Here is a 113,697-nt window from a genome sequence, read left to right as displayed (position 1 = left end):
CGGTGACGTCGGCGGCGATAGCGAAGATGCGGTCGCTTTCGCCGGCTACTTTGGCGAGCTCCGTCTCCCGGCGGCCGCATATGGTGACGTTGATGCCAGCACTCGCCAAGGCTAGCGCGATTGCCCGCCCGACGCCGGAGCCGCCGCCGGTGACCAGCGCGTGCTTGCCGGAGATCGCTGTTGTGGCCGTCATACTTTCAGCCCCGCAGCGGCATCGCGCTCGGCCAGCCGGTAGAGCTGGTCGCGCCCAGGCAGATAGGGATCCGGCCATTTGACGCCACGATCGCCGAGCGTCACCGCTGCATGCAGCGTCCAGTAGGGATCGGCGAGATGCGGCCTGGCCAGCGCCACCAGATCGGCACGGCCGGCCATCAGGATCGAATTGACATGGTCCGGCTCATAGATGTTGCCGACCGCCATCGTCGCCATGCCGACCTCGTTGCGGATGCGGTCGGAAAACGGCGTCTGGAACATGCGGCCATAGACCGGCTTTGCCAGTGCCGAAGTCTGGCCGGCCGAGACGTCGCAGATATCGACGCCGGCTTCGTGCAAAAGCCGCGCGATCTCGACCGCGTCGGCGGGTGTGACGCCTTCGATGCCAACCCAGTCATTGGCCGAGATGCGCATCGAGATCGGCTTGCCCGCCGGCCAGACAGCGCGCACCGCGCGGAAGATTTCGAGCGGATAGCGCATGCGATTATCAAGCGAACCGCCATAGTCATCCGTGCGCCGGTTGGTGACCGGCGTGATGAAGGACGACAGGAGATAACCGTGCGCGGCATGGATCTCGAGCATGTCGAAACCGCAGCGGTCAGCCATCTCGGCCGAGGCGACGAACTGGTCGCGCACCAGATCCATGTCGGCGCGGTCCATCGCCTTCGGCACCTGATTCTGCGGCGACCACGCCACCGCCGATGCCGCCATGATGGGCCAGTTGCCGGAGGCCAGCGGCACATCTGTCCCTTCCCAGCCGAGCCGGGTCGAGCCCTTGGCCCCGGAATGGCCGATCTGGGCGCAGAGTTTGGCTTCGGTCTCGGAGTGGACGAAGTCGACCAAGCGTTTCCACGCCACCTCGTGTTCGGGTGCATAGAAACCTGGACAGCCGGGCGTGATGCGCCCTTCCGGGCTGACGCAGGTCATCTCGATATAGACGAGGCCGGCGCCGCCCTTGGCGCGCTCGGCATAGTGGGTGAAATGCCAGTCGGTCGGGCAGCCGTCGACGGCCTTGTACTGCGCCATCGGCGAGACGACGACGCGATTGTTGAGCCTGAGGTCGCGCAGCTTGAACGGTGCGAACATCGGCGCGCGGCGCAGCCTGTTGCCGCCGGCGCCCGCCTGGCGCTGGAACCATTCTTCCGCGCCGCCCAGCCATTCGGCATCGCGCAGCCGCAAATTCTCGTGGCTGATGCGCTGCGAACGGGTCAGCAGCGAATAGTTGAACTGCACCGGATCGAGGCCGAGATAGCGCTCGACCTCCTCGAACCATTCGAGCGAATTGCGCGCCGCCGATTGCAGCTTCAGCACCTCGGTGCGGCGCGCGTCCTCATATCTGCGGAAGGCGGCGTCGAGGTCCGGTTCGGTTTCGACATATTCGGCCAGCGCTACGGCACTTTCCAGTGCCAGCTTGGTGCCGGAGCCGATCGAGAAATGCGCCGATGCGGCAGCGTCGCCCATCAGCGCCAGGTTCTTGTAAGACCAGCGCTCGCACAGCACGCGCGGGAAATTGATCCAGGCCGAGCCGCGGATGTGGTTGGCATTGGTCATCAGCACATGGCCGCCGAGATGATTGGCGAAGATGCGCTCGCACACCGCGATCGATTCCTGCTGCGTCATCGCGCCGAAGCCGAAGGCAGCCCAGGTCTGCTCGCTGCATTCGACGATGAAGGTCGCGGTCTCGCTGTCGAACTGGTAGGCGTGCGCCCACACCCAGCCATGCTCGGTCTTTTCGAAGATGAAGGTGAAGGCGTCGTCGAATTTCTGGTTGGTGCCGAGCCAGACGAACTTGCATTTGCGGGTGTCGATGTCCGGCTTGAAGATGTCGACGAAAGTGTTGCGCGCCCTGGAGTTCAGCCCGTCGGCGGCAACGACCAGGTCATGCGTCTCCATATAGGGCTTGGGATCGGCGATGTCGGTCTCGAACATCAGTTTGACGCCGAGTTCACGGGCGCGGCGCTGCAGCAGGACCAGCAGCCGCTTGCGGCCGATGCCGCAGAAGCCGTGGCCTGACGAGACCGTGCGCACACCGTCATGGATGACGGCGATGTCGTCCCAGTAGGCAAAATGCTTCTTGATCCAGACGGCGCTGACCGGATCGTTTTTGGCGAGATTCTCCAGCGTCTCGGCCGACAGCACCACGCCCCAGCCGAACGTGTCGTCGGCGCGGTTGCGCTCGAACACCGTCACATCGTGCGCGGCGTCCCTGAGCTTCATCGAAATGGCAAAGTAGAGGCCGGCTGGTCCGCCGCCGAGAACCGCAACCTTCATGTCTGCGATCTCCTCTTCGCTTGCTGCATCTTCGAGTATCGCGCCGGCGGCTAGATATTCAAGCTTAAAGTTTTATGTCGAAATCATTATACGCACATCGGACGGCGCGCTTGCGTATTGCTCCGCAAGCGCGCGCCAAGGATCACTTCCGGGTTCTTCGGGCTCCACGGCACCGTCTCGGCACCCTTCTCATAGGCCATGCCGTCGGGATAGCTGATCGCTTCCAGTTGCAATCCCCAGGGCGCCTGGAAATAGAGGATGGTCTGGCCGGCGGCGGGTCCTTCCTTGACCGGCAAAGGCCCCATCCTGGTCTTGACGCCCTTGCCGTCGAGATAGGCTTTAGCCGCGGCGACGTCGTCGACATAGAGGGCGATATGGAAGCCGCCAATGTCGCTGTTCTTCGGCGTCAAATCCTTCTGGTCGGGTGCTGTGTATTTGAACAGCTCGATATTCGATCCATAGCCGCAGCGCACCATGGTGACCTGCTCGATGACAGCCTTGGGATCGACGCCCAGAAGATCCTGCATGAAGGTGCCCTTGTCGTCGACGAACGGCCCGAACGACATCGCCTTCTTGCAGCCGACCACCTTGGTGAAGAAGTCGACCGCCTGCTTCATGTCGGGGACGGTGATGCCGGTATGGTCGTGACCGCGCATGCCTGGGATCGAATCCGCCGAGGCCATGCCGGCACTGCCAAGGACAGCAGCGGCGAGCGTTGCATTGCGAAGTATCGTCTTCATGTCAGTCCTCTCCATTGGCGGGACCTGGGTCTTTGCGGTCGCATGTCCGAAACCCGCTTTTCGGCATGCGTATGCATTCATGTCGGCGGCTTGGCCGCGGACGGGATATCCAGCCAGCCGGCGTCGATTTCAGGCAGCGGAATGGCTGCGATCAGGTCGCGCGTGTAGGCCTGCTTGGGGTTGTCGAACAGCGCGTCGGTGGCGCTGGCTTCGACGATGACGCCTTCGCGCATGACGATCACTTGCTTACACAGCCGCCGGATCACCGACAGATCGTGGCTGATGAAGGCGACGGTCAGGCCCATCTCGGCCGCGAGCCTTTCAAGCAGGGTAAGGATCTGCGCCTGCGTCGAGACATCGAGGCCGGAGACGATCTCGTCGGCCAGCACGAATTTCGGCGACAGCGCCAGCGCGCGCGCTATGCCGACGCGCTGGCGCTGGCCGCCCGACAATTCGTGGCGGTAGCGGCTGGCGAAGCTCTGCGGCAGCCCGACCCGCTGCAGCGCTTCGGCGACGCGTCCCTTCAAATTGTCGCCAAGACCATTCTGCTTCAGCGGCGCCGCGATGATGCTGGCAATGGTGCGGCGCGGGTTGAGCGACGACATCGGATCCTGGAAGATCATCTGCAGGTTGCGGCGCAGCGGCCGCAGCTCCGCCTCCGGCAGATGCGTGATATCTAGGCCATCGAATGTGATGTTGCCGGCGCTCGGCTCCAGCAGGCGCACCAAGGCACGGCCGAGCGTCGACTTGCCCGAACCGGATTCGCCGACAATGCCCGTCACCGAGCCCTTCGGCAGGTCGAAATCGAGACCCTTCAAAATCTGGGCTAAAGGCGCACGGCCGATCAGCGGCTTGCGCGTCATGTCGGGCAGCGCAACCTTCAGCCCGCGCACGGAAAACAGCGGCTCAGCCATGCGGCCGCCTCCAGGCTTGGTCGGCGGCAGCGATCTCCGAAGCGAGCCCGGCCAGCACGGCATCGTCCACCGGCTTCAACGAAGCGAACGGGTCGGTGTAGCGCGGCGTCGCCGCCATCAATGCCCGCGTATAGGGGTGTTGCGGCGCGGCGAAGAGCGCAGCCGTGTCGGCCTCTTCCACCACCTTGCCGGCATAGAGCACAGACACCTTCTGGCTGATCTTGGCGACGACACCGAGATCGTGGGTGACGAACAGGATCGCCGTCCCATGCTCCCGCTGCAACGCAGCGATCAGGCGCAGGATCTGCTTTTGCACGGTGACGTCGAGCGCCGTGGTCGGCTCGTCGGCGACGATCAGCCGGGGTTCGGCGGCGAAGGCGGCGGCGATCAGCACGCGCTGGCGCATGCCGCCGGAGAGTTCATGCGGATAGCTTTTTAGCACGCGATCGGGGTCGCGGATCTGCACCTCGTCCAGCAATTGCCGGATGCGGGTGTCTGCCTTCTCGCTGCTCCAGCCGAGAATGCGCACCAGCCGGTCTGTCATCTGCGGGCCGATGCGCCGCGACGGATTGAGCGCGGTCAGCGGATCCTGCGGGATCAGCGCCGTGCGGGCACCGATCAGCGTCCGCCGTGCCTTGGGCTGCAGCTTGCCGAGGTCTTCGCCCTCAAGCCGCATATCGCCTTCGACGATGCGTACGCTCGACGGCAGCACACCGAGCACCGCCTTACCGATCATCGTCTTGCCGGCCCCGCTCTCGCCGACCAGCGCGCGCACTTCGCCGGGCTGCACGGAGAGCGACACCGAGCGCAGCACGCGCTGGCCGTTCGGCAGCACGGCGCTGAGATTGGCGATGTCGAGGCAGGCGCTCATCGCAGCACCGGGTCGAAGCGCGCCTTCAGCGCCTCGCCGAACTGGCTGAACGAAAGCACGGTGAGGATCAGCGTGATCAGCGGAAACACCAGCACCCACCAGGCCTGGTGGATCGACAGCCGGCCCTCGGCGATGATGCTGCCCCAGGTCGGATCGTCGGTCGAGATCGACAGATTGACGAAGGACAGGATCGCCTCGACGATGACGGCGATACCCATCTCCAGCGACAGCAGCGCCACGATCGACGGCACCACATTGGGCAGCACTTCGCGCAGCATGATGCCGATGCGGCCATAGCCGGCGATGCGGGCATTCTCGACATAGTCCATGCGCGACTGGCCCATCGCTTCGGCGCGGATCACCCGGCAGAAACGCGTCCAGTCGATGATGGCGATGGCAAGGATGACGGAGCTGAGACCCGTGCCGAGCACGGCCACCAGCAGGATGGCGAACAGCACCGGCGGAAACGCCATCCAGACATCGACGATGCGCGAGATGATGCGATCGGCCCAGCCGCCGAAATAGCCTGCCACCAGCCCAAGCGTGGAACCGACCAGGCAGGCGGCGGTCGCCGCGGCAAAGGCGACGATGAAGGCGATACGACCGCCGAAGATCAGGCGGGACAAGAGATCGCGGCCGAGGCTGTCGGTGCCCAGCCAATAACCGGGCTCGGCGCCATCAAGCCAGAACGGCGGTAGCCGCTCCAGCATCAGATCCTGCGCCAGCGGATCCTGCGGCGCGACCAGCGGCGCGAAGATCGCTGCCAGCAGCGCCAGCAGCAGCCAGCCACCGGCGAGCCATAGTCTGGGGCTCAGCCCGCGTCTTGAGGCTCTATCCATGGCGCAGCCTCGGATTGAGCAGCGCATACATCATGTCGACGGCAAGGTTGATCAGCACGAACAGCAGCGCGAAGACCAGCACGATGCCCTGGATCAGCGGCAGGTCGCGGTTGATGACGGCGTCGATCGCCATGTTGCCGAGACCTTCATAGGAAAACAGCCGTTCGACGATAACCGTGCCGCCGATGAGGAAGGTGAACTGCACGCCAACCAGGGTCAGCGTTGGCAGGGCCGCGTTCTTCAGCGCCTCGCGCAGGATGACCTGCGTTTCCGAAAACCCCTTCACCCGCGCCAGCACGACATAGTCGAGGTCGAGCACTTCCTTCAGCGACTGTTTCAGCAACTGCGAAATGATCGCCGCCAGCGGTAGCGCCAGCGCCACCGCCGGCATCAGCATGTGCTTCAGGAGATCCCAGGTCAGGTCGAGGCGCAGGCGTAAAATGCTCTCGAACAGGTAGAACTGGGTAACAAAAGGCAGGTCGAGCTGCGGCGACACGCGGCCGGAAATGTCGAAGATCGGCACCAGCACGCCGAACAGCAGGATCAGCACCAGGCCCCACAGGAAATCGGGAATGGAAAGGGTGGCACCGCTGGCGATGTCGATGCCGGCCTCGACCGCCGTGCCACGCTCACGCGCGCCGATGATCGCCGTCATGCCGCCAAGCCCCACCGCCATGATCAGCGCGACGATGGCGAGCTCCAGCGTCGCTGGCAGCCGGTTGAAGACGAGGCCGAGCACGTCTTGCCGCAATGAGATCGAGGTGCCGAAATCGCCCCTGACGACACCGGACAGCCAGATGAAGAATTGCTGGACGATCGTCTTGTCGAGCCCGTAGAGCGCCCGCAGCCGGGCGATGTCGGCATCCGTCGCGCCGGGCGGCAGCATCATGGCGATCGGATCGCCAGGCGCGACGCGGATCACGACGAAGACGACGACGGCCACGCCGAACAGCGTGATCAGCATCGTCAGAAGACGGATCAGGAATCGTTGCAGGAGCATGTAAATCTTTGCAGGAGCCCGCGGGCTCGTATGCCTGATGGGAATATGCGCGCCGTCGCTGGCGACGGCGCGCGGCAATTCCAGGCCGATATCAGGCCGGGGTCATCAGCGCCGGCAGCAGCGCGCCGGAAAGATGCTGTACCACCTTGACGCCCTTGGCATGCACGACCGGCTGTGCGAACTGCAGCACCGGCAGCACATAGGCCTGCTCGGCGATGTATTTGTCGACGGCCTTCCAGCCGGCAATGCGCTTGGCTTCGTCCTTCTCGCCCCACAGCGGCCCGATCTTGGCATCGAGGTCGTCGGTCTTCCACGACGAGTGCGGCGACGGCCCGAACATGGCGAAGCCGGTCGACGTGGTCGGGTCGCCGATGGCATTGCCCCAATTGTAGAAGGCCGCCGGTGCCAGCTTGTGGGCGGCGCGCAGTTCATAGTGCTTGGCGATCTCGTAGACTTCGATCGTCGCCTCGATGCCGACCTTGCGCCACATGCCGACGATCGCCTGCACCATCTCGTAGTCCTTGGGCTTGAAGCCCTTGGTCGTCTGGATGGTGATCTTGGCGGGCTTCTCCGGCGAATAGCCGGAGGCGGCGAGCAATTCCTTGGCCTTTTCCGGATTGTGCTCGACCTTGATCGACGCATCGTAGGCGGCATATTCCGGCGTTTCCAGCGTCGCGATCGGCTGGCCGTAGCCGCGCAGCAGGCGCTTGACCAGAAGCTCCTTGTCCACCGACATCACAGCCGCCTGGCGGACATTCTTGTCCAGCATGGCGTCCTTGTTGTTGAAGAAGATCATGCCGATGTCGGAGACGTTCTTGCACGAGCCAGTGAGCCCGTCCTTGGCGATCAGCCGGTCATATTCCTCGTAGGGGATTTCCAGCGTCACCTGCGAGGAGCCGGACTCGATTTCGGCCACACGGCTCGCCGCGTCGGTGACGAACTTGATCGTCACATTCTCGAAGGCCGGCTTGCCGCCCCAATAGTTCGGGTTGGCCTTGAGCCGCAGGAAGGCATTGCGCTCGAATTTTTCAACCATGTAGGGGCCGGTGCCGATAGGCGCTTTCTCGAAACCTTCGGCTCCGACCTTCTCGTAATAGGCCTTCGGCATGATGTAGCCGGTCAGGAACGACATCCATTTGAAATAGACCGGGTCGAACTGCACCACGTCGCCGGTGATCTTGTTGCCGTCGATCTTGAAGTTGTTGACGTTCTTCCAGACGAACTGGATCGGGTTGCCGGTCTTCTCGTCGCCCGCCCGCTGCAGCGACCAGACGACGTCCTCGGGCGTGAAGGGCGAGCCGTCATGCCATTTCACGCCTTCGCGCACCGTCATCGTCACCTTGGTGCGATCGTCGTTCCAGCCCCATTCGGTGAGCAGGCCTGGCGCGAAGGACAGGTCCGGTTTCTGCGGGATGAACTGGTCGAACACCGACTGGTACAGACCCTGAATGGTCGGGTTGACGGCGGAGGGGCCGGTGGTCGGATCCCAGGACGGCAGGTTGACATTGTAGGCGATGGTCAGCTCGCCGGCAGCCGCCTTGGCGATCTGTGGCAAGCCGACGGCGGCCACCCCAAGTGCTGCGGCACTGTATCCCAGCAATTCGCGTCTGTTGATTGTCATGGTCGTTCCCCTTGTTGGTTTTCTGTTTTCGTCGCGCGGCAATGTCACTTCATTGGTCCAGGCTTCGCGGGCAGCAGCGCCGTGCCCCTCGTCGCCTCTGTGAAATCTTCGGCTCCTACCTCCCGCCAAGCTGTTGCGCGAGCATGAAACCCGAGGCCGCACCGGTGCCGGCGCCCGGCCATGTTGCTGCCCCGGTGAGATGCAGATTGCCAACCGGCGTGTCCCAGCCGGCATAGCCGCGCGCCGGACGGAACAAAAAATTCTGCGCCAGATGATGGCTGCCGCAGACCTGGTCGCCGCCGACCAGGTTCGGATTCTCGCGCTCGAGATCGATCGGCGAGAACACCGAACGGCCGAGGATCTTCGCCCGCAAGTTGGGCGCGTAGGTCTCGATGATGTCGAGCACGCGCTCGGCGTAGGCCTCCTTGACCCGATCCCAATGCGCGGTCGCGATCTTGCCCGCGGCATCGCCCAGGATTTCGGCAGGCAGCATGCGCACCTGCACCCACAGCACATGCTTGCCCTGAGGTGCGCGCGACGGATCGATCGCTGAGGGCTGGCCGACAACCAGCACCGGTTCGTCCGGCAGCATGCCTGCCATCGCCTGCTGATAGGTGCGCGACATCGCATCGAGCGACGGCGACAGATGCACGTAGGCGAACTGCCGAAGCTCGGCGCCAGCGCGCCAGTCGGGCAGATCGTCCAACGCCAGATGGATCATCATCGTGCCCGGCGCGTACCGGAATTTTTGCATTGCCGTATCGAAGCCGGTGTCACCGGAACCCTTGGGCAGCAGTCTGTCGCTCAGCGCCTTGGGTGCGACACCGGCAATGACCGCCCTGGTCGCTGTATGCGTCTCACCGGACGCGAGCCGCACGCCGGTCGCCTTGCTGGCTGAAACGGTGATCTCGGCCACCTCGGCGCTGGTGACGATCTTGCCGCCGGCGGATGTGACCATGCCTGCGAGCGCCCGGATGATGGTGTCCGCGCCGCCCTTGCCCAGCACCATGCCAAAGCTCTGGTTGGCCATCGATTCCAGATAGGGGAACACGGCACCCCCGGCGATGTCTGGTGCGAAATCGAGATGCATGCCCCAGGTCGCGAGCGTTGCCCGCACATGCGCAGACTCGAAGTTTTCCTCAAGCCAGGCGCGGGGTGAGGACAACAGCAGACGGCCCGTGTCGAGCGCGCCAGACGTACCCTTCTTGCGCCATAGATTCCAGGCGGTGCCGGCAAGCGAACGGGCGCTCATCGGCGATCCCAGCAGCCGGAACAGATGCTCGGCCTCGGCCGGGAATGCCGCAACCAGTCTGCGCCATGTCGCGGCATCGGCGGCTGAAAAGGCAGCCATGCGCGTCGCGGTTTTTTCGAGGTCGTTGCTGACGCCGAACCAGCGTCCATCGGGGAAGGCGCTGGCGAAACAGTCGGCGACCGGCGCGAACTCTAACCCTCTCGCTTTCAATTCATTTGCATATTTCCGGTGGAAGGCCGAGCCGGCAAACAGGCTCAGATTCATCGCACCGAAATCGTGTCGGAACCCGGGAAGGGTGAATTCGCGGGTCTGGACGGCGCCGCCGATTGTTGCACTGCGCTCGAAAATCCCGGTTTTCCAGCCTTTGAGCGCCAGATGCGCGGCGCATGCCAGACTGTTGTGGCCCGCCCCGATAAAGATGGCGTCGAACTCGCTCACGCCCCGTTCCCATTTCCTTTATGCTTAAAGATAATTGCAGATGCATATGTTTTCGTCTAGTAGGATATTAAGGGCCGAGACGAGCCTTGATCATCACCAGAAAGAGGGAACAGAGACAATGGACACCCAGAAACTCCTCGGCGAAGTCGCCGGCCAGCTGCTTTCAGGCGCCATCAGGGTGGTCGACCTGTCGGCCCCGCTCGGTCCCGACACGCCTCTGATCAAGCTGCCGCCGGAGCTTGCCGTCGACACACCGAAGGTCGAGATCCACAACATCTCCCGCTATGACAAGAACGGTCCGTGGTGGGCGTGGAACTGGCTGAAGCTCGGCGAGCATTCGGGCACGCATTTCGATGCGCCGCAGCACTGGATCAGCGGCAAGGACTATCTGGACGGCGCCACCGACACCATTCCGGCGCAGAATTTCGTTGGCCCGGTCAATGTCATCGACTGTTCGAAGGAAGCCGCAGCCGACCATGATTTCCTGCTCACCGTCGACCACATCAAGGCATGGGAAGCCAAGCACGGCGCCATCAACGCCGGCGAATGGGTTGTGATGCGCACCGACTGGTACAAACGCAACGGTTCGGAAGCCGAATTCCTCAACGCCAACGAGGCCGGCCCGCACACGCCCGGCCCGACGGCAGAAGCCATCCAGTTCCTGATCAGCAAGGACATCAAGGGCTGGGGCTCGGAGACGATCGGCACCGATGCCGGCAAGGCTGGCGGCATGGAGCCGCCATTCCCGGCGCACACGCTGATGCACAAGGCCAACCGCTACGGTCTCGCCAGCCTCTGCAATCTCGACCAGCTGCCGCCGAAAGGCGCGATCCTGATCGCGGCACCGCTCAAGATCGAGCACGGCACCGGCAGCCCGATCCGCGCGCTGGCGCTGGTGGTAGGGCAGTAAGGGATCTTCGGGAGAAGATCATGCGCGCAGGCGATGGAGTGACAATGGGTAATGGGTGGCAGCCGGGCAGCGCTGGCGCTCACCCCCCTCTGTCCTGCCGGACATCTCCCCCTCAAGGGGGGAGATTGGCCGTAACAACGGCTTTCGCCAATCTCCAACTTTGCAGAAATGAGCAGGGCGCTGGAACTGCTAATCTCCCCCCTAGAGAGGGAGATGTCCGGCAGGACAGAGGGGGGGCGCCGTAGAGGGCTGACCTCGCAAGCCTACCCGCTGCCCACAGGAAGCCCTCGATGAGCGCCCCCGATCACATCATCGTCGGCAGCGGTATCAACGCGCTGGTCTGCGCGGCGATGCTCGGCGGCAAGGGCGCTGATGTGCTCGTCCTCGAACGCAACGACCGCATCGGCGGCTGCATGCGCACCGAGGAGATCACCGCGCCCGGCTTCATCCATGATGTGATGGCGACGACCTTCGTGTTGTTCATCACCTCGCCGGCCTTTGCGGCATTGGGCGGCGATCTTGCGCGACACGGGTTGGAGTTCTGCCGCACCGGCACGCCGACCGGCGTGCTGCGGCCGGACGGCAGCCATGCCGTGCTGAGCACCGACCGCGCCGCCAATGTCGCGGCAATCAATGCGATCGCCGCGGGCGACGGCGACCGGCATGCGGGGGATGTCGGTGGCATCGAGCGCAATGCCGGCCTGCTGTTCGGCTTGCTCGGCGGCGCACTGTGGTCCTATCCCACCGCGAAACTGTTGGCCGGCGATGCCTGGCAGCGTGGTCCGCGCGGCCTTGCCGCCTTTCTCGGCGACGCCTTGGTGCCGGCGCGAAGCTGGCTGGAAAGCACCTATCAGTCCGAAACCATCCGCGCGCTGTGGGCGCCATGGGTGCTGCATGCCGGGCTAGGACCCGAGGATGCCTTCTCCGGCCAGATCGCCAAGGTCATCGCCTTCGCGCTGGAGGCGGCCGGCGCGCCGATCGTCAAGGGCGGAGCGAAGACCCTGCTCTCCGCCTTCGAAGCCCTGATCCGGGAACGTGGCGGCGACATCCGCACCAGTGCTGATGTCGCCTCGATCGTCCAGACCGGTGGCCGCGCGACGGGCGTGAGGCTGGCGTCTGGCGAGACAATCACTGCCAACAAAAGCGTCATCTGTTCGGTCACGCCGACGCAACTTTATGGCCGCCTGCTCGGCGCGAATGCGCCCAAAGCCTATGTCGAGGCGACGCAGAAATATCGCTACGGCAAAGGCAATTTCCAGATCCATTACGCCCTCGACAAGCCGCCGTCCTGGCGCGGCGAAGGGCTGGACAACGTGGCGTTGTTGCACCTGACGCCTGGACTGGATGGCGTGTCGAAGGCCTGCAACGAGGCGGCGCGCGGCATGCTGCCGGAAGTGCCTACCATCTGCGTCGGCCAGCCGCATGCGCTCGATCCATCGCGCTGCCCGGAAGGCAAGGCGATCCTGTGGCTGCAACTGCCCGAGGCGCCCCGGCACATCAAGGGCGACGCCGCCGGCAAGCTGCAGGCGCCCGCTGACGGGCAATGGACCGACGCGCTGCGCGAGGCCTATGCCGATCGTGCCGAAGCGATCCTCGCCAGTCACATCGACGGCTTCAAGGACAGCGTGATCGCGCGCCGTGCCTATTCGCCGGCCGATCTCGAAGCGATGAACATCAATCTCGTCGGCGGCGACCCCTACGGCGGCTCCTCGACCATCGACCAGTCCTTCCTGTGGCGGCCGTTCAAGACCAGCCGCAACCATCAGACCGGCATCAAAAACCTCTACCATATCGGCGCCTCGACCCATCCGGGCGCGGGCCTCGGCGGCGGCTCCGGCTTTCTGCTGGCGGGGAGGCTGTGATGGAGCAGAAGGTCGCGGAAAAACGCCAGCGCATTTCGACCCTGGGTCAGATCGGCCTGCAGCAATTCGCGCCCTATCTGATGAACCGCATCATGGGCCGCTACAACGCCACCTTACGCGACGATTTCCGCAAACAGGGGCTGACCATTCCGCAGGTGCGTACTCTTGCGGTCCTTTCGGTCGCCGACGGCGTCACCGTCAACGATCTCTCGGTCTACACCGTCATCGAGCAGTCGACCTTGAGCCGTACGCTCGACACGCTGGAGGGGCAAGGGTTCGTGCGGCGCGAGCAAGGTGTCACCGACAGCCGCATTCGCCACGTGTTCCTGACCGACGACGGCCGCGCCGAATTCACCCGCGCCTGGCCGGCCATGCATGATGCCTTCGAGGCGATGTTCGACGATATCGACGACGCTGAATACGCGGCACTGATCGCTACGCTTTTGAAGATGCTCAAGAACATTCGCAAGCACGACATCTAGACCTACGCGCCGCCGATGCCTGGCGATAACGGGCCGGGCGGTAACGGAAGGATTGAAAAAATGGCCGAACGGTCTTTTGCCAAGGAAGTCGAAAAACTCCGGCTCGGCGCCGGCGAGGAATTTGCCGGTGAAGGTATCCTCGCCATCACCAAGGCGCTGCTGCAATGCGGCGTCGGCTATGTCGGCGGCTATCAGGGCGCGCCGATCAGCCATCTGATGGACGTGCTGGCCGACGCGCAGGACATTCTGGGCGAGCTCGGCGTGCATTTCGAGGCCAGCGCCTCGGAAGCCACCGCCACCGCCATGCTGGCCGCCTCGGTGCATTATCCCATTCGTGGTGCCGCGACCTTCAAGTCGACGGTCGGCACCAATGTCGCGTCCGATGCGCTCGCCAACCTGGCTTCCGGCGGCGTCACCGGCGGCGCGCTGATCATTGTCGGCGAGGATTATGGCGAGGGCTCCTCGATCATGCAGGAGCGCAGCCATGCCTTCGCCATGAAGAGCCAGGTCTGGCTGCTCGATCCACGCCCGAACCTGCCGTCGATCGTCAAGGCGGTGGAAGACGGCTTCGAACTGTCCGAGATTTCCAACACGCCGGTCATGCTGCAGGTGCGCATCCGCTGCTGCCACGTCCATGGCCATTTCATTGCCAAGGACAACAAGCGGCCGCCCATGACGGTAGCCGACGCGCTCGACGCGCCGCGCCGCGACACCGGCCGCATCGTGTTGCCGCCCGCCTCCTTCCTGCACGAGAAGGAGAAGGTGCAAAAACGCTGGCCGGCTGCGGTCGATTTCATCCGCAAGAACAAGATCAACGAATTCTTCGGCTCGGACCATGGCTCGGTCGGCATCGTCATGCAGGGCGGCATGTACAATTCGGTCATCCGCGCGCTGCAGCGGCTTGGCCTTGCCGACACTTACGGCGAGACGGATGTGCCGCTCTATGTGCTCAACGCCGTCTATCCCTTGATCGACGATGAGTTCCTGTCCTTCTGCGAAGGCAAGCAGGCGGTGCTCGTCGTCGAGGAAGGCCAGCCCAATTACATCGAGCAGGCCTTTGCCGCGATGCTGCACAAGGCCGGGCGCGGCACCAGGCTGGTAGGCAAGGAATATCTGCCGATGGCCGGCGAATACACCGGCCAAGTCATGCTCGACGGCATTGGCACCTTCCTGCGCGCCGAGGCGCCGCATCTGCTCCCGGGCGAAGTGCGCGCACCCAACAAAGTCGGCGACGGCGTCGACACCGCGAACCTGATCAATGTCGTGCCCGGTCGTCCGCCGGGCTTCTGCATCGGCTGCCCGGAGCGGCCGATCTTTGCCGCGACCAAACTGGTCGAGCAGGAGCTCGGCAAGCACCACATCGCCTCCGACATCGGCTGCCATCTGTTCTCGATCATGCCGCCCTTCGAACTCGGCGCCACCACCATGGGCTACGGTCTGGGGCCGGCCTCGGCCTCGGCGTTCAATTCGCCCGACGCCAAGCGCCGTTCGATCTCCTTCGTCGGCGATGGCGGCTTCTGGCACAACGGCCTGACCTCCTCGATCGGCAATGCGGTGTTCAACAAGAACGACGGCGTCATCGTCATCGTCGATAATTTTTACTCCGCCGCCACGGGCGGCCAGGACATCCTGTCGTCACGCGCCGGCAACAAGACCAAATCGACCAAGCATCCGATCACCGAGGCGGTGAAAGGTATGGGCGTCAAATGGCTGCGCCATGTCGACCGCACCTATGACGTGACCAAGATGCAGGACACGTTGCGCGAGGCGCTGACGACGGAGGAGAAGGGGCCGAAGGTCATCGTCGCCTCGTCCGAATGCATGCTCAACCGGCAGCGCCGCGAAAAGCCGCTGGTCGACCAGGCGATCAAGGGCGGCGAGCGTGTGGTGAAGCCGAAATTCGGCGTCGACGAGGACATCTGCACCGGCGACCATGCCTGCATGCGACTGTCCGGCTGCCCGTCGCTGTCGGTGAAGTCGCTCGACGATCCGCTGCGCGATGACCCGGTGGCGAGCATCGACCAGAGCTGCGTCGGCTGCGGCAATTGCGGCGAGGTGGCGGACGCCGCCGTGCTGTGCCCCTCCTTCTACCGCGCCGATGTCGTGCACAATCCGAGCCGCTGGGACCGCTTTCTGGAAAGCGCACGCCGCGCCACCATCGGCCTGTTGCAGCGCCGCCGCGAAAGCCGGCGCCTGACCTTCGCCGATGCTTGACGCTGTCCCACCCTTTCGCGCTCGCCCGGGCGCCCAGGACGACGAGCGCGTCATCAAGCTCGCCGTGCTGGCCGTCGGCGGCCAGGGTGGCGGCGTGTTGGCCGACTGGATCACCGATGTCGCCGAGCGCAATGGCTACGTCGCGCAATCGACCTCGGTCGCCGGCGTGGCACAACGCACCGGCGCCACGATCTATTATATCGAGATGGCCCGCGACACCGGCCGGCTGCCGGTTTTCGCGCTGTCGCCCTCGCAAGGCGACGTCGATATATTGATCGCCGCCGAATTGATGGAAGCCGGTCGCGCCATCATCAGAGGCTTCGTCACACCAGAGCGCACCACGCTGATTGCTTCCTCGCACCGTATCGCCGCCGTGTCGGAAAAGATCGAGCCGGGCGACGGCCGCGCCTCGTCCTCCAAGGTGCATGCGACGGCGGAAGCAGCGTCCAAACGCTTCATCGCTTTCGACATGGAAAAGATCGCCGCCGACAACGGCTCGATGATTTCGGCCAGCCTGCTTGGCGCGCTGGCCGGATCCGACGCGTTGCCGTTCACGCGCGAAAGCTATGAGCAGGCTATCGGTGCCGGCGGCCGTGGCGTCAAGGCCAGCCTCGCCGCCTTTGGCGCCGCCTATGACCGCGCGCGTGGCACGGCCGCACCGGCGCCAAAGCCGGCAGAGCCGGCGATTGTCGAATCCGCCCTTGGCGCAGGGCGCGTAACTGGCCCGCAAAACCTGCTGCAGGGCTGGCAGGCCCTGGCCGCCCGCATCGACCTGATGCCCGTGGCCGTGCGCGACATGGCGTTGCGGGGTCTGAGAAAGGTCGTCGACTATCAAGACATCGCGTACGGGCGGGAATATCTCGACCGGCTGGACAAGGCCGTCGCGCTGGAGAGCGCCGACCATGCCCACGCGCTGTCCATCGCCGCCGCCAAGCATCTCGCCAATGCCCTGTGCTATGACGACATGATCCGGGTCGCCGATCTGAAAACGCGCTCGACGCGCGACAAACGCGTGCGCAAGGAGGTCGGCGTCAAGGATGGCTCGATCCTGCAGGTGACCGAATATTTCCATCCGCGTATCGAGGAATTCTGCGGCACGCTGCCGGAGCGGCTGGGCAGCTATATCGAGAACCGGCCGAAACTTGCCGCCTTCCTCGACCGACGCATCAACCATGGCCGCCGCATCCGCACCGACAGCTTCGCCGGCTTCGCAGCCCTCTGGTTCATCGGCGGCCTGCGCCGCTGGCGCCGCAGCCTGCTGCGCCACAAGGTCGAGATGATCCATCTCGATCGCTGGTACGCGCTGGCGCTCGGCCATGTGCCGGCAGACTACGCGCTCGCCGTCGAAATCCTCAACTGTCGCCGGCTGATCAAGGGCTACAGCGACACCCATGTCCGCGCCCAGTCGAAATTCGACCGCGTGCTGTCGGCGCTTCCCATGCTCAAGGGCCGCGACGATGCCGCCGACTGGATCCGCCGCCTGCGCGAGGCAGCGCTGAAGGACGAGAAGGGCGACATGCTCGATGGCGCTCTGAAGACCGTGGCAACGCTGGGACCAGGTCCGGCACCCGACAACTGAGACGCCTGACCCTGACAGACCTCACCAGCCGCCGGCTCCGCTTTCGGCTGCGGTGAACGCCGTTCATTTTCTGCTTGAACAATGTTCAGAACCTGATAGAGTGCAATTGTGAACGATGTTCATTTCTGGCAGACCGAAAGCCGTGGATGGGCATCAAGCACAGTAAGGAAGTTTAATCAGCTCACTGATATCACTGAGATTGAAACACCGCCTTCAACCCGCAGAGCCTCCGGCGCATCGTCGCAGGTTCCGCAAAATGGAAATCGCCATGAACACGCATCTGATGTTGTCCCGGCGCTTTGCGCCTCTGTTCTGGACGCAGTTCCTGTCCGCCTTCAACGACAATTTCCTCAAGAACACACTGGTGTTCCTGATCCTGTTTACGCTCGCCGCCGGCCAGGCGGCGTCGCTGGTCACGCTTGCCGGGGCCGTCTTCATGGCCCCCTTTCTGCTGTTGTCCGCGCTTGGCGGCGAGATTGCCGACCGCTTCGACAAGGCCTTGATCGCGCGCCGGCTGAAATTCGCCGAGATCGCCGCGGCGGGCGTCTCTGTCGTCGGCATCGCGCTGTCGTCGATCCCGGTGCTGATGACGGCGCTGCTGATGTTCGGCGTCATCTCGGCGCTGTTCGGACCGATCAAATACGGCATCTTGCCTGACCATCTCGAGCGCAAGGAACTGCCCAAGGCCAACGCCTGGATCGAGTCGGCCACGTTTGCCGCCATCCTCGGCGGCACCATTGCCGGCGGCGTCGTTTCGGCCGATGGCATCGGCGTCATGGTCTTCGGACCGATCATGATGGCCTTGGCCGTCGGCTGCTGGTTCGTCAGCCGCTACATACCGCCCACCGGTTCGGCGGCACCCGACCTTGCCATCGACAAGAACATCTTCCGTTCGACCTGGCGCCAGGTCAGCGAATTGCGCACCGACACGCGCATCTGGCGCGCCGGCCTGATGACCTCATGGTTCTGGCTGATCGGCGCCATCGTGCTGTCGATCCTGCCGACGCTGATCAAGGATTCACTCGGCGGCAACGAGATCGCCGTCACCGTCTATCTCGCGGTGTTTGCCGTCTCGATCGCGATAGGCTCGGCGATCGCGGCATGGATGTCGCAGGGGCGCATCGTGCTGCTGCCGGCACCGGTCGGCACGGCGCTCCTGGCGCTGTTCGGCCTGCATCTGGCCTGGACCATCTGGAGCATGCAGCCTTCGCCCAAGGCTGAGACCCTTGCGTTCTTCTTCGCCGGGCCAAACACGATCCGTGTGGCGATCGATCTCGCCGGCATGGCCATCGCCAGCGCCTTCCTGGTGGTGCCGACCTTCGCCGCGGTGCAGGCCTGGTCACCCGAAGCGCGCCGCGCCCGTGTCGTCGCTGCCGTCAGCATCGTCAATGCCGGCTTCATGACCGTCGGCGGCATTCTCGTCGCCGCGATCCAGACGAAAGTCTCGACCGGCGGCATCCTGTTCGGCCTCGCCGCGGCCAATGCGATTGCCGCCTGGCTGATGCTGAAATTCCTGCCGACCAACGCGTTCCGCGATTTCGTCTCCATCCTGTTCCGCGCCTTCCATCGCCTCGAAGTCGAGGGCATGGAAAACCTCAAGGCGGCCGGCAAGGCGCCGATCCTGGCACTCAACCACGTCAGCTTCCTCGACGGTCCGCTGGCGCTGACGCTGACCGACGAGGAGCCGGTCTTCGCCATCGACTACACCATCGCCCAGGCCTGGTGGATGAAGCCGTTCATGAAGCTTGCCCGCGCTCTGCCGCTCAACCCGGCCAAGCCGATGTCGACCCGCACGCTGATCAAGGTCGTGCAGGGCGGCGATCCGCTGGTCATCTTTCCCGAGGGCCGCATCACGGTCACCGGCGGGCTGATGAAGGTCTATGACGGCGCCGCCATGGTGGCGGACAAGACCGGCTCGATGGTTGTGCCGATCCGCATCGATGGGCTGGAGAAAAGCCCGTTCTCCCGGCTGACGTCGCAGCATGTGCGCCGCCGCCTGTTCCCGAAGGTCAAGGTGACCATTCTGGAACCGGTCAAGCTCGAAGTGCCGCAGGAACTGAAGGGCCGCAAGCGTCGCGCCGCGGCGGGTGCGGCACTCTATCAGGTGATGTCGGATCTTGTCTTCCGCACCCAGGACATCGACAAGACGGTGCTGGAAAAGATCATCCTGACGGCGAATGAACGCGGCATGGGAGAGCTTGCCGTGGAGGATCCGGTCACCGGTTCGCTGAGTTATGGCAAGCTGCTGACGGCGGCCGCCGTACTCGGTGAGAAATTCCAGAACCTTTACGCCGATCAGCAGACGCTCGGCATCATGCTGCCCAACGCCAACGGCTCTTGCGCCACACTGCTTGGCGTGATGTCGGCCGGCAAGGTGCCGGCGATGATCAACTTCACCGCAGGTGCGGCCAACATCCTGTCCGCCTGCAAGGCGGCCGAAGTCCGGACTGTGCTCACGTCTCGCGCGTTCGTCGAGCAGGCAAAGCTCGGTGCGGTGGTCGAGGAAATCGGCCGCTCGGTCGACATCGTCTGGCTCGACGATCTGCGCAAAACCATCGGTCTCAAGGACAAGCTGCTTGGCGTGCTGCGCAAGTCGACGCCGCGCGCGAAGCGCTTGCCCACCGACCCGGCGGTGATCCTGTTCACCTCGGGGTCGGAGGGCACGCCGAAGGGCGTGGTGCTCACCCACCGCAACATCCTGGCCAATGCCGCGCAGGCGGCATCGCGGATCGACTTCCACTCGGGCGACAAGGTGTTCAACGTCTTGCCGATCTTCCATTCCTTCGGCTTGACGGCTGGCACGGTGCTGCCGCTGATTTCGGGTGTACCGGTCTATTTCTACCCATCACCGCTGCACTACCGCATCGTGCCGGAACTGATCTACGCATCCAACGCGACCATCATCTTCGGCACCGATACATTCCTCGGCGGCTATGCGCGCACCGCGCACCCGTACGACTTCCGCTCGATACGCTATTGCTTTGCCGGCGCGGAACCGGTCAAGGCGTCGACGCGCATGACCTATATGGAAAAGTTCGGCGTGCGCATCCTGGAAGGCTATGGCGTCACCGAGACCGCGCCGGTAATCTCCATCAACACCCCGATGTACAACCGTTCCGGCAGTGTCGGCAAAATCATGCCCGGCATGGAGTATCGTCTCGATCCTGTGCCCGGTGTCGACGAAGGCGGCAGGCTGCATGTTCGCGGGCCCAACGTGATGGCGGGCTATCTGCGCGCCGAGAAGCCGGGAGTGCTGGAACCGCTGCCGGATGGCTGGCATGACACTGGCGACGTCGTCTCGGTGGACGAGGGCGGCTTCATCACCATTCGCGGCCGCGCCAAGCGCTTCGCCAAGATCGGTGGTGAGATGATTTCGCTCGCCGCCGTCGAGGCGCTGGCGGGCGAATTGTGGAAAGGCTCGTTGTCGGCCGTCGCGGCGGTGGCGGATGAGCGCAAGGGCGAGAAGCTCATTCTCATCACCGAGGCTCCCGGCGCCACACGCGCCGAGTTCCTGGCCTTCGCCAAGGCCAACGGCGCCATGGACCTGATGGTGCCCGCCGAAGTGCGCGTCGTTCAGAAAGTGCCTGTGCTCGGCTCCGGCAAGCTCGACTTCGCCGGCGTGACCAAACTCGTGCGGGGAGAGGATGCACCGGTCGCCAAGGTCGAGGCCGCCTGATCAAGGCGACATGCTCGACGGCGCCGCGCAGAACGTCGCGGCGTCGCCTGGCGAGCGCTCTGCTGCTAACGAATATGTGATCGGACCACCCACCCGGCATTCAGCCGGCTGAGTGGTATGCTGTCCTCGGGAATGTCAACCATGGAGGACACAATCATGCTCGCCAGATACATTTTGCCCATCGCAGTCGCAGCAGGCACGTTGATGCTGTCGAGCGTCGGCTCGCAGGCGCTGCCCGTAGCAAAGCCGAGTGCCGCTCCGCTGCAGGCCGAAAGCGTCGGCTGGAGATGCGGCCCTGGCTGGCACATGAACCGGTGGAGGCGTTGCGTGCCCAACCATCGTCGTGTGATAATAGTCGGGCCGGGACATTGGCGGCACCATCACCACTGGCACCGCCACTGGTGATCACGGAGCGGATCGACACGGCCCCCGCTCTGAAGCGGTGTGAGCGTTTCCGCTAGAGGTGGCGTCCGCTGTGACGCCATCTTCCTTCCTCATGCGACGAGATCCCGCATCGGCTTCACCGCGGCGGATTCCGGAAACACCTTGTCGCCGAGTACAGCGGCGGAAAGGCCGAACTGGTCAGCGAGCAGGCCTTTCAGCACCGCCCTGACATCGCTAGTCGGCGCCAGATCGCGTTGTTGGTAAAGCTGGGCCGGCTTCAATCCCGGCCAGTCGGCAATGACGCGGCCGCCCTTGATCGCGCCGCCGGCGAGCAGCACCACCGTGCCGGTGCCGTGATCGGTGCCGACCGTGCCGTTGATCTGCGCCGTGCGCCCGAACTCGGTGATGGCGACGATCGCCGTGTCCTTCCAGCGTTCGCCGAGACCCTTCTCGAATTCCTCGAAGGCGCCGTCGAGGCCGCCGAGCAACGTGGCGAGCCGGCCGGTCGCCCCGCCCTCATTGACATGCGTGTCCCAGCCGTCGAAGGCGAGGGCGGCAACGCGCGGTCCATCATCGGCCGCGATCAGCCTGGCGGCGCCTTGCGCGGCCTGCCGCATGCCGGCGGCGCTGTCGAGGCCGCCCTTCGGCTTCATCACCCCGCCCTTCGCATTGCCACCCATCTGGTCGTCGAGCGCCATGCGGTCGGCGTCGAGGCCCTTTTGCAAGGCCACCGCCAGCACCGGGTCGCGATGCTGGTAGAGGTCAAGAACCCGCGCCGCGAGGTCGCCGGCCGGCGCCGGCAGGGATTGCGGCGCCCAGCCGAGCACAGGGGCTGAGCCGCGGATCACCAGCGGCGTCGACGGTCCGACAGCCAAGCCGCCAAGCGTCGCCACGCGGTCGCCCGCCGGCAGGCTCTCCAGCGCCCGGTTGAGCCATCCGGTGGCGACATGGCCCGGGCCGGCGAAACCGCTTTCCAGCACATCCTGGCCGTCGAAATGCGAGCGTTCGCGATAGCCCGTCGCGGCCGCATGCACCACCGCCGCCTGGTTTGCCTTGAACAGCCTGGCGAACACCGGCATCGCCGGATTGACCGCGAAGAAACCGTCGAGCGGCAGCGCCGCGTGCGGGCCTGCGAGCGAGAGAGCGATGTCGCCATGCAGGCCGGCATAGTCGGGGTCGCCGACCGGACCGACCGCCGACAGGCCGTCGAGCGCGCCGCGCAGGACGATGACGATCAGGCGCGGATCGCGATTGTCGGCGGCACGGGCGAAGCGGGGCAGATAGGCCCAGGCAAACAGCGCGCCACCGCTCATCAGCATGGCGCGGCGGGAGGGGGTTTCACACAGCAGGCTCATGACTTGATCTCCATGGGAGTTGTCGGCGCCGGACCTGTCGCTCGCGCTATCGTCTCTGGAATTCCGGCGCCATCAGCAACAGTGCCAGGCCTTGCTGCTTGGACTCGGCGCGGGCCACCGCTTGCCGCGTCTCAGCCGAGGCGGACGGGCCGATGACGGCGTCGAGCATGTCGTCGGGATTACCGATATCCTTGACCTGGCGGGCCGCCTGCCACGCGATGTCGAGGCGGATCTTCATGCCTTCGGCCGAGGCCCAGCTGTCCGCCTGGTCGGAAAAGCCGTTCGGTCCCGGCGGCTGCCAGAGCGGCTCGCCGAGTGCGTTGAGCCAGTTGAGCGACTGGCCGGGATCGTTCGCCGGAGCCGGGCCGGCCGCCCGGCGGATAGCGGCGATGTAGTCGAAGGGCGAGCGCATCTTGGCCAGGGGCGTTGACCAGGCCTCCGGCATGTCGATGAGGGTCGACGCCAGGGCCCGGAGATTGCCGTCGCTCTTGGCGAAAACCTTGGCCAGACGCGCGACCGCCGCCGGCGGCGGATCGTCCGCTATGAAATGACGGGCGAGCTCGGTGGCGATATGCTGCGCCGTCGCCGGATGGCTGGCGATGTCGTTGAGCGCCGCCTCGGCCTGCCCCATGCCGCCGGCCGGATAGGTCTTGCCCAGCAGCACCGCATCGCCCGGCTCATGGGCATTGGCGTTGAAGACGGAACTGCCGGGTTCGCCCAGCCGACCTTCGCGCCCGGCCGTCGTCCAGCCGGTCAGGATACGCGCGAAGCTGGTGACATCGGCCTGGCTATAGCCGCTGCCGACGCCCAGCGTGTGCAGTTCCATGATCTCGCGGGCGAGGTTCTCATTGAGGCCGCGCTGGCGGTTCTTGCCGGCGCGGGAGTCCGGGCCGATCGACTGCTGGTTGTCGAGATAGAACAGCATCGCCGGATGCCGCTCGACCGCCATCAGCATGTCGGCGAAACGGCCGAGTACGAAGGGCCGGATGGCTTCCCGTTCGAAGGCACCGGCGCTCGCCCGCACGATGTTGTCCTTCGCCACGGAAACGCAGAAATGGTTCGACCAGAAATAGACGAGACGTTCGACAAAGCCGGCCTCGGCGCGCAGCGCCTTGTCGAAGCGCGCCTGGGCTTCTGCGCGAAACAGCGTGGCCTCGATTGGCGGGGCGGGCTTTGTCGGGGCCGCGGGCGTCGGCACGGGCTGGGCCGGCGCAATTGGGGCCGGCGTGGCCTTCGCGGGTATATTCTGGGCGGGCATATTCTGGGCAGGCATGCTCTGGGCGCTCGTCGTTGCTGGCTGTGCCGTGGCTGCGGCCATATGCTCGCGGTCGAGCTTGCGCTGGAAATTTGCCGCCATGCTGGCCTCGATGGCTGACGTGCTGCCCAGCAGGCTCGCATAGGCCGGATCGTCAAGCGAGATCATGGCGATGTCGGGTTGCCGCAGTTCCGCCTTCAGATAGCCGCGCGGGTCGTGGGCCACCCTGTCGCGGTCGCCGGGCCTCGCGCCGAGGCCGAAGCGGTTGAAAGTAACGAGAGCTGGATCCGGTGGGGAATTGGGGGCCGGGATAGCCAAGTCAGCTCTCCATTGCTTGGGCTTCCGCGCGCGGCGCCGGAAGCCCGTTCGAGCCGTTTCGTGCCTGTTCAACTGGGGGTCGTGGGTCCGGCGCTGCCGGCCCCCCGTGGCCCTTACCAGTGGTGCCAGCGGTGCCAGTGGTGGTGCGGGTGCCAGACGTAGAAGGCGGGGCCGGGCCCGTAGTAATAGCGGGGGTAGACCACCACGCGGTTGGGGACGCAGCGGCCCCAGGGATTGGGATGCCAGCCAGGGCCGCAACCCCAGGCGACGTGCTCGACCAGCGCTGGGGCGGCAAGCGGCGCCAGCGGCATCGCCGAGGATGCCGCAACCGTCGCCGCCGTTCCGGTCACCGCGAGAGCGGCGGTGATCGCGTATTTTGTCAGAGAGTTCATGACCATGCTCCGAAGTTGTCCGAGGTTGAAAACCTGTCGCACCACACGGTCCGGCAGGTCCTGCCCTTCATCTCGTTAAACGGGCGTCGTCGGTATTTTCCGTCGGTCGTCACGGCGATTTTTTTGGCGTGGCGGATGGCTGTGTCCCGCTGCGTCTTGCGAGGCCCTCCGCCAACACGCTGCGATCCTCGGCGGAACCCGCCGCCGCGAATTCGATAATGCGCTGCTCCAGCCGCGTGCGCACGGTGACGTCGGCATTGCGGGCCCGCTCCAGAGCGGCCGACAGGGCTGCGGTGTCGAGGACAGGCTGCCGCAGCAAATCCGCTGCCTCGCGCCTGGCCTGCTGGCCGTCGAGGATGATGTCGCGCGACTCGTGGCGGACCTCGCGCAGCGCCTTGCGGAACAGCATGCGCTGCTGGTCGGGAAGCCGGCCGCCGGCCGCTTCCAGCGAATAGCCCTGGGCCGGCTTGCCGCTTCTGATCCAGACGGCCCCGCCGGCCAGCGCCCCGGCCAGGAAGACGTTCGCCACCACCGATGCGATGAGGAGGTTACGGCCTGCGCTCATAGGTCTTCCTCGATCGTCTCGGGCCCGGCATCGCCGAACGCCGTCGCATTGGCATCGAGCACATAATGGTCGGGCTGAACCTCGGGCGTGACGACGGTCACCAGCGCCAGTCCGGCGATGGCGCCGGCCAGGCCAATGCCGGCAAGCCCCAGCCCCAGCCACCAGAACCGCTGGCGCCGGCGCCGGACGATGTACCGGTCGGCGGTCCGCAGGATTGTGTCATGCAGCGCCTTGCCGGGGTGCCGGACGCTGTAACTGTCAAGCAGCGCGTCAAGCGTGCCGGCCTTTCGCGAAATGGCTTGCCCTGTCTCGCTTGAAGCAAAGGCGGAGGCGGCTTCGCGCTCCGCTTGCGGCCAGCGCCGCAAATCGCCGCCATAGGCCTCAGTGAGCGCCGCGAAGCGTCTGGCGTCCATTGCCGGGTCGTCCTCGATGTCTTCAGCCATGTGTTTTCCCCTTGCCCTTTGGTGCCGCGTGCCCACGCGGGTTGGAAACGAGGCAGCCCCGCCGGACGCCAGCAAGGCGTGATGGCTGTGCGCCATTCATGGTCGCGCCTTTTTCAGTCATGGACGCCTTCCCTGGCTAGGATCATCTGCAAGGCCCGCCGGCCGCGCGCGAGCAGGCTCTCCAACGCATCGACGCTGATCTCCAGGGTCGCTGCCGCCTCGATGTTGGACATCTCCTGATAGTAGACCAGGATGATCGCCTCGCGCTGGCGTGGCGCGATCTCCTGCAAGGCCTGCTCGATCCGATGCGGCTCTTCGCTTGCATCGGGAAGCGGAGCAGGGTCCGCAATGTCCGGCAAATCGTCGGTTACCACCTCGCGGCGCCGGCGCAGACGGTCGTAACAGAGGTTGAGCGTCACCCGGTGGATCCAGCTGTCGAAGCGTGCATTGCCGCGCCGCCAGCTCGAGGCATGGCGCCAGATGCGCAGGAAGGTTTCCTGCGCGACGTCCTCGGCCTCCGCCGCGTCGCCCAGCATGCGCGCGGCAAGCGAAAGGATGCGCGGCAATTTGCGCGCGACGAGCGCCTGCACCGCCGCGGGATCGCCAGCGCCGACCCGACGAACCAGCTCCTCGTCCGGATCGACGCTCATCGGCTGGCGCACTCCCGATATCCATCACGCGTCATGGCCTCTTGGTCATTGCTCCGGCTTGGGAGCGGATTTGTGGCCTGGCATCTCGTCGGCAGTCAGAATGCCGTCGCCATTCTTATCCAGCCTGGCAAAGCGCTTGGCGAAGAACGCATCGAGCTCGGTGCGATCGATGAAGCCGTCATGGTTGGAATCGATGCGCGCGAAGGATTTGGCGGCGTCGCCCTTGACGTTGCGCTTGGCCTGGAAGGCCTCCCACTCCAGCAGGCTGATCTTGCCGTCACCATCCGTGTCGGCGGCCATGATCGCCTTCTCACGCCGCTTCTGGAACTTGGCCAGCGTGATGTCGGACTTGGCCTTTGGCGCGGCCGTATCGGCGGCTGGCGGCGTGGCGGCCGGGGGCTGCGTCGCCGTCTGGGCGAGAGCCGCAACGGTCAGCAGGCTCAAGGCAGCGGCAAGGATCGAACGACGTATCATGCTTCGGCGTCTCCGGTTGGCGCATCGGCCACGGCCCATGCCGTGGTCACGCTTCAACCGTTAAACGCCGCGATAGGGGAAATCCGTCGGTCGCCTGTGCTGATACCTTCGATGGTCGGCCTTGCCGACTCGGGTATCGCCGTCAAGAGCAGCGATCGTGATACCTTCATCCGGCGTGATCCGAATTCACGCCGGCCGGCCACCACCCCTGGCGAACGGGCAGGCTACGCCGATGGGTCGGCGGCCACCAGCTGGTCCGGTTTGAAACCCGCATGTTGCGGGATCCAAACATCGCCCTCACGGTTGAACCAGTGGCACAGATACATGCCGGAAGCGGCGCCGTCGCTGACCGTCATCTTCGGCCCCCCCGACTTCAGCTTGACGACGTCTCCGGTCTTGAAAGTGTTGGGCATTTTGGACCTCCCATGCTGAGGCCCACGAGTTTCCCACCAAACCCGAGTCGCGACAATGGCGGATATGGGTCGCCAGCGTCGCGATCCATGATGCCAGGTATCAATCCGCAATCTTGCCCAACGTGTCGGCGACGACGGCACCGCGCTTGCCCATTGGGCGAGCCGGCCCCGTGGTGGAGTCGATCTCGGTCTGATGCTCCATCTCCGCATTGATGGCGGCGCCGGCGATGAGGATGATGACCGAAATCCATGTCCACATCATCAAGCCGACAACCGCGCCCAGCGACCCGTATGTGGCGTTGTAATTGGCAAAATGCTGCAGGTAGAACGAGAACAGCCAGGACGCCGCAATCCACGCCACTGTCGCAATCAAGGCGCCCCAACTCAACCAACGCCATTTCGCATGTTCGCGGCTCGGCCCGAAGCGATAGAGCAGGGAAATGCCGGTCAGCATGGCGCCGATCAGGATCGGCCACCGAGACACCGCGACGAGCGTTTCCGTCCAGGCGTCAAGGTAGAAATACCGTAGCAGTGCCGGAACCACGCCCACCGTCAGCAACAGCACTATACCGATCACCAGCGCTCCGACCGTAAACAGGATCGACATCGCGTTGAGCATGAGGAAGCTGCGTTTCTCGCGCTCTTCATAGGCGATGTTCATCGCATCGAAGAGGGCTTTCATACCGCTGTTGGAACTCCACAGCGCGATGCCAAGGCCGATGAAGAAACCGGTGCCGAGAGCGCCGGGTTTCTGCCCGGCCAGTGCTTGCAACTGGCCGCGAATGAGGTCCAACCCACCCGACGGCAGCAATCCACCGAGATAGGCGACATGGTCGGCGACCGCAACCGGGTCGGCGACAAAGCCGTAAATAGAGATGAACGCGGCCAGCGCCGGAAACAGGGCCAACAACAGGTAGAAGGTGGCGCCGGCCGCGACCAGCAGAACCCGGTCCTTGTTGAATTCTTCCCACAGCCGCCAGAAAATATCCTTCCAGCCCAGAGCAGGAATCTGTGATGGCCAGGCCGCGTTGCGCCCTCGCTCGCCGTGCTCCAACCGTAGCGTCGCCTTGCTGTCCTGCGTCGTTGATGCAGCGCGACTGGCCGCTTCTTCGTCGATCAACGAGGCTTGCTTGCCTGCTGGCTGCGGGCTCCGGTTCGCTTTCGAAGCCACTGGCGGCACCTTACTCAGCGCCGCGTTCAATCAGGATGCCTGCGTGATCGGCCAGAGCGGCAAAGGCCTCCCTCGCCGCCTCCTGAGCAGAGGCGATTAGCCGGATTTCGGCTCCATCACTCAGACGCACTTTGACTGGGGTGCTGAATGCCTCGTCCTTCATGGTCCGCCTCCTTTGCCCGGATCGATGTCCGAAGCGTGCTTAGTAACGCGAGCGGAGGACGACCTGTTCCCACGATGCAGGGGCCGATAGCCGTGGGTTGAGGCAATCCACGTCCCAAACAATGTTTTTCGTCAACCCGATGCATCTTTCGGCAACCTGTGGGCGTTGGAAGCAAGTCCATTGTGAGGTGTGAGTCCCATGAAGGCATTAACCAAGGATGATCTGAAAACCGAGGCGGACCTCTCCGAAGACGCCGACCTCATCGTCAACCGAACCGGCCACTTTGTGGAGGATTGGATCGAGGAGCACGTCGTCGAACAACCGACCCAGGTTCCCGCTGGGGTCGACGTGGCACAGGAACTGGCCAGCCAGTGCATAGCCGATGCGCAGGACGAAGGCATCGCCGCTGAAGACATTCAAGATGAGGTCGGCGACCTCAGGGAATACATCGCCGAGGCTATCGCTGAGGAGAGTGGATCACTGGATTCGGCCAATCTGAAAAAGAGCAGCGCCGCGTGACCAAGGCAGCAATTCCCCAACCGGCAACATCGCCATAGCATCGTAGTGCAAGGCGCGTACCCATATGGCGCTCGGAGGGCGCAAAGCCTAATGCCGGAGACGGTCGAGAATGTGGGAAATTTTGGTGCCGCTTAGGTGACTCGAACACCTGACCCCATCATTACGAAAAACAAATTCCCGCGTTAATCGAGCCGATGCCAATTTTATTGAGGTTAATTGAGCAACAAATGCAATGAGATAACGGTTGTCTCACGCTGCGGCGCGTTACTTGACCTTCGGTGACTTTCCGCTATGGTGGTACCATTGTGGTGCCAGGATTTTATCCTGGCTTTCGTGGTACCAAAAACGGAGGGGCGTGGGTGGCGAACGAAACTAAGACGGTCAACGTCGCGAAAATTACAAAAAGCAGTGTCGCCGGCTTGAAGGGAGATGGCACCAAACCGGCATTCTTATGGGACACCGAGTTGAAGGGCTTCGGCGTTCGAATGATGCCATCCGGCGTCACCGCGTACATTTTGAAGTATCGAACCGGCGATGGCCAACAGCGGAAAATGGCCTTGGCGCGGGTGGGGACCATTACAGCGGAGGAAGCTAGAAAGGTCGCTCAACAGCACCTCGGCTCGATTGCCGGCGGCGGGGTTCCTGCGGCGGCAAAGTCCGATGTCCGCAAGGGGATGACGGTTTCAGAACTTCACGATGCATACCAGGCAGCGCGAAAACGGGACGTGAAGCCGTCAACATGGGCGGGCGACGAGGGCCGCGCCGAAGCGCACATTAAGCCGCTGATAGGCAGGCGGCTGGTCAAGTCAGTGACGACCAAGGATGTAGCGGACATGCAGACCGCCGTCCGCACCGGCCAGACTTCTAAGCGGCGTCGGAAGGGGCGCGGCGGTCACACCCTCGGAGGTGCCGGCGCGGCGGCCCGAGTGACGGCGCAGCTGTCGGCGATGTTTGAATTCGCGCGGAAAACTCTCGAAATCATCGACCGGAATCCAGTGGCGAACGTTGAAAAGATTTCGATCAAAGGGCGGGAAAGATTTCTTACAATTGAGGAAATTGGAAAGCTCGGCGAAGCGATGCGGGAGGCCACGAGCGAACTAGAGTCGCCGGTTGGTCTTGCCGCCGTCCGGTTCCTTCTGCTTTCGGGCTGCAGGCGCATGGAGGCGTTGGCGATGCCCGTCGAGTGGATTGATTTTTCCGCTCGCTGCATCCGCTTTGGTGACACGAAAACCGGCCGGCAGACGAGGCCTATGGGGGCGAGCGCGCTAGACGCGCTTAAGGCGGCACCTTCTGACCGGAAATGGATTTTCCCTGCGGAGCGCGGTGAAGGCCATTTCGTCGGCCTCCCCCGTGTCCTGGGGCGCCTAATGGCGCGTGCCGAGCTTGCCGGCGTTTCAGCGCATACTCTTCGCCACTCGTTTGCATCCATCGCCGCCGAAATGGGGTTTTCGGAACTGGTGATCGCTGGGTTGCTTGGCCACCGGCCGGCCGGCGTCACACAGAGATACGCCCACATGCCAGACGCGGCCCTGCTTGTGGCGGCAGACCGCGTTTCATCAAGGATCGCGGCTGCGCTTGACGGTGAGGAAATGGGCAAGGTGCTCAGCTTGGAGCCGCGATTGCGGGATGCTTCGTTTTAAGCAGAATAGCGACCATGTAAGTCTGATGCTGTCATTTAAACAAGCGGTGGAATCAGACAATGCAAATGGAAAGAACACGCCTCGGCCGGGACTACGATAATGTTACCGCCGAGATCGAAAAAGCCTCGGCCATGCCGGATGTCGCTTTGCTGACTACCGAGGAAGCCGCGCGATTTCTGCTTGCGATGGGAGTGCGCATTTCTCCGCTGACTCTTCGCGTCTGGCGCAGCACCCGGAGTGATGGCCCAAAATCCCGTAAGATGGGGCGACAGGTTTCCTATTCGGTTGGCGATCTGCGAGCTTACGTCCAGCTTGTTTCCTCTCGCGCCGCCTGAACGCAAAAAGCCCGCCTGGGTGCAACCGGCGGGCTTTGCATTCTCATTTCGAATTCAGGCGGTGTAGCCTTGTCATTAGATACAGAAAATCGGGCCGGCGAGCAAGTCGCGGCGCCCCCTACCGCGTCAGATGCGCGTTTGCATAACGCAAACGTTTTGCCATCCGGCGGCATCCGACCGGCCGATATTGAGGCCAAATTCTTAGAGGCCATGGGCTCGGCCGGCGTCCACATGGACACGGCCGGCAAGCACCCGATCTGCGACGGGAAGATCCACCGGGCCAATGCGCAAGGGAAGAGGCAGGCCAAAAACCAGCATGTCTGGTATGTTCTTCACGCCGACTCCCCGGCCTCTGGCGCCTTCGGCGACCTGCAAACTGGCGTTCAAGATACTTGGACGGAAAAGCGGCCGACGACAATGACAGCGGCGGAACGTTCCGCCCTGAAACAACGCATGATCGATACGCAACGCCAGCGCGACGAAGAGCGCGCTGCGCTGCACGCCGCCGCTGCCGCCGCTGCAAAGCTCATTGTGGCGGAAACAGAGAAGGCGCCGGCCTCGCACCCGTACCTCGCTAAAAAGGGCCTGCCACCGTTCCCTGGCCTTCGCAGGCTCAAGAAAGCGGTTCGCTACACCATCGACCCCGAGGAAGCGCCCCGAACCGCTCGCGCCGGTTCCCTTGTCGTGCCGGTGTACACGCCGGCCTCCGAGCTAGTGAGCGTCCAGCTTATCGGCGATGACGGCACGAAACGCTTTCTCAAAGGTACCGCGAAAGAGGGGAACTATCACCCGATCGGCAAGCGCTCCGAAGATCCCGGCGCCGTCATCGTCATCGCCGAGGGCTACAGCACCGCCGCTCGAGTCCACCAAGCGACCGGCTACCTCACCATAACCGCTTTCGATGCCGGCAACCTGGCGGCCGTTTCCAAGGCGATACGGGCCAAGTTCCCCGAGGCGCGGTTGCTGTTCGCGGCGGACAATGACCGGCTTACCCCGATGCCGGACGGCAGGATGAATCCGGGCCTCACCAAGGCCAGGGAAGCGGCCGAAGCTGTCAACGGTTTGGTGGCGTTCCCCGAGTTCGACGCCGCCGATATCGACCTGACCGATTTCGATGACCTCGCCCAAAAATACGGCGTCGACCGGGTCCGCGAAGTCATCAACGCCGTGCTCAACTCGGCGCCGGCCCGAGACGACAACACGCCACCGCCGGCCGAGGATGACGGCGGCTGCTATCACCCGGACGACCAAGACCATGGCCAGGCGGACCATGTCGAGCGCGCCGCCGGCTGGAACGACGACGAGGTTGAGCACCCGCTTGCCACGTTCGGCGAGCCTCATTTCCGGTGCCTCGGGGTCGATGAAACCACGCTGTTCTTTCAGCCCGCCAACGTGGCGCAAGTGATCTCGCTTACCGCCTCGCAACTGTCATCTTCGAACATGATGCGCCTTGCCAAGCTGCAATGGTGGGAGTCCGAATTCCCCGGCGCGAAGACGGGCGTCGATTGGCAGGCCGCGATTAACGCATGCATGCAGGCTTGTATGTATCGTGGCAAGTTCAACCCGGCGATGAGGTTCGGTCGTGGCGTCTATCTCCATGGCGGCCGCGTCGTCGCCCACCTCGGCGACCGATTGCTTGTTGATGGCACGGCGGCCTCTCTGAGCGTGTCAGGCACGCGAATCTATGAACAGGGCATCCCTATTGAGCTTGGTGAGGGTGAGCAGCTAGCCGCCTCGGAGGCCAGGCAACTTTCATACTTGATTGAGCGGTTCGACTGGCAGTCCAAGGACATGGGGAAGCTTCTCGCTGGATGGTGTGTCGTGGCGCCGATATGCGGCATGCTCGATTGGCGTCCCCATATCTGGCTCACCGGGCCGTTCAAATCCGGAAAATCTACAATTATCAAGAATGTCGTCGGGCGCCTCTTGGGCGGCGTATCACTGGAAGTCCAGGGTGCGAGCACCGAGGCAGGCATTCGCCAATCGCTTAGCAGTGATGCCCTGCCAGTTATATTCGACGAAGCCGAGGCCCAGGGCGACGCAGCGATTAAGCGGCTGGAAAACGTCATTGAACTGGCTCGGCAATCCTCGTCTAACTCCGCGCCCATCGTGAAGGGCAGCGCGGGCGGTAAGTCGCAGTATTTTTATGTCCGCTCCGTCTTCTGCTTTGCCTCAATCGACACTGCGATCAAGCTCAAGGCCGACGAATCGAGAACGGTCAAACTTCACATCAATGGCCCCCGCCCAAACGCCACCGAAGCCGAGCGGAAGCAGCGGTCAGCAGATTTTGCCGAACTTAGCATCGATCTGGACAGCCTGCTCACCGAGGAATTTAGCCGACGCCTTTTGCAGCGGACACTCAATTTGGCGAAAGTCATAAAGGGGAATGCACACGTTTTCGCCGGCGCAATAGGACGGAAAACCGGCGACCCCCGCCTCGGGCAAACACTGGGGCGCCGATGGCGGGATGGTACAGCCTTTCGAGTAGCGGGCCGGTCGACCGCGATCAAGCAGCGCAGAAAATCGAGGATTGGAAGGATTGGCTCGGCGCGGCCATCGAGGGAAATCACACCAAAGAAGACAGCCACGGCGCGGTGTCTTACCTCCTGTCAAAGATCATCCGTCTCGAACACGGTGAAGAAAAGACCGTCGAAGAACTGATCCGCTTGGCCGTCGCCGGCAAAGCCGAGGCCCGCGACGGCTATGCCGACGCCCTCTATCGCCTCGGCATGCGAGCCGACGCAGATGCCGGCGGCACGCTCCTTCATGTCTCGAATACGCACTATCAGGCGATGAAGCTATTCGACGGCACGCCCTTCAACCTCAAAACATTGGACGGACATCCTGCGGTGGCGCCGAGCGGCAAGAAGACCATGCGGTTTCCTGGCTCGCCCACGAAGTATCGGACCATCGACGTCGGAGGACTACAAAGTGCGAAATACGGATGAATCTGGTTTCAGTCACGGTTTGGTCACGGCTTTGGTCACGTCGAAGCGATTGAAAACATTTGTCTATTTGCCACCGTGACCAGCGTAACCGGAATTCCCGCAAAACATAGACATAGAGACGAGGGCGCGAATACGCACACATCTGGGCATGAGGTTGCCCATCTATGGGGGGCTTTATTTATCTTTCTGGTCACGCTTTCTACATTATATATACATACCGATAAGTTAGACGTAACCAGAGGCCGTAACCAAGAGCGTGACCCGGCCGTGACCACTCTCATACCGGTTACGGCAATGGTGACCGACCATGCTTGATCGTTCAAGCCGTCCGGCCGGCAATCGTCCCTCCTATGGCGACCCTATTCCGCCTCCGCTTAACCAGCAGGGCATCGAGAACGCACGCGCCCACATTCGCAAAATCGCGGCGCACTTCATTGGCACCGATGATGGCCGTGCATTAGAGGTAGCCGCTCGGCTGTTGTCAGTGGTCAGCGTCATTCCTGACAGCAGTGGTGAAAGGCAAGGTGAACGAGGCTACCGTCTCCGGCACTTGAGGGAGAAACGTGCCACGCTACGCCGAACATAAATCGATCCGTAGCTTCGTCCGGGCATTTCTCGCTGACGCCGATCACTATTTGAAGAACCGTAGCAAATACGATGCCAACCTGACACGACTGCCTCACCTCGACCCGTGGCTTTCTGTGGCCCGCATCTCTGCAACGGAGAAGCCCCGAGCTTCGACACCATTCGGCGCGACCTCAAGTAGGAATCACAAAAATCGCGGGTCCTTCCGGGCGGGTGGCATAGTGAGGGGAGCGCTGCATCGCATAATCTCTCCAGTGACAGAAATCCCCAAAAGCATACCTTCACTACGCGCAATGAATATATACCGCCGGGCCAGGGAGCTGAAACCCATAGTAAACGGCTCTTTTGATATGCGCATCGTTTTTGCGTGATTCTTGCGCTGACATATAGCGCCGGCAGATATACGGTGCTGAATGAATTCACATTACCACGTCAGTTTTGCGCCCAATATCGGCCACTCATGATGCCGGTCGCCGTTCCGGAAACCGGCCATCTGCCCGACTAGACCCGATCCGGCCGGCCATGCCCCTCCGTGCGCGTAATTCTAATCTTGATATCAAAAAGTCGACCTAATTTGGAGGTCGAACACCTTTCGAGATAGGTTCACGTGGGCGAACCATGACTTCGCATGGGAGGTACAAAGGCCATTTCCATGCCCTCCCGCCCAGCAAAATGGCCCCTGCAGCAAAGCCGCAAGGGCCATTTTGCGTTCTGGGGATCAATAGCAGTAGTAGGCGTATTCGCAGTAGCCGTTCCAGTAGCAGTAGTACTGCCAGTAGCAGACGGCCTTGGAGTTGGCCTTGGCCATGGTGCGTACGTCGGCCGCCACCTTGGTGATCAACTCGTCGCCCTTGGCGAGACCTTCGGCCTTTTTGAGCACGGTTTCGATATCGAAGTTCGCACCCTTGTCGCCTGTCTGGCCGTCGGCCAAAACGCGGCCGGGGACGCTTGCCACCATCTTGGCGGAGGTGACGAGCGCGAGCGGGTCGCCCTTGGCTTCGCCATAACTTTCGAGAGCTCGTGCAGTCTCCAGGATCTGGCGGCCTTCGGCCTGCTGGGCGGCCGAAATGTCGGGCTTTTTGTCTTCCGCGTATGAAGCGCCGGACGTCAGGCTGGTGGCAGCCAGCAGGCCGGCTAGAAGCAGGTTCTTCATCATAATGTCAGTCCTCTGTTGTGTCGGTTTCACTACCCCCGCCGGCTATCCATCGGTTTCCCCGGCGCTTCCCCAATCCGATGCCGCCTCCCTTCGCAGCGAAACCAGTTTGCGGACCCTTGCAGGCGCCGGCCAGGCCCGCGCCAATTCCTTCCTGCCGCCAAGGCAGCAGCTACTTTCCCGTCACCGTCGTGAAGGGCCTGATATCGATCGACATCTCCTCCTCGATGCGCGGCGGTTTGCTGGTCGAGCTCTGCGTCATGTCGTTGAGGCTCGTCGAAACCAGATCGCGCAGTTCAGCCATGGCCGGTGTCGTGGCGTCGCTTGGCGACGCATCGCGAAGGCCCTCTTGCTCAAGATTGTCGAACGTCGTGTGCGCCTTGCCGAGACCCGGCACCGCGATGAAGACCAGGCGCTCGTCGCTGGCTGTTGCCGAACCTGGATCGATCTGCGCAATGTCGGCGTTCTTCTCGTCGCCGGAGGCAATCCGGTTGATCGTGGCCTCGGCGGGCCACAGCGTGGTGATCGAGAAATCCTGGCCGATCAGCAGTACGGTGACATCGGCCGGTTTCGCTCCCGTATTGCGCATCTTAACCGATATGATGTCACAATCGCCAAGCCGCGGCGCGGCTTCCACTTCGACCGGCGCCTCGTAGCTGGCGCGATCGTCGGAACACGACTTGCCAGCAATGGCCTGAGGTTTTGCCCGGGCAATAAGCACCTGCGATTCGAGCCCGATGGCTTGTCCGGCCTCGCTGCCGGCCAGACGTTGCAGCGCCAACGCACGGGCAATGCGGTTGATGGCGGCGGCGACTGTGGACACCGCTGCGGCTGGATTGTCCGGCAAGGTCAGGCGAGGCGACGAACCCGGTCCGTTCTGGTCGATTTGGCCGCCGGTGGCGGAGAAAGCCAGCTTGCCGTCGACAAGCGCAACGGCGATGTCGTAGCCGCCCGAGCGCATCGACACGCGTTTGGAGAGTGCATCCGAGCCAATTGCCGAACGCAGAGCCGCAATGGCCGGCGCATAGTCCTTGCCATCGGCCGGGTTTATCCGGACAGGCTGCGAGAGCGTGACCGAGAGATCGACGCCCGGCTCTACGACACGCGCGAAGCGCCCCTTCTTGAACGCTGCGGCATCGGGCTCGGACGAGCAAGAGCCGCTCTTGGCGGCCGCAGAGGCGCATGGCCAGGCGACCTGCATGACAGTGCTTTTGGTGGCGCCTGCGTTCTCGATGACACCGTAGGCGACGGCTTCGGCGGCAGTGGGGTCTGCGTAGAGCGCCAGGATGGCACCGTTGTCGAGGCCGTCCAGTTGGCCGGCCTCGAGGTCTCCGGCGTAAATCGGCCATTGCCGGATCGCGGAGGCGTTGCTCAGCCTGAGCACCGGCTCGTCCAGCAGATCGCCCTCAAGGTCCGGCGTCTGCGTCGCCATCAGCGTGTTGCGCTTGATGTCGGCGACCACGGCCTGGTGCAGCGTGCGGTAGGTCAGGTCCGGCGTCTGATTGAGCCGGCTCAACATCGTATAGGTGAAGACGCCGTAGCTTTCGCCATCGGCAGCACGCTTCGGTGTCTTTTCCAGCGCCACTTCGGTCGTCTGGGCGGCATAAAAGAAGGCGGCGCGGCCCCGCCCCTTGGGCAACGCCTTGCGCTCCAGCGCAATCGACCGCCCGGCCGTATCCGTGGCTTCGGGCACACCGAGGTCCGCCGGCTCGACGCCGCGCGCCCGCGCGTCGTCGCTTGCAATGTCGCGAAAGCCGCTGGCGGAGTGGCAGGCGTCGATGATGCCGAAGAAGTCCGCGCCCCTGTCGAGAATGCGCTGGACGCGCACGGCAAGTTCGTCATCGACAATCGCATGGTCGACGGCTTCGCCATTCCAGCGGCCGATGTCATAGGGCAGAAAAATCTGGTCGAAGCCGCCTTCCTCGTCGCCGTTCAGGTCCGGCTGTTGCGAGCCGTGTCCGGAGAAATAGAAGATGACGAGATCACCGTTGCGCGCCGTATCGGCGAGATGATCGAGGCCGGCCAGAACCGCCTGTCTCGTGCCGGGACCTGGCGCCGACACGCCGTCGGCCAGACCCCGGACCCCGTCAGCCAGAACGGTGACATCCCCGGCCGGCACGCCGAGGCGAACCAGCGTGTTGGCGACTTCGCGGGCATCGTTCTTCGGTCCGACGAGGTGGATGGCTTCAGGCAGGTTCGGATAGCCAGATACGCCGACGACAAGCGCGCGCGTCTCGGCATGCACCAGCGTGCAGCCAAGCAAAAAGGCCCCTGAAAAAATGCAAAGCCACCCGAAGCGCACAGTCATGTCGCTCGCCCGCCACTAATTTAGCCCCGCCTCATATTCGCAAGCAGAGGCAACCCATGTCCAGTTAAATCGCTCCGCCCCAATGATATCCATATGGGAGACTCTGAATGGCCTGTCTGGAAATCGTCCTTCGAGGTCCCCCGCGGCTCCGCAACGTCCGAGATGTGCTGCTGGGCCGCCTTTGGTGATATTGCCTGGACGTTGTTTTCAGACCGCGACAGGTTCGCGAACCGGCAGTCACATTTGGCCATCTAAGTCTTTCAACCGCATATCCCGTTGTCAAAAAATGGATGTCCGTGCATTGATTGACCGGGGGAGATTTCAATGCGCGCGCTTTCGCGGTCTTTGCAGCTTTTGGCTCAGTGGTCCGCCACGATCGTTCTCATAGTCCTCCTGATCACCTCGACAATCCAGACCGCACGTGCCGAGGCCAACGCCGAAAGCCAGGACTGTACAGTCGGCTGGCCGACATTTCCCGGAAGTCTTGACGCGACGCCTTGGTCCGACAAATCAGTCGTTGGCAAACCAGTTGCGTTTCACTGGAAGCTGAATGGTTCTGCCCCTCGCGGAACGACAGCATTCGACGTTCCTGCCTATCTCGTCGTCCTGACACCTGAGGCCGTCCGGTTCGAGGGGACTGGCTTCTTCGCGCTTGCGGCCGGTGCGCAGGGACCCTACCGCATGAAGTTTGGACAGGGTCGCACAAGGGTCATCGTGCCGCTCCACACCCGCTTCTCGAAAACGGCTGGCGAGGTTGACGTCATCCCCTATCGAGCAGGCGAGATGAGCGTTGAATGGGCCATCGTGCAGGCTGACAGCTGTGGCGAGCGTGTTTTGGAACTGTCTGGCAAACGGACGATCGAGGTCCTGCCCGGACCGCCGCAGCTCGTCGCCAGCAACCAATTCAACGACACAAAACCGGATCAGGAGATCACGCCCAGCGCAGGACCATTTCGAGCAACCGTGTTCCAGGGTTTTGTGGAGGTTCGCAACATCTCCACCGGCGAGATCGTGCTGCAGACGACCGGTCACGAGCCCACTTTTTCTCCAACCGGCCGCTTCCTGTCCGTCGTCACGGATGAGGCACAAATCAGCGACGTGTTCGATCTGGTTGCAGAGCGCAGGATCGGGCGCTTTCAAAGCGTTGCGATGTACTGGAGCCACGCCGACAGCTTCCTCTACCTCGACCAGGAATGGGGAGCCGACATGCAAATCATTCGCACCCTGCATGGCGCGCGCGAGAGCATCGACTCTGCGCCTAAAGTGGCGCTGCTGACGAGTTATCGGCAGGATGATAGCCCCTTGCCAAACGATCCTTTGGACGGCGGGATCGACGCCACATCGGAAGACATCGATCCAGGTGCGCTCGGGTTGTCCTTTACAGCCGGAAGCGAGGCCTGGCGTTTCGATTTGTCTTTGGAGGGTGGCGTCATGGCATTCGTTGGCTGGAGCCTTGGCGCGCACGATTATCAGGAGCCCGGCGACGTGGTGGATGGGTTGGTCATCGATCTCTGTCGCGGGAACGCAATGATCAAGACCACGACCAGAACCGAACTTGATTCAACTCTTGCCTCTGCGTTCGGAGTTCGGGAGCCGTCGATGGCCGGCTGGAACGCGCATGAAACGATCAGGCGCAGCTACGATTATTACAGCAGCGAATCCTATCGTCGCATGAGAGCCGCGGAAGCGGCGGCAGACGACGCCGACGGCCAGGCGTCGGATGACGCTCCCGAAGCATCCAATGGAGCCGACGACGAGCCCAAGCGCCCGATCGAATTCTCCACGGAACCAACCCAGACGGGGAAGGATACTGGTTCCGACCAGGATGTTGCCATGTCAGCGGGTGATTTCCATGTGCGCAGCGCGGTGCCCATTGCTGCGACCTCAACGTCGGTGGTGGGCGCGGATATCGGTCTGGGGCTCGACTCTGGAGCGGAGATTCCTGCACTGCGGTCTGGAACACAAACCAAGGCACTGAACGACATCGCCGGAGAAGTCTCGAAATTCTACGATCCCAAAGCCTTCAAGTTCGGCAAATGGCCAGCCGACGAACCGCTTCGATACAACACCGAGCCCTTTCCGCAGCCCGACAAAAGCGCGGGAGAGGACGGGCCGACATTGATCGATATGAACCTTCCCGGCCGCGATACGTGGCGCTGGGTGGCGGGCGGCAGAAGGTACTGGCTGACCCAGACCGTCGAATCCGGCCGGCTCAGCCATTCCTTCAGCTTCACTTTGCTCGGTGAAGATGGCGCCCACGTACGTATGGCCGACCTGTTGGCGGACAAATCGGTCGAAGCCGATATTTCGGATACCGAGGAGGGCGGTGTCTCAGGTCTCATCCAGCGCGGAGATTTGCGCACCGGCCTTCAGGCCGCCTTCGACAGATCGAGTTTCGTGTCGGTTGTCGAGAGCCGTTATCTTCTGCTCGTGACGCGTCCGGTGGTCAGGTTGATCGCCTTTGATCTCAAAACCTGGAAGCCCGTCTGCGTCATTGCAAAGCCTTACAATCAAGCCGCGATCGAGCGCCTGGCTCTGATGGAAGGTGCGCGCAACATAGCACAGATCAACAAGGGGGGCGCTGTCGAAGTGTACTCCTGCGCGAACGCAACGCGCATGCTGAGTGGAATTCTGACCGATGGTGAACTCGTCGTGACGGACGGCAGCGGCCGCTTTGACGGCTCCCCGGATGCGAGTGCCTATGTGGAATTGAAGATTCCGGGGCTACAGGGACGGCAATTGCTTTCGCAGTTTGCCAGCCAACTTCGCTTCCCCGGTCTCGCCAACGCGGTTATCCAAGGCAGGAACCTTGGCCAGCCGCCTGCGCCGCTGACGCCGCCATCGCTTCAGGTTTCCTTCGACGAAGCTGACAGCAAGAAGATCGCCCGACTGGATGCTTCCAGCTTGACTGGCCTGCGCTCGCTGCATGTGCTCGCAGATGGTCGGGTTGTCAGGAACGTCCCGCTCAATGGCAAGCAAGCGCATGTCTCCCTCTCGCCCGATGAGCTGGGCGACAGCGGCATTGCAACCGTGACGGCGATCGATATGGCTGGCCTGGCAAGCGCTCCGATCGAATTCACTCTTGGCCCCCGTGACCAGAAAAGCAAAGGGCGGCTCTTCGCGCTTGCCGTTGGCATCGACAAGTACCCCTTGATGCCTGGGAGTGACCTCAAATACGCGGTCTCGGATGCGAAGCGCGTGGCGTCCACCGTGCATGCGAGCGCGCACTATAGCGGTGTCAAAGTCGAAACACTCCTCGACCAGGCGGCATCCACCGACACCATAAAAGCCAAGCTGGACGATATCGTTGAACGCGCGCAACCCGGAGACACCATAGTGCTGGCCTTCGCGGGTCACGGTCTGCTTGATTCCCACGGCCACCTCAGGCTCGCATTGTCGTCGACAACAACGATAGCGATCGAAGAAACCACGCTCGATTTCGACGAGATAGCGTCCCGCGTCGCGAAAGCCCAGGCCCGCGCGGTGGTTTTGCTCGATGTGTGCCACGCCGGCGCCTCTGGTCAGATCAACGTGGCGTCTAACGATGATGCCGTGAATTTGCTCACCACCCAATCTGGCGCTGGCGTCGTCATCATATCGGCCTCCAAGGGCCGGCAGTTCAGTGAGGAGGCCGCTTCGATCGGCGGCGGCCGCTTTTCGGTGGCATTCGAGCATGCTTTGACTGACCAACGCCTCCAGACCGACAGCGACGGCAATGGGAGAATAAGCGTCAACGAACTCTACAGCGCGCTGAAATCTCGGGTCGCCGAACAAACCAATGGGCGCCAGATCCCTTGGTTGTCCCGCAACGAGATCTTCGGTGATTTTGATTTGTTTTAAGTCGCCAGCCGCTGCGAGGGCAGCCGGTTTGCATTGAGATAGCCTGGTACATCTACTGGACCGCTCAAGCGTCAAGCGTTTCCACGCGAGTCCGTCATGCATTAGAGTTGGATGGACCTTTCGTAGTTATTGCTACGTCACGACCTGATGATGGCCCATCAAAGTAATAGGACGAATATCACAAAGCGGGATGCCGGATGCATCGATCCCCTTTCTAGCCCGCATTCCGAAAACAGACGGCCAGCTTCCGTGAAGAGTTTCGGGCGCCGGCAGGCGTACGAAAGTCCCCGAGGAAGGAACCCGCGGGCCACAGGCGATGGTTATGGGGATTTCGATTTTCGGCTGGTGTCGGCGATGGCGCGACCGCCGCTGGGAAGTGGCGGGTTTGATGCGGACGGACCGTTTCGCCTTTCAGTCACGCGGTATTGTCGGCTCGTCGCGCGGCCGGACGCGACCCGTTCGGCGTCGATAATGACCATGGACACGCGTGGGTCCGTTGCCGGAGGCTGAGTGCCTGCGGCTGAAGGCTGGAGCATGCCATGCCGGGTCATGGAGAGTTCTCCCGGTTCGTCGCCGTGGTGTCCGGCGGTCCGCGCGGCTGTCGCCACCGTTCGAACGTCTCGATGATGATCATGCTTCCGCCGCAGCACCGGCATGGCGGACGGAAATCAGTCGGTTCTACCGAGTTGTCGTCCTCCGACGGCGCAACGACGTTCAGCAGTTCGCGGGCGCGTGCGAGGCTGGTCTTGCGAGCGGAGCCGGCGAGCAGGCCGTAGTGCCGGATGCGGTGGAAGCCACGTGGCAGGATGTGGAGCAGGAATCGGCGGATGAACTCGTCGGTGGCGAGCGTCATGACCTGCTGCCGATCGGTGCCGTCACGACGATAGTCCTTGTAGCGGAACGTGACCCCTGCCTCATCGAACCGGATGAGGCGGCGGTTCGAGATCGCAACCCGGTGGGTATAGCGGGACAGATAGGCGAGCACCGCCTCCGGCCCGGCGAACGGCGCCTTGGCGTACACCACCCAGCGCTTCTTGCGGACCGGCGACAGGTGCCGCACGAATGCCTGCCGCGCGGACAGGTGCGCCATCGATCCGAAGAAGGCGAGCCGTCCTGCGTCGTGTAGCGCGACCAGCCGGGTGAGGAAGAGCCGTCGGAACAGCTTGCCGAGTACGCGCACCGGAAGCAGGAAGGCCGACCGAGAAGATATCCAGCGGCTTCCGTCCGGCGCGATGCCGCCGCCCGGCACGATCATGTGCAGGTGCGGATGGTGCGTCATCGCCGATCCCCAGGTGTGGAGCACCGCGGTGATACCGATGCGCCCGCCGAGGTGTCTTGGGTCGGCGGCGATAGTCAGCATCGTCTCCGCTGCCGCCTTGAACAGCAGGTCGTAGACGAGCGCCTTGTTCTGGTACGCGATGTCGGCGACCTCGGCGGGCAGCGTGAACACGACATGGAAGTAGCCGACCGGCAGCAGGTCGGCCTCGCGCTCGGCCAACCATGTCCGTGCCATCGCGCCCTGGCACTTCGGGCAGTGCCGGTTGCGGCAGGAGTTGTAGGCGATCCGCCATTGGCCGCAGTCCTCGCAAGCCTCGACGTGACCGCCAAGGGCTGCGGTGCGGCAATACTCGATCGCCGACATGACCTTGAGCTGGGCGAGGCTCAGGTGACCTGCATGGGCGGCCCGGTAAGCGGGTCCGGCAGCACGGAAGATGTCCGCGACCTCGATCGAGGCGCGCACGGCTCAGATGTCGGGCGAGACCTCTCCCGGCTTGAACAGCCCCAGTTTGTCGAGCGGGCTCGTCACGGCACGCACCGTCCGGGTCGCCACCTTCGCGTAAAGGGCGGTGTTGTTGAGCTTGGCATGCCCGAGCAGGACCTGGATGATCCGGATGTCGGTGCCGTCCTCCAGCAGGTGGGTGGCGAAGCTGTGGCGCAGCGTGTGCGGCCCGACCCGCTTGGCGATGTCGGCGGCCTGGGCCGCCTCGACGACTATGCGATAGAGCTGCCGCGTGCTGATCGGCTTCATCGCATGCTGTCCGGGGAACAGCCAGCCGTCGCGGTGCATCACGCCCTGCTGACGTCCGACCTTCCACCACTCCCGCAGAAGCGTGAGCAGGTCCTCCGAGAGCATGGCGTTGCGATAGCGCCCGCCCTTGCCACGCTCGACGCGCAGCAGCATGCGCTCGCTGTCGACGTCGGCAACCTTCAGCATCGACACCTCGGCGACCCGCAGGCCCGCGCCATAGGCGACTGACAATGCGGCCTGGTGCTTGAGACACGTGGTGGCGTTGAGCAGCCGGGCCACCTCGTCGCGGCTGAGCACCACGGGCAGGTTGCGCGGATGCGCCAGCCGGACAAGCCTGCGCGCCAGGTCCGGGCGGTCGAGCGTGTGGGTGAAGAAGAAGCGCAGCGCCGACACGATGCTGTTCATCGTTGGCACGGGAACGCCGTCCTCCTGCTGCTCGATCTGGAACCGGCGCAGGTCGTCGGCGGTAGCGGTGTCTGGTGAGCGCCCGAGGAATGTCGCCAGGCGTCCGATGTCGCGGAGATAGTTGCGCTGCGTCTCGCGTGAGAAGCGCCGCATGTTCATGTCGTCGATCAGCCGCCGGCGCAGCGGGCTGACGGGTCCATCGAGAACGGGGTGCCGCATGGTCAGGCTCCTTGTTGAAGAAGCCCGTCATGCTCTGCCCCCGCCGGACGACGCTCAATGCAGGCGCGACGCCCGGCCTGTGCCCTCTACCTCAATCGCAGGCGCCCTCCCGCGCAGCGGGTTCGTTCTCCGGCCCAAATGCTGCTGGGCGGCAATGCGCCTCATCTCGGTCGTTGAGCGGACCCCTAAGCGCATCCAAAAGCGGACACCTACCCGAGCAAGCAGGCGAGGCTGCACCTTTTTCGCCACAACCTGAGATGAGGCAAGGAAAGTAGACCGAGCAAGTTCAGTCCACCGCCAGTCGCGGCTATTGGACCTTACTGTCGCGGGCGGTCTTGACATCGTTTAGCCCCTTCAGGGCTTCATGGTTTCAGGCCGCGACGAGTGCGCCATAGGACCCAGTCCCGCCACTCGATTTGACGCAAATCAAAGGCGCGGTAGCGAAACACGTTATCAACAGGGACGTTTTCTCGGAGCACTCACACGATCAGTTCATTGCTTGTGGAACTTTCGCGGCTGCAATTTGTGCTTTCGACCATGCGCGCGGCGATGTCTGATGAAATGGGGTCAAATTAGCTCTCGCTACATGATGGCGAATTTCGCAAAAATCAGGCAGGGATGCCCGAATGCCCATTTCGAGCCGCAACCTTGTCCGACTCACGTTCGCCTCCCTGCTGATAGGGTTTGCGGCGCTTATGGCTATCGTCGCTACCAATTTCTGGCTGGGGCAGAGAGCTCAGTCCTATTTCGACAATGCGATCGAGGCTCGCGATACGCGGATCGCAGCCGTTGAGTTGAGAAATGCAATGCAGACTGCCGAGGCGAGCGAGCGCGGCTTCGTCATCACCGGGAACGAGATATATTTGGGTCTTTATCAAACCGCCAAGGTACAGGCGCAGCGCCACCTGCAAGCGCTGCAGACCTTGCTGACGTCCTATCCCAATTCGGAATCCACACTGCAAAGGCTGTCCGCAATCATAACCACCAAGTTTGACGAGCTAGACCAGACGATCGCTCTCAAACGAGATCAGCGCGACGCCGAGATACTTGCAGTGTTCCGCACGAACAGGGGCAAGGCTTTGACTGACGAAGCCAATGTTTTCTTTTCGGGCATCATTGGACGAGCGGATGACCGACTTACGTCCGGCGTCGCCGAACAACGTGCCAACAGCGGATGGCTGCGGCTCGTTTCGGCAATCGGCGGATTTGTCATCGTCGCCGTGGTTGGCGGAGCTGCCTATGGCGCCGCACGCTACACCAGAGAACTTCGCAATACGCGCGACGAGGTCAATGCGCTCAATAGCGAGCTGGAGCAACGAGTCGCCACCCGCACCGAGGACCTCGCTAAGGAGCGCGACCGGGCGGAAGTGCTTTTGTCGGAGGTTAATCACAGGGTCGCCAACAGCCTGGCTCTGGTCTCGTCTCTCGTGAATCTGCAGTCGAAGGCTGTCGGAGATCGTGCGTCCAAAGACGCGCTCGCCGAAACCCAGGATCGTATCTTTGCGATCTCGCTGGTGCACAAGCGGTTGTATGGCTCGTCCGACGTTCGCTCGGTTGACCTGGACGAATATCTGACCGGGCTGCTCGACCATCTGCGCACATCGATGCGCAGCCAGGTTCACGGTGTTAGCCTGTCTTACAACATCGAGCCCCTCGACCTCGAAACGGACACAAGCATCAACCTCGGTGTTGTGGTTACTGAACTGGTCACCAACGCTTTCAAGTATGCCTATCCGGATGGTGTTGGAGAAATCCGCGTCCGACTCAGCAAGCTGTCAGGCGAACAGGCGGAGTTGATGGTTGAAGACGACGGTGTTGGAAAGGCAGACGGCGCGCCTGCCAAAGGGACCGGTGTCGGGAGCAGGATCATCAACGCAATGTGCATCAGTCTGGGCGCCAAGATCGACTATCGAAATCTCCAGCCCGGCACCGCCGCTCATTTGGTATTTTCGACAAAGCCACGGCGCGTCATAGCTGCCGAGTAGACCGCGCTATCACAAGGTGGAACACTGACTGCGACATGACCACGAGCGTTGACATGCAATTGTCGCTGGCAGCGGTGGATGTCGAGGGGGGCAAACGTGCTTGATCTGAAGAATACTGCCGGTCGATGGCCCACCTGGTCAGCGATAGCTTTGCTTTCGATCGCCACAACAGGGACAAGTCCTTTCGCGAGAGCCGAAGAAGGCGCTCCGGGCATAACACAGCGGACGGTATTTCCCACCTTCAATCCGAACGCACCCTCCTGCAGCACTCCGACTGACCTTACGAGAGTGCTGGCCTATGTGCAGGAGAACGACCGCGACTTTCTGGAGGGAGTCGACCACGGTCTGTCCATGGCTGCCAGGAATCGCCACCTGGAGTATCGAAGAGTTCTGGCGGAAAACGATGTAGGTAAAGCGATAGCCCAGGTGCGGTCCTTGGTTGCGGCGAAGGTTGGTGCCATGGTTGCCACATCTCCAGATCCAGTAGCTTTCAGCCCCGCTCTTCAGCAGGCGATCTGGTCGGGAGCGTTTGTTGGCACTATTGTGCCTCCACCGGCAACATTGCTGCTCAATGCTCCGCAATATCGAACCGGCAAGGTGCTGACCGATGCAGCGATCGACCATATCAACACCAAACTGGGCGGAAAAGCCAAGGTCGTTCTGCTGACCCAGGATACGATGGAGTTTCTGGCGCCCAGGTTCGCGGCAATGCGTGATGGCCTGAATGCGATGCCTGGCGTGACGATCGTAGCCGATATCGCGCCCAAGCCAGTCACCAAGGAGGGCGGCGCCGCCACCATGAAAACCATCCTGCTGGCAAACCCGGATGTCGACGTCGTGCTCGGCGCGGATGCGGTCGTGCTGGGCGCACTGGAAGCGTTACGCGCGGCAGGCAAAGACCGACCTGATCAATTTCTCGGCGGAATTGATGGGGAGCCGGAAGCTGTTGTTGAAATCAGGAAAGGGAACAGCCCCTACAAGGCGAGCATCTCGTTGTCCTCGCCCGTCTTCGGCTATGCCATGGGGCAGTTTGCGGCCGACTGGCTCGAGGGCAAAAGCATCCCGCAGGCGATGGATATCCTCCCCATAGCCCTGACAAGTGCCAACCTCGCGCAATACGAGGCCGATCTGCTGGACCCAGCCTCGGTTTATGCGGACGCGGCGCGCCGCGATGCCTACCTCAAGATGTATGGAAATATCTGCTATGACAGCCGCGACCGATATATTAATTTCCCCTGGTCTTCAGAGCAGAAGTAGCCGCATCGAGCGGTGTTTTTCAATGTCCATCGTTCTTGAGCCGGGTCCAAGCATCAATTTCGACATGAAGGCCTACGTCGAAACGCATTTGCGGTGAATCAAGGCCGCGCCGCGTTGCGAAGAGCAGCTTTGCGCCGCGTGTCGGCCCTAGAGATTTGCTTAGCCGCTGCCTGAAAGCAGACGCGGCTAGCGACAGGCTGGACGTCTTGATTGCACCACGGCTGGCGCTTCGCCGACCTGTCTCGAACGACTCGGGTCGATCCTATGCGGACCATCCGACCAATGGCTCGGGGCTATCTTCCCTGTGCTTAACGGCTCTATGTTGAGAAGGACGGCACTGATCTGGCTGCAGTAGGCTGGATAGAGGGGGCACGACGTGAGTGAGACCCGGAAAATAGCAGCGATCCTGGTCTCGGATGTGGTCGGCTACAGCCGGCTCGCCGGCGCGGACGAGGATCGCATCCTGGCGCGGCTGCGGGCGCTGCGCAGCGATCTGATCGATCCAACGATCGCCGTGCATCACGGTCGCGTGGTCAAGCGCACCGGGGATGGAGCCCTCGTTGAGTTCCGCAGCGTCGTGGACGCCGTGCGTTGCGCCATCGAGGTACAGAATGGCATGGTCGAGCGCAATGCCGGGCTGCCGCCCGACCGCCGCATCGACTTTCGCATCGGCATCCATCTGGGCGATGTCGTGGAGGAGCGCGACGGCGATCTGATGGGCGACGGCGTCAATATCGCCGCGCGGCTCGAAGGCATTTGCGAGCCGGGCAGCATCTGTCTATCCGAGCAAGCGTACTGGCAGGTCAAGGCAAGGCTCGATCTCGCAATCAACGATCGCGGCGCGGTGCAACTCAAGAACATCGCCGATCCGGTCCGAGTCTATTCGCTGCAAGTCGGAGTCCCCGCTCAGGCCAAGCCCGCGGCACCCGCGGAGGCCGCTGTGCCGGAGAAGCCTTCGCCACGGCTAGCGCTGCCCGACAAGCCTTCGATCGCCGTGTTGGCGTTCCAGAACATGAGCGGCGATCCTGAGCAGGAATATTTCGCCGACGGGATAACCGAGGATGTGATCACCGACCTCTCTAAGGTCAGCGGCCTGCTGGTGATCGCGCGCAATTCGAGCTTCGCCTATAAGGGCAAGGCTGTCGACGTGCGGCAGGTGGCCCGTGAGCTCGGTGTCCGCTCAGTGCTCGAAGGGAGCATCCGCCGCGCCGGCAACCGTGTAAGGATTACCGCTCAGCTGATCGATGCGGAAACCGGCGGACACCTTTGGGCCGACCGCTTCGATCGCGAACTGAGCGACGTCTTCGCGGTCCAGGACGAGGTCACCCGGCGGATCGTTGACGCGCTGATGATCAAACTGAGCCCGAGCGAAGCCGCGATGCTTGGTGCTGTCAAAACGACCAGCAGCAAGGCACACGACTTTTTCCTGCTCGGGCGCGAGGCGCTGTGGGGGACCATCAGGAACCGTGACGTGTTCGAGCGCTCGACCGACCTGTTCGCGCAAGCGATCGCCCAGGATTCAAGCTATGGCGAACCCTATGCCGGCCTCGCAATGGCCGAGGTGCTCAACTGGCAGTTCCATTGGACGGACGGCTGGAGCGAGTCGCTTGAAAAGGCCGAGCGCCATGTCGGCTTGGCGTTGCAGAAGAGTCCGCAGGTTGCCTTCGTGCACTATGTCGCCTCGGTCTTCTACTTGTGGAAAAAGGATCTCGCCAGATCCGCGGCTGAAGCGGACGCGGCGCTGAATCTCAATCCGAACTACGCTCAGGCGCACAACTCGCGCGGCATCGTCAACATCTATGGCGGCCAGCCCCTCGCGGCTATTCCCCATATCGAACAAGCCATCCGGCTCGATCCCGCGTTGAAGCAGCTATACATCCACTTTCTCGGCTCTGCCTATCTTGTGGCCGGCAAATTCGAAGCTGCCTCGGCGCTGTTCAGGGAGCGTATACAGCTCGCCCCGAAGACCGACCTCTCCCGCGCCTTTCTCGCTGTCGCGCTCGGCCATTTGGGCGAGGCCGAGGAAGCCGGCCGGGTCTGGCGCGAACTGATGGAGATCAATCCGAAATACTCCTTTGCCGAGCATGTTGGACGGCTCCCCTTCCGCGATCAGGCCGACATAGACTATCTGTTCGAGGGCCTCAGCAAGGTTGGCCTCCCGGCTTAAATTCAAATTAGCATCGAGCTGTCTGTCTTGCTGAAGACATTGTCTCGCGTCTCCTTCCCGAGTTTAAAAAAACATGGGCGTTCGCGTAAAGGGAGTCACGTCCGTCCTGGCACAAGGCCGAGTGCCAGCGCGGGGTCGCCCTCGGCCGCTTTCCGTTCGAAGCCCGGATTACGGCAAACGTGATCGGCTAGATGTTGGGTCCCTTGGTTTTATGGGGTGGGCCGAGCTTGAATCGTTCGAGGCTCGTTTGTCTAAATTTTGCAAATGTATTCAAAGGGTATGAGGCTCTTGAGGTCTCCAGCCTGCGACGAAATTGTAGGCTGAGCAGGAATGCTTGAGACTTGAGCCATTGTCAGTGTTGATCGGTGACGAGCGGCAGCTGTCCGCGAGAGTGCCCTGATACGGCCAAGACGTATGTCCTCATCGGCGTCAGATACCGACGATGCCCACGCTCCGCCGCCCGAAGACGACCCTCCGGAAGAACCGACTGACGTCCGCCCGCCTTGCCCTTGCTGCGGCGGACGCATGGTCATCATCGAGAGGTTCGAACGGTGGTGCCAGCCTCGTGCACCGCCTGCCTCAAGAGCGCCGAACCGGGAGAACGCCCCATGACACGGCATGGCCAAGTTGCTCGTATGACCGCGCCACGCCGGCGCCGGTCAACGGGATGTTATGTGCAAGTTGCCGCAGCGCCGGTCGTCACGCACACCAATCCCGCTGGAATCAACGCTACAGGCTCTGCGACCTGGCCCCGGAAGCCGCTTCCACGAAATGCCCACCGCATCCTATGCGGAGGTTCGCGACAGGCGCTGGCACACCCCGAGGCACAAATCCCCATAGGCAATCGTCTGCGGCCCGCGGGTTCCTGCATGAGAGACTTTCGTACGCCTGACGGCACGCGAAACCCTTCAGCATCTCGGCGGTAGCGGTCAGCCTTGCCGCCGCCTGAAAGCAGACGTTGCCGGCGAAAATGCTAGAGGTCGCATCTGAGCGAATAGTCGAAGCACTCGGCTCCTCAATGCCGGCTTTCTCCCTGAGCGGAGACCCGCTCAGCCGACTTCTGCCGGGAGTCCAAGGCGCAACAGCGCGAGAAGCGTGGCCGTCCAGAGTAGCCTCGATCCCCTCGCGGTAGGTTGAAATGCAATTGCTACTTCAGCGCGGCCAGCGCTTGGTCAATCTCAGCTAGGCGATCCCTGAAAGACCCATCGAATTGGGGGTAGCCGGCCTCACGGTAGAATGTCCTAGCCAGCTGCGTCGCCTGCCGCGCGTCCCGGAGAAGCTTTTCATCCGCCCTATCGCGGCCGAGACCGAACAGCGCTACGCCGAGGCCACCCTGTAGGGAGGCCCATTGCAGAGGCGCGCTCTGACGCGTCCATTCCTTCAAAGCCTCCTGATAGGATGCAATTCCGGCCTCAATGGTCGCGTCGTTTCCGGAGCGCTGGCCGGTTATCACAAGGGTGTGCCCCAAATTGTTGTGCGCGGTTGCCCAGTTGAAGGGCTCGCGCGCGCGCGTCCATTCTTCCAGCGCGCTGCGATAGGCGTCGGCCGCCAGCTCCAGGCTTTGCGTGCCTGGCTCTCTCTGACCAAGCGAGCTGAGCGCATTGCCCAAATTGTTCTGGCCCGCAGCCCACCAGAGAGGCACGCGCTCACGAGTGTTTTCGCTGAGTGCAGCGGTATAGGCTTGTACGGCCTGTTGCAGGAAATCGCTGCCATCCAGCCGATCGCCAATCGCCCATAGCGCACTGCCGAGGCTATCCTGGACCGCAGCCCAGGAGAGTGGGTCGAGGTCGCGAGTCAGCGTCGTCAGGACGTCCTCATAGGCATTGACGGCCTCGTGCAACCGGTCGGGCTCATTGCCACGCAGGCCGATCCAGGCCACCGCGTCAGCCTCGCCCCGGCGTGCCAGCGCCCATTTGAGAGGTTGCTGCGCCCGCGAAATGACCTGCTGGGCGGAGCGGAAAGCCACGGCCGCCTGCTGATATTGCTCTGGTCCGCTCTTGCGCGTTCCAAGCGATATCAACGTAGTGCCGAGATTGGATTGGGCCTCTGCCCAGAGCGAAGGATCGACCTGTTTGATACCGCTGGAGACGATGTTGGAGAAGATGCCTACGGCCTGCTCCAATGACGCGGAGTCGCTCTGGCGCTCCCCATACATATACATCGCCAGGCCGAAATCGTTCTGGGTCATTACCAATTGCGGTGTCTGGTGATCCTGGGGAAGCAGTTTGGCGGCTTCGACAAATGTTTGCATCGAGGCTTGCAGGGCATTGTTGTCGCCGCGAAACGTACCGTAATCGCGGATGGCATTGGCTTCAGCCAGCTTGTAATGCCAGGCGAGGCCGGTGTCCCATTTCTTCACCTGTTCGAACGCCTTGCGGTAGTCGTCGGCGGCCTTCATCTGCTGGAAGGCGAGGAAATAGGTATCGCCGCTGCGGCTGTAGACTTCGGCGAATTCGATCCGCCTGGTTTTCACGTCGGCCTCGGCCCGATCGACGGTTTTGGACAGTTGCGCGACGCGCGCCTTGGCCTGTTGCTGAAACTGGATCGCCGCTGTCACCGCACCGTCGGCAAGCGCCTTTTCGGCGAGATCCGACAGGCGCACGATGTCCACGTCGGTGCTCTTCAGCGCCCGCCGTTCCGCAATGATGGTCTTGAGATGCTCGGTCTGATCGCGCAGCAGTCGGTCCAGCTCGCGCGGATCGCTGGGCACATCGGTGCCAAGTGCCGCAAGCAGACCATAGAGCGTGCCGAGTGGGACGGCTTCTGAATTGGCGGCGGCTTCGACGATACGCCTGGTGTCAGGAGGCGTCGTGGCGATGGTGAGCAGCAGCTTGCGGTGCTCGCCGCGGATGGCGGCATCGTCACCCGTCGCCTGTTCCGGCGACAGGCCGAAATAGAGCAGCCGGCGCAGGCTGGCATTGATCCATGGCCGCTGGCGGCCGCCGGTCTGTACATAAACCTCTTCGGCCACCATCGTCATCACATCGCCGAAAGCAAAGCCGCCAGCGGCAAGATGTTTCAGCAGGGCCGCTGCATAGGGGCTGTTGCCGCCAGCATCGCCGTCGAGCGCGGCGTGGCCGGGTTCGGCGGCAAAGCCGATCACCTCGCCCAGGCTCTGCGGTGCATCAGTGGTATCGGCAAGAGCCGCAGCTCCGCGCGTCAGGTTGAGCCCGGCGGCGGCGACGGGCGCCGGGCCGGAGGCCGTGGTGATGGTTGCGCCTGGCGGGAACGGATTGGTGCGACAGGCATCGAGCAGCACGATGGCGACGGGAACCTTGGCCTTCAACTCGGCCAGCAGGCCAGACAAGGGTACGAGGGTTTTGCCGGCGTCAGTGAGAGACGATGGATCGGCACTGACTGGCACCAGATAGTTCTCGCCACCGGCTTCGATGCCATGTCCTGAATAGTAGAGCAGCGCCACATCGGCGCCCGCAGCGTCCTCGACGAAGCGTTGCAGGCTCCGGTCGAGTTTGGCCTTGTCGCCGTCGGTGACCGAGGTGACGTCGAAGCCGAGTTCGCCCAGGAGCCGGTCGACAGCACGGGCGTCGTTGGCCGGGTTGGGCAGAGCGGGTAAATTATCGTAGCGGGACTCGCCGATGACCAAGGCCACGCCGCGCATCGGCCTGGCGTCACCGGCGTCGGCTGGAGACGCATATGAAATCATGGCGAAGAACAGCGCCAGCAGCACCGCGAATATGCTCCCGCAATGCCTGCTGCCCATCCTCATCCTTCCGCCCGAGAGATCCAAATCCGCCCCATGCTAATGCGTCGACGCTGGCGGCTCAATGGCGCAAACTCAGTGGGACTTAGACATAGACGGCGGACCTGCCGAACCGATAATCCTTCTACCGAAGTCTTCGACCGCCGTCGTCAAGCCTTCACCTTGCAACCAAACCATCCACCCGTCAGTTCGCTGGAGACCTTATCAGCCAATTGACTCGCGGTTGGCGTGAACTCATGATTTATCGTTAGATTTGAGCATGCCGCCGACCTCCAAATCCAAGAAACCAGATCGACGTGAACAACGAACCAAGCTCGCATCCATGGCAGAACTTGTTGCTGGCATTTGCAATAGAGTGGCTATTGCTGTGCGCGTTGGCGCTTGTGGTCAGTCTGGCGATGACCGCGCTGCGGCATGTCGAGGCCGTGCGGTCGCTCGACCGCAGCGTATCCGACGTTATCATGCGCGAACTTGCACGGGAACGGCTGGCCGATGTCCAGTCGGAGAAGAGCGTACGCTACGTCTTTATCAATGTCGGTGAGGCGACGTGTCGTATCTGGGCCAAGGCTCGCGGTGAGGCCTGCGCAACCGGCTTCGCGACGCCTCGCGACGAACTCGTCGAGATGCTGAAGGCGCTTGCTAGCGCCAATGCTGGCCGAACTCCGATGAAGCTTGTGGTGCTCGACGTCGAGCTCGCGCCACAGGTGGGTGACAAAGCGAGCGACACCGACAAGCTGCTGTGCGCCGAGACATATTCGATCGCGAAGTCGATCCCCGTATTGGCCGTGCGGCCGGTGGTAAGCGAAGCCTCGAATCCGGCACGGCCGGTTGCCCAGGCCTATCCATCCATTTTCGACGACTCCAAATGCAGTCCCGATGCTTCGCCATCGTCACATCCGGATCTCTGGTTTGCGTCCCCGCTGCTCCAACCCGATCCGGACAATGTCGTGCGCTCGGTCTATGCCTGGCACCTGATACGCGGGGATACGCCCGCGGCGGCGCGGCGCATTTCCGGCTTTGGACTGCTTGGCGCCGCGCTGATGGACGCAAAAGTCGACCGAAGCGGTCTTGCATGTCTGTTTCCGGCGTCGCGTCCCGGATCGAGCGCAAAGTGCGAAGCCAAACCCCTCAATGTGGCTAACCACGTTTACGAGCCGTCGGACAATGACGACTTGTCGGTCCTGCGGATTCTGTTTTCGCTGCCGTCGGATCCGGGCAGCGCAGTTACCGCCGCCTACAGCTATGCGCCATTCGTCTTCCAGACTATCGAAGCTGATGAACTGCAACAGCGTCTGAGCGAGAACCCGTCGCTGCTGGACGGGGCTGTCGTCGTCATCGGCGGCGGCTACGCCGCCTCCGGGGATCTGCATGCGACACCTCTGGGGCTGCGCATGCCAGGCGCGATGGTGCACGCCAACGCCATCCGGGCGATCGCCTCTGGAACCTTGGTCGACGAGTATGAAGGCTGGGCCTGGGAGCTGCTGCTGATCGGCCTTGCCAGTTCGATCGGCGCCGTCTTCCATGTCGCCGGCCATCAAGCACACGAGCGGCTGCAATCGCCTGTCAACCACATCGCCAAACTCGTCCTGGCCGCGCTCGCGATTGTCGTCACCATCCTTGCGGTATTTTTTCTTGGCGCCGTTCATGCATTCTCCAGCCTAGCGGCCGGAACGGCCATAGCGGTCATGTCGCCGATCATTGCCGTTGCCTTCGAGGGAATGTCCTCTATCCTGCAGGTCATCCGAGAGGCGCTTTCCGCGGCTCTGACCTGGGTGGAGGCGATTGGAAGCCGCCCGCATATTCCGCCGGCTAGCGAGTGAATTCTGCAGACGGGCCGCGAGGGGGCAGAATGGCGTGTGACAAGCGGTGCGAAGTACGCCGGAAGTTCGAGCGGTTCGCCTTGGGCACCGCAATGGCTGTCGCCGTGGCCCTGTCCTGTGTGCAAGCTGCCTTGGGGCAGGACGAGAAACCACCACTTTGTGAATGTGGCCCCGACACCCGTGCAAGCGTGATCAAGGTCGAACGGCAGGCCGGCGCTGAGACATGGCTCAGCGTCGAACGCGGCCCCGATGCACAGCCGGCAAAGGCCGGCTGTTTCCTGCAGCCGGGCGATATCGTGCGCCCTGGCGCCGGCGTGAGCGCAGAGATCAACATGCCGGACAACACCGTGCGTTCGGTCAAGTTTCCCGATGTCGTGGAAATACCCGAGGTCCCCGTGATCGGCAGGTTTCAGCGCCTCCTGGACTTTACGCTTGGTATCATCGGCAAGGATTGGCAAGAGACGCGCGATATGGCAGCTGCCATTGTCGGCGACACTCGCGAGACGATACCCTCTCAATATCTGATTATGCCGGGCGTCTATGCCGTTGGCGAGCAGTCGATCGACCCCAGCCATACGCTTTCCATCCGCTGGGTCGGCAGCACGGCGCCCTATTCGATTACCATGGTCAAGGAACATGGCGGCGCCGCGAAAGTGCTGGACGTCACAAATGATCGTCACGCGAACCTGACGATGTCCAGCGTGGCACCAGGCGTCTACACACTCGAGATCAAAGGTGCCAACGGCATATCCCTCGAGCTGCCTGTCCGCCTTGTGGCCGCCGAGGATGTCCCGGTGCTTGAAGGCGCCACCATCGACGAGCCGTCGAGCCAGGAGTATCGGGTCGAAGAGGCTTTATTCCTTCTTCGGCGCGCGCCCTCGACATGGCGAGTGGAAGCCATCTCGCGGTTGCTGGTTCTGGCCAGTGAGAACCAGGATTTCTTTGCTCAAGCCATTGTTGGCCTGGAAAACATCACCAGGAAATAGGCTGCCATGGCGTCAGACAACTGAGGACATGCCCAGAATCCGACGTTTCGCGGACGGGTAAGTGTGTTCGTTCGGTTTGCGCCTGATGTCGGCCGTTCAAGTTAGCCTTACCAAAGCCAGTAAGCAGACAGTGCCGGCGACCACGCCAGAGATTGCGGGCTCGCCGCAAGTTGACTCCTACCTGCTAGGTATTCAACGTCGTGAGTTACCCAAGAGCGGTCGGAGTCATCAGCGCGCGCTCTGAACGGCCTGCCGCGTCAGATCGATCCAAGACTGATAGGCTGGAGGCAAGGCGCCTACCGCTTTGAGCTGTAGCAGAATGTCCAGCGCGGCCTGGTAGTGCGCGCGGCGATTCTCGCCTGCATCGCCTAGCTTCTTGTGATAGAGCGCCAGCGCCATCTGCGCAAAGACATTTCTTGGATCCGAATGCACCAGCGCTGTCTGCTCTTCAAGAGCATTATGATAGGCATCGTACGCGCATTTCACGTCTCGAACGGCCGCGCAGGCATCGCCCAGGCCGCCATTGCCGATTGCCGCGAGCTTTAGCCATTCGCCTTTCTTATCCCTTGCATTTGGACCAATAAAAGCGACTGCCCGCCGGTACGTCGCGACAGCTCCGAGCACGTCGCCGGTCGCCAACTGTGCAGCGGCGAGTTGGCTCGTCGCCGCCGCGTAGGCCCTGGCGAAATCGTCGTTGTTCGGATCGTTTTCGATGTCCTGCCGAGCGATCTCCTCGCCTTGCTGAAATTCGGCAGCGGCTTCCTGGTTCCGGCGCAGGTGCAGCAATGTCAGACCGACGCGCAGATGCATCACCACCAGGTCCTGATTGAAGGTGTTGGGCGGCGCCAGCGCCACCGCTTCCTCCAGCGTCTTCAAACCGTCCTGGTATGCTGGCAGCGCGGCTTGCGAATTGCCGACGCTACCAACGAGATCGCCCAGGCTCATTTGAGCCACAGCCAGTTCCCTTCGATGGATAGGACTGTTCGGCTCCAACGCGATGAGCGCGCGAGACACTTGCGCGGCCTGCTGGTGCAGCCTTTCAGCCTCCGCGAGATTTCCTCGGTCCGTCTCCAGAAGCGCGATACCATGGAGGCTTGCGCCAAGGTCGTTTTCCCACTGTGCGTTGTGCGGGTCCGCCCCGACGAGACGCTGCATAACCACGAGGCTGGAGTTGTAGGCATCGTACGCTTTGTCGGCCTGGCCGCTGTCGCGCAAGCTGTTGGCCAGGCGTACGAGCGCGGCCGACCATTCACGCTGTCCACTCAGGTTGCGCGGGTCTCGACGGACACGACTTTCGCCTGTCTGCACTGCGTGCTGATAGGCGGTCAGCGCGTCCTTTGCATTGCCCACCGTCGCCAGGGTCTGGCCAAGATAGAACTGAACCATCATCTTGTTTCTCAGGCCGCCGTCCGATAGTGCGGTGTCTGTCAGGTCGTCGAACAGAACTGAGGCGGCGCGGTAGTCCTCGATCGCCAGTTGGTACTTCAACGATACCAGCGAGCCGCCGGCACGCAAGGACAGCGAAGCTACCTGGCTAAGCGTGCGCTCGATGAAATTCGCCTTGAGCTTGTCGCGCGAGGCGGCGTCGATGCCGATGGCCTTGCCGAAGGCGGCGCGCGCAGCATCGAACTCACCAAGGGTGAGTTTGTTTTCCGCCTCTGCGCGCTGGCGCACCACATCGGGATCGTCGGACGCCAGCGTCTTTAAATCGTTTCGCGTCTTCACGAACGCATCGGCGGCTTGGCCCAGCTGAGCAACCTGGTCGGCCCTGGCCGCTTGGGCGAGTCCGCTTTCGATAGCCGCGCCATAGAGGGGTGCCAACGGCATGTCGTGCCCCGCCGCGATCGTTTCGATCTCTGTACGCAGGTCCGGGGTAATGTCGGCCATGGCGAGCAGCAAACGCTCGCGTTCCGGCAGCGGCTTGTCCGACTTCTCGGCGAAGAACAGCTGCGGCAGGCCGTTCTCGATATAGGGCAGCTGCTTGCCACGCGTCTGGTCATAGACTTCCTGTTGCACCAGGGTCAGCACCGAGCGGATCTCAAGTCCCTCGGTGCCGAGATACTTGGTCAGCGCCGCGTTGAACGGCGAATGCTCGCCATCACCATCCGCAGCCGTCTCCCCCGGAGCGGCTGAAAAGGCGAACAGCACGTTCTCCGCGCGCCCAACCCGGCCGAGGCCTGGCTTCACGCTGCCGGCCACTCTCTTGGCGATGGCAACGGCCGAACGGCCCGAGCCATCCCCGGCGCCGAACGGGTCATCACGGCATGCGTCGAGAATGACCAGCCCGACCTTGGCGATCGAGGTCACGGTGTCACGCACCTCGTTCAACGGCAAGGTGGTCGCCTTCAACGAGTCGAGAGATGACACATCCGTATCGGTCGGAAGAAGCCGGTTGTCGCCGTCGATCTCAGCGCCGTGGCCGGCGAAATAGACCAGGGCGACATCGGAACCAGCGGCATCTTGCCTGAAATCCTTGAGTGCGCGGCGCGTGCGGCGCAGGTCCTTGTCGATCTCCAGCGTCACGTCGAAACCGAGCGCCCGCAGCGCATCCTTCATCGCCGTGGCGTCAGCCACCGTGTTCTTCAATTCGCGCACCGACTGGTACTTGCCGTCGCCGAGGACCAGCGCGCTGCGCTTCTCGGCCATCGCCGCCGCCGGCAACACCACAACCAACAGCATAATCAGAAGGAATCGGAACATCGTCAAACCCTGCCGAGAGCATCGTTCCCCGCAGTGTGGCGGGGGCAAGGACGCGAACTCTTTGGGCGGAATATTTTACGGGTGGCAGTCCGTTATAGGTTGGCGGTCGATCATGAACCATACCCGGTAGTCTGTTAGCCCCGTAATGGATCAGCAGCTACCTTCGGCTTGCTTTACTTTCGGCCCGAAGGTGACGGCAATCGTACGTATATGACCGGCTGCTTTGCGCCTCATCTCGGTCGTAGAGTTCAATTTGCGGTTACCCGACAGCAAAAATCTCCGGCGACCCGCTGAAGGTTCCGGTTGCGCCACACGCGGTCGTCGCGCTTCGACGGTGTCACCTCAGGGTGTACGCCTCATATCGTTGCGCTCACGCCGCAGCTGCGTCACTTTGTTTGTCGGTCCGAACCAGAAGGACGGCCTCATACGGGCGCTCTCATGGCGGCAAGCAATTGCAAGAGGTAGGAAGTTCCGAGTAACACGATCCCGAGGCTGAGCGGAGGCCGCCATCTTGTTGGGAAATCGACATCGCTATCCACAAATCGCGCTTCAATCTCGAAGTACCGCCTAACTTCCGGAACAAGCTCTGACTGGATTGCTAAATAATCGTTTACCGTCAGAGGTTTATAAGCCATACCCTCAGCTGTAAAAATGAAAGAAGCTCCCTTAGTGATTTAGGAAGTGCGCTATCGGCAATGTCGAGATTCTTTCCAATGCGGTTCGCCATCTCGTCATTTAAACCATAGCCTCTCACCATTTTGCTGACGAACTGAGAGTTTACAATATTAAAGGATCTTCCACAGTCTTCAGGTCTGATCTGACTTTTTTTCAACAGCTTGTCTTGCTGAGCTATAAATGGCACCTCCAATCCAGCCTTGGCCATAGCCAAGGCTCTGCGAGCGCGGTGTAAACCGATTTCCGGCCACAGATCATAAGCGGTTATGAAGAATCCCATAGCCCCCAGCAGACTACTACCAAGAGTTAATACTTCCTTTGGCGTCATGGTTATCTCCAAAAGGATAGGCCAACAGAGTTGCAGCCGTGGAATGCCAGCGGGCGCTGGTTCGGGAGCCGGAGGAGAGGCCTCCCGCGTAGACACAATGCATTCCATGCTGATGTGAGCAAACAATAAAGATGAGGTAGAGCTATTGCCCCATGCAATTCTGACCCTGCATGTTTATTTAAGGCTGTCTATCCACCTTTGTTGAGGGCACGAATGCGGCGACCGCGTCTCTCCATTTTCCCGTTGGATAAGCCTTTCGAGGAACAGAGGCCGGACACGCCTCTGTCTGAAATCGGGCTCCGATTGGTGCTCAACTTGTCTTCAGACACTCCATTGGTGCTCGGCACGGCTACGGTCGTCGCAGGTTCACTCGCCATCACTGCGAAACACGTATTTGAGGATGTGATTGGCCCCCAAGATTTTAATTTCTCTGATTCTCCACGTGCGACTGAAGCCAATCTCGTAGCACTTCAAGTCGTCCTCGCTGGGTCTGAGGTGCAGTATTGGATTTGGGACGTGGTTCAAGCTGTGCTCGACCCAATTTCTGACCTTGCCGTGCTTCACCTTACGTCAAATCCGCATACAAGCCACCCAGAGCGACCGCACCATTTTAAACAGTTGAGACTTTCCCCGTTTCCGCCAATTGTCGGAGAGACGATCGCCGCATTCGGCTATCGCAAGGGGAAAGTCGAGGTTTCCAGAAACGTAGCCGGCGGGTTGCAACTCAACCTGACGGACGAGCCAATGGTGAGCGTAGGGCAGGTACGCGAGATTTTTGAATGGCGTCGCGATTCCGTGACAATCCCGTTCCCATGTTATCAGGCCAGCACCCGTTTCGACGGAGGAATGAGCGGCGGTCCCGTCTTTGACGAGAGCGGGGCGCTCTGTGGCATCGTCTGTTCTAACTATGACGGTTCACACTTTGAGGGCGAACCAATTTCTTATGTGACGACGCTTTGGCCCATCTTTCGGCTTATCATAGGCGCCGATCGAGGGGATCATTATCCTAGGGGTGTCAGGTATCCAATTATCGATCTTGCTCGAGGTGGGCAGATAGTGGTCGATGATCTCATGCGCTTAGAAGCGTGGTTCGCAGCCCACGTTCTACCACATTCCGACTAGCTTACCCGCGCGTCTACTTCGTATAGCCAAGGCCTGACCACAGGTTGTGATCGCAACCAGCGAGGACATCGATACGGTCAGGAGCTTTGTGGCTAGCCTAGACTAGCTTCGGCTTTTGGTCGTCACGAGGCCGCTTCGCACCATTCCACGACCTTGCGATATCTGTGTTGGAATGCCCGCTATTCGCTTGCGGACGCCAGAAGCTGCCAGTCCGGTACGGCCCAAAATGAGACTCTAGACAAATTGAGGGCAGGGGACCCTCCGTGGCGCAAACGAGATAGAAGTTCCGAACAGTTACCGCTGTTCGCGAAACGGTCGTTTTCCGTACACAGGCGGCTAGCGGATAGCCCCGCCATCACCTGCGGCCCGGCCACCTACGGCACCACTAAATTCGTCAACGGCCGTCCCTATCACTGTCGGCCATGACGGGGAGGGCGCCTCAAGCGTAAACACGATATTGCGATTTTGTGGAGTAGAGTCCGTCCCGTCCACTCTATCGATGGCCCTGGCGAAAGATTATCCGGGCCTCCCGGAGCAGGGAATTGCGGTCGGTGCCCAGCATGCTGATGAGGCCTCGCGCCTGCTCCTCGGTGATACCGGTTTCCTTGGCCAGGTGAATTGCGAGCTTATCGCGCTCCGTCATGCGGGAGCCGTCGCCTTTGTCGTCGCCCATGGTGAGTTGTCCCTTCTCACTTGGCATCTATCCCTCAAGCTCGAGCGCAACGGCGTGCACTGTATTTCGTTCCTCGCCCCTTGCGGAATGAAAGGGTGCCCCTGCACCCCTGCCTGACCGGCGAGGTCCGGGGGGTAGCCACTGCAAGAGGGTTAGGTGCGGCCGCACGCGATGCCGAGGCTTGGCCCTCTTGCGGATGCCGCGGGCCCCTTAGCAGGAGCCGAAAAACCACTTGATTCACCCCTTGCGTGCGATAGCGTATCGACCTACCTACCGCCAAAAAAGCGCCGTTCGTTTGTCCCACATTTCGGGGTAATTCTATGGACACCGAGACCGCTGTTTCTGTCGTTCTTTTGGAAGATGAGCCGCTGATCGCGATCGACATTGAAGACCAGCTTCAAAGCGCGGGCTTCAACGTCGTGCAAGTCCTGACTACCTGCGCCGACGCTTTGGAGTGGCTGCAAAACCACTCTCCCGACATAGCCATCCTCGACCTAGAACTGCGCGACGGAGCCTGCGATGCAGTTGCGCATATGCTCATGGATCGCAATATTCCGTTCATCATCCATTCGGGCATTTTACCCCAGCTTCATGACCCGATTTTTCTCAGTGGTCAGTGGGTGATGAAACCCAGTGCACCGGAGGAACTTGCCAAAGCCATTTATGTGGCCCTCGGGCAGCCAGCCTCGTTTTGAGCACGCGAGGCGAATCCCCTTGCGCTTGTGAGCCCACATGGCCAGCATCTCAATGCTGGGCTTTCAAACTCCTCGCTTCTCTCAGCAGCGACGCCCAGTCAATGCCTATCATGTTAATCAGCTCGCGGGCTTGCACCTCCGTAATGCCCGTTTCGCGTGCCAAGAATCTGACCAGAAACTCCTCTTCCTCCACCATGCGAGCACGCTCCCGCCGCTTCTGGTCACCCGGTGACGGCGGCGCGCCCCGAAGGTCGCTCGGCTGCTCCAGATCCGCATCTTCATTCTCGTCCTTCACTGCCAAGCCAGCTTCCCTGGCTGCCGCCAGGAAGGCGCGTCGGGCATTCTCGACGTCGTCGGTCGAGGCTAGTCGCCCGGTACAGGCCCGGAGCGCTGCGCGATATCGCGGCCCATGTTCTTCGGGCCAACGCTCCATCATAAATACGGCGGCCTGCGACACGCTGGTCAACCTCCGGAACTCGCCTGGCTTTGACTCGACGATCAGCGGAACGTCGAAAAAGGCGTCGTTCATGAACAGCACCCCTTCGGATTGATGAAGCGAACGAAAGTGCACGAAAATCGTTCCAGTGAGTGGCGGACGCTGCGCGACGTCAAACGTTGTGGAGGACTCGTGACCCCGCTGCAGAAAGTGATTTTTTTGACCGGGGCTGGTGTGGCAATCGCGCTGGCCAGTACCGTGAGCGTCCTGATCTTGGAGCGGACATTTCCCGGCTACCCCAACCTTACCATTGCCGGACCCATGCTTTGCGCCGGTTCCGCCCTGATTTTTTGCAAATGGTTCTATGGCAGGCTGTGAGTGGAGCTTTTCCCCACATGCGGAGTTACTAACGTAATTGGGGCAGGGGAGGCGTTCATGAGCACGAAACCAAGTAAGTCGGTCGTTGGACCTTCAAAGCCACGGCTGCTCGGCGTCCTCGGTCCTGGCCTTATTACGGGTGCCTCTGACGATGATCCGAGCGGCATCGCTACCTATTCTCAGGCTGGCGCTCAGTTCGGGTTCGGCCTGGCCTGGACGATGCTGTTCAGCTATCCGCTGATGTCGGTCGTACAGGAAATTAGCGCCCGCATCGGCCGCACCACCGGGCGCGGTATCGCCGGCAACATGCGCGAGTATTATCCAAACTGGCTGCTGCAGTCGGTCGTCGTGCTGCTGCTCATCGCCAACATCATCAACATCGGCGCCGATCTCGGTGCCATGGGCGATGCCCTGAAACTCATCATCGGCGGCCCCGCGCTGCTCTACGTCATCCTGTTTGGCGCCGTTTCCGTCGTGCTGCAGGTGTTCCTTAAATATAGCCGTTATGTCTCCATCCTGAAGTGGCTTACCCTGTCGCTATTCGCCTATTTCGGCACGGTCCTGTTCGTGCATGTGCCGTGGGGCGAGGTCGCCCAAGGCTTGTTCATCCCCAAATTCAAGCTTGATGCATCGTTCTGGACGGCTGTGGTCGCAATTTTTGGCACCACCATCAGCCCTTACCTTTTCTTCTGGCAGGCGTCGCAAGAAGTCGAAGACCAAAAGGCCAAGCCCAAGCGCGAGCCGTTGAAGAAAGCACCTGAGCAGGCGCAGAATGCCATCGAGCGTATACGGCTCGATACCTATGTCGGCATGGCATTTTCCAACATCGTCGCCCTTGCCATCATGATCACAGCTGGCGCCACCCTTCACGCCAAGGGCATTACCGACATCGAGTCCACCAGCCAGGCCGCCGAAGCCCTGCGGCCGGTCGCTGGTGAATTCGCGTTTGCCATTTTCGCTCTCGGGGTTATCGGGACGGGACTGCTCGCCATCCCCGTCCTTGCCGGTTCGGCAGGCTACGCCCTCGGCGAGGCGCGGAAGTGGCCTGTCGGCCTCGAACGTGAGCCGCTGGCAGCCAAGGCGTTTTATACGACGATTGCCCTCGCAACGATCATTGGCGTGTGCCTCAATTTCACGCCGATCAACCCTTTCAAAGCACTCTACTGGAGCGCCGTTGTCAACGGCATCGTCGCTGTGCCGGTCATGGCGGTGATGATGCTGATGACCGCGCGCAGCGACGTCATGGGCAAGGTGACTGTTCCTTTGGTCATGCGTATCATTGGCTGGATTGCCACAGCCGTGATGGCAGCAGCGGCATTGGTGATGATTGTCCAACTTTTCATGTAGGCGCTCGTAAGCGGGCCGAGAAAGCAATCCTCGCGCAGGCGTAGGCGATTAGCACCAACCAATCTCGGGCAGGGGGACACCGCCCTAGGCGGCCGCGTCATTTCTTCTTTGCAGCTGCTGCATGGTTTTGTCCCGTTGGCGCCTTGGCCTTTGCATCCTTTGAATGCGCAGCGATGGCAGGGCCGGCACCGGTCTTCTTGCGCATGTCACCTGACTTTTCAGGAGCAGCTTTTTTGCCAAATAGTTTCGCGAAGAATCCCATGTCATCCTCCCATGGCGTCGTCAGACGCGGACTGCAATTCTGAATAGTCTATTGATGCCACGATCGTACCATGGGCATCGCGCGCGCACGGCCCAACCAGTTGGCGACCTGTTATTGTCAAGGGCATCACGCCATAGATCTTCGGCCGACCTGAGGACTTCCTCTTCGACCGCCCCAAGGTGAGGCAGCTTGATACCGGGCAGTTGGCGGACCACTCCATCCTCCTGATATTCAAGTGTGTAGCTGTCGGCGTCGACGGGCACATTAGAGTTCTGCGCAGCGGGTTCAGGACTTTCCTGTGGCGCTGCCGTCTCCAAGCCAAAGGTCGCTACCTGCACCAGCACCGACTTGGCGACGTCCACGAGCTGGTCGTCGGTTCGCGCAGTCTCGCCAGCTGCGAGCGTGACCCGCACTTGTTCACCTCCTTCGCCTTGGAATTCAACCAGATGGGCTTCCCGACCTTGCAGCACGCGGGTGGTCGATAATTTCCATGATCTTCTCCTTTCGTGTTGGCTTGGATTGACTTGAGCCCCGGCGATCGATCGCCAGGGCTCGGGAAGTTACGAGAGCAGGTGAGTACAAGCTCCGTTAAGCAGCCTCGGCGGCCACGTTCACGGCCGACTCAGCAAGCGCGGTCAACGCTTCATCTGTCGCCTTTTCTTCGCCCAGCGTGAGGTTGAGGATCGACACAGCTTCATCCAGGCCGAGTTCGCTCGCCCAGGTCTTCATGGACCCGTAGCGCGAGATCTCATAATACTCGACTGCCTGTGCAACGGCCAGCAGGCCGGCATCCAGGGCAGGAGAGCCCTTATATTCTTCCATAATCTCGGCGCCTTCATCGGTGACGCCGACAATGGCGGCGCAGGTCTTGGCCTGCGGCTTCTTGCCAATCACTTCGAAAACTTCCTCGAGGCGGGCGACGTGTTCCTGGGTTTCGCCGTGATGTTTTTCAAACGCCGCCTTCAAATCGGGGCTCTGCGCGGCCTTCGCCATCTTCGGCAGGGTCGCGAGGATCTTCTTCTCGGCGAAATAGATGTCCTTCAGCGTGTCGTGGAACAGTTCGCTTAGGCCCTTGTTGGAGGCCGCTTTGGTCGTCGCGATAGTTGTGTCTCCCTTGTTGAGCCTCGACGCGAGGCGCACAGGAAACTTCGATCTGGGCAAGTGGTTCCAGTGCTGGAGTGAGGGGCCGGAGCGGGACTCCGGAGCCCATGATCAGTCGAGCTTCAGCCGGTCGGACAGGCACTTTGCTGCCTTCTGGCCAAGCGCTTCCTTGAACGCGGCAGCCGCAGCATCGCAGCGCTCTCTGGAAGGCCCATTAATCATCAAAACGATTTGCGCGGATTTGGCGGTCAGTCCATGCCTGGCCGCAAATTCCATGACGTCTTACCGGCCGTCACCCTCCGTAGGCTTCCTACTTTGCATCATCCCCTCCATGCAGCGGCTCGGCGTGTTTACGCGTAACCTGCGTGAGTGTCACTTACCCACGAGATACTGGCTTTGGTGTTTAGGAACCATCTCAGCTCATTCTAATTGAATCGCCGTTTTGCGAGTCAGTTTATGCGTCTGAAGTTCGTCCCGTCACTGATGCCGACCCTTGTTGAGCAGCCTCCGGAAGGCGACGACTGGATTCACGAAGTCAAGTTCGACGGCTACCGCTCCCAATTGATCATCGACGTAGACGGCACGCGGATCTACACCCGCAACGGCCACGACTGGACGGCGAAGTACCGTAACCTGGTGGAAGAGGCGAAGAGCCTTGGTGCTGACAGCGCAATTATCGACGGCGAGATCATCGTTTTCAACACAGCCGGCCTGTCCGACTTCGGCGAATTGCGCCAGGCGATCTCGCGCCGCCAGCAGGACCTTTACTTCGTCGCCTTTGATCTGCTCCACCTGAATGGCCATGACCTGCGCGATATGACGCTCGAAGAGAGGCGCGAGATACTTCACAGCATGATCGAGCCCGGCGGGCGAATCCAGTTTAGCGAGCCTCTGCCGGGTGACGCGACGGCCATATTTCACCTCCTGGACCAGGCCGGGCTCGAGGGGATGGTCTCCAAACGCCGCGACAGCAGATACCGCAGCGGTCCGTCGATGAACTGGCTGAAGGCCAAGTGCTACGCGATCGACGAATACAAACTCCTGGGGGTCGAGCGTGAGCCGGGGAAGCCGGCCTTCGCGCTAATGGCTGACCGTGCAACAGGGAAATATATCGGTTCAGCCTTCATCAATTCGAGCCGTGAGATCCGTGAGCGCCTGTGGAAGCGGGTCCAGGAGCACGTTGGTCCGGCTCCCAAGGGCATGAAGCGACCGGCGACGCAATGGGTCAAGCCGGGCATCATCGGCCGCGTGAAGCACTTGCGCGGCGAGGAGGATTTGCGGCACGCTTCGTTGCAGGATTTTCGCGAGGAATGATAAGATGAGCGGCGCGGCGTGGATGGAACGAGTTGTCGTTTCCTTCGTTCGCTTGGACATCGAGGGCCAAGGCATGCGCGATCCGTTCTTTGGGGAACCCGTGATCATTGAGGCGGCGACGCCGGGCGCGTTTCGCACAATCGTCAGCGTGTCTGAGGCGGCGATTTTTATGATGGAGCGATGGCCCGCCGAGCACGGGACGCTCTACCGAGCTGCACTGCAAGCCTGTACAGGTCAGATCAATACCTCAGAAGAGATCGAAATGGCCCGCCAGGCCTTTCTCGCTGCGGTACAAGAAGCCGGCATGGTGGTCTTGCAATCTGAACCAAGGCCACAGGCAACGCGTAGAACTCCATCAAATCTAAACTCAGTTGGAAACGGTAAGCGGAAGAACCGGGCGCGGATGGAAGAAGAGGAGGCCTTTCTTGTCCGGTTCCTCGCGCGCGAGACGGGAATTACCGAGGCGCAGGCCAGAGAACTCATCAACGTGGTTGGCACCGACCGTTCGTCCTTGCTCCGCGAGGCCAGGCTATTGAAGGGGCAACATTAGGCCAAATGAGCACACGCGGCATCAACTTCCTGGATCAATGGATTGCCACCAACGTCCCTGAGACGACGAAAGCTGATGTCATCTCGGTTGACGAGCTTACCAACCAGCTGTTGGCCGACGCCGGAGCGATCGGTATCAAGCGCATAGAGATAGACGAGGAAGTCGACAGCCTCTACCGCACGATCCTCGATGCTATCGTGCACTACGACCCGGGACTGCCCGAATGAGCGCCCGTGGGTTGGACTTCCTCAACAATTGGGTGGCGGAACATTTGCCGATTGCCAGAACAGGCGACCCAATCGCCGCCAGCGACTTGGCAGATCAAATGATGAAAGCCGCCCAGGAAGCAGGGATCAAGCCTGACGAGATCAATGAAGAGGTCTGGAGCGTTTTCGAAGTCATCTTCGAGGCGTTGCATCGACGCGACGGCAGCCGAACGGGTTGATCGTTCCCAGTCCGTTCCGAGATGTGATGGTTTATGCACAGATTCGACGCACCCCATAAAACTGTCAGGGTGTGATTAAGGTCTCGCTCACGGACCAAGCGCATCATCGCCATGTGGCCATCTCCATGGCCCTGTCCCTACGCTTTAGCCCGACGCCAAACCCTCGGCGGCGGGCTTTTTATTGACTGGCAGTGCAGCAGTAGGAATATTGTCCTTGGGTGGGGCGACTCTCAAAGGTGTCGCAATGGCTAGGTCAAAACCGTCAAAGCAATTATCGGAGGCTGAAATCGAGCGCTTTCTGGCGGCAGCGGAAGCGCTGCACCTAAGCATCATCAAGCCGTTCATTTCGCCACACTGCGACCACTACCGGGCAACGCGTGTCCTGCATGAGGCGCTGTTGGGGGCAGTGCGGGAAGTGACCGGGAAGGAAGTCCCGTTCATCCATTGGAGCACCACGGGACCGGTTAGGCCGCCTACGGCTGGGTAACGCCCGACTGGACTCCTAGCGGCGTTAGCCGCATTCTTCCCGAGGGAGAGGGGTTATGGGCCTCCAAGGGCAAAAGGCAGCCTAAGAGACGGCGTAGACGTTCGCTATTGGAGCGGCGGGCGTTGATCCCGATCTTGCTTTGTGGCGTTGCTGGAGCGAGCTACCTCATACCGCAAGCCGAACAGCATTCCCTCCCTACCGTTCATCGACAGGGCGGCTCCGGCGCGCCGGATGGGTGCAACATCAAAGGCAATATCAGCGTCGAGACAGGCGAGCGCATTTATCACATGCCAGGTCAACGCTATTACGATGAGACGGTCGTCAATCCAGCCAAGGGCGAGCGCTGGTTTTGTCCGCAATGGCAAGCGTGGTGGGCAGGCTGGCGGAAGGCTAAGGTGTAGCCATTCCCCTACGGCTGGGTCAGCCGGCGCGCCGCTCGAAATCAGTGCGCCTTGCCTGCATCTCTGCCAGCAAATCAGCTTCGTTGACTACGCCGCGTTGAAAGACAGATATCACAACGGTCGCCAGCGCTTCGGCGTCGCTGGAAGCGTAATCCCATCTGCAATCGGCGCATATTTTATCGAACACGCGCTGGCAGATTGCCAAGTCTTCCGGACTCAGGAACTGGCTTTGGGAAATCCGACTAAGCATCTCAACGCCTCACAGGGCGAGAGTGCGATATGTCTCTCAATCAGCGAAGCCCTTGGCCTGATCGCCGATACATCATTGTACGCTTCCGACAGTCGGTTAGCGAGTCATTCCGAAAGGAACCTGTAACGGTAAGTTGCGTTGTGTCGCCTAGGGACAACTTTGATGAGCGACGAGCAACGGAAGCCACCGGGTGCAGCGGACGGTGTGGTCCGCAGGTTGGTCAGTGAGACTGGCATTACTGAAGATCAAGCCCGGGAGCTTATCGACTTCCTTGGGCTCAATTGGGCATCGCTGTTGCGGGAGGCCCGCATTCTGGCTGGAAAACGGTAGCCACCTGACATCCCCCGTCGGGTTAGGTGGCCAGTGCCGATTGCCGACGAAAGCTTGTTGCCCAACAAATTGCGAGATTGACGGAACATTAGCTACTCCTAAATGTTGTGCTGGTTGGTGTCCTCCATCGCCCTGACCGACGATCGGGCCTCCGATCGGCCTACGCGCCTCTGGCCGAGAGCGCGGGCTTCCACCACTGGATAGGGGAAGTGATGATCAACGACCCGGCATCCACCTACATCGTGAGAGTGTTCGAGACGCCAAATTGGCGCACCGTTCTGACCACCAAGGACATGGCCAAGGCGCTGGTCTGGGCGAGAGAGATCGGCGACAAGGTGAGAGTCGAGGAGATCACGCCGAAGGTGAAAGAGAAGTGCTAGCGCCGGGCGGACGGAACACTTACCGATTGGCTAGACGGCTATGCCGCTCGAACATCGCTAGCTTCTGCGAATAAGTCATCCGCACTTTTGCGTTGCACCCTTCGCATCTGAAGTGCGCGATTGTTCTTAGCGCGGAGCCCTTCCTTACGGTCGGATGCGAGCAGTACGGACAATCGAATGTGAACGTAACATCACACAAGTTCTCGGCTAGACCCATTGTCGCCCCCTTCGCCAGCGCTCCGGCCCTAAGTCTGGCTAGTCTGAAGGAGCAATTAAGATGCCAATCCAATAGTGCCAAAGCGGGACGAGACCAATTTGGTTCCAAGTAGGGGCACGTGTGCCGATTTCCGGGGAAAGGCCGGCGCCCTCTCTGGAGGTTACCCGAATGGCGCCGGCCAAGACGGTCCTCTTCAGGTCCGCCGCACCTCAAGACATAGCTGAGTCGTTACGTTGCGTCAGGTATCGGTAAGCCCTCTTTGCGGCGGTATGCGCAAAGATCAAGCAACGTTGAGCCCAAGGATGCCGGATAATCGCGCGATGCCCCGACAGCATATGTCCGTCGAGCAAAAGCTCGCCATCGGCCGCCGGCTGCTCGCGGCTCAGGCGTCATTGCCCCACGGCCACTTCGGCCCATGGCTGGAGAAACAAGAGGGCCTGTCGCCAGTGATGGCTTCGCAGTGCATGTCGCTGGCCAAAGGGCAAGATCAGTGAGATGGAAAAGCCCGCGCGGAGTATCACTCCGGCACAACATAAGATCCGTTGCTCTGCCCGAGGCCGCGGGGTTTTTTGCGTTAGTCCCCGTCGCCATCATCCGGGTCATTTTGTGGCATGGTCAGCGGACGGGCAGCCGTCAGGCGCAGACTATAATACCGCGGTTACCCTTCCCCCCGCATCGAGGCGACAGCTGACTTTCGCTTGGCGGACTTCGATGCCGCCCTGTCTGGCGTTGTAGTCTATTCGCACCTTGATCGGCGCGATCAGTGCACCTCGACGTTGGCGCAACGGACCAGCACTTACCGCGTAAACACGCGCGGCGCCAAGGGGCGTCGCAGAAGACAAAATCGCCGCGCGGCAGGCGCTCACGACTGCAGGCGGCGTCCCGGGTATCGCTTTCAGCGATGCCAGGGGGCCAAATGGATAGCCCTTCGTGACCCGCCCGAGCTCGCCGCGATCCGCGCTGGAAGGCCTGAGGGTGGGTGGCAGGTCCATGTTTTGTGTCGCGCTCGTGGCCGAAGGAATGGCAGTATTGTCTGGGGCGGGGCTGCCGACAGTACCCGCCGGCGCGGCGGTGCCGATACCTGTCGATAGACCTCCGCTTGCGCTACCGAGGTTGCCGCCAGTATCAACGCCTACGCCGAGTGACCCGCTGCCGGTGCTGACCGATCCCCCAACGGTTGTTCCGCCCACTCCGCCAGCGCTCGCCCCCACCCCCACAGAGGCGCCTTGCGAACCGGCGCCCAATCCCGCACCGACCCCGAGACCGCCGACCTTACCGCCAGCACCCACGTCAAGGGCCGAGGCAGGTCCAACCGCGATTCCGATCATCAATGCGGCTGCCACGTATTTACACATTACGAAACTCCTCCTGCATACGTTTACTTCGTAGCTGCCCTCTTAGCCTCCTAGCGAGGGCCTGGCGGGGTTGGGAGCAATGCGTCGGGAAGAGGGATGGTCGCCACCAGAACCCGTTTCGATGATTTTTGGACCTTCAATTTGTGTTTTTCCTGCAACCCCGGTTGAAGGGCCGGTTGGCTGCTTAAGCCTGCGGGTGCACCTGCGGCGGCACGCACTTTCGGCGGTCGATCCGCACGCGAAGTACGACGCTCACTTTGGGCCTTGACGATATCAATTGCCTTACGCGCAGCGCTTAGCTCATCGGCCATACCGATAACCTTTTGGCGCTCTTGCTCCAAAGCAGCGCGCAACTCTACCGAACCCTGCTTTGCGGCGTCGCGCTCCTGCCGAGAACTGTCGAGATCACGTGCTGCAGCGTCCGCGCGTGCGCGTTCCAATTCGAGTGCATGGTTAGCTCCCGTTAAGGCGGCTTCGGCCGCCTGCCGGTCCCTTACCGCATTGGCCCACTCGACCGCAGCCCGATCTGCGCTTGTCTTGTTAGCATCGCTAGTTTGGCGTACTGTGCCGAGTTCGTGTTCGGAGAGCTCAGCCTTGTGCCGCTCCTCATCGAGAGCGCGGTTATCCTCAGCCAGAGATACTTCCAATGTGTGACGCGCTTCATCCGCGAGAACGGCTTTGGCTTTGAGCTCTTCTACAGCCTGTTGCGCAACCCCCAGATCCAGCGCCAGTGCATCGCCTCGTTTGCGTTGCTGTTCCAGGAGGCGTGCTTGCTCGGCTGCTGTGTTGGTCATTGTACGCACCCGCACGTCCGCGACCCCTGCGGCGCGCTGCATCACGTCCAATTTCGCCTTTACCGCCCCCAATTCGCCGTGCGCTGCAACGAGTTGCTGCTGCATTTCGGCGCCCTTGTCTGCCGGAGTTACCAGCCACAACATAAATGCGCATAACGGGATAGAGCACCACCTCCAGTGCTGCATGCTCAAGTAGACCCAATCCGGTCGGCCCCTAGACCCTGCAGATGATTCATCTCTGAACGTCATTAACCGCGATCCTCGCTGCTATATTCACAGCCGTGGAACTTTGTGGCTCCAGTCGTTGCCTTACGAGGTTCGGGTTCCAATCCAAATTACTTCAACGCATGAACTGACCCGCACACGCGATTCAACACACTATTAAATTAGCGTGCGCTGAAATGGTTCCAAAAACGAAAAAGTCGGTCGGCCGGATCCAGCGGCCGCGAGGGTTTGAGGGTGGCTTGGCGAAGGCCGTATTGCGGCGGGGCATAATACCTGCGAGTCTCCCAATTTCCGCCGCAACGAACCCCGGTGCTGGGATGACCCCCTGGCACTCCACATCCGGCCCGCCCGTGCTCCCATACGGCTCTGGTCAATTGCTGGGTTTTGCACTCAAGCTCTCACGTTCCAAAGTCGACAACAGCAAAAAGTCCGCCACATAGAGGGTGACGGACTTTCTGACTGGCTGGAGGCCAGGAGAGCGCAACAATAGCCTCACGGCCAAATCGACACTTTCTTCCCATCGAGTGTAGGGATGCTAGCGACCCGCAATCAGCAGGCAAAGTTGGCGCAGATCGCGATCATATGCGTCTTGGTTGCCAAGCACGTCCGCACAACGCTTCTTCATCCGCGTCAACTGCGCGCTCGACATGTGGGCGACAGCACTCGAGACGCGAGTAACGCCTGGGACGCCAGGAGTACCCGGGGTGCCAGGGGTGCCAGGAGTACCCGGAACACCGCCGATGCCGACACCTACGCCCGCTCCGATGCCGTTGCCGACCCCAACACCTGCGCCGACGCCGATGCCACCGGTACCCCCGACGGTCGCGCCCAGACCTGCCGTAACACCGCCGGAGCCGCCGACGGTCGCGCCGGCACCCGCATCGATGCCATTGGTCCCACCGATCGATGCGCCAGCTCCGGCATCGATGCCATTGGAGCCTCCGATCGATGCGCCTGCGCCAGCATCAACGCCGTTCGACCCACCGATCGATGCGCCAAGGCCCGCGTTGATCCCACCCGAGCCGCCGATAGAAGCACCGGCCCCGGCGTTAACTCCGCCACTGCCGCCTACAGATGCGCCGGCACCAACGCCAATTCCGGCGGCGTTTGCTGGCATGCACAGGGCCGCGATAATTGCACCACTCGCCAAGGTTTTGGCGGTTCTCTCGAAGATACTAGCCATGACACTCTCCTTGTGGTTGCCTAAATAAGGACAACAGGCACGTGCCGGTTGTACATACAGTACGCGCGAGGAGATGTTAGGGTTTCCTAATATTACGCGATCTTCGGGGACGTAGTTGCCAATCGCTATTCCTTAACATTAAAAATTTATGCATCGTGTAATTAAAGCTTCATATTGGCAGCTACATCGGATTTCGAGCTGCTTGCCGTCCGGATGTTAGCATGTAGCTGGTCTACCTGAAACGCTCCGTGGCTTCTTTGATGGTGGCCCATCCGTAGACGGCGCCCGACTTGGTAAGTATCCGCGCGACCGGATGGCGATCAGTCAATGGCACCTTTAGCAGGCTGTTGAAAAACTGTTTTGTTCACGGAACGTATCAGAATCAGACCGAGCACAAAGCAGATTCAAAACGGGTATCTCCGATCCTTTTTCCACAGCCTGTTAGAGCGTGATAGATGCCGCGCGGGAGGGTGCCAATGCGAGAATTACCATTCGACATCGATGCAGATGCCGTGATTGAAGTCGCGCAGTGTGTAGGGCTTTAACAACCGTAGCTAGCTTCACCGCACGTTTCGCAACGCCCGAACCGCTTCGACTAATGTCTCTCGATCATTGCCAAGTGTCCTGATCAGGTCCCTCAACTGGTCGAGCGTGATGCCGTTTTCCACGGCAAAAACCGCATCCTCATGAACCTCGACGACTTCGCGCTTCGGCTGCCTTTTGGTCATGACCCCACCCATGGTTGCGACAAATTTAGCGCAAAAGCGATATTTCGTCGACTACGGATTGGACGAAGGCGGCCCGGCAGCCCGTTGGGGTATGACTTACCGGCCGCCGGGCCTAACCGGCGTGGGCACGCCGGCTGGCGCGACCGTAATGTTAGCAACTCTGCAACAACACCCTGCGCGGACGTTTTCCCCCGGTAATGTCCCATTTCGGGACGGGGTGCTGGCATCGCTCTTGCCTCGGACAGCGTGCCGGTTGATCCCGGTCCTGATCGCGTACTCTGGTCAGGTTGTAGGCTCGCCGGGCTTGAGGTTGTTGGGGTCTTCGCCCGGCGAGTTTATGCCGTCATTCCAAGCAGCGGGCGGGATCTGGTTGGATTCTTCGGGGGCCGGTGCTTGCAAATTAACTAAATTAGTTACAACTTATTTATCTGTTCTCGGGATTGGCCAGACGATGTATTTTCCGCAGTTTCTGGTGGGAATGCTGACGACGTCGGGCGTCGTAGGGGTTTGGGCCTATGTGGCCACAGGATCTATCTGGAAGGCTATTGCCTGGGGGACCATCGCCGCGGTTTTGTTGCAGGTCGGGTACTTCGCCCTTGTTTTCAGGCTTGTCTATGGGCGGCGAGACATCAAGCAGAACGCGGAGGAGACTACTCCGGACGCCACAAAACAGCCGGTCGCTTCCAGTCAGCCGCTGCACAGAGACGGTCGCTAAAGCGTGCTTGCCGCCAAAACGGGGAGCCCACCGCGCCCGCCAGGCGGCGCGGGAACGCTTCGCCGGTGGTGTGGGAACAGCGGGCCGGCGAGAATGCGCGCTGTAGGGCTCCTCGCATTCGTCTAAAAGTTTCAGGAACTATTTCAGCGCATGCTAATTGAATCGCATTTTTGCGAGTCAGTGCGATTTATGGGAAAAATGAGCAAGCGCGGCAGTGATTTTCTCTACCATTGGATGTCGGACCATTTACCGGACGACCCGATCACCGACCCGGTGCTGCTGGTGATCGATATGACTGTGGACGCAAAACGGGCGGCGGAAGCCCAAGGCATTGCAGGCCAAGAGATCGACGAAGAAATTGGCACGATCTACGAATTCATCATGCGGGATTTGCGCTGACCTCTTGCTAGGCGACAACAGACTACGAAGGCCAGCAGCGGGAGCGCAATCGCGACTGGAAGACGACCTTCGATCGCACCAAACCGGCTTGACGGAACATTAGCAATCTCTAACAGTTTCTCGCTTGCGGCAGGGCGGGTTCCCCTGCTGAAGATCGGGCCACAGACCCTGATCGGCCCGCGCACCTCTGGCCGAGAGCGCGGGCTTTCCCTCTTTTTTGAAAGCAGTCACCATGTCCCAATCCGTCGAACCACCGATATTGCCAGAGGATAGCCCAGATCGTGAGGTGAACTGTGAAGTCGCCTTGGAAGCCGCATTCGCAGCCCTGGTGACTACGTCAGAAGCGCAAGGTTGGACGCCACAGGAAACGGCTGCAACTCTGCTCAAAATCGCGACGGAACATGCCCACCAGCTTGAGGCTGCTGCGGCCGCTGAGTTGCTGACCACCAAGGACAAGGCAAAGACTGATGCTTTGGCGAAAGAGATCGGCGACAAGGTGCGGGTCGAGGAGATCACGCCGAAGGCGAAGCGACGCTAAGGCCACCGTCGGGGTCTGCCTCATAATGGGTCAATCTGTTGGCACTGTAATTGCAGTGCGGAACCTTAGCTGGGTAAAACCAACACCCTGGCAAGTCCCGCTATCCCTAGGGACGGCCCGCCGCTGCCGTGAATGGGGCGGCGGGTTTTTCGTTTTTGGTCCGGAACCTCGACGCTCAGGGCAGGTTGAGCCACGGTGGCAGGCTCTTCAGCGGTCCTGCCGCCGGCCAAGGTCCCTCCTTTGGTCGACCCGCGTCCTGCAACAGGGGCGCGGGCCATTTCAGATGGCGGCATCAACCGCAGGCCTCGCAAATTTGCTGGCCATCAAATGACCGACGCGGACGCCGGTGACGACAGTGCCCGCGTCGGTCACTGCGGCATCGTCAACAGGGGTTGTCCCGTCAAAGGGAGTACCGCCGCGTGCCCAGTTTAGCACCGCTGAACCGCCCGGCAAGCGACGTCGGCTTGGCTGACTGACCGGCGCTCGCTATATCGGCCAGACCGCAAAGGGGTGGACATTCCAACTCTGATCGCCAGCAAGATGACGGACAAGACGCACGAAAACCGCGTATGATGGTCGAGCGTTTGATCATTTCCATGAGCGGAGGAGGAGGCGATTGAGCGGCAGGTTCACGCTATATGGTAGCCCGCACTCCCTACCGACCTACCGGATAGCGCTGATGCTGCGCCTGTGCCGCACCGGCTTCACATTTCGCTACATCAGCTTCCAGCGCGGCATGCATCTGACGCCCGAATTCCAAGCTCTGTCCCGCTGGGGTCAGGTGCCAGTGATCGAGCATGACGGCCGGGTCTTCGTACAGTCGGCGGCCATCCTCGAATATCTAGCGGACACGCTCGGCTGCTTTGGCGCGGCCAATGTCGAAGCGGGCCAACACGTCCGGGAGTGGCTGTTTTGGGACGCCGACCGGCTGATGCCGCCGCTCTATGCTTGGTATAGCGTCGAACTGGGCCGTCGCAACTTGTTGCCACTCTCATTCGATGCGGTGCTCGTGGCAGAGTTTGACCGTAAGGGGCGGGCTGCTCTGGACATCCTTGACGCCCATCTCTCGGGCCGTCGCTTCCTCGTTGGCGACACGGCGACGATTGCCGATATCTGCTGCTACGGCGAGGTCGCTTTCGCGCGCCTGAGCAACAGGGATCTCGCGGCGTGGCCGAGCATCGTTGCCTGGGCCGGTCGCATTGAGGCATTGCCCGGCTTCGCCGAGCCATTCGACCTTCTGGCGATGCAGGATGCCGAGATCGCATCCTAGTGAATGGAGCCTAACACTTGGTGCCCACAGCGATTCCCGACCGAACTCTACTGCCTTTCGCGCCAGAGCCCTATCGCCAGTCCTGCAGTGACAAAGAAGCCTGCCGCACTCGCCCACATGGGGATGGTGATACCACTTACAGTAACCTCCCAGCCTAACCAGAGCCGTAGCGCATGCACTAGGGCTATCAAAATCAGGAGGACAACGGTAACGGTTGTGAAGGGCCTCATGTCCAGCCTCCCTTTTGAGATCGAGCGAGAAATGCGTCACTCGCGCAACGATCTTTATGCAACTAGTGTCCGATTATTATACGCCCCGCGCGCGCGGGACGCTTCGGCGGTGTAGGACAGCGGCCGGTGGAACGCGCGCTGGCGGGCCAATGAGGGATAACGAGGCGAGTTGTGCAATCACCATCGGCGAGCCCGGAAGTGGAAATAGAATCCGAGACCGAGCGCAGCAAGTAGAATCGTAGGTATCACCAACAGCCCTGTTTCAGACACGCTCCCTCCCTGCCCACTCTGGTTTGGAAACAGAGGAGCGATAAAAAAGAACACTATTGCCCAGATCGCTGCTGGAACGCCGTAAACCAGAAAGAAATGGCCGAATTCCTTTGCCCAAAAGTCCATTTCACTGTGCCCAAAATCTTTGCGGTTCTGGAAGTCGACACCCGGCAGGGCGCTTGACTAATGCCACCACCCTGCCGCTCGACCAACTTCCACTGCGGCAGCAACGCATGTGGCGACCGTCGCGAATAAGGCCAGGGTCCGCTCGAAGCTTGCCAGCTTCTTTCCGTCACGATCTTTTGCCCGTCCCAATACAGCTCGTTCGTTTTTACATCAACGCCTAGATGGTCCAGACCATTCATGCTGATCATTCTGACGTTCTTAGGCCAATCTTGGGGCGGTGTGCTGTCGGAATGAATCTGGGTCATTTCCTAAGCCTCACCCCGGCGCCGGGCTCAATCGGTTTCCGGGGCCGTCCAAGAAAATCCTGGTTCGGTCTCAACAGCCTTCATTCTCGGGGCTGCGATAGGTTTACTGTTTGGTCTCTCCCTCAGTAACGCACCTGTGCGTAGCCGAGATGATCGTTGGTTCACTAGCGCACGGTAGGGCTGGCAGTTCGGATAGCCCAGCTTCCCTTGTTGAGCGCACAGGCAATGATCGGTCACCCCCCGCGGGCGCCGATCAAATGGCCCTTGGGAATCCCTAATTCTCCGCGTGGCTAAAGACGACAGTGCCGTTGTCCTTGCGAACTTCAACCGAGACGAATCCCGTCGTCGCCCTTTCGCGTCGGAAACATCGAGATTGCGTAGTCCTTGGCGGTCTTCTCGGCGTCGAAGGTCAACTTGTCGACGATGCCCTGTCTTCCATACCAGATGACTGTATAGGCCACGGTTGCGCTCCATGCTTGCAACGAAGGATACAAGCGTTCCGGCTGGCGCGCGACACTCCTCCGCTGGCTTTCGTTTCCTTATTCCGAAATTTCATGAAACGGGTGGCGTTTTTTGGCACTTTGCGGCCTGAGCGCATGCAGACTTGAAGAGATGCCACCGCCATGGTTTTCTGCATAAGCAAGGTCTAATACGAACCGATCCCGCCGTGGGGGGCGGCTACGGGGACGACCAAGAAAAATCGTTTGATCGCGGAGCGAACCGATGGCGAACGCGAAGTACTACGTTTCGAAAGAGGCCGACCGCTGGAAGGTTCGATATGAAGACAAAGATTATGCCTATGACTCGCGCGAATCCGCGTTGTCGGCCGCTGTCGAAGCCGCAAACGGTGCAGCGTCAAAAAGGGCATGCGGCGGAGGTCCTAGTCCAAGGTGTCGACGGCAAATGGCGCACCGAATGGCCCGCCGGTTGACCCCGGGTTTTCAGCGCTGAAAATTGCGGAGCTTTTAAAAAAAATTGCTCAAATCGGCGCGTTTTAGGTGACGATGGATCGGGCCGGCGCCCGGGTTCCCGGCGCGTGCACCACTAGTGCTTGTCTGCACTCTTTGCCGATGCCTCGGCGGCCAAAGCGTGCCGTGATCATTTTTGCGGCGAGACGTTTGACACGAAGCGCGACCGGGAGAACGGCAAGATACGGAATCTGGCGCCGCACCGATGGCGGTGGCGCTGGGGTGAGGCTGAGGAAGGCTGGCGTATTTTAGGTGAAACTAACTTATCTACTTCCGCGTTGCTGGCACCGGCAAGGTGATGGCGGGGTAGCTTTTGGCCGATTTCAGACAGTTTCGATGCCCTCAATGTCAGGGCGCTAGGTCACCGACCCTTCAATATCCGCGCCTCTCGCAATAGCGATGACCCACTGTGAGCGCCAAGAATTGCGATAAGCTCGCGGGCTTGCGTTTCGGTAATACCCGCCTCAGCGACTAATCGCTTTACGATAAAATCGCTCGGTTTGGTGCGTGCTTCGTCCCGTTCGTCGGCCATCGGCACAATCCCCTAGACGGCCAAACGTACTCATCGGACGCGTGTTCCCGGCAGGCACTTGCCAAGCCATAGACCGTCGCCGCCGCAAAGGCGCATAATCGCTGCATGAAGTTGCCACCACGGACCAAGCTCGCCAACGATAATGGCGAGGCAGAAGACCACCTAGTTGTGGTCACGCTTGCCCTGCGCAAGGTCATCAAGGGGGTTTGGCGCGCCGGCTAATCTGGTGAGCGCATTGGCCGTCAAGCCGCCTGTAGGCGCTACGCAGCAGTAGGAGGCCGCACCGGTCCTGTGGTGACAGGCCAGTGCTGATTTGACTCGCTAACCCACTGTCGGAAGCGTACAGTTCCCAAGTCGTCCGCCATCTACGGCACACGGGCGCTTGGGAGCCAACTCAGGTGCTCTCGCCTATTCGGAGCCCTGCAATGTCTCTGTCCCAGAGCCTAGTGCCTTTCGATCTGACTTTCGAATGCCCGCACTGTCAATTGGCCCTTACCAAAACTGGGGCCTGGTTTCGCGTCATCGCCAGCTATGAGTGCGAAGGATGCCGGCGGCGGGTCAAGATAACCTATCCCGACAAGATCAAGATCTTCAAAGCACACGCGCACTTGGCAACACAGGCGGTTTGATATTGCTGGCAAGCAATTCGGCCAGGACGCCAATAATCGAGGGAAGATCACGCCCGACCGGCTTCAGCGCACGTTTCGCAACGCCCGAACGGCTTCGACTAATGTCTCTCGATCATTGCCAAGTGTCCTGATCAGATCCCTCAACTGGTCGAGCGTGATGCCGTTTTCCACGGCAAAAACCGCATCCTCGTGAACATCGACGACTTCGCGCTTTGGCTGCTTTTTGGTCATGACCCCACCCCTGGTTGCGACCAATTTAGCGCAAAGGCGATATTTCGTCGACTGCGGATTGGACGAAGGCGGCCCGGCAGCCCGTTGGGGTATGACTTACCGGCCGCCGGGCCTAACCGGCGTGGGCACGCCGGCTGGCGCGACCGTAATGTTAGCAACTCTGCAACCACACCCTGCGCGGACGTTTTCCCCCGGTAATGTCCCATTTCGGGACGGCAGGTGCTGGCACTGCTTTTGCGTCGGATTGCGTGCTGGTTGATCCCGGCCCTGATCGCGTACGTGCGCAAACTTAACTGGTTCCCCCACGCTCGAACGGCCGCCCGACATCGGAAGGCCCTTCGCGGTCGCACCATTTTCTATTAATTAGTTGTCGCTACCCTGGTGTGGCGGCGACCGCCAGTCGCCACCCCGGCCAGCGCGGAATTCAGGCAATGTTTCACCGGCAACCGCGCTGGCCACAATCCAATTCCCGCCTGGCCAGCGCTGTTCCGGCAGTGGAGGGGCTGACTGACTCTAACGATCGCATTGGTAAAAAGGGTACAGAATTTTTGCGCTTGAAACGCTGATTTCCGTGGTCATATAATTCGCTGTTGTCCCTTTTTGCGTGAGGCAATTGCGATGGACGGCACGGTCTCTAACGGCACGATTCCGACGGCGGTTGAAGTTGTTGAGGCGTGCGGCGAATGGTTCGTCCGCGTCGTTGAGGACGGCAAAGAATACAGCCGATCATTCGAGCTGGAATCTTACGCCCTAGCGTTTGCAGAAGGCCAGCGGATGCGCCTGCATCTTGATAAGGTGGTGCGCCTCTAGTGCACTTCGGCATGGCGATTGAAGGCATCGCCTTCCCGGCAGGGTAATCCCCCGTCAACCCCGCCGGGCAGTGAAGGCCTTCATACCCTTCCTAATCGCTCTTAGAGCTTCGTTCGCGCCCTGCCAGCCCTTGAACTTGATGGTTTTGCCGGTGCCTAGCACCGAAGAGAGAAAGAATTGCTCGATTTCCCGCCTCAGGTGGTCGGGCACTTGGCCTTCGGTTGCGGGTTCGTCTTCTGCATCCTCCTTGTGAGGGCAGAAGATAAAACGATCATTGCGTAGGGCCTCGCCGCCCTGATCCTTCTGCTTGACACGCAGCGCACCAAGCAAGTGGCATTTGATGACTACCCCTGGTGCGGTAGGAGCCTGATGAATGACGAGCCCATCCAGGGGGTCACCGTCCTCGCCCAACGTCGAGGGGATAAAGCCCCAGTCGTACGGGTAACTCATTCCAACCGGCAGGGGCCGGACGTAGCCAAAAACCCTAGTCGCTGGATCATAGGCTAATTTCGCAGCCGCACCACGTGGAGTTTCAACCACCACCCTGATCAGGCCATCGGTCCTCGTCGGCAACTTTAGATAGTCTGGCATTGGAGACGCCTCGCAAATGTGAGCCGGCTCTGGAACTTCGGGAGGTCAAGAATGTTCCGAGCGGGCAGCCGCCAGGAGAATCCAGGGATGACAAAAACTGCTCTCCATATGCTCAAGGGCGTGGGCTATGTGATTTCAACTGTAAGCGTTGTCCTGCTCGCCATCGTGAGCTGGAAGAGCGCTTCGCAAAGCCCACTACTGATCGCCTGTCTGCTCGTCGGCGCCACCGCATCAATTGCTGGCATGTTATGTCGATGGCTCACGTACGAAATCGAAAAGCGTCGGGAAGGGAAATAGATGCCGTCAGGACCGGTCTGCGTTGATCGGGAATACGCCGTCCGTAGCTGGAATGATCGTCACAATTCCACGCTAGACACGCGTCCTTCACGGACGACCGCCGGCCTTCAGCTCGTCAGGCTGGCTATAGAACAGGTTTGTCCGCCTGGGGCGCTGCCAAGCGAAGAAACGTGACTGGGCTTTATGGGCCCGGAACCGGTCCACTAGGCTGAAGCGCTGGTAGAACAATCATTGAAACCGTGGAAGCTCGTTGGATGGGCACCGTCTTGGTCAAATCGCGCCACGGCGGTCCGAGATTGACCGGAACCTTGGAAAGCCCATCCCCTTAAACATGGCTGTCTGGTGAGGAGGACGAGCCTGGAAGCCTTCGCTCAGCGACAACGTTGAAGTGCAATGCGACTTCTAAGATCCCGGAGCCAGCATCGTCGCGGACCTTTATCGAGAGCTGATGATGATCACCGTCCGGCAGGCTTTCTCTGATCATATCCATCAGAGCCGAGATGGCTTCCTTCTTCACCTCGGCGAAATCCTTGCAATCTGTTCCTTGGTCATCGTGAAACACCTGACCGTTGTCGTCGACGTCGAAGTAATAGAGAGCCATGGGACCTCCCGTATGCTCGGTACGGATGGCCCGCGCCTTCCCATCCTGCGCGGGCCGACCAAGTCAGCTTTGGTCAGCGGTGGCCGCTGAAGCACCGACCGCCTGGTCATCAACAAACCGACTGTTTCTAAGTTCCGATCGACTGGGAAAAAGCCCGCCCAGCGTGCGCCGAGACAGGCTGAAAGTCGTCATGGGTGGTATTGAGTGGGCCCGCCTCGACTCGGGGGGCAAAGCGGGCCCGGCCAAGCCTTGCGGGATCTTGACCAGCAGCTACGCTGCCGTCCCTGAAACCAACCGGAGCATATCAGGTTCCGCTTATGCTTGAAAAACGCCCGCCCGAATGGAGAAACGGGAGGGCCATTGTCTGTTTGATGGGATCTAGCGGCTGACTAGCGAGCTAAGAAGATAGCTTCTTCCTCCTCATCGCGTTGCCTCCCGCCTAGAGCCGCCGCAGCGCTAGCGACGAGGGCGCCTATGACCAAGGACAAAGCACTCAAAAGCGCAAAGGTTATAGTTGCCTTCCTGGCGGTGTCGGCGGCTTGCTTTGCCTTTACTTTTGCGTCCTGCACTTTGGCAAGCACTGCATCGACGCGCGCCTTGGCGTCTGCCTCCGACAATCCTGTCCGCGCCGAAACCAGTTGAGACAGATAGGTCTTGTCATCGGCAGAAACGTCGCCCGTCGCTGCGCTCGCGATCAGAATATGAGTTGCCTGTGCCGTTGCCGCCGCATCGCTTTGTGGGTTGGCGGCGGCAAGCTTGGAAGGGTCGTTCGGTCTGAAAAGCGAATCCACGAAGTACGATGTTGCATTGTCGACCGCTCCCGCGTTGGACGATGCACCAGCCGAAGCGCCCATGGCCGCGCCCGAAGCGATAGTCGTCACCGCCTGCGCACCCGAGCCTACCGCTCCAGAGAGGGCCGACCCGAGAACGCCGACGACAAGCAGCGTCGCAAGCGCCCAGGCAAGAAAGCCGTGCGCGGTATCACGGAAGTAAACCTCGTCCGTGTGAACGTTCACCCATTTGGTACGCAATCGTCCTGCAAGATAGCCACCTACGCCCGAGGACAGCCATTGGACGATTACTAGCCAGACCGCAGTGGAGCCCGCGAAAGTAGTTACCGAGGCGCCCGAGCCGGACCATGGCGAAACCATCGTCAGGCCGAGGCCGGAGCCGAGTAGCATTAGAATGAACGTGAGCGTGCAGGCCGCGAAGGCGCCGGCGATGATCGGCCCCCAGCTGACGGCGGTGGACGAGGATTCGGTGGAGCGGGAAACCTCTACGCCTGAGAGGACTGGTTGCATCGCAGCACCTATCGAACAAAAAGCATGATGAGAATAATGATTGGAATCGGAATTCCAATGAGCCAGAGCAAGATACCGCGTCCCATGAAAACCTCCCGTAATTGTTAGGACCCAAATACCAATTCCTTGCTCGACGTTTCGTTCCCGAAGTCGTCCCCAACGAAAAGCCGGCTGCCTCGGAGGGAGCAGCGGGCCTAGTAGTGGTGTCGGAAGTGGGTGGGACATCCTCCCAACTAACGCGCTACCGGAACCAGATGCGCGCAACGAGATTGCATAAGCCTCTACCGCCAAATACGGCATCGGGAGGTGCGCTTGAATCTCGACAGGGAAGTTCGACATAAATCCGAAGACGTCGATGACCAAGTCTTAGCCGATGTGTTGGTCGCGTTACAAAAGCGAGTGAAGATCAGCCACGATTTCGATATTCCCTATATTGCTGGATACAGTGGTGATGCGACGACCGTTTACATAGACCGCCGCCTGCCGAGAACGATGGCATGGAAAGGCAGGGAAGTCAGACTGGCACCCTTTTTGGTCACGCACGAAATCGTGGAAAAGGCGTTGTTGGACGAGCTCAGGTTGCATTACCTCCACGCCCACCAGCTCGCCCTTCGGGCCGAGCGAGATGCTGTGAGGGGCGCCGGCTCACGTGGAGAGATTACCAAGCAGTGATGAAGGCTCACGAGAAACAAATCGACGAAGAGACGCTCAAACGTGTGCCTGGCGATTTGGATCTGACGCCGTATAGGGACCTTGACGACTTTCCCGTTTTGGAGCGCCTGATAAATACGGCCCGATAGAGCCCGCCCCGGCGTGAGCCGAGACGGGCCTCTTGATAATTGCTGCCTTGTTAAGTGATTACGGGCTTGGAACTCTGCACTGCTGCGGTGACGGCCGAAAGCTTCTCTCGCTTGGTCAGGATCGGCTTTTCGTAGGTCTTCTTCATAATATCCCTGCGTGTTCCCTCGGCGCCAAGGTGCCTTCGCGCGATGATTGTTGTCAAGCTGGCGTTAAAAGCCCGCCACCTTTCGGCGGCGGGCAATGATCTTCGGGGAATGCATTCTGAAAAGGCTTCGGTCAGTGGGCATCTTCGATCCGGTCTGGAAATCCAGCCGATTAGCGAGGCGGCTGGCGCAACTTGAGCCTTGGGCGGCATGCCGGTATAGGTATGTCAAGTCCTGCGGAATCGCGCTATAATTTGGCCAGTATGATAAAATTCCATGTCGACAAAGACAAGGTTTTGGAGGCGCTGGTCTACATCACCGCCCAGGCCGGCGAGTTGACGCCTTTTTTTGCCGGCAAGATTTTGTATTTTGCAGACGTTGACCATTTGCGCAAATTCGGCAGGCCGATTACGGGCGATTCATACTACGCGATGGAAAACGGCCCGGTGCCTACGTTTGCCTACGATATTATTAAGGGCAGCGTCCCCGAGCCCACCAAAAGTTCGGCGAATGACGGGCTGGATAGAGCGCAACGAAAACACCCGACTATCAGCGCAAAACGCAAGGCAGACCTTTCTTTCTTCAGCAAGTCCGACCTGACGTGTCTCGATCACGCGATCAATATTGCCTACGGCGTTCTTTCGGGGAGATCTCTGACGAGACCCATGGGCATAAAGCCTGGGCAAACGCAGGTCAGAACGAAACGATGAGTTTCGAAGACATGTTGGCAGGCGCCGACGATGAGGTCATCGAGGACGCAAAGGCTTTTGCAGCCTATGGCGTCCTGTAAGCTCGGCCATATCTACATAATCAAAACAGCCATAGCTAAGCCTCAGAAAGACAAATTCGCTTTGTGCGTTTGCGTCTCTGAGAAATTCTTCGTGTGGATCAATACGCTGCCCCGCCCTCATGGGAAGGACCAAATCCTGATCCAGGCTGGATGTCACGAACTGATCACCCACGACAGCTTCATCGACTTATCCCGGGTCGTGATGCATGACGGTTGGGAATTCGATGAAGCAAAAGAGTTCGCGCGGATCGATGGTACCCTTTGCCACCTATTCTAGCTGCGGTGAAGTCTGGGCTTGAGGTCATGCCAGCGCGTCATTGCGCCATCATTTCGGAGAACATCGCGACACTACTCTGAATTGCGCCGCTGCCGCTGAGAGAAATGGGGAAGAAAGTGGGGAAGAAAGTGGGGAAGAAAGTGGGGAAGAAAGTGGGGAAGACTGCCTCCAGTCTAAAATCGCAAAGCGATTTCAAGTGGTTAGACAGAAACTATGGCGGAGAGAACGGGATTCGAACCCACGGTGCCTTTCCCGGTACGGAAGTTTTCAACACTTCTGCCTTAAACCACTCAGCCACCCGTCCACTGCGATCTGCACCATCTTTCAACGAACTGGCGCAGATTTGGCGCAGATTTCACTTCTATTTCGATCATAATGCCTTACGTTTCAAAAGCTTATGGCCATCCAGTTCTTGTTTTCAAGACCGGTGCCTAGCCCCAATGAAGCACCCTGCCGATCGCGTCGATTGATCGTGTGAGATGGTACGGTTCGGTGCCATAGTGGTGCCACGAACCACCCCTGAAGCCGTGGAACCAAGATCCAAAGCGCTAGTACGCGGATTTTATTGAAATTTTTGGTGCCGCTTAGGTGACTCGAACACCTGACCCCATCATTACGAATGATGTGCTCTACCAACTGAGCTAAAGCGGCCCGGGAGGCCAAGGCCTCCAAGATGGGCTGGGTGATAGACTCAACCGGCCGCGAATTCAAGATGCGACTTGCCAAATCATGCATGAGCGCCCGCGATCACCGAAACCAGGGGTTCGCGCCTCCGTCTGTGCGATAATCGCCGGCACATGCCGATTTTGTTTGCCGGAACATTGCCAAGATGGACTTTGGACTGCCCGTCGAGGCAGAATGCGGCGCCCGCCCGTTGATTGATTGGTCGCCTACGGCTAACCATCACGGAAGTTTGGGCAATTTGCAGAGGGATCCCGCTTGGACGCGATTGAAAAAGCGATCCGGAACGCCTTGGAAAAGGGCAATGCCGAGGACCGCGCGTTCCGCGAGAGGGTCTATCGGTCGGCCTTTGCCGCGCTTGACCGTGCGCTCCAGGCCAATCCCGGCGTGACCGTGGAAGTCGCCATCAAGCGCCGCAAGGCGATCCAGGCGACAATCACCGAAATCGAATCCGAGTTCCTGCCGGCGGTGCCGGATGTTGGCCTGGAGGTCGACGCCCCGGCGGGCGAGCCCGCGGCCACTGCGGCGCCCGCGATCGAGATCGGCGACAAGACGCCATCGTCCACTGTCGCCGTCGACGGCCCCGCGCAGCCCGCATCCGATGCGCCGCGCTCGCGCGTGCTGCCGGTCGTCCCCGACATCATGCCGGACGCGACGCTTCCCGGTGCGCCGGCCATCGACATGTCCGTTCCCGCCGCTTCGGGGGCCGCGACGGAAGTGGCGCCCGATCGCGATGAGCGGCGCATTCGTGGACGCCGCCTGCCGCTGACCGCCATTTTCTTCACCGTAACGCTGCTTGCGGCGATCGGCATCGGCGTGTTCTTCGCCATCCAGACCGGCGTGTTCAAGACGGCGGCGCAGCTCGATACGGCGCCGCCGGTGGCGCCGCCAACCGTCGAGGACGACGATTTCACCCCGGCCGACGGCGCCAACGCACCGGCAAAGCCTGGTGCCGCGGATCAGTCGCGCAACTGGATCAATGTGTTCTCGCCGACCGATCCGACGCATGTCGCCGCCCCGTCGGACGCCAAGGCCGAGGTGATGAAGGACGACAGCGGTTCGTTCCTGCGCATCCAGTCCGGCCCCTCCGGTTCGGCGGTTGCCTTCGATGTCGGGCAGGGCGTGCTGGAGAAGCTCGCCGGCAAGCATGCGGTGTTCGATATCATCGCGCGTGCCGAGGACGGCAAGGACACGCAGATCTCCGTCGACTGCAATTTCGGCGAACTCGGCGATTGCGGCCGCAAGCGCTACGCGGTCGGCCAGCAGCGCAACGAATATCTGTTCGACGTGCAGTTCCCCGACAAGCATCCGGGTTCGGCCGGAACCATCGCCGTCAATTCCGATTTCGACAAACAGGGCAAGGCGGTCAACATCTACGAGATCCGCGTCTCGATCGAGCCTTGAGGATGTCTGCCGCGGACGCCTAGCGGTCGAGCAATGCCTGCAGCGTCTCGATGCGGTCGGCCTCGTTGGCCGGCTTGTCCCAGCGCGGCCGTGAAATGCGGGGAAAGCGCATGGCGACGCCGGATTTGTGCCGGGTCGAACGGTTGAGCCCCTCGAAGGCGACCTCCAGCACCAGGCCATTGTCGCGATCCGCCCGCACCGAACGCACCGGCCCAAAACGCTCGACCGTGTTGTCCCTGACATATTTGTCGATCTGCTTCAGCTCCTCGTCGGTGAAGCCGAAATAGGCCTTGCCAACCGGCACCAGTTCCTCCTCGCCCTCGGCTCCGGACCAGACGCCGAAGGTGTAGTCGGAGTAAAAGCTCGAGCGCTTGCCATGGCCGCGCTGGGCATACATCAGCACCGCGTCCACCGTATGCGGATCGCGCTTCCATTTGAACCACGGGCCTTTCGGCCGGCCGGCAACGTAGGGCGAATCCCAGCGCTTCAGCATCACCCCTTCGATGATCGGATACGGCGGTGCGCGGCGCAGTTTTTCGAGCGCCTGCCAGTTCGCGAAGGCGACGAAGGGCGACAGGTCGAAACGGCTCGGGTCGAGCGTTTTCACGAAGGCTTCGAGGCGGCCACGCCGTTCGCGGAACGACAATGCGCGAAGGTCTTCATCGCCGATCTGAAGCAGGTCGTAGCAGCGCATGAAGGCCGGATATTGCTGCTGCATCTTCGGCGTCACCGTCTTGCGGTTCAGCCGCTGCTGCAGGTCAGAGAAGGTTCCTGTCGCCTCTCGCGGATCGCCGACAAGCAATTCGCCGTCGAGCGTCGCGGAAAAATCCATTGCGTCAGCAAGGTCGGGAAAGGCGCCGGAGACATCGTCGCCCGTGCGCGAGTAAAGCCTGCGGATGCCGCCTTCGGCCACCGCCTGGACGCGGATGCCGTCCCATTTCCATTCAGCGGCGTAGTCCGCCGGGTCAAGCTTTTCGAGATCGCCGTCACCGACCGCGTTCGACAGCATCACCGGACGGAACAGCGCCAGCGCCGTGTTGCGTGGCTTCTCAGCCTTGCCTTCCAGCCACGCGAACAGCGCCGTATAGGGCGGCGACAGCCCGTGCCAGAGCTCCTCGATTTCGGCGACGTCGACCTTGCCGAAATCCGCCAGCGCCTGTTTGGCCAGCCGCGCCGACACGCCGATGCGCAGGCCACCGGTGACCAGCTTGATGATGGCGAAGCGCGCCGAAATGCCGGCGCTGTCGAGCAGCCCCGCTAGCACCTTCGGCCCGTCGGAACGGCTTGCCGCCTGCAGTCTTGCCACGACTTCGCCAAGCGTCGGGTCGCGGTTGGGGATCTTGCCGGGTGTCTGCGGCCAGACCAGCGACACCGTCTCGGCGAGATCGCCGACATAGTCGTAGGAATAGCCGAACAGCACCGGGTCCATGCGTTCGGTGACTAGCATGCGCAACATCGCCGGCTTGACCGCCGCTATATTGAGATCGCCGGTGATGGCGGCCAGCGCCAGGCCGCGATCCGGATCCTCCACGGTGCGGAAATAGTCGACCAGCAGCGTCAGCTTGCCATTGCGCGACGGCGTCAGCACCAAACGGTCGAGGAGTTCGGCGAAGCGGTTCATGCCCTCAATCGCCCTCGTCCTCATAGCCCACCAGATGCAGTGGCTTTGCGGCGATGCCTTCCAGCTCGCACCAGCGCACCAGCGCTTCCTCGCGGCCATGCGTCACCCAGATTTCCCCGGCGCCGGTCTCCTTGATGGTGGCGGTGAGTTCGTCCCAGTCGGCATGGTCCGAGATGATCAGCGGCAGCTCGACGCCGCCTTGCTTGGCGCGCTGGCGGATGCGCATCCAGCCGGACGCGAAGCACGAGATCGGATCAGGAAAGCGCCGCGCCCAGCGATCGGCGAAGGCCGATGGCGGGCCGACGACGATGGCGCCAGCGAAATCTTGCTTGCCGCCTTCCACTGTCGCCGGTTCGAGTGTCCCCAGATCGATGCCTTGGCTCTGATAGTACTCGCTGAGCCTGGCCAGCGCGCCATGGATGTAGAGCGGCTTGTCATAGCCGGCGTCGCGCAACAGCCGCATCACCCGCTGCGCTTTCCCCAACGCATAGGCGCCGACGAGATGCGAGCGTTCGGGAAACTGCGCCGCTGATTTCAGCAGGCGGGCGATCTCTTCGGTGTCGGGTGGGTGACGGAAAACCGGCAGGCCGAAGGTCGCCTCGGTGATGAACACGTCGCAGCGGATAGGCTCGAACGGCGCGCAGGTCGCATCCTTCCGCCTCTTGTAGTCGCCGGAGGCGACGATGCGCATGCCCTGATGCTCGACCGATATCTGCGCCGAACCCAGCACATGGCCGGCCGGATGGAAGCTGACGCTGACGCCATTGAGGCCGATCGCCTCGCCGAGCCGTGCCGCTTGGGTCGTTCCGGCAAAATCCTCGCCATAGCGCAGGCCCATAATGTCGAGCGTCTGCTGCGTCGCCAGCACCGAGCGGTGGCCTGAACGCGCATGGTCGGAATGGCCGTGCGTGATCAGCGCCCGGTTCACCGGTCGTACCGGGTCGATGAAGAAGTCGCCCGGCGGGCAATAAAGGCCCTCGGGCCGGGGATGAAGCAGGTCGCTGGCGCGCATGATCCCCAAGATAGGATATAATTCCGCCACGGGAAGTCTGTTGCCACGGACTGCTGACTCCAGCATATACGCACGCCGGCTTCAGTTGCAGGCGGGACCCATCTACATGAAACCGCTCCAGACCTCATCCGGCGACTTGAACGCCGATCGCCGCGCCGACTATGCCGAGATGCTTCATGCCGATGGCGATCACGCGGCGGCGGCGGAATTGCTGCTCGATGCGCTGGAACTGACACCGCAATGGGCGATGGGCTGGTTTCGTCTCGGCGAAATGCAGCAAGCGGCGGGTGCATCGGATCTGGCAGCACAGGCATGGACGGTGTCGCTGCAACTCGATCCGACGGATCGTCAGGGTGCTGCACTGAACCTGCAATTGATCGGCAAGGCGCCGGCGTCCGACGCGCTCCCCAGCGCTTTCGTCGAGACACTGTTCGATCACTACGCCGAGAGCTTCGATGAATCGCTGGTCGATAGGCTGGGTTACCGGCTGCCTGAGTTGCTGGACCAAGCCATTCGAACGGCAAGGCCGGGTCGCTTCCCGCTGGCGCTCGATCTCGGCTGCGGCACCGGCCTGATGGGGCAGAGGCTGCGGCCGATTGCCGACCGGCTGGAGGGCTATGACATTTCGACCGGAATGCTGAAACGGGCGCGGGCCAAGGGTGTCTACGATTTCCTGGGCAAGGCCGATCTGCGGGATTTTTCCTATGCTGGCCCGAAAGCCGAGCTGGTGACAGTGGCCGACGTCTTCATCTATGTCGGCGCACTCGACGACATGCTGAAGACGATCGCCGGCTTGCTGGCCGGAGATGGCCTGTTCGCCTTTTCCGTAGAGAGGTTGAGCGGCAGTGGCGATTTCGTGTTGCTGCCATCGCGCCGCTACGCGCACTCTGAAACCTATGTGCGTGAAATCCTGGCCGCCAACGGATTTTCGATCCTGTCCTTGGAAACAACCGTGATCCGGCAGGATCGTCGGGAACCGGTCGACGGGCTGGTCGTTGTGGCCGGGAAAATCCATGCAACCGGAAGCGTTCACAATCGGGCCAATGCGGTGATCCTTCCCAACCCCAAAGGGGGGGTACTGCCGCACTTGTCGCTGTGAAGCTTCTGCTGCGAAAAAGCCCGAATCGCGTGCGCGGGTAACAAGGGGGCGCGCGCGGAATATCAGGAGGGAGCATATTCGATGCGCTGGAACATGATGATCTTGGCGTCTTGCCTGGCAACGACCGGCTGCGTCGGCAATTCGATGTCCGAACGGCAGGACGCCAACATAGAATCCTCCCTTCAGTACGACACCGTGCCATGCGATCAGTTGCTGGCGCAGCGCAACGGGTTGGCGCAGCAGAACAACCTTCCGGTGACCGCGAAGCCGACCTTCTACAATCCCGCAATGGGTTTCGGCCCGTTCACGCCCGATATGCGCTCCAAGGCCCAGCGCGATAGCGACAAGGCGGCAGGCGACATCGATGCCATGAACCGGTCGATCGAGCGCCGCGACTGCGGCAAGCCGGACAACCAGAAGAAGAAGTTCGCTCTGCCCGCTTGAAGATACGAAACAATCATTGGTCGAGAATTTGTCGCAGGCAGCTGGCTTTGTCCTGGCAAGGGCACGATCGGATGAAACTCTCGGACCTTGGAGACCGGATCTGCATCCTGGGGCCGTCCAACAGCGGCAAGTCGACCCTGGCCGACGCGATTGCCCGCAAGCGTGGCCTGGAGCCCATTCACCTCGATCTGCTTCATCGTCTGCCCAACACCGACTGGGAACCGCGTCCAAAGGGCGAATTCATCGCCTTGCATGACGCTGCGATTGCCGGTGAGCGTTGGGTGATGGATGGAAATTACTCGGTCGGCATGCCGCAACGCTTTCTGCGGGCGACGGGATTGATCTTGCTGGATATTTCCACGCCGGCAAGCTTGCTGCGCTATTTCAGGCGAACCCTGTTCGAGAAGGAGAGGCGCGGAGCCTTGGAGGGCGGGCGCGACAGCGTCAAATGGGACATGATCCGCCATATTGCCGTGACGACGCCGAAAAACCGCCAGAGATACCAGGCGATATTCGAGCAACTCGACCTGCCAAAGCTGCGGCTATCCTCCGTGAGAGCAATCAAGCAATGGTTCCGGCAGTGGGATCTGGCCAGGTAAGACTCCCGGTTAGTATCCCGCCTTGCGGTCCACCAGATTGTCGAGCTTTTCGCCGCGCTCGAAGGCGTCCATCTGGCGCAGCATGGTCGGCGCCAGGTGCATGGGATCGGAGGTCGCCGCGGCGTGCGGCGTCACGAACACTTTCGGATGGTTCCACAGCGGGCTGGTCTTCGGCAGCGGTTCGACCTCGAACACGTCGAGGCTTGCCTCTTTCAGCGTGCCGTCATCCAGCGCCCGCACGATGTCGGCGTCCTTCTGCAGGCGGCCGCGTCCGGCGTTGATCAGCACCGAACCGCCGAGGCCGTTGCGCTTGCGCAATTCCTTCAGCACGCCGTAATTGATGATGCCTTGCGTGTCCGGCGTCAGCGGCAACAGCACGACAAGGATATCGGTCGCCTTGAGAAAGGGGATCAAACCGGCCTCGCCGGAATAGGTCGCGACCCCTTGCATCGGCCGCTCGTTGCGTGACCAGCCATTGACGGCGAAGCCGAGCGACAGCAGCACCGAGGCTGCGGCGCGGCCGAGATTGCCGAGCCCCATAATGCCGACGGAAATGTCGCCGGCCGGCCTCTGTGGCGGCTCGTGCCAGATCTTCTTGGGCTGTTGCTGCCGGTAGAGCAGGCCCTGGCGATGGTGATCGAGCACCCGCCAGACGACATACTCGGTCATGTATTGGGTGAGGTTGTCGGCGACCACCCTGACGATCGGCACGTCGGGCAGGCCGGGGTCGGCGAAGACATGGTCGACGCCGGCGCCGATCGAGAAGATGGCGCGCAAATTGGGCAGCGACGACAACAGGTTCGGCTTCTGCTTCCACACCACCGCATAGGTGATCGACGGATCCTTGGCGCCTTCCGGCTCAAGCACCACCTCGCGCTCGGCCGACAACAGGTCGCGCCAACGCTGCGGATGAAAGCCGGTGACGGCAAGCAGGATACGGCCTTTTTCCATCGCGGTACGTCTAGTCCCTCTTCACGCCAGAGCGGTTCATCGTTTCACGGAAACGCCGAACCGCTCCGTCTGTTTGTTTTAGCGCAATTCCGGACGGAAAACCGTTTCACACTTTTCCTGGAATTACTCCGTCACTCGCTGACGATGCCGACCGGCGCCGTCTCTATCTTGAAGGCGGCCGAGATCAATGCCCGAGTATAGTCGGTTTGCGGATTTTCAAAAATCTGCTGGGAAGGGCCGGCTTCGACGATCTGGCCATTGCGCATGACGATGACGTCGTTGGCAAGCGCCCGGATGACCTTGAGGTCATGGCTGATGAAGAGATAGGCGAGGTCGTGCTTGGCCTGCAGATTGCGCAGGAGGTCGACGACCTGCGCCTGCACGCTCATGTCGAGCGCCGATGTTGGCTCGTCCAGCATGACGAAGCGCGGGTTGAGCACCATGGCGCGCGCGATGGCGACGCGCTGGCGCTGGCCGCCGGAAAACTCGTGCGGGTAGCGGTTGCGGGTCGCCGGATCGAGGCCGACCTCGTTCAGCACGGCGGCCACCTTGTCGTCGCGCTCATCGGGCGACAGCTTCGGCTCGTGGATCTTCAACCCTTCCTCAATGATCTCGGCAATCGACATGCGCGGGCTGAGCGAGCCGAACGGATCCTGGAACACGATCTGTAGTTCGCGCCTGAGCGGCCGCATGGCGTTGAAGGTGAGCTGGTTGATGTCGCGACCGTTGAACTGGATGCTCCCAGTCGACGAGATCATGCGCGCCAGCGCCAGGCCGAGCGTCGTCTTGCCAGAGCCGGATTCGCCGACCACGCCCAGCGTTTGGCCGGCGCGCACGGTGACATCGATGCCGTCGACCGCCTTCACATGATCGACGGTGGTTCGGAAAAACCCCTTCTTGATCGGGAACCAGACCTTGATGTCCTTGCCGGTCATGACAGGCTTGGCGGCATCGTTGGCGGCCGGCGGCTTGCCCTTCGGTTCGGCCGCCAGCAAATGCTTGGTATAGGCGTGCTGCGGGTTGGCGAAGATATCCTTGGTCGGTCCGGTCTCGACGATCTTGCCCTTGGTCATCACGCAGACCCGGTCGGCGATCTTGCGCACGATGCCGAGATCATGGGTGATGAACAGCATCGACATGCCCTTGCGGCTTTTCAAGCCCGCCAGCAGTTCGAGTATCTGCGCCTGCACGGTAACGTCGAGCGCCGTCGTCGGCTCGTCGGCGATCAGCAGTTCGGGTTCGTTGGCCAGCGCCATGGCGATCATGACGCGCTGGCGCTGGCCGCCGGAGAGCTGGTGCGGATAGGCGTCGAGACGGTTTTCCGGCTCGCGGATACCCACTTCCTTCAACAAGGCCAAAGTGCGGGCCTTGGCCGGGCGGTCGGCCATGCCTTGATGCAGCTTCAGGATCTCGACAATCTGGTGCTCGATCGTGTGCAGCGGATTGAGCGAGGTCATAGGCTCCTGGAAGATCATGGTGATCTTGTTGCCGCGCACTTGCCGCAACTGCTTCTCGTTCATGGCCAGCAGGTCGGCGCCCTGGAACAGGATCTTTCCCGAGGGGTGGCTCGCCGTCGGATAGGGCAGGAGCTTCAGCACTGACAAGGCCGACACCGATTTGCCGGAGCCGGACTCTCCGACCAGTGCCACCGTCTCGCCCTTGGCGAGGTCGAAGGAAATGTGGTCGACAGCTATCGACTGGTTGCCGCCTTGGGTGAAGGCGACGCTGAGATCGCGGATAGAGAGCAGAATTTCGCTCATCTGAATGCCTTGCGCGGATCGAAGGCATCGCGCGCGGCCTCACCGATGAACACCAGCAATGACAGCATCAGCGAGACGACGATGAAGCCGGAAATACCGAGCCATGGCGCGTTCAGGTTGCTTTGCGCCTGCTTCATGAGTTCGCCCAGCGAGGGGGAGCCCGGAGGCAGGCCGAAGCCGAGATAGTCGAGCGAGGTCAGCGTCGAGATCGAACCACTGGTCAGGAACGGCAGGAAGGTCAGCGTCGCCACCATGGCGTTGGGCAACAGATGCCGGAACATGATCGTGCGGTTGGGCACGCCGAGCGCGCGCGCCGCGTTGACATATTCGAAATTGCGGGCGCGCAGGAACTCGGCCCGCACCACCCCGACCAGCGACACCCAGGAGAAGATCAGCATCAGGCCAAGCAGGATGAAGAAGCCGGGCGGCAGGATGGCGGAGACGATGAGCAGCAGATAGAGCACCGGGATCGCTGACCAGATCTCGATGACGCGCTGAAACAGAAGATCGGTCCAGCCGCCGAAATAACCCTGCATAGCGCCGGCGGCGACGCCGATCAGCGACGACCCGGCAGTCAGGATCAGGCCGAACAGCACCGAGATCCTGAAACCGTAGATAAGCCGCGCCAGCACGTCGCGCGCCTGATCGTCGGTGCCCAGCCAGTTCCAGTTGCCGACAATGCAGTCGGGATCGGCGGCCTTCTGCGGATACTGGCTGCAGCGCTGGTCTGCATCATATTGCCACGACGGCTTTGCAGGAGCGGCATCGGGGATCGCATTGTTGACGGTGCGATAGGAGTAGCGGATCGGCGGCCAGATCATCCAGCCATTGGCGTTGATCTCGTCCCGGATGACCGGGTCGCGATAATCGGTGACGGCATAGAAGCCGCCGAACTTCTCCTCGGGGTAGGCGACCAGCACCGGAAACAGGATCTCGCCCTTGTAGGAGACGAGGATCGGCTTGTCGTTGGCGATCCATTCGGAAAACAGCGACAGACCGAACAGGACAAGGAAGATCCACAGCGACCAGTAGCCGCGCCGGTTGGCCTTGAAATTCTGCCAGCGCCGGCGGTTCAGCGGCGACAGCCAGGGCCGTTTGGCGCGTGTCGGCGTGTTCTCGACAACGGCTTCGGACATCAGATGTCTCTCCGCTCGAAATCGATGCGCGGATCGACCCAGGTGTACATCAGGTCGGACAGCAAGCCGACGAACAGCCCAAGCAGCGAGAAGATATAGAGATTGGCGAACACCACCGGATAATCGCGCGCCAACACCGACTTGAAGCCAAGCAGGCCAAGACCGTCGAGCGAAAAGATGTTCTCGATCAGCAGCGAGCCGGTGAAGAAGGCCGAGATGAAGGCGCCGGGAAAGCCGGCGATGACGATGAGCATGGCGTTGCGGAAGACATGGCCGTAGAGCACCTTGCGCTCCGACAGGCCCTTGGCGCGCGCCGTCACCACATACTGTTTGCGGATCTCCTCGAGGAAGGAATTCTTGGTGAGCAGCGTCGTCGTGGCGAAGGCCGACAGCACCAGCGCCGTCAGCGGCAAGGTCATGTGCCAGATATAGTCGACGATCCTGTCCGGCCAGGACAACTGGTCCCAATTGTCCGAAACGATGCCGCGCAACGGGAACCAGTCCCAGAACGAGCCGCCGGCAAACAGCACCATCAGCAGGATGCCGAACAGGAAGCCCGGGATGGCATAGCCGATGATGACGACACCGCTGGTCCACATGTCGAACGCCGAGCCATCCTTGACCGCCTTGCGGATGCCAAGCGGGATCGAGATCAGGTAGGACAGGATGGTGATCCAGATGCCGAGCGAGATCGACACCGGCATCTTTTCGAGGATCAGGTCGAGCACCGAAATGTCGCGGAAATAGCTGTCGCCGAAATCGAACCGGATATAGTTCCACAGCATCATACCGAAGCGTTCGAGCGGCGGCTTGTCGAAGCCGAACTGCTTTTCCAGCTTCTTGATGAACTCGGGGTCAAGACCCTGCGCGCCGCGGTATTTCGAACTGATATCGCCGGCCACATCGAAATTGCCACCGGTGCCGGCGTCGCCACCGCCGCCGCCGAGGCGATCGCTGCCGCCCTGGTTGGTCAGGCTGGCAATCACCTGCTCGACCGGACCGCCGGGCGCGAACTGGATCACGGCAAAGGAGATCGCCATGATGCCGAACAGCGTCGGGATCATCAGAAGGATGCGTCGCAGTATATAGGCGCCCATCAGGCTGCCGGCCCCGCGTGAACGGTCATGTCAGGCTTTGCCAATTTTTGCCGCCTTGCCCTTGTCGACCCACCACAGCGCTTCGACCGGAAAGCCGAAATCGGGTTTCTGCTCGGGAAAACCGAACATGTCCCAATAGGCGCTTCGGTGATTCGCCAGGAACCAACTTGGAATCCAATCGCGCCGCGCGCGCAAGACCCGGTCGAGAGCGCGCATGGCAATTGTCAGGCTTTCGCGGTCCTTGGCGGCGCCAACGGTGTCGATCAGCGTGTCGATGGCCGGGTTCGATGTGCCCGGCAGGTTGCGCGAGCCCGATATGGTGGCGGTTCGCGAGTGGAAGAAGGTTTCGAGGTCGTCTCGGGTTGGCGTCGCCGGAAATGAGAACGCAACTGAGACGAGATCGTAGTCGAACGAATTCTGCCGCAACTGATATTGCGCGGCGTCGACCAGCCGGATCGATGCGTCGATGCCGATTGCCTTCATGTTTTCGACCCAAGGCGAATAGACCTGCTCGAAGGTTTCGTCGTCGACGAGAATCTCGGCCGACAGCCGGCCGCCCTTGTCGTTGACGACGAAATCGCCGGACCGCTTCCAGCCGGTCTCGGCCAGCAGCTTGGCTGCCTTGCCGAGCAGTTGGCGATCACGGCCGGAGCCGTTCGAGACCGCCTGGGTCACCGCTTCGCCTAAGGCCTCAGGAGGAATCTGGTCACGCAACGGCTCGAGCAGCGCCAGTTCCTCCGGCGACGGAGTGCCCTCGGCGCGGAAATCGGATTTCTCGAAACAGGATTGCGAGCGCTCATAGGAGCCGTAGAAGAAATTGCGTCGCGTCCATTCGAAGTCGAAGCAGAGCGCGATCGCCTGCCGCACGCGCGGATCGCGAAATTGTTCGCGCCGCTGGTTGACGGCGGTGGCCTGCATGGCAGGCACCGTTTCGGCCGGGAATTCGTGCTTGGCCACCTTGCCGGCGGTGAAGGCGGGAAAATTGTACTGCGTCGCCCAGACGCGCGAGGTGAATTCCTCCCTGTAAAGGATTTCGCCCTTCTTGAAGGCTTCGAAGGCGACGTTGCGGTCTTGGTAGAATTCGACGCGGATGCGCTGGAAATTGTTCTGGCCGCGATTGACCGCAAGATCGTTGCCCCAATAGTCCGGCACGCGCTCATATTCGATCCAGGCGCCGGCGGACCAGCGCCCGACCTTGTAGGCGCCGCAACCGAGTGGCGGGTTCATCTGCGAGGAATCGAACGGATTGGCGGTGTAGAAGGCCTTCGACAGGATCGGAAAGACGACGACGTTGAGGATGGTGCGGGTCGTCTGCTTGCCCGAGAATTTGAGCTGCAGCGTGTGGGCGTCGATGGCGACCGCGTCATCCAGATGCGTCAGCGGCAGCGAATAATCCGGATGCCCCTTGTCCTTGAGCAGCTTGAAGGTGAAGGCGGCGTCTTCCGCCGTCAGCGGCGTGCCGTCATGGAAACGGGCCTGTGGGCGCAGTCCAAAGGTGAAGCTGTTGCGATCGTCGGAGATCGTGATGGTATCGGCGATCAGCCCGTAGACGGCGTCGGGCTCGTCGAGCGATCTCGCCATCAACTGGTCGAAGCACATCTCCAGACGCTGCGGTGCATCGCCCTTGGGGACGAAGGCGTTCAGCGTGTTGAAGGTGAGCGGGCTCTGGTTGGCGCCCCAGTTGGGAGGCAGGAAGTTGAACGTGCCGCCTTGCGGCGCATCGACATTGACATAGTCGAAATGCGTGAAGTCCGGCTTGTATTTGAGATCGCCGAAGGCCGACAGCCCGTGCAGTTTCACGCCGGTCGGGCTGGCGGCGAAAGCCTTGCCCGGCAGCAGCGCGGCGGCGGTTGCCGCGGCGCCAAGCGCCAGGAAGTCGCGACGAGGAAGCATCGGCTGCTGCCCCATCAATCGCTACCCCTGTATTTGGCCGCGAGCGCCTTTTCCTTCTCGAGGTCGATCCACCAGGAATCGATATCGGCGCCACGGTAGCTGGGCTGCTTGTCCGGAATCCCGAACTTGTTCCAGTAGGCTAGCCACACCACCGCACGGTAGTATTGTGGCACGACATAGTAGTTCCACAGCAGCACCCGGTCGAGCGCATGGGTGACGGCCACCAGATCGTCGCGGTCGGTGGCGAAGATGATGCGGTCGACAAGGGCGTCGACGACCGGATCCTTGATACCGGAATAGTTGCGCGATCCCGGTGTGTCAGCGGCCTTCGAGCTCCAGAAATCGCGTTGCTCGTTGCCGGGCGATTCCGATTGCTGCAGCAGGTTGGTGATGACGTCGTAATCGAAATTGTCGACGCGGTTGATGTATTGACTCTGGTCGATGATGCGCAGCGTCGCATCGGCGCCGATTTTGCGCAGATTGGCGATGTAGGTGCCGGAAAGGACCTGGTCCGTTTCACTCGAGCCGATGATCTCGAACTTGAAAGGCTCGCCGGTCTTGGCGTTGACCATCTTGCCGCCCTTGATCACCCAGCCGGCCTTGGCGAACAGATCGACCGCCTGCCTCAAATATTTGCGCTCGGCTTGCGGCGTGTCATAGACCGGCAGCTTGAACTCCTGCGTGAAAAGCTCGGGCGGCAGCTTGTCACGGTATTTTTCCAGGATTTCCAGTTCCTTGCCCTGCGGCAGGCCGCTGGAGGCCAGCTCCGTGCCCTGGAAATAGCTTGATGTACGGGTGTTGAAGCCAAAGAACAGCGTCCGGTTCATCGTCTCGAAATCGTACGCGTAGGTCAGTGCCTCGCGTACCAGGCGATCCTGGAACAGCGGCCGCCTCTGGTTGAGCATGAAGGCCTGCATCGGCTCCGGCGAGGTGGTCTTGAATACCTGCTTGATCACGTCGCCGGCCTTGATCGCCGGGAAATCATAAAACGTCGCCCACTTCTTCGAGCTGTTTTCCGGCTTGATATCGTCGAGCCCGCCCTTCTTGAAGGCTTGCCAGGCGGCATTGTCGTCAAGAATGTAGGTGAAGCGCTGGGTGTCGAAATTCTCGCGCCCGATCTTCACCGCCAGCTTGGCGCCCCAATAATCCGGCACGCGTTGCCAGACGATCTCCGAGCCCGGCTTGAAGCTGGCAATCTTGTAGGCAGCCGAGCCAAGCGGCGGCTCCAGCGTCCCCTTGGTGATGTCGCGTTTCTTGCCGTTGGCGTCGGTGCCTTCCCACCAATGCTTGGGCAGAACGACGAGGTCGCCAAGGATCTTGGGCAGTTCGCGGTTGCCCTTTTGGCTGAAATGGAATTCGACCTCGCGGTCGGAGATCGCCACCGCCTCGGTGACGTTCTCGAAATAGCGGCTGTACATCGGGCTGTTCGCCTTCAGCACCTGGAACGACCAGATCACGTCGTCGACGGTGATCGGCTGCCCGTCATGCCACTTCGCGCGCGGGTCCAGCCGATAGGTCGCCGAGGAATAGTCGGCCGGATACTTGTAGGCGTCTGCGATCAGCGGGTGGCTGACGCTGCCTTCGTCGGTCGCCTGGTCCATAAGCGTATCGTAAAGCAGGCCGCCGCCGAACGGCTGGAAGCCGGCGGCCGGCGCTCCTTGCACGATGTAGGGATTGAAGCTGTCGAATGTCCCCTGGACGACGGAGTTGTAGTTGCCGCCCTTCGGCGCGTTCGGGTTGACGTAGTCGTAGTGCTGGAAATTGTCGCCGTATTTGGAAGGGCCGATCAGCGATGAGGTGGTGCGCCACTCGTCGGCCCGGGTCGTCTGCAACCCCGCTACCAGCAGGGTCGCTGCCAGCAGCGACTTGAGAAGCGTTCGGCCAACCGTCATGCACTATCCTCTTCGCGATGCGTGCCAGATCATCCAGAAGGGCAATCTAGATGATTTGGTGCGCGTGAAAACCGCCATGCGCGGCTTTGTCGCCGCATATGCGTTTTTCCTAACAAAAAAGCCGGGCAGAACCCGGCTTTTTCAAGGTCGTCGCGATGATATCTGGTTATTTGGCCGGAGCCGCTGGAGCTGGTGCTGCCGGTGCGGCAGGCTTGGCCGGTGCGGCGCCGTCAGCGGGCTTGGCCGGGGCGGCTGCATCGGCCGGCTTGGCGGGCGCGCTGGCGTCGGCGGCGGCACCCGGTGCCGGCAGCGGCTTGGGATTGTCCGACAGCGTGCGCAGATAGGCGATGACGTTGGCGCGGTCCTCGTCCTTGGGCAGGCCGGCGAAGCCCATGGCCGTGCCCTTCACGAACTTCTTCGGCGAGGTGATGAAGTGGTTGATGTTGTCGTAGGTCCACTTCTCGGTGCCGCCCTTGGAGAATTCCTTCATGCCGGCCGAATAGGCGAAGCCTTCATGCTCGGCGACCGGGCGGTCGACGAGGTCCCACAAATCGGGGCCGACCTTGTTGGGGCCGCCCTTTTCGCCGGAATGGCAGGCCTGGCATTTCTTGAACACGGCAGCGCCCGCCTCGACATTGGCGGTCTGCAGCAGATCGGCGATCGGCTTGGCTTCGGCGGCGGGTGCGGCCGGGCCGCCTTCAGCGGGCTCAGTGACCTCAATGGCGAAGCCGGGCTTTTCAGGAGCCGGCGAGGCAAACAGCGCGTCCGACACCAGGCCGACCGAGAAAACGACGAAAACGGTTCCGAGCAATCCGGCGAGCAGTTTGTTGACTTCGTTGGAATCCATTCGCCCCTTGCTCCCTTTTCCGGCGGACCGAACCGTCCACTCCGTCCGTCGGTATCGAGACCTGCCCTCCAGAGCCGGTCAAATCGGGCGGAAACTAGGTCTTTTGCTGCGGCGTTGCAACACCTATAAGGGCGCTGCCAGTGAGACCTTTTGCCACTTTTCCTTGTCCTCTTTTCGAACGCCTTGCCATAGCGATGTCCACTCTGATCCTGATCCCGGCCCGCATGGCCTCCACCCGCCTGCCGGGCAAGCCGCTGGCCGACATATCAGGCGCGCCGATGATCGTTCATGTCGCGCGCCGCGCGGCCGAAGCCGGCCTCGGCCGCGTGGTGGTGGCGACCGACACGCAAAGCGTCGCCGAAGCGGTGCGCGCGCATGGGTTCGAGGCGGTGATGACGCGCGTTGATCACGAGTCGGGTTCGGATCGCATCCACGAGGCGCTGCTGGCGCTCGATCCCGGGCGCAAGGTCGAAACGATCGTCAATGTGCAGGGCGACCTGCCGACCATCGATCCCGGCATCATCGCCGCCTCGCTCAGGCCGTTCGAGGACGCAGCCGTGGATATCGCCACGCTCGGCGTCGAGATCGTCCGCGAGGAGGAAAAGGCCAATCCGAACGTCGTCAAGATCGTCGGTTCGCCGCTCTCCGGCACACGGCTAAGGGCGCTCTATTTCACCCGCGCCACGGCACCTTGGGGCGAGGGGCCGCTCTATCACCATGTTGGCCTCTATGCCTATCGCCGCTCGGCCCTCGAACGCTTCGTCGCGCTGAAGCCGTCGCCGCTCGAGCGCCGCGAGCGGCTGGAGCAGTTGCGGGCGCTGGAAGCCGGCATGCGCATCGACGCCGAGATCGTCCAGTCGCTGCCGCTTGGCGTCGACACGCCGGAAGACCTTGAGCGCGCCCGAACCATCCTTTCAAACTGAGAAACCCCTTCGACCCCTTGAATCGAGACCCGGCCATGCCTGAAAAGACCAACAGAATATCCTTCCAGGGCGAGCCGGGCGCCAATTCCGACACCGCCAGCCGCAACATGTTCCCGTCGATGGAGCCGTTGCCGTGCCCGACCTTCGAGGATGCCTTCAACGCGGTCGAGACCAACAAGGCCGACCTCGCCATGATCCCGATCGAGAACACCATCGCCGGGCGCGTCGCCGACATCCATCATCTGCTGCCGGAATCGAAGCTCCACATTGTCGGCGAGTATTTCCTGCCGATCCATTTCCAATTGATGGTGCTGCCCGGCGTCAGGCGCGATGAGATCAAGACCGTGCACAGCCATATCCATGCGCTTGGCCAGTGCCGCAAATACATCCGCAAGAACGGCTGGAAGGCGGTCGTCGCCGGCGACACGGCGGGTGCCGCCAAGATGGTCTCCGAGGTCAAGGACCGCACCATGGCGGCGCTGTCGCCGGCGCTGGCCGCGACGCTCTATGGGCTCGACATCATCGAGGAGAATGTCGAGGACACCGATTCCAACGTCACCCGTTTCGTCGTCCTGACCAAGAGCAAGCAATGGGCCGAACGCGCCTCAGCCGACGTCAAGATGATGACGACCTTCATCTTCCGCGTCCGCAACGTGCCGGCCGCGCTCTACAAAGCGATGGGCGGCTTCGCCACCAACGGTATCAACATGACCAAGCTGGAGAGCTACCAGCTCGGCGCCTTCACGGCGACGCTGTTCTACGCCGACATCGAGGGCCATCCCGACGATCCTCTGGTCAAGCTGGCGCTGGACGAGCTGCGCTTCTTCTCCCGCGAGGTGCGGATTTTGGGTGTCTATCCGGCCAGCGAGTCGCGCGAGCAGTGGAAAGTCGCGGACTAGCTCCTATTGAGCATGATCTCTTCCGAAAACCGGTTTCCACTTTTCGGGATCATGCTCTAAACCACCGAGCCCAGCGGCACGTAGTCGATCTCGAGAAATTTCTCGACCTCCGGCACCCAGCGGTCACGCACGAAGGCGACGTGGTCGGGATGGTCGTTGTACCTGGTGTAGGCGGCCTGGTCGGCGAACTCCATCGAGAAGCCGAACTGATAGTCGTTCTTGGGGCTGATCTGCCGCAATTGCTCGAAATGCGTGACGCCCTTGATCGCGGTGAGGATTTTCTTGGCATCGACGAGGAACCGCTTTTCGTCGAGCGAGTGCGGTGCATGCTTCAGCGTGAAGACGACGGTGTGACGGATCATTTGTCTCTCCTGCAATGACTTTCGGTATTGGCTATTCGCTGTCGACCCAGGCGCGGATGAGGTGATGTGCGATCGCCCCTTTCGGCGGCGTGACCAGATTGTCGGGATGCTCCCGCGCCAGCATCAGGCGCACCTCGTCGCGGCCAAACCAGCGGCAGTCTTCCAGTTCGTTGAGATCGGCCTGGATGTCTTCTTTGAGCGGCTCGCCGAAGCAGCCGATCATTAGCGAATAGGGGAACGGCCAGGGCTGGCTGGCATGATAGACGACGCGGCCGAGCCGGATGCCGGCCTCCTCCAGCGTTTCGCGGCGCACCGCCGCCTCGATCGTCTCGCCCGGCTCGATGAAGCCGGCAAGTGCGGAATACATGCCCGGCGCGAAATGCCGGCCACGCCCGAGCAGGCATTTTTCCCGCGTCGCCGTCAGCATGATCGCCACCGGGTCGGTGCGCGGGAAATGCTCGGTACCGCAATTCGGGCAATGCCGCTTGTAGCCGCCGGCCCGCATCTGCGATTCGGTGCCGCATTTGCTGCAGAAGCGGTGGCTTGCATGCCAGGCGAGCAAGGCGGCCCCTTGCGCCATCGCGCCGGCGGCCGCCTCGTCGATCAGCCCTTGCATGTAGACCGACCGGTAGTCGATCGCCTTGACGGTCTCGGGCAGCTGTTCGGCGTCGATTCCGACCGGCACCGCCAGCACCGGCCCCTGTTCGGAAAAGCCGAGCAGGACACCTTGGGCGAAGGAAGGCTTGAAGGGCTCGCTCTCGGCGGCGCTGAACCAGGGGTCGAGGCCGCCACCCCCGTCGAGCTTCAGGTGAAGCCGGCCGCGATTCATCAACAGCAGCCGCGTCGTCGGATCGGCCAGCGCCTTCTCGACCGAATCGTCGGCGCGGTTCTCGGATTGCCGGTCGATCGTGTTGCCGGCAAAGCCGACGAACTGGCTCGGCTCGCGCAAAGGCGCGTCAAACAGGCGGAAGCTCATGCGGACTCTGATGCTCTGGGATGGACATGTCTGGGGATGAACATGTTTTTAGGATGGATACTGGGGAAGGCTTATAGCGCCGCCCTTATCGTTTCGGCAAACCGGCGCAGGTCGGAACGTTGGTAGGGCTCGCGCAGGCCGTGCCCCCATACCGGGCCGGGCCAGCCGGGATCGCCTTCGGACCGTGCAATGATATGGATATGCAATTGGCGCACGATGTTGCCGAGCGCGCCGGTGTTGATCTTGGTGCAACCGCTGACTTTCTTCAGCGCCTGCGCCACCATATTGGTCTCGAAGGTCAGCATCGCCTGGTCGAGCGGCGTCATGTCGTGGATTTCTTCCGCGCCCGGCCGCTGCGGCACCAGGAGCAGCCATGGCCAGCGGCGATCGTTCATCACGCGCAATTCGCACAGCCCAAGCCACATCAACTGCTCGCTGTCCGCCTCCAGCCGGGCATCCAGCGTGAATCCGGCCTTCAGGCCCGGCAGCATCGGCGTTTCCCTTGCTTTTCTTGCTTTCTTCGAACTCATGAACGCTAGAGCGGTGGCACGGGGGCTGCAAGCGAATCATTGTTGCTCTCACGGTTTGGTGCAGCAAATCGCCTGCGCACTTGCATTTCATCGCGCAATTGCCGATATGGACAGCGGGAGGTTGGTGGTGGACGATCCACTCGCCAACCGGGTCAGGTCCGGAAGGAAGCAGCCCTAACGAGCCCGGAACGGGTCATTGTTCCAGCCTCCCACCTCATCGGCCCTCCTCGCGACATTGACGACGCATTGCAGCGCGGGCGAGACTATGCGCAGGAATCGGCGCCTTTGGGCGCGGCCTTTTGGAGCTTAACGGGCGAATGAGCGAAGCCGGAAATTCGGGGCCAAAAGGCCTGGAGAATGGAAAGGCCGCTGCCTACCGCGTGCTGGCGCGCAAATACCGTCCGTCGAATTTTTCCGAGCTGGTCGGCCAGGAGCCGATGGTGCGCACCCTCACCAATGCCTTTGCCACCGGCCGCATCGCCCAGGCCTGGATGCTGACCGGCGTTCGCGGTGTCGGCAAGACGACCACGGCGCGCATCCTGGCACGGGCACTGAACTACAAGACCGCGACAGTTGACCAGCCCTCGGTCGACCTTGCCGTGCTCGGCGAGCATTGCCAGGCGATCATGGAAGGCCGCCATGTCGACGTCATCGAGATGGACGCCGCTTCGCACACCGGCATCGACGATATCAGGGACATCATAGAGCGCGTGCGCTACGCGCCGGTCTCGGCCCGCTACAAAGTCTACATCATCGACGAAGTGCACATGCTGTCAACGCAGGCCTTCAACGGCCTGCTGAAAACGCTGGAGGAGCCGCCTCCGCACGTGAAATTCATCTTCGCCACCACTGAAATCCGCAAGGTTCCGATCACCGTCCTGTCGCGCTGCCAGCGTTTTGATCTCAGACGCATCGATGCCGGCGCACTGGTCGCGCATCTCTCGTCGATCGCCGGCCAGGAAGGCATTTCGGTCGACGACGACGCGCTGGCGATGATTGCGCGCGCGGCGGAAGGCTCCGCCCGCGATTCGCTCTCCATCCTCGACCAGGCGATTGCGCACGGCGCCGGCTCCGTCAGCGCCGAGGCGGTGCGGGCCATGCTGGGCCTGGCCGACCGCGCCCGCATCGTCGACCTGTTCGAACATGTGATGAAGGGCGATGTGGCGGCAGCACTCGCCGAATTCCGCACGCAATACGACACCGGCGCCGATCCGGCCGCCGTGCTGACCGATCTTGCCGAGTTCAACCATCTCGTTACCCGACTGCGTTTCGTGCCGACCGCCATGGACGATGCATCGCTGTCGCAGGACGAGCGCGAGCGCGGCGCCGATTTCGCCAGGGCGCTGTCGGTCAGGGTGCTGTCGCGAACCTGGCAGATGCTGCTCAAGGGCATTCCCGAGGTGCAGTCCTCCAACCGGCCGGTCAGCGCCGCCGAAATGGTGCTGATCCGGCTGGCGCATGCCGCCGACCTGCCGACGCTGGATGAAGCGTTGCGGTCGCTTGAGGGCGCCGGACCAGCACAAAATGGCGCATCGCGCCCGAATGGCGCGCCTGCGGGTTCCGGCAACGGCAATGGCGGTGGTGCCAGTGCGGTGGCGCAGACGCGCATGCCATCCGGGTCCGGTGGCGCGCAGACCATGCGGCTGGTCGAGGCCACGCCGGCGCCGGTCGCCTTCGTCGCGCCGCCCGCGCCGGTGTCCGAGCCGCAGCAGGTGCCGGTCAGGTCGCTGGCCGATATCGTTGCGCTTGCCGACGCTCAGCGCGACATCGCCTTCAAGGTGCTGGTCAAGCGCTGCATCCGTCCCGTGCGCTTCGAGCCCGGCCGCATCGACGTCAGCTTGACCGACGATGCGCCGAAGCTGCTGCTCAACGATCTGACGACGAAACTCCGCGCCTGGACCGGCCGCAACTGGCTGGTGTCGCTGTCGAAGGAAGAGGGCGGCCAGACGCTGGCCGAAATGGAATCGACCAAGCGCGAAAACGCTTTCCTCGATGCCAAGAGCGATCCGACGGTTGCCGCCTTCCTGGCGCGCTTTCCCGGTGCCAAGATCATCGACGTGCGCATCCCCGACGCGCCGGAGGCGGAAACGGCCGAGGCGGAAGTGCCGGTCGAGCCGCCGGCGGATGACGACGAGACCTGACAAACCAAGAACCCTGACAAACCAAGAACCAAGGATCGGACCATGAAAGATCTTCTCGGCCTGATGGGCAAGGCGAAGGAAATGCAGGCCAAATTCCAGGCCATGCAGGACGAGATCGCCACGCTGGAAGCATCCGGCCAGGCTGGTGGCGGCTTGGTCAACGTCACCTTGACCGGAAAGTTCGAGATGAAGTCGCTGAAGATCGACCCGTCTCTGTTCAAGGAGGACGATGTCGAGATCCTTGAGGATTTGATCCTCGCCGCCCACAATGACGCCAAGGTCAAGGTCGAGCAGATCATGCAGGAAAAGACCAATGCGCTGACCGCCGGCCTGCCGATCCCGCCGGGAATGAAACTGCCTTTCTGATGCATGTCGCCCAAAGCCGTGCAGTGGTTTTGGGTGAACGGCATGCATGAAAGTTGAACTCAGCGGCGATGCGCCCATGACCGAAGAGCCGTCCGAAAGACTGATCGAGCAGCGTATTCGCAACAGGATCTACGAGATTCTGGAAATCCTCGCCGATTGCGATGCCGGCGTCGATATTGTCGGCATCAAGGGCTATTTCTACCTGTTCGAGGACTTCGTGCACCGCCCGTCGATCGAGGCCGGCACATCGGCGCTTTCGAAGGAGGAGCGCGCGGTCGTGCTGGAAATCGCCGAATTCCTCGAGGCGGCCTCCGAAACAAATCCCGATTTCACCAAGGCTGAATTCATCGACAGCGACTGGCCGGGAAAGATCGCGCCGACGGCCCGGGACGCGCGGGCCTTGTTCCTCAGGCGCGGCCTGTTTTCGGAGAAGGTCGAAGAGCTCGAGCCTGGTCAGCCGGCCGTGATTGCGGCCGGGCGGTAGCGATTCCCGAAAAAACAGGACGCGGTTTTCCCTCAAGCAATTGCGGCGAAACCAAGAAAGAGCGGTCATCGCCTTTGTGAAATGACGGCTCGATCTATCTGGAAAGCCTCGAAATTGTGCCTTTTAGGCAACAGTGCCTGGTTAATAACGTTTTGGCCATCATTTTGCCTGAAAGTGTCTCATTCTTGCCGCAGCCTGGGGGCGGGCATCGAAGTGAGAGGGTAACCTGTTGATTGTTACGCGATGGAAGGCGCCGCTGTTGCTCGGCGTCATCACGTCTCCCCTGTTCCTGGCCGCCTGCAGCCAGACCACTTCGCATGGCATGTCCGTTGCAAGCCTGACCGATGCCATCACGCCGAGTTTCCTGAGCCGGCCCTTCAGCCACACGCCGAAGGACAGGGAATGCCTGGAAAGGGCGATGTTCTTCGAATCCAACCGCTCGAGCCGCGACGGCATGATCGCCGTCGGCACGGTGGTGATGAACCGCTTGCGCTCCGGCAACCACGGCAGCACCATCTGTGACGTGGTGGGTGAACCCGGGCAGTTCGCGCCGGGCGTCATGACCAGGCCGATGAATTCGCGCGCAATGCCCGATGTCGAGGAAGCGGCCGACGCCGTACTCAAGGGTGAGCGCAAGGCCAAGCTGAAGAACACCATGTATTTCCACACTGCCGGCCTGCATTTCCCCTACAAGAACATGCACTACACCATGGTCGCCGGCGGCAATGCCTTCTACGAAAAGCGCGGCCGCAACTGGCAGCCGCTGCCCGACGAGCCAATGGTTGCCTCGGCGGCGCCCGAAATGGTCAAGCCGGCCGCGCCGGTGACGATGGTTGCCTCGGCGGAGCCGGCGCGTCCGGCCAAAACCTCCCGCACCGCTCCGGCGCAACAGGTCTTTATGACCGCCTCTGTGGAACCGGCCCGTCAGCCCAAGACCAAAATCGCTCCTGCCCAGCAGACCTATGTGACCGCAGCCGCGGCGCCGACGGCAAAGTCGGCGCGTGTTACAACGAAGCAGACGATGGTCGCCATGCAGGAGCCGATGGAAGAACCGGATGCCGCCCGTTTCGGCGGGACCTTGAACACAAAGGTTATCTCCTCGGTTCAGGGTGAGCCGCAAGAGGCGGCGATGGGCTTCCAGTCGACGCCTGAGAACACCGACGCCATTGGCGCGATGATCGTCAGCCAGGGGCGGCCGCTCGAAGCCAACTGACCTGTATCGCCAAGCTTCGCATGGCAGCATGATGGATCGTGCTGGACGGGAACTGTTCCAAAGCGCTCTGAAAAATCCTAGATCAGGGCGATGTCCAAGCGAATCGCCGGTCCCGAGATCGAACGCCTGATCCAGCTCCTGGCCAAAGTGCCGGGGCTTGGGCCCCGTTCGGCCAGGCGCGCCGCCCTTCATCTGATCAAGAAGAAGGAGCAGCTGCTGTCGCCGCTCGCCGCCGCCATGGGCGAGGCGGCCGACAAGGTGCGCATCTGCACGACCTGCGGCAATGTCGATACATCCGACCCCTGCATGATCTGCACCGACCCGCGCCGCGACGCTGCCACCCTTATCGTCGTCGAGGACGTCTCGGATCTCTGGGCGCTGGAGCGGGCGGCGGCGATGAACGTGCGCTACCATGTGCTCGGCGGCACGCTGTCGCCGCTCGACGGCATTGGCCCCGACCAGCTCAACATCCGCTCGCTGATCGACCGCGTCGCCGGCGGCGAAGTCAAGGAGATCATCATCGCCGTCAACGCCACGGTCGAAGGCCAGACGACCGCGCATTATCTCACCGACCAGCTGTCCGGCTTCGACATCAAGGTGACAAGGCTGGCGCACGGCGTGCCGGTCGGCGGTGAGCTCGACTATCTCGACGAGGGCACGCTGGCCGCGGCGCTGCGCGCGCGGACGGCGTTTTGACAAGATTGGCGGAGAGGGTGCGGATCATGACTGTTGCGCGTCCTCTCAGATTGGCACTGCTTTCCTTTTTTGCAGTCGTTCTCGCCGTCGTCCTCATCGCCCCCGCCTCCGCCGCCAAGATCGACGACCAGTTCCGCGCCTGGCTGCAGAACGACCTCTGGCCGCAAGCCAAGGCGAATGGCATCTCCAAACAGACTTTCGATGCCGCCTTCGACGGCATTAAACCCAACCTGAAACTGCCCGACCTTGTCATGCCCGGCGAGAAGCCGAAAACGCCGCAGAAGCAGCATCAGGCCGAGTTCGGCTCGCCCGGCGCCTATTTCGCCGAGAAGACGGTTCGTGCGGTGACATCAGGCGGACGCGCACGCGAAGCCACCAATGCAAGGACGCTGGCCGCAATCGAAAAACGCTATGGTGTGCCCGGCGAGATCGTTCTGGCGATCTGGGGCCGCGAGACCGGCTTCGGTGCGGCGAAGATGCCCTACGATGCCTTCGAGGTTCTCGGCACCAAGGCGTTCATGTCGACCAAGAAGGATTTCTTCCGCACTGAGCTGCTTGCCGCGCTGGAAATCGTCCAACGCGGACTGGCGCCGGTCGGCGCGATGAAATCGTCCTGGGCCGGTGCGCTCGGCCAGCCGCAATTCATGCCGACCTCCTTCCTCAAGCATGCCGTGGATTTCGACGGCGACGGCCGCGTCGACATCTGGAACTCGACGCCTGACGTGCTCGCCTCGATCGCCAATTATCTCGTCCACTATGGCTGGGTGCGGGGCCGCGGCTGGGGGTTCGAGGTGACCGTGCCCGACAGCGTCTCCTGCTCGCTGGAAGGCCCCGATCAAGGCAAGAAAATATCTGAGTGGGCGGCGATGGGTATCAAGCGCGTCGGCGGAAAAGCATTTCCGGCGAGCGAACTGAAGGCAGAGGGCTTCCTGCTGATGCCGGCCGGCCGCAGTGGTCCAGCTTTCATCGCCACCCCGAATTTCTACGTGCTGAAGGAATACAACACCAGCGACCTCTACGCGCTGTTCATCGGCCATGGTGCTGACCGCATTGCGCATGGCGATCAGAATTTTTCCGGCAGCTGGGGGCCGGTCGGCGATCTCCACCGCTCCGACATTGCCGCCCTGCAACGGGCGCTGGAAGCCAAGGGCTATGATGTCGGCAGCGCCGACGGCTTGCCCGGCTTCAAGACCCGCCGCTCGATCGGCAAATGGCAGGCCAAGGACGGCCAGGCCGCGACCTGTTTTCCGGACGCCGGCCTGATCGCCGCGCTGAAATAGCGCCGAAATTAGCAGATTTTTCCCTTTCCACGACCTCGATTGGCCGGCCTGTGCGTCGACGTGCTGCCCGCCATTCTGGTCCAATGGGCTGTCGTATAAATGCTCGTTGCCGGCCATGAGGCTGCCGGATATGGTGTTGACCAACTGGACAAAAACCACGACGGTAAGAGGTCGGAGGGCCGTCTTCAGGCCCGAAAAGAATTCCGCAACCCTGAGCCGGGAACTCAGGTCAACAAACAACAAAACAGGGAACAATCACCATGATGATGGAAAAGTTTGCTCTACGCTCCCGCATCCTGCTTGCGGGTGCCGCCATGTCCGCGCTGCTTCTGGCCGGAGCGCCGGCCGGTGCGGTCACGCCCGCTGACACGCTGGTCGAAGGCTTCGCGATCGACGACATCATCTCCATGGATCCGGGCGAGGCGTTCGAGCTGTCGACCGCCGAAGTCACCGGCAACACCTATGATCTGCTTGTCCGCCTCGACCTCAGTGACACCTCCAAGGTCAAGCCGGATCTCGCCGCGAGCTGGACCGTTTCTGACGACGGCCTGACCTATACATTCAAGCTCAAGCCGGGCCTCAAATTCGCCTCGGGCAACCCGATCACCGCCGCCGATGTCGCCTATTCGTTCGAGCGCGCCGTCAAGCTGGACAAGAGCCCGGCCTTCATCATCGGTCAGTTCGGCATCAGCGGCGACAACGTCGCCGAAAAGGCCAAGGCCGTCGACGACGCCACCTTCCAGTTCACCGTCGACAAGGCCTATGCGCCGAGCTTCGTGCTGAACTGCCTTTCGGCAACGGTCGCCTCG

At 61.6% G+C, this 113,697-nt stretch carries 106 protein-coding genes, 1 tRNA gene, 1 other RNA gene and 1 pseudogene (2 of these 109 running past the window's edge); 54 read left to right on the top strand and 55 right to left on the bottom strand.

The genetic code is table 11. The features are described 5' to 3' along the window. The 9 genes from AC0V7N_RS00810 to AC0V7N_RS00770 all read right to left on the bottom strand — a co-directional run. On the bottom strand, window positions 1–193 hold the 5' end (the start) of the coding sequence (locus AC0V7N_RS00810; RefSeq protein ID WP_475453854.1) for an SDR family NAD(P)-dependent oxidoreductase. Its footprint begins 581 nt before the window's first position; the window shows 193 of its 774 coding nt (coding positions 1–193); the start codon lies at window positions 191–193; its stop codon lies beyond the left edge, outside the window. Further along, entirely contained in the window at window positions 190–2,484 is a 2,295-nt protein-coding gene (locus AC0V7N_RS00805) for a bifunctional salicylyl-CoA 5-hydroxylase/oxidoreductase (protein ID WP_475453852.1), read from the bottom strand. The genes AC0V7N_RS00810 and AC0V7N_RS00805 overlap by 4 nt, the downstream gene beginning before the upstream one ends. Before the next feature lie 86 nt (window positions 2,485–2,570). Beyond that, window positions 2,571–3,224: a VOC family protein gene (locus AC0V7N_RS00800; protein WP_475453851.1), complete on the bottom strand. Its 654-nt coding sequence runs from the start codon at window positions 3,222–3,224 to the stop codon at window positions 2,571–2,573. Window positions 3,225–3,301: 77 nt separating this feature from the next. Beyond that, window positions 3,302–4,138, bottom strand: a complete 837-nt coding sequence (locus tag AC0V7N_RS00795; RefSeq protein ID WP_475453849.1) for an ATP-binding cassette domain-containing protein — start codon at window positions 4,136–4,138, stop codon at window positions 3,302–3,304. Next, window positions 4,131–5,009, bottom strand: a complete 879-nt coding sequence (locus AC0V7N_RS00790; protein ID WP_496627649.1) for an ATP-binding cassette domain-containing protein — start codon at window positions 5,007–5,009, stop codon at window positions 4,131–4,133. Before AC0V7N_RS00790 ends, AC0V7N_RS00795 begins: the two co-directional genes overlap by 8 nt. Next, a complete protein-coding gene (locus AC0V7N_RS00785; RefSeq protein ID WP_475453848.1) occupies window positions 5,006–5,875 on the bottom strand; it encodes an ABC transporter permease in 870 nt (289 codons plus the stop codon). The genes AC0V7N_RS00790 and AC0V7N_RS00785 overlap by 4 nt, the downstream gene beginning before the upstream one ends. After that, complete coding sequence (locus AC0V7N_RS00780; protein ID WP_475453846.1) at window positions 5,841–6,848, bottom strand: ABC transporter permease; 1,008 nt, start codon at window positions 6,846–6,848, stop codon at window positions 5,841–5,843. Before AC0V7N_RS00780 ends, AC0V7N_RS00785 begins: the two co-directional genes overlap by 35 nt. A gap of 91 nt (window positions 6,849–6,939) precedes the next feature. After that, window positions 6,940–8,469 carry an ABC transporter substrate-binding protein gene (locus tag AC0V7N_RS00775; protein WP_475453844.1) on the bottom strand — a complete coding sequence of 510 codons (1,530 nt, stop codon included), beginning with the start codon at window positions 8,467–8,469 and terminating at the stop codon, window positions 6,940–6,942. 115 nt (window positions 8,470–8,584) lie between these two features. Further along, window positions 8,585–10,159 (bottom strand): phytoene desaturase family protein, encoded by a 1,575-nt coding sequence (locus tag AC0V7N_RS00770; protein WP_475453843.1) that lies wholly within the window; start codon window positions 10,157–10,159, stop codon window positions 8,585–8,587. Window positions 10,160–10,277: 118 nt separating this feature from the next. On the opposite strand from AC0V7N_RS00770, the gene AC0V7N_RS00765 reads away from it, so the two are divergent. From AC0V7N_RS00765 to AC0V7N_RS00735, 7 genes are all read left to right on the top strand, one after another. Then, complete coding sequence (locus AC0V7N_RS00765) at window positions 10,278–11,069, top strand: cyclase family protein (protein WP_475453841.1); 792 nt, start codon at window positions 10,278–10,280, stop codon at window positions 11,067–11,069. Window positions 11,070–11,359: 290 nt separating this feature from the next. Next, window positions 11,360–12,931: a phytoene desaturase family protein gene (locus tag AC0V7N_RS00760; RefSeq protein WP_475453840.1), complete on the top strand. Its 1,572-nt coding sequence runs from the start codon at window positions 11,360–11,362 to the stop codon at window positions 12,929–12,931. Continuing rightward, window positions 12,931–13,413, top strand: coding sequence for a MarR family winged helix-turn-helix transcriptional regulator (locus AC0V7N_RS00755; RefSeq protein ID WP_027043603.1), 483 nt, complete (start codon window positions 12,931–12,933; stop codon window positions 13,411–13,413). Before AC0V7N_RS00760 ends, AC0V7N_RS00755 begins: the two co-directional genes overlap by 1 nt. A gap of 60 nt (window positions 13,414–13,473) precedes the next feature. Then, window positions 13,474–15,627 (top strand): thiamine pyrophosphate-dependent enzyme, encoded by a 2,154-nt coding sequence (locus AC0V7N_RS00750; protein ID WP_475453838.1) that lies wholly within the window; start codon window positions 13,474–13,476, stop codon window positions 15,625–15,627. After that, a complete protein-coding gene (locus AC0V7N_RS00745) occupies window positions 15,620–17,206 on the top strand; it encodes an indolepyruvate oxidoreductase subunit beta family protein (protein ID WP_475453836.1) in 1,587 nt (528 codons plus the stop codon). The genes AC0V7N_RS00750 and AC0V7N_RS00745 overlap by 8 nt, the downstream gene beginning before the upstream one ends. A 268-nt stretch (window positions 17,207–17,474) precedes the next feature. Further along, a complete protein-coding gene (locus AC0V7N_RS00740; protein WP_496627648.1) occupies window positions 17,475–20,882 on the top strand; it encodes an acyl-[ACP]--phospholipid O-acyltransferase in 3,408 nt (1,135 codons plus the stop codon). 156 nt (window positions 20,883–21,038) lie between these two features. Continuing rightward, complete coding sequence (locus AC0V7N_RS00735) at window positions 21,039–21,287, top strand: GCG_CRPN prefix-to-repeats domain-containing protein (RefSeq protein WP_475460140.1); 249 nt, start codon at window positions 21,039–21,041, stop codon at window positions 21,285–21,287. Window positions 21,288–21,376: 89 nt separating this feature from the next. On the opposite strand, the gene AC0V7N_RS00730 is transcribed toward AC0V7N_RS00735, so the two are convergent. The 10 genes from AC0V7N_RS00730 to AC0V7N_RS00685 form a co-directional block, all read right to left on the bottom strand. Continuing rightward, entirely contained in the window at window positions 21,377–22,621 is a 1,245-nt protein-coding gene (locus AC0V7N_RS00730; RefSeq protein ID WP_475453833.1) for a DUF1501 domain-containing protein, read from the bottom strand. A gap of 46 nt (window positions 22,622–22,667) precedes the next feature. Beyond that, window positions 22,668–24,194, bottom strand: a complete 1,527-nt coding sequence (locus AC0V7N_RS00725; protein WP_475453831.1) for a DUF1800 domain-containing protein — start codon at window positions 24,192–24,194, stop codon at window positions 22,668–22,670. Window positions 24,195–24,307: 113 nt separating this feature from the next. After that, window positions 24,308–24,586, bottom strand: coding sequence for a GCG_CRPN prefix-to-repeats domain-containing protein (locus tag AC0V7N_RS00720; RefSeq protein ID WP_475453830.1), 279 nt, complete (start codon window positions 24,584–24,586; stop codon window positions 24,308–24,310). A 109-nt stretch (window positions 24,587–24,695) separates the two neighbouring features. Then, the gene (locus AC0V7N_RS00715) at window positions 24,696–25,151 is read right to left on the bottom strand and encodes a periplasmic heavy metal sensor (RefSeq protein WP_475453828.1); all 456 of its coding nucleotides are present in this window, start codon (window positions 25,149–25,151) and stop codon (window positions 24,696–24,698) included. Then, window positions 25,148–25,594: a hypothetical protein gene (locus AC0V7N_RS00710; RefSeq protein WP_475453827.1), complete on the bottom strand. Its 447-nt coding sequence runs from the start codon at window positions 25,592–25,594 to the stop codon at window positions 25,148–25,150. The genes AC0V7N_RS00715 and AC0V7N_RS00710 overlap by 4 nt, the downstream gene beginning before the upstream one ends. Before the next feature lie 113 nt (window positions 25,595–25,707). Further along, window positions 25,708–26,244, bottom strand: a complete 537-nt coding sequence (locus tag AC0V7N_RS00705) for an RNA polymerase sigma factor (protein WP_475453825.1) — start codon at window positions 26,242–26,244, stop codon at window positions 25,708–25,710. 45 nt (window positions 26,245–26,289) lie between these two features. Next, a complete protein-coding gene (locus tag AC0V7N_RS00700) occupies window positions 26,290–26,718 on the bottom strand; it encodes an EF-hand domain-containing protein (protein WP_475453824.1) in 429 nt (142 codons plus the stop codon). Window positions 26,719–26,942: 224 nt separating this feature from the next. Then, window positions 26,943–27,131 (bottom strand): YodC family protein, encoded by a 189-nt coding sequence (locus AC0V7N_RS00695; RefSeq protein WP_019863018.1) that lies wholly within the window; start codon window positions 27,129–27,131, stop codon window positions 26,943–26,945. A 100-nt stretch (window positions 27,132–27,231) separates the two neighbouring features. After that, entirely contained in the window at window positions 27,232–28,302 is a 1,071-nt protein-coding gene (locus AC0V7N_RS00690; protein ID WP_475460137.1) for a YihY/virulence factor BrkB family protein, read from the bottom strand. A 10-nt stretch (window positions 28,303–28,312) separates the two neighbouring features. Continuing rightward, the gene (locus AC0V7N_RS00685; protein ID WP_475453822.1) at window positions 28,313–28,465 is read right to left on the bottom strand and encodes a hypothetical protein; all 153 of its coding nucleotides are present in this window, start codon (window positions 28,463–28,465) and stop codon (window positions 28,313–28,315) included. 198 nt (window positions 28,466–28,663) lie between these two features. Between AC0V7N_RS00685 and AC0V7N_RS00680 the strand changes: the two genes are divergently transcribed. From AC0V7N_RS00680 to AC0V7N_RS00660, 5 genes are all read left to right on the top strand, one after another. After that, window positions 28,664–28,984 carry a hypothetical protein gene (locus AC0V7N_RS00680; RefSeq protein WP_475453821.1) on the top strand — a complete coding sequence of 107 codons (321 nt, stop codon included), beginning with the start codon at window positions 28,664–28,666 and terminating at the stop codon, window positions 28,982–28,984. 359 nt (window positions 28,985–29,343) lie between these two features. Then, entirely contained in the window at window positions 29,344–30,624 is a 1,281-nt protein-coding gene (locus tag AC0V7N_RS00675; protein WP_496627647.1) for a tyrosine-type recombinase/integrase, read from the top strand. Between the two features lie 59 nt (window positions 30,625–30,683). Next, window positions 30,684–30,959 (top strand): hypothetical protein, encoded by a 276-nt coding sequence (locus AC0V7N_RS00670; protein WP_475453817.1) that lies wholly within the window; start codon window positions 30,684–30,686, stop codon window positions 30,957–30,959. A 138-nt stretch (window positions 30,960–31,097) separates the two neighbouring features. Next, window positions 31,098–33,620, top strand: coding sequence for a hypothetical protein (locus AC0V7N_RS00665; RefSeq protein ID WP_496627646.1), 2,523 nt, complete (start codon window positions 31,098–31,100; stop codon window positions 33,618–33,620). 5 nt (window positions 33,621–33,625) lie between these two features. Then, entirely contained in the window at window positions 33,626–33,907 is a 282-nt protein-coding gene (locus AC0V7N_RS00660) for a hypothetical protein (protein WP_496627645.1), read from the top strand. Window positions 33,908–35,210: 1,303 nt separating this feature from the next. Here AC0V7N_RS00660 and AC0V7N_RS00655 read toward each other — a convergent pair. Then, on the bottom strand, window positions 35,211–35,648 hold the full coding sequence (locus AC0V7N_RS00655; protein WP_475453814.1) for a hypothetical protein: 438 nt from the start codon (window positions 35,646–35,648) through the stop codon (window positions 35,211–35,213). A gap of 169 nt (window positions 35,649–35,817) precedes the next feature. Beyond that, window positions 35,818–37,953 (bottom strand): caspase family protein, encoded by a 2,136-nt coding sequence (locus tag AC0V7N_RS00650; RefSeq protein WP_475453812.1) that lies wholly within the window; start codon window positions 37,951–37,953, stop codon window positions 35,818–35,820. A gap of 324 nt (window positions 37,954–38,277) precedes the next feature. Between AC0V7N_RS00650 and AC0V7N_RS00645 the strand changes: the two genes are divergently transcribed. Next, complete coding sequence (locus tag AC0V7N_RS00645; RefSeq protein ID WP_496627644.1) at window positions 38,278–41,793, top strand: caspase family protein; 3,516 nt, start codon at window positions 38,278–38,280, stop codon at window positions 41,791–41,793. A gap of 547 nt (window positions 41,794–42,340) precedes the next feature. On the opposite strand, the gene AC0V7N_RS00640 is transcribed toward AC0V7N_RS00645, so the two are convergent. Continuing rightward, on the bottom strand, window positions 42,341–43,534 hold the full coding sequence (locus AC0V7N_RS00640) for an IS91 family transposase (protein WP_475453809.1): 1,194 nt from the start codon (window positions 43,532–43,534) through the stop codon (window positions 42,341–42,343). A gap of 3 nt (window positions 43,535–43,537) precedes the next feature. After that, on the bottom strand, window positions 43,538–44,446 hold the full coding sequence (locus AC0V7N_RS00635; protein WP_496627643.1) for a tyrosine-type recombinase/integrase: 909 nt from the start codon (window positions 44,444–44,446) through the stop codon (window positions 43,538–43,540). A 626-nt stretch (window positions 44,447–45,072) separates the two neighbouring features. Between AC0V7N_RS00635 and AC0V7N_RS00630 the strand changes: the two genes are divergently transcribed. From AC0V7N_RS00630 to AC0V7N_RS00615, 4 genes and pseudogenes are all read left to right on the top strand, one after another. Next, complete coding sequence (locus AC0V7N_RS00630) at window positions 45,073–46,431, top strand: sensor histidine kinase (RefSeq protein ID WP_475453805.1); 1,359 nt, start codon at window positions 45,073–45,075, stop codon at window positions 46,429–46,431. Window positions 46,432–46,719: 288 nt separating this feature from the next. Beyond that, window positions 46,720–47,688 carry a sugar ABC transporter substrate-binding protein gene (locus tag AC0V7N_RS00625; RefSeq protein ID WP_475453804.1) on the top strand — a complete coding sequence of 323 codons (969 nt, stop codon included), beginning with the start codon at window positions 46,720–46,722 and terminating at the stop codon, window positions 47,686–47,688. Between the two features lie 376 nt (window positions 47,689–48,064). After that, entirely contained in the window at window positions 48,065–49,855 is a 1,791-nt protein-coding gene (locus AC0V7N_RS00620) for an adenylate/guanylate cyclase domain-containing protein (RefSeq protein ID WP_475453802.1), read from the top strand. A 450-nt stretch (window positions 49,856–50,305) separates the two neighbouring features. After that, a pseudogene (locus AC0V7N_RS00615) lies at window positions 50,306–50,467 on the top strand (IS91 family transposase); the annotation flags it as partial. Window positions 50,468–51,002: 535 nt separating this feature from the next. On the opposite strand, the gene AC0V7N_RS00610 reads toward AC0V7N_RS00615, so the two are convergent. Continuing rightward, a complete protein-coding gene (locus AC0V7N_RS00610) occupies window positions 51,003–53,576 on the bottom strand; it encodes a caspase family protein (protein WP_475453801.1) in 2,574 nt (857 codons plus the stop codon). A gap of 398 nt (window positions 53,577–53,974) precedes the next feature. Between AC0V7N_RS00610 and AC0V7N_RS00605 the strand changes: the two genes are divergently transcribed. Next, entirely contained in the window at window positions 53,975–55,396 is a 1,422-nt protein-coding gene (locus AC0V7N_RS00605; protein ID WP_475460135.1) for a CHASE2 domain-containing protein, read from the top strand. Window positions 55,397–55,488: 92 nt separating this feature from the next. Then, complete coding sequence (locus AC0V7N_RS00600) at window positions 55,489–56,382, top strand: hypothetical protein (RefSeq protein WP_475453799.1); 894 nt, start codon at window positions 55,489–55,491, stop codon at window positions 56,380–56,382. Between the two features lie 228 nt (window positions 56,383–56,610). Here AC0V7N_RS00600 and AC0V7N_RS00595 read toward each other — a convergent pair whose 3' ends face one another. After that, window positions 56,611–59,082, bottom strand: a complete 2,472-nt coding sequence (locus AC0V7N_RS00595; RefSeq protein WP_475453797.1) for a caspase family protein — start codon at window positions 59,080–59,082, stop codon at window positions 56,611–56,613. Between the two features lie 616 nt (window positions 59,083–59,698). After that, the gene (locus AC0V7N_RS00590) at window positions 59,699–60,085 is read right to left on the bottom strand and encodes a hypothetical protein (RefSeq protein WP_475453796.1); all 387 of its coding nucleotides are present in this window, start codon (window positions 60,083–60,085) and stop codon (window positions 59,699–59,701) included. Between the two features lie 213 nt (window positions 60,086–60,298). Between AC0V7N_RS00590 and AC0V7N_RS00585 the strand changes: the two genes are divergently transcribed. Then, the gene (locus AC0V7N_RS00585; protein WP_475453794.1) at window positions 60,299–61,207 is read left to right on the top strand and encodes a S1 family peptidase; all 909 of its coding nucleotides are present in this window, start codon (window positions 60,299–60,301) and stop codon (window positions 61,205–61,207) included. A 493-nt stretch (window positions 61,208–61,700) separates the two neighbouring features. Here the strand turns inward: AC0V7N_RS00585 and AC0V7N_RS00580 are convergent, their stop codons facing one another. Beyond that, the gene (locus tag AC0V7N_RS00580) at window positions 61,701–61,880 is read right to left on the bottom strand and encodes a hypothetical protein (protein WP_475453793.1); all 180 of its coding nucleotides are present in this window, start codon (window positions 61,878–61,880) and stop codon (window positions 61,701–61,703) included. Between the two features lie 320 nt (window positions 61,881–62,200). Here AC0V7N_RS00580 and AC0V7N_RS00575 point away from each other — a divergent pair, with 320 nt between their 5' ends. After that, window positions 62,201–62,575: a response regulator gene (locus AC0V7N_RS00575; RefSeq protein WP_475453791.1), complete on the top strand. Its 375-nt coding sequence runs from the start codon at window positions 62,201–62,203 to the stop codon at window positions 62,573–62,575. Window positions 62,576–62,624: 49 nt separating this feature from the next. Here the strand turns inward: AC0V7N_RS00575 and AC0V7N_RS00570 are convergent, their stop codons facing one another. Then, window positions 62,625–63,104, bottom strand: coding sequence for a DUF982 domain-containing protein (locus tag AC0V7N_RS00570; protein WP_475453789.1), 480 nt, complete (start codon window positions 63,102–63,104; stop codon window positions 62,625–62,627). A gap of 99 nt (window positions 63,105–63,203) precedes the next feature. Between AC0V7N_RS00570 and AC0V7N_RS00565 the strand changes: the two genes are divergently transcribed. Both AC0V7N_RS00565 and AC0V7N_RS00560 read left to right on the top strand, forming a co-directional pair. Continuing rightward, entirely contained in the window at window positions 63,204–63,389 is a 186-nt protein-coding gene (locus tag AC0V7N_RS00565) for a hypothetical protein (RefSeq protein ID WP_475453788.1), read from the top strand. 57 nt (window positions 63,390–63,446) lie between these two features. Continuing rightward, on the top strand, window positions 63,447–64,736 hold the full coding sequence (locus tag AC0V7N_RS00560) for an NRAMP family divalent metal transporter (RefSeq protein ID WP_475453786.1): 1,290 nt from the start codon (window positions 63,447–63,449) through the stop codon (window positions 64,734–64,736). Between the two features lie 97 nt (window positions 64,737–64,833). Here the strand turns inward: AC0V7N_RS00560 and AC0V7N_RS00555 are convergent, their stop codons facing one another. From AC0V7N_RS00555 to AC0V7N_RS00540, 4 genes are all read right to left on the bottom strand, one after another. Next, entirely contained in the window at window positions 64,834–64,998 is a 165-nt protein-coding gene (locus tag AC0V7N_RS00555) for a hypothetical protein (RefSeq protein ID WP_475453784.1), read from the bottom strand. 20 nt (window positions 64,999–65,018) lie between these two features. Beyond that, a complete protein-coding gene (locus AC0V7N_RS00550) occupies window positions 65,019–65,411 on the bottom strand; it encodes a DUF6894 family protein (protein ID WP_475453783.1) in 393 nt (130 codons plus the stop codon). 175 nt (window positions 65,412–65,586) lie between these two features. After that, window positions 65,587–66,099, bottom strand: coding sequence for a YciE/YciF ferroxidase family protein (locus AC0V7N_RS00545; RefSeq protein ID WP_475460132.1), 513 nt, complete (start codon window positions 66,097–66,099; stop codon window positions 65,587–65,589). Between the two features lie 111 nt (window positions 66,100–66,210). Then, the gene (locus tag AC0V7N_RS00540) at window positions 66,211–66,375 is read right to left on the bottom strand and encodes a hypothetical protein (RefSeq protein ID WP_475453781.1); all 165 of its coding nucleotides are present in this window, start codon (window positions 66,373–66,375) and stop codon (window positions 66,211–66,213) included. Between the two features lie 180 nt (window positions 66,376–66,555). On the opposite strand from AC0V7N_RS00540, the gene AC0V7N_RS00535 reads away from it, so the two are divergent. The 6 genes from AC0V7N_RS00535 to AC0V7N_RS00510 all read left to right on the top strand — a co-directional run bounded on the left by AC0V7N_RS00535 (window position 66,556) and on the right by AC0V7N_RS00510 (window position 69,296). After that, complete coding sequence (locus AC0V7N_RS00535; RefSeq protein WP_496627642.1) at window positions 66,556–67,413, top strand: ATP-dependent DNA ligase; 858 nt, start codon at window positions 66,556–66,558, stop codon at window positions 67,411–67,413. A 4-nt stretch (window positions 67,414–67,417) separates the two neighbouring features. Continuing rightward, a complete protein-coding gene (locus AC0V7N_RS00530) occupies window positions 67,418–67,963 on the top strand; it encodes a DUF982 domain-containing protein (RefSeq protein WP_475453778.1) in 546 nt (181 codons plus the stop codon). A gap of 5 nt (window positions 67,964–67,968) precedes the next feature. Beyond that, window positions 67,969–68,190, top strand: coding sequence for a DUF768 domain-containing protein (locus tag AC0V7N_RS00525; RefSeq protein ID WP_475453776.1), 222 nt, complete (start codon window positions 67,969–67,971; stop codon window positions 68,188–68,190). After that, entirely contained in the window at window positions 68,187–68,408 is a 222-nt protein-coding gene (locus tag AC0V7N_RS00520) for a hypothetical protein (protein ID WP_475453775.1), read from the top strand. The genes AC0V7N_RS00525 and AC0V7N_RS00520 overlap by 4 nt, the downstream gene beginning before the upstream one ends. A 244-nt stretch (window positions 68,409–68,652) precedes the next feature. Beyond that, window positions 68,653–68,895, top strand: a complete 243-nt coding sequence (locus AC0V7N_RS00515) for a hypothetical protein (protein ID WP_475453773.1) — start codon at window positions 68,653–68,655, stop codon at window positions 68,893–68,895. Between the two features lie 122 nt (window positions 68,896–69,017). After that, window positions 69,018–69,296, top strand: a complete 279-nt coding sequence (locus tag AC0V7N_RS00510) for a sunset domain-containing protein (RefSeq protein WP_475453772.1) — start codon at window positions 69,018–69,020, stop codon at window positions 69,294–69,296. Between the two features lie 19 nt (window positions 69,297–69,315). Here the strand turns inward: AC0V7N_RS00510 and AC0V7N_RS00505 are convergent, their stop codons facing one another. Then, complete coding sequence (locus tag AC0V7N_RS00505; RefSeq protein ID WP_475453770.1) at window positions 69,316–69,546, bottom strand: hypothetical protein; 231 nt, start codon at window positions 69,544–69,546, stop codon at window positions 69,316–69,318. Window positions 69,547–70,085: 539 nt separating this feature from the next. On the opposite strand from AC0V7N_RS00505, the gene AC0V7N_RS00500 reads away from it, so the two are divergent. Further along, window positions 70,086–70,256, top strand: a complete 171-nt coding sequence (locus AC0V7N_RS00500; protein ID WP_475460689.1) for a hypothetical protein — start codon at window positions 70,086–70,088, stop codon at window positions 70,254–70,256. A 519-nt stretch (window positions 70,257–70,775) separates the two neighbouring features. Next, on the top strand, window positions 70,776–70,967 hold the full coding sequence (locus AC0V7N_RS00495; RefSeq protein WP_475453769.1) for a DUF3102 domain-containing protein: 192 nt from the start codon (window positions 70,776–70,778) through the stop codon (window positions 70,965–70,967). A gap of 911 nt (window positions 70,968–71,878) precedes the next feature. On the opposite strand, the gene AC0V7N_RS00490 is transcribed toward AC0V7N_RS00495, so the two are convergent. The 3 genes from AC0V7N_RS00490 to AC0V7N_RS00480 all read right to left on the bottom strand — a co-directional run bounded on the left by AC0V7N_RS00490 (window position 71,879) and on the right by AC0V7N_RS00480 (window position 74,758). Continuing rightward, window positions 71,879–72,727 carry a coiled-coil domain-containing protein gene (locus tag AC0V7N_RS00490; protein ID WP_475453767.1) on the bottom strand — a complete coding sequence of 283 codons (849 nt, stop codon included), beginning with the start codon at window positions 72,725–72,727 and terminating at the stop codon, window positions 71,879–71,881. 655 nt (window positions 72,728–73,382) lie between these two features. Beyond that, entirely contained in the window at window positions 73,383–74,030 is a 648-nt protein-coding gene (locus AC0V7N_RS00485) for a hypothetical protein (protein WP_475453766.1), read from the bottom strand. Window positions 74,031–74,590: 560 nt separating this feature from the next. Next, window positions 74,591–74,758: a hypothetical protein gene (locus AC0V7N_RS00480; RefSeq protein WP_475453764.1), complete on the bottom strand. Its 168-nt coding sequence runs from the start codon at window positions 74,756–74,758 to the stop codon at window positions 74,591–74,593. A gap of 253 nt (window positions 74,759–75,011) precedes the next feature. Between AC0V7N_RS00480 and AC0V7N_RS00475 the strand changes: the two genes are divergently transcribed. The 4 genes from AC0V7N_RS00475 to AC0V7N_RS00460 all read left to right on the top strand — a co-directional run bounded on the left by AC0V7N_RS00475 (window position 75,012) and on the right by AC0V7N_RS00460 (window position 77,680). Next, the gene (locus AC0V7N_RS00475; protein WP_475453763.1) at window positions 75,012–75,473 is read left to right on the top strand and encodes an exopolysaccharide production repressor protein; all 462 of its coding nucleotides are present in this window, start codon (window positions 75,012–75,014) and stop codon (window positions 75,471–75,473) included. Window positions 75,474–75,671: 198 nt separating this feature from the next. Beyond that, complete coding sequence (locus AC0V7N_RS00470; RefSeq protein WP_475453761.1) at window positions 75,672–75,872, top strand: hypothetical protein; 201 nt, start codon at window positions 75,672–75,674, stop codon at window positions 75,870–75,872. Window positions 75,873–76,104: 232 nt separating this feature from the next. Beyond that, window positions 76,105–76,410: a hypothetical protein gene (locus AC0V7N_RS00465; protein ID WP_475453760.1), complete on the top strand. Its 306-nt coding sequence runs from the start codon at window positions 76,105–76,107 to the stop codon at window positions 76,408–76,410. 679 nt (window positions 76,411–77,089) lie between these two features. Further along, the gene (locus tag AC0V7N_RS00460) at window positions 77,090–77,680 is read left to right on the top strand and encodes a glutathione S-transferase family protein (RefSeq protein ID WP_475453758.1); all 591 of its coding nucleotides are present in this window, start codon (window positions 77,090–77,092) and stop codon (window positions 77,678–77,680) included. Between the two features lie 553 nt (window positions 77,681–78,233). Here the strand turns inward: AC0V7N_RS00460 and AC0V7N_RS00455 are convergent. From AC0V7N_RS00455 to AC0V7N_RS00445, 3 genes are all read right to left on the bottom strand, one after another. Beyond that, window positions 78,234–78,611, bottom strand: coding sequence for a hypothetical protein (locus AC0V7N_RS00455; protein ID WP_496627641.1), 378 nt, complete (start codon window positions 78,609–78,611; stop codon window positions 78,234–78,236). A 323-nt stretch (window positions 78,612–78,934) separates the two neighbouring features. Beyond that, the gene (locus AC0V7N_RS00450) at window positions 78,935–79,072 is read right to left on the bottom strand and encodes a hypothetical protein (protein WP_475453755.1); all 138 of its coding nucleotides are present in this window, start codon (window positions 79,070–79,072) and stop codon (window positions 78,935–78,937) included. A 1,731-nt stretch (window positions 79,073–80,803) separates the two neighbouring features. Then, window positions 80,804–80,971 carry a hypothetical protein gene (locus tag AC0V7N_RS00445; RefSeq protein WP_475453753.1) on the bottom strand — a complete coding sequence of 56 codons (168 nt, stop codon included), beginning with the start codon at window positions 80,969–80,971 and terminating at the stop codon, window positions 80,804–80,806. 618 nt (window positions 80,972–81,589) lie between these two features. Between AC0V7N_RS00445 and AC0V7N_RS00440 the strand changes: the two genes are divergently transcribed. Then, window positions 81,590–81,781 (top strand): hypothetical protein, encoded by a 192-nt coding sequence (locus AC0V7N_RS00440; RefSeq protein WP_475453752.1) that lies wholly within the window; start codon window positions 81,590–81,592, stop codon window positions 81,779–81,781. 54 nt (window positions 81,782–81,835) lie between these two features. Here the strand turns inward: AC0V7N_RS00440 and AC0V7N_RS00435 are convergent, their stop codons facing one another. Continuing rightward, window positions 81,836–82,372, bottom strand: a complete 537-nt coding sequence (locus AC0V7N_RS00435) for an inorganic diphosphatase (protein ID WP_496627640.1) — start codon at window positions 82,370–82,372, stop codon at window positions 81,836–81,838. Between the two features lie 51 nt (window positions 82,373–82,423). On the opposite strand from AC0V7N_RS00435, the gene AC0V7N_RS00430 reads away from it, so the two are divergent. Beyond that, window positions 82,424–82,669 (top strand): hypothetical protein, encoded by a 246-nt coding sequence (locus AC0V7N_RS00430; RefSeq protein WP_258589696.1) that lies wholly within the window; start codon window positions 82,424–82,426, stop codon window positions 82,667–82,669. A 325-nt stretch (window positions 82,670–82,994) separates the two neighbouring features. Here AC0V7N_RS00430 and AC0V7N_RS00425 read toward each other — a convergent pair whose 3' ends face one another. Together AC0V7N_RS00425 and AC0V7N_RS00420 are read right to left on the bottom strand one after the other, a co-directional pair. Further along, the gene (locus AC0V7N_RS00425; protein WP_475453749.1) at window positions 82,995–83,270 is read right to left on the bottom strand and encodes a DUF6894 family protein; all 276 of its coding nucleotides are present in this window, start codon (window positions 83,268–83,270) and stop codon (window positions 82,995–82,997) included. A 389-nt stretch (window positions 83,271–83,659) separates the two neighbouring features. After that, a complete protein-coding gene (locus tag AC0V7N_RS00420; RefSeq protein WP_475453747.1) occupies window positions 83,660–84,571 on the bottom strand; it encodes a hypothetical protein in 912 nt (303 codons plus the stop codon). Window positions 84,572–84,883: 312 nt separating this feature from the next. Here AC0V7N_RS00420 and AC0V7N_RS00415 point away from each other — a divergent pair, with 312 nt between their 5' ends. From AC0V7N_RS00415 to AC0V7N_RS00405, 3 genes are all read left to right on the top strand, one after another. Continuing rightward, complete coding sequence (locus tag AC0V7N_RS00415) at window positions 84,884–85,243, top strand: hypothetical protein (protein ID WP_475453745.1); 360 nt, start codon at window positions 84,884–84,886, stop codon at window positions 85,241–85,243. A 317-nt stretch (window positions 85,244–85,560) separates the two neighbouring features. Further along, on the top strand, window positions 85,561–85,713 hold the full coding sequence (locus AC0V7N_RS00410) for a hypothetical protein (RefSeq protein WP_496627639.1): 153 nt from the start codon (window positions 85,561–85,563) through the stop codon (window positions 85,711–85,713). A 65-nt stretch (window positions 85,714–85,778) separates the two neighbouring features. Further along, entirely contained in the window at window positions 85,779–86,225 is a 447-nt protein-coding gene (locus AC0V7N_RS00405; protein WP_475460129.1) for a Panacea domain-containing protein, read from the top strand. 932 nt (window positions 86,226–87,157) lie between these two features. Here the strand turns inward: AC0V7N_RS00405 and AC0V7N_RS00400 are convergent. Then, window positions 87,158–87,233: transfer RNA gene (locus AC0V7N_RS00400), tRNA-Thr, on the bottom strand. 288 nt (window positions 87,234–87,521) lie between these two features. Here AC0V7N_RS00400 and AC0V7N_RS00395 point away from each other — a divergent pair. After that, entirely contained in the window at window positions 87,522–88,667 is a 1,146-nt protein-coding gene (locus tag AC0V7N_RS00395) for a hypothetical protein (RefSeq protein ID WP_475453741.1), read from the top strand. A gap of 19 nt (window positions 88,668–88,686) precedes the next feature. Here AC0V7N_RS00395 and AC0V7N_RS00390 read toward each other — a convergent pair whose 3' ends face one another. Continuing rightward, a complete protein-coding gene (locus AC0V7N_RS00390) occupies window positions 88,687–90,288 on the bottom strand; it encodes a cisplatin damage response ATP-dependent DNA ligase (protein WP_475453739.1) in 1,602 nt (533 codons plus the stop codon). A gap of 4 nt (window positions 90,289–90,292) precedes the next feature. Then, complete coding sequence (locus AC0V7N_RS00385) at window positions 90,293–91,300, bottom strand: ligase-associated DNA damage response exonuclease (protein WP_475453737.1); 1,008 nt, start codon at window positions 91,298–91,300, stop codon at window positions 90,293–90,295. A 106-nt stretch (window positions 91,301–91,406) separates the two neighbouring features. Here AC0V7N_RS00385 and AC0V7N_RS00380 point away from each other — a divergent pair, with 106 nt between their 5' ends. The 3 genes from AC0V7N_RS00380 (at window position 91,407) to AC0V7N_RS00370 (ending at window position 93,442) form a co-directional block, all read left to right on the top strand. After that, window positions 91,407–92,399, top strand: coding sequence for a class I SAM-dependent DNA methyltransferase (locus tag AC0V7N_RS00380; RefSeq protein WP_475453735.1), 993 nt, complete (start codon window positions 91,407–91,409; stop codon window positions 92,397–92,399). 81 nt (window positions 92,400–92,480) lie between these two features. Further along, window positions 92,481–92,843, top strand: a complete 363-nt coding sequence (locus tag AC0V7N_RS00375) for a hypothetical protein (protein ID WP_475453733.1) — start codon at window positions 92,481–92,483, stop codon at window positions 92,841–92,843. Window positions 92,844–92,914: 71 nt separating this feature from the next. After that, window positions 92,915–93,442: a P-loop NTPase family protein gene (locus AC0V7N_RS00370; RefSeq protein WP_475453731.1), complete on the top strand. Its 528-nt coding sequence runs from the start codon at window positions 92,915–92,917 to the stop codon at window positions 93,440–93,442. A gap of 9 nt (window positions 93,443–93,451) precedes the next feature. Here AC0V7N_RS00370 and AC0V7N_RS00365 read toward each other — a convergent pair whose 3' ends face one another. From AC0V7N_RS00365 to AC0V7N_RS00335, 7 genes are all read right to left on the bottom strand, one after another. After that, window positions 93,452–94,393 (bottom strand): 2-hydroxyacid dehydrogenase, encoded by a 942-nt coding sequence (locus AC0V7N_RS00365; RefSeq protein ID WP_475453730.1) that lies wholly within the window; start codon window positions 94,391–94,393, stop codon window positions 93,452–93,454. Window positions 94,394–94,524: 131 nt separating this feature from the next. Continuing rightward, entirely contained in the window at window positions 94,525–96,153 is a 1,629-nt protein-coding gene (locus AC0V7N_RS00360; protein WP_475453728.1) for an ABC transporter ATP-binding protein, read from the bottom strand. Beyond that, entirely contained in the window at window positions 96,150–97,289 is a 1,140-nt protein-coding gene (locus AC0V7N_RS00355) for an ABC transporter permease (RefSeq protein ID WP_475453726.1), read from the bottom strand. Before AC0V7N_RS00355 ends, AC0V7N_RS00360 begins: the two co-directional genes overlap by 4 nt. After that, entirely contained in the window at window positions 97,289–98,386 is a 1,098-nt protein-coding gene (locus tag AC0V7N_RS00350; RefSeq protein ID WP_475453724.1) for a microcin C ABC transporter permease YejB, read from the bottom strand. The genes AC0V7N_RS00355 and AC0V7N_RS00350 overlap by 1 nt, the downstream gene beginning before the upstream one ends. 30 nt (window positions 98,387–98,416) lie before the next feature. Continuing rightward, window positions 98,417–100,279, bottom strand: coding sequence for an extracellular solute-binding protein (locus AC0V7N_RS00345; protein ID WP_475453722.1), 1,863 nt, complete (start codon window positions 100,277–100,279; stop codon window positions 98,417–98,419). Window positions 100,280–100,293: 14 nt separating this feature from the next. Next, window positions 100,294–102,171, bottom strand: a complete 1,878-nt coding sequence (locus AC0V7N_RS00340) for an ABC transporter substrate-binding protein (RefSeq protein ID WP_496627638.1) — start codon at window positions 102,169–102,171, stop codon at window positions 100,294–100,296. 166 nt (window positions 102,172–102,337) lie between these two features. Beyond that, window positions 102,338–103,018: a c-type cytochrome gene (locus tag AC0V7N_RS00335; RefSeq protein ID WP_095198421.1), complete on the bottom strand. Its 681-nt coding sequence runs from the start codon at window positions 103,016–103,018 to the stop codon at window positions 102,338–102,340. Window positions 103,019–103,212: 194 nt separating this feature from the next. Here AC0V7N_RS00335 and AC0V7N_RS00330 point away from each other — a divergent pair, with 194 nt between their 5' ends. Next, window positions 103,213–103,941: a 3-deoxy-manno-octulosonate cytidylyltransferase gene (locus tag AC0V7N_RS00330; RefSeq protein WP_475453720.1), complete on the top strand. Its 729-nt coding sequence runs from the start codon at window positions 103,213–103,215 to the stop codon at window positions 103,939–103,941. Between the two features lie 35 nt (window positions 103,942–103,976). Next, window positions 103,977–104,840: a prephenate dehydratase gene (locus tag AC0V7N_RS00325; protein WP_475453718.1), complete on the top strand. Its 864-nt coding sequence runs from the start codon at window positions 103,977–103,979 to the stop codon at window positions 104,838–104,840. Between the two features lie 56 nt (window positions 104,841–104,896). Here the strand turns inward: AC0V7N_RS00325 and AC0V7N_RS00320 are convergent, their stop codons facing one another. The 3 genes from AC0V7N_RS00320 to AC0V7N_RS00310 all read right to left on the bottom strand — a co-directional run bounded on the left by AC0V7N_RS00320 (window position 104,897) and on the right by AC0V7N_RS00310 (window position 106,669). Continuing rightward, entirely contained in the window at window positions 104,897–105,202 is a 306-nt protein-coding gene (locus tag AC0V7N_RS00320) for a Dabb family protein (protein ID WP_475453716.1), read from the bottom strand. A gap of 31 nt (window positions 105,203–105,233) precedes the next feature. Continuing rightward, the gene (gene nudC / locus AC0V7N_RS00315; RefSeq protein WP_496627637.1) at window positions 105,234–106,178 is read right to left on the bottom strand and encodes an NAD(+) diphosphatase; all 945 of its coding nucleotides are present in this window, start codon (window positions 106,176–106,178) and stop codon (window positions 105,234–105,236) included. Between the two features lie 71 nt (window positions 106,179–106,249). Next, a complete protein-coding gene (locus AC0V7N_RS00310) occupies window positions 106,250–106,669 on the bottom strand; it encodes an HIT domain-containing protein (RefSeq protein WP_027052531.1) in 420 nt (139 codons plus the stop codon). Between the two features lie 155 nt (window positions 106,670–106,824). Between AC0V7N_RS00310 and ffs the strand changes: the two genes are divergently transcribed. The 8 genes from ffs to AC0V7N_RS00270 form a co-directional block, all read left to right on the top strand. Further along, an RNA gene (gene ffs, locus AC0V7N_RS00305) (signal recognition particle sRNA small type) lies at window positions 106,825–106,921 on the top strand. Between the two features lie 104 nt (window positions 106,922–107,025). Then, a complete protein-coding gene (locus AC0V7N_RS00300; protein WP_475453712.1) occupies window positions 107,026–108,849 on the top strand; it encodes a DNA polymerase III subunit gamma/tau in 1,824 nt (607 codons plus the stop codon). A 42-nt stretch (window positions 108,850–108,891) separates the two neighbouring features. Further along, the gene (locus AC0V7N_RS00295) at window positions 108,892–109,215 is read left to right on the top strand and encodes a YbaB/EbfC family nucleoid-associated protein (protein ID WP_475453710.1); all 324 of its coding nucleotides are present in this window, start codon (window positions 108,892–108,894) and stop codon (window positions 109,213–109,215) included. A 76-nt stretch (window positions 109,216–109,291) separates the two neighbouring features. Next, window positions 109,292–109,699 carry a hypothetical protein gene (locus AC0V7N_RS00290; protein ID WP_475460679.1) on the top strand — a complete coding sequence of 136 codons (408 nt, stop codon included), beginning with the start codon at window positions 109,292–109,294 and terminating at the stop codon, window positions 109,697–109,699. Between the two features lie 229 nt (window positions 109,700–109,928). Continuing rightward, on the top strand, window positions 109,929–110,912 hold the full coding sequence (locus AC0V7N_RS00285; RefSeq protein WP_475453708.1) for a cell wall hydrolase: 984 nt from the start codon (window positions 109,929–109,931) through the stop codon (window positions 110,910–110,912). A 90-nt stretch (window positions 110,913–111,002) separates the two neighbouring features. Beyond that, complete coding sequence (gene recR, locus AC0V7N_RS00280; protein WP_475453706.1) at window positions 111,003–111,608, top strand: recombination mediator RecR; 606 nt, start codon at window positions 111,003–111,005, stop codon at window positions 111,606–111,608. 26 nt (window positions 111,609–111,634) lie between these two features. Continuing rightward, entirely contained in the window at window positions 111,635–112,888 is a 1,254-nt protein-coding gene (locus AC0V7N_RS00275) for a lytic murein transglycosylase (protein ID WP_475453704.1), read from the top strand. A 260-nt stretch (window positions 112,889–113,148) separates the two neighbouring features. Beyond that, window positions 113,149–113,697, top strand: partial view of an ABC transporter substrate-binding protein gene (locus AC0V7N_RS00270; protein ID WP_475453702.1) — the 5' portion only. It continues 1,095 nt past the right edge of the window; 549 of the gene's 1,644 nt are visible here — the first part of the coding sequence; its start codon is at window positions 113,149–113,151; its stop codon lies off the right edge, out of view.

The sequence above is a fragment of the Mesorhizobium kamtschaticum genome (assembly GCF_056174585.1).
This window is presented reverse-complemented; position numbering and strand designations above follow the sequence as displayed.

Excerpts from the sequence above, each read along its gene's own strand:
- AC0V7N_RS00495 (WP_475453769.1), top strand. The coding sequence starts at position 70,776 with ATGCCGGATAATCGCGCGATGCCCCGACAGCATATGTCCGTCGAGCAA.
- AC0V7N_RS00350 (WP_475453724.1), bottom strand. The coding sequence starts at position 98,386 with ATGGGCGCCTATATACTGCGACGCATCCTTCTGATGATCCCGACGCTG.
- AC0V7N_RS00330 (WP_475453720.1), top strand. The coding sequence starts at position 103,213 with ATGTCCACTCTGATCCTGATCCCGGCCCGCATGGCCTCCACCCGCCTG.
- AC0V7N_RS00480 (WP_475453764.1), bottom strand. The coding sequence starts at position 74,758 with ATGACCAAAAGGCAGCCGAAGCGCGAAGTCGTCGAGGTTCATGAGGAT.
- AC0V7N_RS00800 (WP_475453851.1), bottom strand. The coding sequence starts at position 3,224 with ATGAAGACGATACTTCGCAATGCAACGCTCGCCGCTGCTGTCCTTGGC.
- AC0V7N_RS00715 (WP_475453828.1), bottom strand. The coding sequence starts at position 25,151 with ATGAGCGCAGGCCGTAACCTCCTCATCGCATCGGTGGTGGCGAACGTC.
- AC0V7N_RS00670 (WP_475453817.1), top strand. The coding sequence starts at position 30,684 with ATGCAAATGGAAAGAACACGCCTCGGCCGGGACTACGATAATGTTACC.
- AC0V7N_RS00705 (WP_475453825.1), bottom strand. The coding sequence starts at position 26,244 with ATGAGCGTCGATCCGGACGAGGAGCTGGTTCGTCGGGTCGGCGCTGGC.
- AC0V7N_RS00310 (WP_027052531.1), bottom strand. The coding sequence starts at position 106,669 with ATGCTGCCGGGCCTGAAGGCCGGATTCACGCTGGATGCCCGGCTGGAG.
- AC0V7N_RS00410 (WP_496627639.1), top strand. The coding sequence starts at position 85,561 with ATGATTGTTGTCAAGCTGGCGTTAAAAGCCCGCCACCTTTCGGCGGCG.
- AC0V7N_RS00780 (WP_475453846.1), bottom strand. The coding sequence starts at position 6,848 with ATGCTCCTGCAACGATTCCTGATCCGTCTTCTGACGATGCTGATCACG.
- AC0V7N_RS00710 (WP_475453827.1), bottom strand. The coding sequence starts at position 25,594 with ATGGCTGAAGACATCGAGGACGACCCGGCAATGGACGCCAGACGCTTC.
- nudC (WP_496627637.1), bottom strand. The coding sequence starts at position 106,178 with ATGAGCTTCCGCCTGTTTGACGCGCCTTTGCGCGAGCCGAGCCAGTTC.
- AC0V7N_RS00340 (WP_496627638.1), bottom strand. The coding sequence starts at position 102,171 with ATGACGGTTGGCCGAACGCTTCTCAAGTCGCTGCTGGCAGCGACCCTG.
- AC0V7N_RS00375 (WP_475453733.1), top strand. The coding sequence starts at position 92,481 with ATGCGCTGGAACATGATGATCTTGGCGTCTTGCCTGGCAACGACCGGC.
- AC0V7N_RS00630 (WP_475453805.1), top strand. The coding sequence starts at position 45,073 with ATGCCCATTTCGAGCCGCAACCTTGTCCGACTCACGTTCGCCTCCCTG.
- AC0V7N_RS00685 (WP_475453822.1), bottom strand. The coding sequence starts at position 28,465 with ATGAAGGACGAGGCATTCAGCACCCCAGTCAAAGTGCGTCTGAGTGAT.
- AC0V7N_RS00750 (WP_475453838.1), top strand. The coding sequence starts at position 13,474 with ATGGCCGAACGGTCTTTTGCCAAGGAAGTCGAAAAACTCCGGCTCGGC.
- AC0V7N_RS00470 (WP_475453761.1), top strand. The coding sequence starts at position 75,672 with ATGAGCAAGCGCGGCAGTGATTTTCTCTACCATTGGATGTCGGACCAT.
- AC0V7N_RS00420 (WP_475453747.1), bottom strand. The coding sequence starts at position 84,571 with ATGCAACCAGTCCTCTCAGGCGTAGAGGTTTCCCGCTCCACCGAATCC.
- AC0V7N_RS00325 (WP_475453718.1), top strand. The coding sequence starts at position 103,977 with ATGCCTGAAAAGACCAACAGAATATCCTTCCAGGGCGAGCCGGGCGCC.
- AC0V7N_RS00445 (WP_475453753.1), bottom strand. The coding sequence starts at position 80,971 with ATGACCAAAAAGCAGCCAAAGCGCGAAGTCGTCGATGTTCACGAGGAT.
- AC0V7N_RS00440 (WP_475453752.1), top strand. The coding sequence starts at position 81,590 with ATGGACGGCACGGTCTCTAACGGCACGATTCCGACGGCGGTTGAAGTT.
- AC0V7N_RS00790 (WP_496627649.1), bottom strand. The coding sequence starts at position 5,009 with ATGAGCGCCTGCCTCGACATCGCCAATCTCAGCGCCGTGCTGCCGAAC.
- AC0V7N_RS00700 (WP_475453824.1), bottom strand. The coding sequence starts at position 26,718 with ATGATACGTCGTTCGATCCTTGCCGCTGCCTTGAGCCTGCTGACCGTT.
- AC0V7N_RS00795 (WP_475453849.1), bottom strand. The coding sequence starts at position 4,138 with ATGGCTGAGCCGCTGTTTTCCGTGCGCGGGCTGAAGGTTGCGCTGCCC.
- AC0V7N_RS00345 (WP_475453722.1), bottom strand. The coding sequence starts at position 100,279 with ATGCTTCCTCGTCGCGACTTCCTGGCGCTTGGCGCCGCGGCAACCGCC.
- AC0V7N_RS00645 (WP_496627644.1), top strand. The coding sequence starts at position 38,278 with ATGCGCGCGCTTTCGCGGTCTTTGCAGCTTTTGGCTCAGTGGTCCGCC.
- AC0V7N_RS00635 (WP_496627643.1), bottom strand. The coding sequence starts at position 44,446 with ATGCGGCACCCCGTTCTCGATGGACCCGTCAGCCCGCTGCGCCGGCGG.
- AC0V7N_RS00575 (WP_475453791.1), top strand. The coding sequence starts at position 62,201 with ATGGACACCGAGACCGCTGTTTCTGTCGTTCTTTTGGAAGATGAGCCG.
- AC0V7N_RS00405 (WP_475460129.1), top strand. The coding sequence starts at position 85,779 with ATGATAAAATTCCATGTCGACAAAGACAAGGTTTTGGAGGCGCTGGTC.
- AC0V7N_RS00275 (WP_475453704.1), top strand. The coding sequence starts at position 111,635 with ATGACTGTTGCGCGTCCTCTCAGATTGGCACTGCTTTCCTTTTTTGCA.
- AC0V7N_RS00365 (WP_475453730.1), bottom strand. The coding sequence starts at position 94,393 with ATGGAAAAAGGCCGTATCCTGCTTGCCGTCACCGGCTTTCATCCGCAG.
- AC0V7N_RS00425 (WP_475453749.1), bottom strand. The coding sequence starts at position 83,270 with ATGGCTCTCTATTACTTCGACGTCGACGACAACGGTCAGGTGTTTCAC.
- AC0V7N_RS00335 (WP_095198421.1), bottom strand. The coding sequence starts at position 103,018 with ATGGATTCCAACGAAGTCAACAAACTGCTCGCCGGATTGCTCGGAACC.
- AC0V7N_RS00745 (WP_475453836.1), top strand. The coding sequence starts at position 15,620 with ATGCTTGACGCTGTCCCACCCTTTCGCGCTCGCCCGGGCGCCCAGGAC.
- AC0V7N_RS00735 (WP_475460140.1), top strand. The coding sequence starts at position 21,039 with ATGCTCGCCAGATACATTTTGCCCATCGCAGTCGCAGCAGGCACGTTG.
- AC0V7N_RS00680 (WP_475453821.1), top strand. The coding sequence starts at position 28,664 with ATGAAGGCATTAACCAAGGATGATCTGAAAACCGAGGCGGACCTCTCC.
- AC0V7N_RS00610 (WP_475453801.1), bottom strand. The coding sequence starts at position 53,576 with ATGGGCAGCAGGCATTGCGGGAGCATATTCGCGGTGCTGCTGGCGCTG.
- AC0V7N_RS00355 (WP_475453726.1), bottom strand. The coding sequence starts at position 97,289 with ATGTCCGAAGCCGTTGTCGAGAACACGCCGACACGCGCCAAACGGCCC.
- AC0V7N_RS00655 (WP_475453814.1), bottom strand. The coding sequence starts at position 35,648 with ATGATGAAGAACCTGCTTCTAGCCGGCCTGCTGGCTGCCACCAGCCTG.
- AC0V7N_RS00775 (WP_475453844.1), bottom strand. The coding sequence starts at position 8,469 with ATGACAATCAACAGACGCGAATTGCTGGGATACAGTGCCGCAGCACTT.
- AC0V7N_RS00455 (WP_496627641.1), bottom strand. The coding sequence starts at position 78,611 with ATGACCCAGATTCATTCCGACAGCACACCGCCCCAAGATTGGCCTAAG.
- AC0V7N_RS00295 (WP_475453710.1), top strand. The coding sequence starts at position 108,892 with ATGAAAGATCTTCTCGGCCTGATGGGCAAGGCGAAGGAAATGCAGGCC.
- AC0V7N_RS00505 (WP_475453770.1), bottom strand. The coding sequence starts at position 69,546 with ATGCTTAGTCGGATTTCCCAAAGCCAGTTCCTGAGTCCGGAAGACTTG.
- AC0V7N_RS00785 (WP_475453848.1), bottom strand. The coding sequence starts at position 5,875 with ATGCGCTGCTCAATCCGAGGCTGCGCCATGGATAGAGCCTCAAGACGC.
- AC0V7N_RS00535 (WP_496627642.1), top strand. The coding sequence starts at position 66,556 with ATGCGTCTGAAGTTCGTCCCGTCACTGATGCCGACCCTTGTTGAGCAG.
- AC0V7N_RS00585 (WP_475453794.1), top strand. The coding sequence starts at position 60,299 with ATGCGGCGACCGCGTCTCTCCATTTTCCCGTTGGATAAGCCTTTCGAG.
- AC0V7N_RS00730 (WP_475453833.1), bottom strand. The coding sequence starts at position 22,621 with ATGAGCCTGCTGTGTGAAACCCCCTCCCGCCGCGCCATGCTGATGAGC.
- AC0V7N_RS00435 (WP_496627640.1), bottom strand. The coding sequence starts at position 82,372 with ATGCCAGACTATCTAAAGTTGCCGACGAGGACCGATGGCCTGATCAGG.
- recR (WP_475453706.1), top strand. The coding sequence starts at position 111,003 with ATGTCCAAGCGAATCGCCGGTCCCGAGATCGAACGCCTGATCCAGCTC.
- AC0V7N_RS00590 (WP_475453796.1), bottom strand. The coding sequence starts at position 60,085 with ATGACGCCAAAGGAAGTATTAACTCTTGGTAGTAGTCTGCTGGGGGCT.
- AC0V7N_RS00525 (WP_475453776.1), top strand. The coding sequence starts at position 67,969 with ATGAGCACACGCGGCATCAACTTCCTGGATCAATGGATTGCCACCAAC.
- AC0V7N_RS00390 (WP_475453739.1), bottom strand. The coding sequence starts at position 90,288 with ATGAACCGCTTCGCCGAACTCCTCGACCGTTTGGTGCTGACGCCGTCG.
- AC0V7N_RS00695 (WP_019863018.1), bottom strand. The coding sequence starts at position 27,131 with ATGCCCAACACTTTCAAGACCGGAGACGTCGTCAAGCTGAAGTCGGGG.
- AC0V7N_RS00430 (WP_258589696.1), top strand. The coding sequence starts at position 82,424 with ATGTTCCGAGCGGGCAGCCGCCAGGAGAATCCAGGGATGACAAAAACT.
- AC0V7N_RS00760 (WP_475453840.1), top strand. The coding sequence starts at position 11,360 with ATGAGCGCCCCCGATCACATCATCGTCGGCAGCGGTATCAACGCGCTG.
- AC0V7N_RS00560 (WP_475453786.1), top strand. The coding sequence starts at position 63,447 with ATGAGCACGAAACCAAGTAAGTCGGTCGTTGGACCTTCAAAGCCACGG.
- AC0V7N_RS00650 (WP_475453812.1), bottom strand. The coding sequence starts at position 37,953 with ATGACTGTGCGCTTCGGGTGGCTTTGCATTTTTTCAGGGGCCTTTTTG.
- AC0V7N_RS00300 (WP_475453712.1), top strand. The coding sequence starts at position 107,026 with ATGAGCGAAGCCGGAAATTCGGGGCCAAAAGGCCTGGAGAATGGAAAG.
- AC0V7N_RS00755 (WP_027043603.1), top strand. The coding sequence starts at position 12,931 with ATGGAGCAGAAGGTCGCGGAAAAACGCCAGCGCATTTCGACCCTGGGT.
- AC0V7N_RS00290 (WP_475460679.1), top strand. The coding sequence starts at position 109,292 with ATGACCGAAGAGCCGTCCGAAAGACTGATCGAGCAGCGTATTCGCAAC.
- AC0V7N_RS00580 (WP_475453793.1), bottom strand. The coding sequence starts at position 61,880 with ATGGGCGACGACAAAGGCGACGGCTCCCGCATGACGGAGCGCGATAAG.
- AC0V7N_RS00360 (WP_475453728.1), bottom strand. The coding sequence starts at position 96,153 with ATGAGCGAAATTCTGCTCTCTATCCGCGATCTCAGCGTCGCCTTCACC.
- AC0V7N_RS00605 (WP_475460135.1), top strand. The coding sequence starts at position 53,975 with ATGACCGCGCTGCGGCATGTCGAGGCCGTGCGGTCGCTCGACCGCAGC.
- AC0V7N_RS00530 (WP_475453778.1), top strand. The coding sequence starts at position 67,418 with ATGAGCGGCGCGGCGTGGATGGAACGAGTTGTCGTTTCCTTCGTTCGC.
- AC0V7N_RS00520 (WP_475453775.1), top strand. The coding sequence starts at position 68,187 with ATGAGCGCCCGTGGGTTGGACTTCCTCAACAATTGGGTGGCGGAACAT.
- AC0V7N_RS00460 (WP_475453758.1), top strand. The coding sequence starts at position 77,090 with ATGCTGCGCCTGTGCCGCACCGGCTTCACATTTCGCTACATCAGCTTC.
- AC0V7N_RS00740 (WP_496627648.1), top strand. The coding sequence starts at position 17,475 with ATGAACACGCATCTGATGTTGTCCCGGCGCTTTGCGCCTCTGTTCTGG.
- AC0V7N_RS00465 (WP_475453760.1), top strand. The coding sequence starts at position 76,105 with ATGTCCCAATCCGTCGAACCACCGATATTGCCAGAGGATAGCCCAGAT.
- AC0V7N_RS00370 (WP_475453731.1), top strand. The coding sequence starts at position 92,915 with ATGAAACTCTCGGACCTTGGAGACCGGATCTGCATCCTGGGGCCGTCC.
- AC0V7N_RS00805 (WP_475453852.1), bottom strand. The coding sequence starts at position 2,484 with ATGAAGGTTGCGGTTCTCGGCGGCGGACCAGCCGGCCTCTACTTTGCC.
- AC0V7N_RS00600 (WP_475453799.1), top strand. The coding sequence starts at position 55,489 with ATGGCTGTCGCCGTGGCCCTGTCCTGTGTGCAAGCTGCCTTGGGGCAG.
- AC0V7N_RS00720 (WP_475453830.1), bottom strand. The coding sequence starts at position 24,586 with ATGAACTCTCTGACAAAATACGCGATCACCGCCGCTCTCGCGGTGACC.
- AC0V7N_RS00385 (WP_475453737.1), bottom strand. The coding sequence starts at position 91,300 with ATGCGCGCCAGCGACCTGCTTCATCCCCGGCCCGAGGGCCTTTATTGC.
- AC0V7N_RS00540 (WP_475453781.1), bottom strand. The coding sequence starts at position 66,375 with ATGGAATTTGCGGCCAGGCATGGACTGACCGCCAAATCCGCGCAAATC.
- AC0V7N_RS00490 (WP_475453767.1), bottom strand. The coding sequence starts at position 72,727 with ATGCAGCAGCAACTCGTTGCAGCGCACGGCGAATTGGGGGCGGTAAAG.
- AC0V7N_RS00570 (WP_475453789.1), bottom strand. The coding sequence starts at position 63,104 with ATGAACGACGCCTTTTTCGACGTTCCGCTGATCGTCGAGTCAAAGCCA.
- AC0V7N_RS00320 (WP_475453716.1), bottom strand. The coding sequence starts at position 105,202 with ATGATCCGTCACACCGTCGTCTTCACGCTGAAGCATGCACCGCACTCG.
- AC0V7N_RS00595 (WP_475453797.1), bottom strand. The coding sequence starts at position 59,082 with ATGTTCCGATTCCTTCTGATTATGCTGTTGGTTGTGGTGTTGCCGGCG.
- AC0V7N_RS00485 (WP_475453766.1), bottom strand. The coding sequence starts at position 74,030 with ATGGCTAGTATCTTCGAGAGAACCGCCAAAACCTTGGCGAGTGGTGCA.
- AC0V7N_RS00380 (WP_475453735.1), top strand. The coding sequence starts at position 91,407 with ATGAAACCGCTCCAGACCTCATCCGGCGACTTGAACGCCGATCGCCGC.
- AC0V7N_RS00515 (WP_475453773.1), top strand. The coding sequence starts at position 68,653 with ATGGCTAGGTCAAAACCGTCAAAGCAATTATCGGAGGCTGAAATCGAG.
- AC0V7N_RS00555 (WP_475453784.1), bottom strand. The coding sequence starts at position 64,998 with ATGGGATTCTTCGCGAAACTATTTGGCAAAAAAGCTGCTCCTGAAAAG.
- AC0V7N_RS00765 (WP_475453841.1), top strand. The coding sequence starts at position 10,278 with ATGGACACCCAGAAACTCCTCGGCGAAGTCGCCGGCCAGCTGCTTTCA.